The organism is Streptomyces sp. NPDC047085, from assembly GCF_040643735.1.
GTDB lineage: Bacteria > Actinomycetota > Actinomycetes > Streptomycetales > Streptomycetaceae > Streptomyces.
Map to the genome: position 1 here is coordinate 170,555 of NZ_JBEYUW010000008.1, position 113,277 is coordinate 283,831.

Sequence of the window (113,277 nt, forward strand, 5' to 3'; positions counted from 1 at the left end):
TCGCGGTCGGCCGCGCGGCGCCGCTCCCCCAGCTCCTCGACCAGTGCGGCGGCCTCGGTGCGGTGTGCCGCCGCGGCGTGCTGGGCCTCGGTGAGTTCCTCGCACCGTACGGCCAGCTCGTCCAGCTCCGCCGCGGCCTCGTCCACGGAGGCCTGGACCTCCAGCAGGCTCGGCGCCCCGGCCGAGCCGCCGTGCGCGAAGTGGGCCCCGAGGAGGTCGCCTTCGGCGGTGACCGCGGTCAGTTCCGGGTGCGCGTAGACCAGGTCCTCGGCGTCCTCCAGGGTGCCGACGACGACGATTCCGCGCAGCAGGCGGTGGACCGCGGGGATGAGATCGGCGGGGCCGCGGACGAGGTCGGCGGCGAGGAGGGGGGCGTCGGGGGTGGGCAGTCGGTCGTCCGCGGGTCCGTCGTGGCCGGTCGAGCCGTTCTCCGCGGCCCGCTGGGGCGCTGCCTCCGGTGTCGGTTCCTCAGGCGTGCCTGCCAGCAGCAGCGCCGCCCGTCCTCCGTCCTGCTTGCGCAGCAGGCGGAGCGCCTCGGCCGCCGAGGCCGGGGTGGTCACGGCGATGGCGTCCGCCGCGATGCCGAAGGCGGCGGCCAGGGGGATCTCGTAGCCCGGGGTGATCGTCAGCAGTTCCGCCGCCGGGCCGAGGATGCCGGTGAGGCGGTCCCGGGCGCCGAGGAGTATGCCGGTGCCGTCCTTGCGGCGCAGGCCCAGCGCCAGCGCCTCGTGGCGGGCCTGGGTCGCGGCGCGGCGGCGCTCGGCCGCGGTGGCCGCCTCGCGGGCCGCGCTCAGGGCGGACTCGGCCTCGGCGAGCCGGCGTTTGGCGGCGTCGTGCCGGTCGGCGAGGTCGGCGTCGTCCGCGTCGAGGCCGTCGACCTCCGCCTTCAGGGCCTCGTACTCCTCCTGGGCCGAGACGGCGCGCTCCTGGGCCTCGTCGCGGGCGACGGCCAGCCGGTCGATCTCGGCCTGGGCGGAGGCGGCGCGCGAGCGGGCCGCGTTGACCTGCCCGGAGAGGCGGGCCAGGCCCTCGCGGCGGTCGGCGATGGCGCGGGCGACGTCCTTGAGGCGGCGTTCCTCGACGGCCAGCTCGCGTTCCAGCTCGGCGCGGTGGGCGACCGTGTCGTCGAGGGCGCGCTCGGCCGCTTCCAGGGCGGCCTCCAGCTCGGCCTCCTGCTCGCGGATGCGGGCGGCCTCGCGCTCCATGTCCTCGGGGTCGCGGCCGCGCCGCTCCTCGGGGGGCGCGGAGGTGGCGCTCTTCACCCGGGCGTCGGCCAACGAGACGGTGCCGCGCACGCGTTCGGCCAGCTGGGACAGCTCGTACCAGGTCTGCTGGGCGCGCTGGAGGCGCGGGCTGAGCTGCCGTACCTCGTCCTCCAGCAGGGCCTCCCGCTGGAGCGCCTTCTTCAGCTCCTGTTCGGCCGCTTCCTTGCGTTCCTTCAGGGCCGCCTCGTCGGCGATCTCGGTCTTGAGTGCGTCGCGCAGTCGTACGAGGTCGTCGGCGAGCAGGCGCAGGCGGGCGTCGCGGAGGTCGGCCTGGATGACGGCGGCCCGGCGGGCGACCGCGGCCTGGCGGCCGAGGGGCTTGAGCTGGCGGCGCAGTTCGTCGGTGAGGTCCTGCACGCGCGCGAGGTTGGCCTGCATCGCGTCGAGCTTCCGCAGCGCCTTCTCCTTGCGCTTGCGGTGCTTCAGCACACCCGCGGCCTCTTCGATGAAGGCGCGGCGGCCCATGGGGTCGGCGTGCAGGACGGAGTCGAGCTGGCCCTGGCCGACGATGACGTGCATCTCGCGGCCGATGCCGGAGTCGGAGAGGAGTTCCTGGATGTCCAGGAGACGGCAGGTGTCGCCGTTGATCTGGTACTCGCTGCCGCCGTTGCGGAACATGATCCGCGTGATGGTGACCTCGGCGTACTCGATGGGCAGCGCCCCGTCGGAGTTGTCGATGGTCAGGGACACCTCGGCGCGGCCCAGCGGGGGGCGGCCGGTGGTGCCGGCGAAGATGACGTCCTCCATCTTGCCGCCGCGCAGCGACTTGGCGCCCTGCTCGCCCATGACCCAGCTGAGCGCGTCCACGACATTGGACTTGCCCGAGCCGTTCGGACCGACGACACACGTGATCCCCGGTTCGAACCGGAGCGTGGTCGCCGAGGCGAACGACTTGAAGCCGCGGAGGGTCAGGGCCTTGAGGTGCACGCCGCTGGACTCTACCTGCCGCCGCTATCTCACTCCACGAACACTCGCAACCCCGCGGTTTCACCCATGAACATCCAGGGCACACCAGACGTTAAAGAGGCTGAAAGGATGCGCGGGGGAAAGAAAGAAGGGACGCCGAAGCGTCCCTTTGCGAACTCTGACAACATATTCCGTTGTCTGATCAACTGAGCGGTTGTTACGGGCGGCCCAACCGCTGCGCGTGCTTTCGTGGAGCGATGCAGCGATCAGGTGAGCGCAGGCTCCGCCTGGTGTGCGTCGATGCTCTCCATGATCCTGTCCTGAGAGGCGGCAGCCGTCAGCGCGTCGTTCTCCGCCTGGATCCGTACGAGCTCGGATTCCAGGTCCTGGACACGCTGCTGCAGCCGTCGCATCTCGGCGAGGAGTCGAGGGTCGGAGCCGCCGACGTAACCGAGAAGCGCCTTTGCCATGATGGATGGTCCTCCACACTGAGTGACCGACCGATGCGGTGTGGGTCGTGAGGGATTCGCACCCGTGGTGCTTGGCACACTCGAGTGTTTCTCTGCGGATCTACATGCCAAACAGCTAAGGTGCGCGGGGCTTTCAGCGTCTCACCAAAAAGTTTGACGGTCAACACGATCACGCCCTGTATTGGGGGGCAAACCCGGTGCGCGCGGCCGATGGACGGCGGCGCCGCGACTCCTGCGGGGCCCTCAGGGCGTACGGACCAGCTGTACGAGCGGAGCCTCCCACGCCGAGCCGTCCTTGGCAACCACCAGGTCATTTCTGCTTCGGGCACATGCCCCTGACAAGTCGACGCGGGTCCACCTGCGGGACTTTACGGAAACGGGTCAGCGGATGCCGAAGCCGTCGTAGCCGCCGCGCGGTGTGTCCCAGATCTCGGTGACGCCGTCCACGCGCCCGGGCGTGTCGTCCCCCTGGAGCCAGTCGAGCAGTCCCTCGCAGTCCTCGCGCGCCCCCTCCGCGACCACCTGGACCCGGCCGTCGTCCAAATTGAGAGCAAAACCACTCAGGCCGCCGATCTCCAGCGCCTTGGCACGCGTGAACCAGCGGAAACCCACACCTTGGACGCGTCCGCGCACCCAGGCGATCAGCCGTACATCCTCGCTCATGGATGCAACCTAACCAGCCGATGTCGCTCGGGACACTTCCTCCCCCTGCGCCATGCGGTACCGTCCGGACCCAATGCATCTCATATGAAACTCACTCGTTCGAGTGAGTCGGGTTGGCCAGAAGGAGTCATCCGCCCCACAGGCACCGGTCGACCGCGAGCACGAGGAAGAGGGCAAGGGCATGGGACGCCACCGACGCTCCGCCGCCGGCCGCGCCGCCAAGGGCCGGGCCACCGAGGTCACGCATACGCACCACTCCGGTACGGGCAGCGACGACCTGCACTCGTACGCGAGCGGCCGCGAGCCCATGGGCATCGCGCCCTACCTCAACCCGGAGGCGTACGCCGAGACCAACGCCCGCAGCACGGCCTATCTCTTCGCGACGACCGCGCAGCCGCCCGCCGGCGAGGCGAACGGCGGCCTCCCCCCGTTCGGTGACGGCGACGGCGGGTTCGTCCCGGCCGGCGGCGCCCCGCACGGGCACCGGCACGTGAAGAAGAAGGCCGCGAAGCCGGTCCGCACGGGTCTGCTCGGCGTCACCGCCGCGGTCGCCCTCGGCGCCGGCGCGGTGGCGGCCGGTGTGGTGCCCGGACTGCAGAACTACCAGCTCGGCGGCGGTACGAGCACCAGTGCCGGCGAGCGGACGCAGGCCGGTGACTCCCCCACCAACTCGGCCACCGAGCAGGGCGGCACCTCCGGCACCGCCGACACCCCGGGCACGGGCGGCGCCGGGACGGGCGGCGGCGCCACGCACCCGGCCTCGCCCAGCCCGTCCGCCTCCGCGTCCCCCTCGAAGTCCGCGTCGGCGTCGTCCACCCCGACGAAGCCGGCGAGGACGAAACCGGCCTCGAAGGCCACGCCCGCCAAGCCGAAGCACACCCCGTCGCACAAGCCACCGAAGGCGCCCAGGGTGACTCCCCCGCCGGTGACGGTGTCGGTGCGGGCCGCCGCCGAGGCGGAGGTGCTGAAGCTCGTCAACGAGGAGCGGGCGAAGGTCGGTTGCAGCGCGCTGGCGGCGAACTCGTCGCTGACCGGGCTGGCGGAGGCCCTCAGCGACGACATGGCCGTGCGGGACTTCTTCGACCACACCGACCCGGACGGGGCGACGCCGTGGGACCGGGCCGCGAAGGCCGGCATAGCCGACCTCGGCGGCGAGAACATAGCCCGCGGCCAGGCCGACGCGGCAGCCGTCATGGCGGCCTGGATGGACAGCCCCGCCCACCGGGCCAACATCCTGAACTGCGACTTCAAGACCCTCGGAGTCGGCGTGCACTTCGCGCCCGGCGGCCCTTGGTGGACGCAGGACTTCGGCTACTGAGATTCCCGCAGGTCAGACGGCTAAGCACCCTCCTGGGCCGTGTCCGGGCCGTCAATCGTGGGTTCCTCGTCGGCGAAGACGCGATCCACAGCGGCCCGGGTCCGTGTCCCAATCGACGGCATCAGGTGCGTGTACGTCCGCAGCGTGAAGCCGGGGTCATGGTGGCCCAGGTACTCACTGAGAGCCTTGATGCTCTCCCCCGCATCCAGCAGCACCGAGGCATAGAAGTGCCGCAGCGCGTGCATGCCGTTGTCCCGCCCGGTCTCGACACCCACGGCCCGAAGCGCCGGCCGCCATACGCGGTCGTTGAAGCGGTTCCGATCCAGCGGCAGCCCCATGGTGCCGGTGAAGATCAGCGATGCCGTGACGGGCGGACCGTCGAGGGTCTTCCACGGCAGCGTGATCCTCGCGGCCGGGTGGCGCTTGAGGTGACTGGCCAGTGCGAAAGCGACGGACTCAGGCAGAGGAACCCCACGCTCCTTTCCGCCCTTCGGCGGGGCGAACACCGGCCGGGACAGCCGCAGTAGCTTGACCTGCCGCACGACGTGCACCACTCCCCCGAGGAAGTCCACGTCTTCCACGGCCAGGCCGAAGGCCTCACCCTGACGCAGACCGCACCCGGCCGCGACGTTGACGAGGGCCTGATAGCGGTCCGGCAGCGCCGAGCGCACGGCCATGATTCGTTCGGCAGGCCACGGCTTGACCTTACGAGGCTCCAGGCGCGGTGCCCGCACAGACCGAGCGCTGCTCTCCACGGACTCACGGGTCAGGGGGTCCGTGATCTGCGTGGCCATCCACTCTGTGGCGTACTGCTCGAACGTCACCTTGCCGGCATCGGGATCGAGGTAGTCTCCGCGCGACATGTCGGCCTCGATGTTGGCCAGCCACTGTTCCGCCTTGCGCTTCTGCTTGTCCGGGAAGCTCTTGGACCTCTCCGATCCATCCGGGCCGACGTAGCGAGCCCGGTAGCACAGCCCAACGCCATGACGTTCGGTCTTCACCCGGCGAGGCTTGCCGTCCGGCCCGGTCTCCGTCTTGTACCAGCGGTCTTGGATGTGCCCGGCCATCAGGCGGCCCCTTCCATCAGGGACTCGACCCAGGCGCGCACGTCTTCCGGGTCGAAGCGCAGATGCCGGCCGACGCGGAAACCACGGGGGCCAGTCCCCTTGCGCCGCCACTGGTAGACGGTCTCGACCGGCACTCCGAGCAGGTCAGCAACGTCAATCGGCGTCAGGTATCGGGAAGGCAGCGAGCGCCTCATGCGCACACCTCCCAGTCGTCCAGGTCTGCCAGGGCTTCGCGTGCTGTCTCTCGGTTCAGGCGGATCCGGAGAGGCGCTCGGTCTCGGCCCAGTGGACACGGGACTCGGACGAGGCGGGCAGCGACTCGTAGTCGCGGACAGGCGTCGGTGCAGCATGAGCGTGCCGTTCGTCTGCTCGGCCCGCCAGCGGATCGGCTGCGGCACGAAGCCCTTGTCCTTGTCGGGCTCGGCATCACCGGCGAGATCGCCGCGGCCCGCGAGTAGCGCGCTCCGCCCCGTCCGTGGAATCGAAACAGAGCGAAATGCCACCGGCCCGCCGCGCCTCCTGGGGGCGGCGGGCCGGTGGTGCCCAGCCATGCCGGTTGTGGACACGGGGACAGCCCGGCGTCCCGAGCCACGCAGACGTGTCCGGTGCGGTCAGGCGCCGACCGAGTTGCGCAGGGCGGCGAGCGCCCGGTCGGCGTGCGCGTTCATGTTGATCTCGCTCTTTATGGCTTCGATCAGGCGGAAGTCGGTGCCGATCACAAACGTCTTGCGCTTGGCGTTCAGCGGGCCCCAACTTCGGTGCGCATCGAAGATCCGGGCGACCGCGCCGTCGGGGTCGGAGAGCAGCGGGTAGTCGAAGGAGTGGCGCTCCGTGAACTTCTGCTGCTTCTCGGGCGTGTCCGGGCTGATTCCCACGCGCTGTGCCCCCACCGCCTTGAACTCTGCGGCCAGGTCGCGGAAGTGGCATGCCTCCTTGGTGCAGCCGGCGCTCATGGCCGCCGGTAGAAGAAGAGCACCACGGGGCCCTGGGCAAGGAACTCACCCAGCGACCGGGGGTTGCCGGTCTCGTCCGGCAGGGTGAAGTCAGGGACGGAGTCGCCGATGTCCATGTTCGCCAGGCTCCCATTCGTGAGACAGAACGTTCTATGAAGCAGACTGTAGCGCGCCTTGCCGGGACCGCAAGGGGTCGCGTGCGGACGGGGCCGGTCGCAGCCGTCCGGAGCCTCATCGCCACGGATCCCCTGCGCGCGCCCGCGTCAGGCCTGTGAGCTGCGACTTCGCACGACTCCTGCGGACGCGGGCCACCCCCAGCGATCACCGCGTAACTCGGATCACAGACCCCGGTGCGGCCGATCCGGCCTGCGTACTCGGCGACAGAAGTCCTGACGTCGCCGGGGTGGGCGCTCGCCCCCTTTCGGCGACCGAGCCGGCCCGCCGGAGAAGCCCGCCCCCTCCACCTCTTGACAGGGAACGGGGACTCTCGGCCTATAGTGAACGGAACGTTCTATCTTGCCTAGCTGCCTCCCTCCCCCCTTTGGAGAAAACCCATGCTTCACCGTCGCCGCAGCCTGCGTCCCGCCCTCTTCGCCGCCGGGGGGGTGGCGGCCGTGGGCCTGGGATTTCTGGTCGTGCCGCTCGCCTCGGCCTCGACGTCTCCCTCTGCCCCGGTAGCCACCACCAGCGCCGAGACGCCCAGCACCCAGGCGGACAGCACCGGGGACCACAGCAACGCGAAGCCCACCATCGTGCTGGTGCACGGCGCCTGGGGCGACGCCTCGGGCTGGAGCAAGGTCGTCAAGGAGCTGCAGGCGGACGGCTACACGGTCGCCGCCCCGCCCGACCAGCTGCGCGGTCTGTCCAGTGACGCCGCCTACCTTGCGGACTACCTCAAGACCATCACTGGACCCGTCGTCCTGGTCGGCCACTCCTATGGCGGAGCCGTCATCACCGACGCCGCCACCGGGAATCCCAACGTGAAGGCCCTGGTCTACATCGCCGCCTTCGCCCCCGACGCGGGCGAGAGCGCCAACGATCTCGCCGCCAAGTTCCCCGGCAGCCACATCACCGACGACCCCACGGCCCAGATCCCCACGGCCCTCAACGCCGTCCCCTTCACCCAGGCCGGCGGGGGCACCGGGGTCGACCTCTACATCAAGCCCGACAAGTTCAACGACCTCTTCCTCAGCAACCGCGTTTCCACCCGCACCGCGGCCGAACTCGCCGCCGCCCAGCGGCCCATCGCCCCGCAGGCCGTGGGTGAGCCGTCCGGCACTCCGGCCTGGAAGACGGTCCCCTCCTGGTACCTCGTCGCCACGGACGACAACCTCATCCCGCCGGCCACCGAGCGCTTCATGGCCCAGCGCGCCCATGCCCACACCGTCGAGGTGAACGCGCCCCACGCGGCGATGATCACCAACGCCGACGCCGTCACGTCGCTCATCCTCGACGCCGCCCAGGCAGGCTGACCGCGCCGTTCCCAGCCTCCGCTTCCCGGCCCGGTTCCGCACCGGGCCGGGAAGCGGGGCTACTCGCAGGACCGGTCCACCCGCTCCCGCACGCCTCGGCTCCCATCGGAGCGCGAACGCGACGCACCCGATAAGACGAACCGTTCTGTATTGTGTCTGAATGACCTCTGCCCCGCCCCCCGCCCATGTTTCGGCCCGGCCCTCCGAGGCCCGCGAGCGGCTCCTGGCCGCCTCAATGCGCGTCTTCTATGACGAGGGCATCCACGCCGTGGCCGTCGACAGGGTGATCGCCGAGGCTCAGGTCACCCGCGCGACGTTCTACCGGCATTTCCCCAGCAAGGAGGACCTGGTTCGGGCATACCTGGAAGCCACGGACCAGAACATCCGCGCAACCCTGGCACGTGCCGCCCAGATGACGGGCGAGCCCGGCGAGTTGCTCATGCTGATAGTGCACGGCATCGGCGAGGAGGTGTGCCGTCCGGGATTCCGTGGCTGCCCGTTCATCAATGCGGCTGCCGAGTACCCCGATGCGGACCACCCCGTGCGTCAGGCCGTGACCGCGCACCGCGCCTGGTTCCACGACACGCTCACCTCCCTGCTGACCAGGGCGGGTCACCCGGATCCGGAACGGGCGGCACGCACCCTGTTCCTGCTCCGCGACGGCGCCATGGTGGCCGGCTATCTCGAAGACGCGGAACAGGCCCGACTCGACCTGGCACGTGGCGCAGAGACGCTCATCAAGTCCGCGTACCAGGACCGGCATTCCGGCTGACCACGACCGCGGGCCGGAGCCGATCCCAGGCCCTTGAGGCTGCATCGTTGCCCCGCCTCGGGCCGTCTCGGGGCCGTCAAAGGGCGCTCAACGACGACCAACGCTGACAACCATCGACAGCTAAGCCGCAGGTCGCAGCGTTGATCGATTGCACGGCCGCAGGTCAGAGACCCGGCCCTTCACTTCTTCGGCTACTGAGCGGCAGCCCGCCGGGCCCTGCGCCCGTTGCACGGCGGCGACTCGCCGGACCCTGAGCCCCTTACGCCGCGGCCCGTCGCCCTGCGCTCCTTACACCGAGACCCCGGGCCTGATGCCCGTTACGCGGCGACGCGTCCTCGTGCGAACACCGCCGCCGTCTCCGTGACCCGGCGGCCCAGGTGCTCCGCCGTGGCGATGTCGGCCTTGTGCACGGCGTCCGGACCCTCGTCCACGTTGGTCTGGGCCGCGGCTCCCGCGAAGACGCCGAGGCGGTTGAGGTCGTGCTCGGAGGCCTCGGAGCTGTTCCAGCCGGGGTGGAGGCCGAGGTTGATCCAGTTCATGCCGTGCTGGGCGGCGAGGATCTGGAAGAACTGCAGGGTGTGCAGCTTGTCGCCGCTCTTGGAGCCGGAGTTGGTGAAGCCGGCGGCGAGCTTGTCCTTCCAGTCCTGGCCGAACCAGCGCTTCGAGGTCTCCTCGGCGAAGACGTGGAAGGCGCCCGAGGCCGTACCCATGTAGGTGGGCGAGCCGAAGACGATCGCGTCGGAGCGGTCGAGCGTCGCCCACTGCTCCTCGGTGATCTCGTCCACCTTGATCAGGTGCACCTCGGCGCCGGCCTCTGCGGCACCGGCGCGGACGGCCTCGGCGAGGACGGCGGTGTGGCCGTAGCCGGAGTGGTAGGCGATGGACACGACAGGGGTGGTCACGATCATGGCTCCTCTGGGGAATCAAGAAACAGCCCGAACGGCTCGAACGGCCAGCTCGGCAGCAGTAACCACAGGAAAGCACTAACTTGTAGTTAGCGCAACCTGGTGGCCAGCGCTGCGCTCACGTACCCTTGGGCCATGACCGGTATCACCCAGGAGCAGGACGACCTCGCGTACGACGTGTTCGCCAAGGCATGCCCCTCGCGCGGCACGCTGGAGCACGTGACGGGACGCTGGGGCGGGCTGACGCTCGGCGCGCTGTACGAGGGCTCGATGCGCTTCAACGAGCTGCGCCGTCGCGTCGACGGGGTGAGCGAGAAGATGCTGTCCCAGACGCTGCACGCGCTGGAACGCGACGGACTGGTGCACCGCGAGGCCCAGCCGACCAACCCGCCCCGGGTGGACTACGAACTGACGCCCCTGGGCCGCGCGGTCGCCGAGCGGCTGCTCGCCCTCATCCACTGTGTGGAGGGCTCGATGGACGACGTCCTCGCGGCCCGCGCGCGTTACGACGAGACGCGCGGCGCCCTCTGACACGTCGGGCAGAAGTAGCTGGACCGGTTCATCCAGGGACGGCGGCGCATGGGTGTGCCGCACCGCTTGCAGGGCAGGCCCTCGCGTCCGTACGCGTCCAGGGACCGGTCGAAGTAACCCGACTCACCGTTGACGTTGACGTACAGGCTGTCGAAGCTGGTGCCGCCGACGGCGAGGGCCTCGTTCATGACGTCCCGGATGTGGCCGAGAAGCGCCGTCGTGACCGGGCGGGTGAAGTTCGCCGTGGGGCGTTCGTAGTGGACGCGGGTGCGCCAGAGGGCCTCGTCCGCGTAGATGTTGCCGACACCGCTGATCAGCGACTGGTCGAGCAGGGCCCGCTTGATGGTGGTCCGCTTGCGGCGCAGGGCCTGGTGGAAGGCCTCGTCGTCGAACAGCGGGTCGAGGGGGTCGCGGGCGATGTGCGCGATGACGTCGGGCAGTCCGTCGGGTGTGTTGTCGTGCAGCGAGAGACCGCCGAAGGTGCGCTGGTCCACGAAGCGGAGTTCGGTGCCGAGGGAGTCGGCGAAGCGGACGCGGATGCGCAGGTGCTTCTCGTCCGGCGCCTCGTGCGGCTGGACCAGCAGCTGGCCGCTCATGCCGAGGTGGGCGAGGACGGACTGGTGCGTGTCGTCCAGCGGCAGCCACAGGTACTTGCCGCGCCGGCTCGGGACGCCGACGCGGTGGCCCTTGAGGCGGTGCGCGAAGTCGTCGGCGCCCGCCACGTGCCGGCGTACGGCCCGCGGGTGCAGCACTTCGGCTTCGGCGACGGTGCGGTGGGCGACCCACCGCTCCAGGCCGCGCCGGACGACCTCGACCTCGGGCAACTCGGGCATCGGGACTCCCGTACCGGACTGTTCATGGGCCGAGCGCCCGCCCCACCACGGGGACGGGCGCTCAGGACGCGCTGTTCGTCAGGCAGAGACGGGCGACGGGCCTTCGCCGTCCGCGACGGCCTCTTCGGCCGCCTTGGCATGCTCGGCCGCCTTGACGCGCTCGTCCGCCGCAGCCCTGATGGACCGCCAGGCGGACTCGGCTGCCTGCTGCTCCGCCTCCTTCTTGCTGCGGCCGGTGCCGGTGCCGTACGAGACGCCTCCGACGCGGGCGGCAGCAGTGAAGGTCTTCTCGTGGTCGGGGCCGGTCTCCGTGACCAGGTACTCGGGCACGCCGAGCCCCTCGATCGCGGTCAGCTCCTGGAGACTGGTCTTCCAGTCCAGGCCGGCTCCGAGGTTCGAGGACTTCTCGATCAGCGGGTCGAAGAGCCGGTGCACCAGCTCGGACGCCGCGTCGAGGCCCTGATCGAGATAGACCGCGCCGATCACCGCTTCGAGGGTGTCGGCGAGGATGGACGCCTTGTCCCGGCCGCCCGTGCCCTCTTCACCCCGGCCGAGCCGGATGAAGGCGCCCAGGTCGAGGCCGCGGCCCACCTCCGCCAGCGCACGCGAGTTGACCACCGCGGCCCGCAGCTTGGCCAGCTGGCCCTCGGGCAGGTCGGGGTGGGTGCGGTACAGCGTGTCCGTGACGACGAGGCCGAGCACGGAGTCCCCGAGGAACTCCAGCCGCTCGTTCGTCGGCAGACCGCCGTTCTCGTACGCGTAGGAACGGTGGGTCAGCGCACGCACCAGAAGGGCGGACTCGACGTTGTAGCCGAGCCGCCCTTCCAGAAGCGTGTGGGACGAGGCCTGGTTTTCCGCCGCCTTCTTGGGACTGGACACAGTGCCTCTCACCAGCCCGCTCAGACTTCGAGGACCTGGCGCTTGTTGTAGGTGCCGCAAGACGGGCACGCGATGTGCTGCTGCTTGGGCTCGTGGCAGCGCTCGCACGCAACCAGGGTGGGGACCGCAGCCTTCCACTGCGACCGGCGGTGGCGCGTGTTGCTGCGCGACATCTTCCGCTTCGGAACAGCCACGGCTACTTCTCCTGCTTCTCGTCGACGCCCGCTTCGGCGCCGCTCATCTCGTCCTTCTCGCCGGATTCGAGCGAACCGGCGAGTCCCTGCAAAGCCGCCCAACGGATGTCGACGGCGTCGTGGTGGTGGTCCGGGTCGTCCGCGAGCCGCGCTCCGCACTCGGAGCACAGACCCGGGCAGTCGTCCTGGCACACCGGCTGCATCGGCAGTGCGAGCACCACCGCATCGCGCAGCAGAGGTTCGAGGTCGAAGAGTCCGTCCTCGATGAAGAACCTGTCCTCGTCGTCCTCGGCGTCGTCGCCCGGTTCCGCGATCACGCGGCCCCGGTCGTCGGCGTCAGGGTACGAGAACAGCTCCTGGAAGTCCGCTTCGAGCTCCAGCTCGACCGGCTCCAGACACCTTACGCACTCCCCCTCGGCCTGTGCACGGGCGGTGCCTGTGACGAGCACCCCTTCCATGACCGACTCGAGCCGGAGTTCGAGCTCCACCGGGGCGCCTTCCGGCACTCCGATGACACCCTGGATACCGAGATCCGCGGGGGCGTCGATCTCGCGGGTCAGGCGCTGCAGCGCGCCAGGACGCCGACCCAGCTCGTGCGTGTCGAACACGAGGGGGTTGCGGTGGTCGAGGCGGGCGTTGGAAGCCATTCCTGCTTTCGATCTTCGAACTCGGAGGGACGCCGCCCGTCGCTTTCCCGGGCAGCGTTGATCGCGGACGTACGCGCGACCGAAGAGCCAGGATACTGGACCTTTCGCTCAGGGCCCAATCCGGTGGGTGGCTACAGGCCGCGGCCCTGCTCGTACGCCCGCAGCTGCTCCGCGCTGATCATGCTCGTGTCGAAGAGGCTGGTCTCGTCGAGGGCGTAGCCCTGCTGGGGCTGGTGCGGGTGTGACTGATGGGCCTGCTGGGCCTGCTGGGCCTGCTGAGGCTCGTACGCGCCCTGCTGGGGGTCGTAGCCCTGGTAGGCGTAGGGATCGGCCTGCTGGTAGCCGTACGGGTCCTGCTGGGCGTAGCCGCCCTGCTGCGGGAAGCCGGGGGCACCCCCCGCCGGGGCGTAGCCGGAGGCGGAGGAGTACGGGTCCGGCTGCTGCTGGTAGCCGTAGGCCGGCTGCGGCTCGTACGACGGCTCCGGCTGCGGGGCCCCCGGCGACTGCCGGTCCGGGCGCTCGGCCGGGGCCTCCTCGGCGAGGGCCGCGAGGTCGGCGAGGTAGTCGGCGTCGCTGGAGTGCTGGAACGTCGTGGTGTCGTCGGCGAGGGCGCCGAGGTCGTCGGTGGCGATCCGGCCGTGCAGCTTCTGCCGGCCGCGGCCGACGGCCTCCAGGGTCTTGGCGAGGACCGCCTCGAAGGCGCCCAGCTTGGCGTCGACGTACGCGTCGGCGTTGTGCCGCAGGGTCTCGGGGTCCTGGCTGCGCTCGGGGGCGTCCTCGTCCTCGTAGCCGTTCTCGTCCAGGCCGGGGCCGGTGCCGAGCAGTTTCTCGCGGCCGCGGCCGACCGAACCGAGGGTCTTGGTGAGGACGACCTCGAAGTTGGCGAGTTTGGAGTCGACGTAGTCGTCGGCGTCGGCGCGGATCTCCTCGGCCTCCTGGCGGGCCTCGGCGACGATCCGGTCGGCCTCGGCCTGGGAGCGGCGGGCGATCTCGGTGCCGGAGATCAGCGAGCCGCGCTCGGCGTGCGCGTTCTCGATGATCCGCTCGGCCTCCAGACGGGCCTGCTCGACCATCTGCTCACGCCCGCCGATCAGCTCCTGCGCCTGGGCGAGGGAGCCGGGCAGGGCCTGGCGCACCTCTTCGAGCATCGCGAGCAGCTCGGCGCGGTTGACCACGCAGGAGGCCGACATGGGCATGGATCGCGCGCCGGCCACCGCGGAGACGATCTCGTCGAGCTTGTTCTGGACGTCCACCTGTGCTCGCCACTCTCTACAGCTGTGTTGGAGACGGACGGGACGACTGTAGTCCCATCAGCCTTTGTGAAGACGCTCGTTCAGGGCGTCCAGGACCTGGGGCGGCACCAGGTGGGAGACGTCGCCGCCCCAGGCCGCCACCTCCTTGACCAGCGAGGAGGACAGGAAGCTGTACGTGGGGTTGGTGGGCACGAACAGCGTTTCGACTCCGGTGAGGCCGTTGTTCATCTGGGCCATCTGGAGTTCGTAGTCGAAGTCGCTGACGGCGCGCAGGCCCTTGACGATCGCGGGGATGTCGCGCTGCTTGCAGAAGTCGACGAGGAGGCCGTGGAAGGCCTCGACGCGGACGTTGGCGAAGTCTGCGGTGACCTCGCGGATCAGCTCGATCCGCTCCTCGATCTCGAACAGGCCCTTCTTGGACTTGTTGATCATCACCGCGACCCAGACCTCGTCGTACAGACGGGAGGCGCGGGCGATGATGTCGAGGTGTCCATTGGTGATCGGGTCGAACGACCCGGGACATACGGCGCGGCGCACTTGAGATCCCTCGCTCTCCGGTCCGGTCATCGTGCGTCTTCGCACGTAGAGGCGGCGCGACCGTACCAAAACGTTCCCTCGCCGTAGCGACGGGACCGCAGGCCCTCGAAGCTGTCCGGCCACCGGAATTCGCCACCTCTGGTGCTGCGCTCCACGGTGACGAGGGCTTCTTCGCCGAGCCAGCCTTCCGAGCGGAGTGTGAGCAGAATCTCCCGAAGATCGTCGTCCGTGACGGCGTACGGCGGGTCGAGGAAGACCAGGTCGTACGGCTCGCCGGGGGGTGCGGTTCTGATCACTTGTTCCGCTTTGCCCGCTCGTACCTCCGCGCCGGGCAGGCCCAGGTTCTTCACGTTCTCCCGGACGACACGGGCCGCGCGGGCATCGGCCTCGACCAGGAGGGTGTGGCTCGCGCCCCGGGACAGGGCCTCCAGGCCCACGGCTCCCGAGCCGGCGTAGAGGTCCAGGACCCGTTCGCCGTCCAGGGGGCCGCCGAGGAGGGACTGCCAGGTGGAGAAGAGACCTTCGCGCGCACGGTCGGAGGTCGGCCGGGTTCCGGTGCCGGGCGGTACCGAGAGGCGCCGTCCGCCTGCCCTGCCGGCGATCACGCGAGTCATTTCTGGGTCCTTCTTCGTGGGCGGCTTACGGACTCAAGTCTGGCAGGCCCACCTGGAGGAACACTTCAGCCCTTTTCCAGGTACTGCTCCCTCTCCTCGTCCAGCAGGGCGTCCAGGGCCGTGCGCAGGCCGGGGAGACGGTCCAGGTCGGGGTCGGCGGCCACGACCGCTGCCGCCTCGTCTCTCGCCTCCGCGATGATCTCCTCGTCCTCGATGACTTCCAGGACCCGCAGGCTGGAGCGGGTGCCGGACTGGGCCTGGCCGAGGACGTCGCCCTCGCGGCGCTGTTCGAGGTCGATGCGGGAGAGTTCGAAGCCGTCGAGGGTGGCGGCGACGGCGTCGAGGCGCCGGCGGGCGGCGCTGGCCTCGGGCATCTCGGTGACGAGGAGGCAGAGGCCGGGGGCCGAGCCCCGGCCGACGCGGCCGCGGAGCTGGTGGAGCTGGGAGACGCCGAAGCGGTCGGCGTCCATGATCACCATGGCGGTGGCGTTGGGGATGTTGACGCCGACCTCGATGACCGTGGTGGCGACCAGGACGTCGGTCTCGCCGGCGGCGAAGCGGCGCATGACCGCGTCCTTGTCGTCGGGATGCATACGGCCGTGCAGGACCTCGACCCTGAGGCCCTGGAGGGGGCCCTTGGCGAGCTGGTCGGCCACGTCGAGGACGGCCAGGGGCGGGCGCTTCTCGGCCTCGTCCTCCGGGGACTTCTTCGCCTTCTTCGGGTCATCCTCCTCGTCACCGATCCGGGGGCAGACGACGTATGCCTGATGGCCGTTCCCCACCTCCTCGCGCACCCGCTCCCAGGCGCGGGCCAGGAAGTGCGGTTTGTCGGCGGCGGGGACCACGTGGGTGGCGATCGGGGAGCGGCCGGCCGGGAGCTGGTCCAGGACCGAGGTCTCCAGGTCGCCGAAGACGGTCATCGCGACCGTGCGCGGGATGGGGGTGGCTGTCATGACCAGCAGGTGCGGGGGCTGTTTGCCCTTGCCGCGCAGGGCGTCGCGCTGTTCCACGCCGAAGCGGTGCTGTTCGTCGACGACCACCAGGCCGAGGTCGTGGAACTGCACCTTGTCCTCGATCAGCGCGTGCGTGCCGATCACGATGCCGGCCTCCGCGGTGACGAGGTCGAGCAGCGCCTGACGGCGGGCGGCGGCCCCCATGGAGCCGGTGAGCAGGACCACCTTGGTGGCGTGCTCGGCGCCGCCCAGCATGCCTCCCTCGGCCAGCTCGCCCATCATCTCGACGATCGAGCGGTGGTGCTGCTGGGCCAGGACCTCGGTGGGCGCGAGCATGGCGGCCTGACCGCCGGCGTCGACGGTGGCGAGCATGGCGCGGAGGGCCACCAGCGTCTTGCCGCTGCCCACCTCGCCCTGGAGCAGGCGGTGCATGGGGTGTTCGGTGGCGAGGTCGTCGAAGATCTCCTTGGAGACCTTCTGCTGGCCCTCGGTGAGGGTGAAGGGGAGGCGGTCGTCGAAGGCGGTCAGGACGCCGTCGGGCCGGGGTGCCCGGGGGACGGCCGGGAGTTGGCTTTCGGCGTGGCGGCGGCGGGCGAGGGCGACCTGAAGGACGAAGGCCTCGTCCCACTTGAGGCGGGAGCGGGCGTCGGCGATGTCGGCCTTGGTGTGCGGGCGGTGGATCTTGAGCAGGGCCTCGGGGAGGGTGACCAGGCCCCTGCCCTCCCGGAGGGCGGGCGGAAGCGGGTCGAGGGCCTCCTGGGCGCTGGGCAGCACCGTCTGGACGGCCTTGCCGATCTTCCAGGACTCCAGTTTGGCGGTGGCCGGGTAGATGGGGATCAGGGCGCCGGCCCAGGTCTCGACGGTCTCGTCGCTGTCGCCGTTCAGCAGTTCGTAGGCGGGGTGGGCGAGTTGGAGGCGGCGGTTGAAGACGGAGACCTTGCCGGCGAACATCGCGCGGGTGCCCGGCAGCAGCTCCTTGTGCGGCTTGTGCACGCCGTTGCCGAAGAAGACCAGCTGGAGCCGGCCGCTGCCGTCCGTGATCGTGACTTCGAGCCGCTGGCCCTTGCCGCGCGGGGCCTTGGCGGAGGCGAAGGTGTGCAGGCGGGCGTCGGCGACCTGGGCGACCACCGTGACGTGCTCGTCCATGGGGAGGTCGGCGAGGTGGGTGAGCTGACCGCGCTCCTCGTATCTGCGCGGGTAGTGGTGCAGGAGGTCGCCGACGGTGTGCAGGCCGAGGTGCTCGGCCATCACCTTCGCGGTGGCGGGGCCGAGCACCTTCTTCAGTGGTTCTTCCAGTGCGGGCACGAGATCCATTGCACACCACGGCACTGACAATGCCGTAGACCCGGCCCCGCGGATGCGCCGCGCACCGCCCCGCGGATGCGCCGCCCGCGACCCCGCGGTTCGCCCCCGGATGCCGTATTCGTCTGGGAAACCCCTGGTCAGGTGCGCTGATCCGGGCCTAGGATGGCGCGCTCCGGCCATCCCCCGCGGTCACCACCCCACCCGGGACCGCCCGACCCCGCGCCGAACATCTCCTCCCCCCACCGGCGCTGCGACGATGGACTCCCAGACCTCACAGTCATCCCAGGCATCCCAGTCACCTCATACGTTCCAGGTCGACCTGCGTGGTCTGGTGGACCTGCTCTCCCATCACCTCTACTCCAGCCCCAAGGTCTATCTGCGCGAGCTGCTGCAGAACGCGGTGGACGCCATCACCGCCCGGCGCGCCGAGGAGCCCGGCGCCCCGGCGCGGGTGCGGCTGTACGCGGACGCCCGGGAAGGCGTCCTGCGGGTGGAGGACACCGGCGTCGGGCTCACCGAGTCGGACGTGCACAGCCTGCTCGCGACCATCGGCCGCAGTTCCAAGCGGGCGGACGGGCTGCAGGAGGCCCGGTCCGAGTTCCTCGGCCAGTTCGGCATCGGTCTGCTGGCCTGTTTCGTGGTCGCCGAGCGGATCCGCGTGGTCAGCCGCAGCGCCCGTACGCCGAAGGCCCCGCCGGTCGAGTGGACCGCGCGCGACGACGGCTCGTACACCGTGCGCACGCTCCCCGACGCCGAGCGGCCCGAGCCCGGCACCACCGTGTACCTGACGGCGCGAGCGGGCGCGGCGGAGTGGCTGGCGCCCGAGCGGGTCCTCACCCTCGCCCGGGACTTCGGCTCGCTGCTGCCGTACGACGTCCGGGTGGGCGAGGAGGCGGTCACAGACCTGCCGGCGCCCTGGGACCGCCCGTATCCGAGCCCGGCCACGCGCAGGGTGGCGCTGGCCCGGCACTGCCACGAACTCTTCGGTTTCACCCCGTTGGACTCGATCGACCTGGACGTGCCGCTGGCCGGGGTCCGGGGGGTGGCGTACGTGCTGCCGGCGGCGGTCAGCCCGGCGCAGCGGGCCACGCACCGGGTGCATCTGAAGGGCATGCTGCTGACCGAGCGGGCCGAACAGCTGCTGCCCGACTGGGCGTTCTTCGTGCGCTGTGTGCTGGACACGGACAGCCTGCGGCCCACGGCCTCGCGCGAGTCGCTGTACGAGGACGAGACTCTCGCGGGCGTACGGGAGGCGCTCGGCGAGCGGATCCGGTCCTGGCTGACCGGACTCGCGGCCGGCGATCCGGAGCGGCTGGCCGCGTTCCTGGCCGTGCACCACCTGGGCGTGAAGTCGCTGGCCCGGCACGACCGGGAGATGCTGCGCACGATGCTGCCGTGGCTGCCGTTCGAGACGACCGACGGACAGCTGTCCCTGGAGGAGTTCGCGCAGCGGCACCCGGTGGTGCACTTCACGCGGACGGTCGAGGAGTACCGGCAGGTCGCGCCGATCGCCTCCGCGCAGGGCGTCGGAGTCGTCAACGGCGGTTACACGTACGACAGTGAGCTGATCGAGGCGCTGCCCTCGGTGCGGCCCGGGACGGTGGTCGCCGAGCTGGACGCGGACACCGTGACCGCGCACCTGGACACGGTCGACGCGGCGGAGGAGCTGGCGCTGTCCGGGTTCCTGGCGGCCGCGCGCGCGAAACTCGACCCGCTGGGCTGTGACGTCGTCCTGCGCGCGTTCCATCCGCTGTCCGTACCCGCGCTGCACCTGGACGACCGGGCCGCGCGGCACGAACAGGCGCGGGCGGAGGCCGAGGAGCAGGCGGACGACCTGTGGGCGGGCATCCTGGGCTCGCTGCGCGGCAGCGCCCCCCGCGCGCGTCTGGTGCTGAACCATCTCAACCCGCTGATCCGCAGGATCAGTTCGCTGCGGGACCCGGAGCTGATCGGAACCGCGACCGAGTCGCTGTACGGTCAGGCGCTGCTGATGGCGCAGCGCACGCTGCGGCCGGCCGACACCGCGCTGCTCAACCGGGCGTTCATCGGGCTGCTGGAGTGGGCGACCCACGGGGAGGGTGACGGGCGATGAGCGAGATCACGGACTTCGACGCGCTGCGCCGGGCCATGGCCGAGAACTCCGAGGAGCCGGAGGGGCCGGCCCGCAACGCGCGCGCGGAGGAACTGCTCGCGGCGGCCGAGCGGCTGGACATCCCGCTCGCCGTGATCGAGGCGCTCGGGCACCAGCTGAAGGTCTACAACTACAGCTCCGAGAAGGACCGCATGTTCGTGCCGTTCGCGCGGCTGCTGCGCATGTGGGACGAACGGCCGGAGGACTTCGACGAGTACGAGGCGCACTCGCTGCACTGGGTCTTCAAGTGGGTGTCGGCGGGCATGCTGGACCAGCCGCACATCCCGCTCGCCTCGATCGAGAAGTGGCTCGGCGAGATGGAGCACCGCTACCGGCTCGCGGGGTACTCCGAACGGGCCGTGCGCAGCGCCGAGTTGAGCGTGGCCGCGCACATCGGGGACCGGCCGCGGGCCGAGCGGGCGTACGCCGCGTGGCTGGCCGCGGACCGGGACCGGATGGCCGACTGCCACGCCTGCGAGCTGCACGGGCAGGGGGCCTGGCAGGTCAAGCGCGGCAGCGACGAGGAGGCGCTGGAGCTGTGGCGGCCGGTACTGGAGGGCGAGTACAGCTGCGCGCACGAGCCGCACACGGTGCTCGCCTCCTCGCTGGCCCCGCTGCTGCGCCTGGGCCGCCTGGACGAGGCCCGCTCCCACCATCTGCGCGGCTTCCGCCTCGTACGCCCCATGGAGAGCATGCGGGGCGCCTACGCGGACCACGTGGAGTTCTGCGCGCTGACCGGCAACGAGGCGCGCGGTCTGGAGCTGCTCGCCGAGCGGCCGGCGTACTTCACGGACACCGGGCATCCGCGCAGCCGGCTGGACTTCATGGCCGTGGTGACGCTGCTGACGGACCGGCTGACCGCGCTGGGGCTGGGCGAACGGCAGGTACCGGGCCCGGCGGGCCGGGCATGGACGGCGCGGGAACTCGCCGCCCACGCGCGCGCGGCGACGCTGGAGCTGGCCGAGCGGTTCGACAAGCGCAACGGCACGTCGTACGTCGGTGACCGCGCCCGCGCGCGGATGGCGCAGCGCCCGCTGGTGGAGCGGCTGCCGCTGGGGGTGCGGACGGTACGGTCGGCGCCGGCTCCGGCGCCGGTGGTCGCACAGCCACCGGCTCCCGACGTGCCTGAGCAGCCGGACCTGTCCGCCCTGCTGACCGAGGCGCGCCGGCTCTCGGACACCCTGCGGCCGAACGCCCTGGAGGCGTGGGCCGCGGTCGCGCAAGCCGCCGGGGATGCCGAGCTGGACACCCGCGACCGCGCGGAGATCGCCGACCACGAGGCGATGGCCCGCGGCCCCGAGGGCATCGCCCTGTTCGAGCGGGCCGCCGAGCTGTACGCCGAGGCGGGCGACCCCGGCGAGGCCCTGGCGGCACGCGCGCGTGGGGCGTACGTACGCGCGCTCACCGGCGAGGTGGACGCCGCGCTGGCGGCGATCGCCGGCCTGTACGACGAGACGCTCGCGCTGTACGCCGAGGACGCCACCGGCGTACGCCAGACGGCGTCGGTGGTGATGAGCCGGGCGCGCATTCTGATGCGCCGGGTTCATGAGGGAACGCCGGGCCCGATGGAGCCCCGAGAGGCCCCGGGCGCGGATGCGGACGCCGTGGCGGCGGGCTCGGGTGTCCGGGCCGAGGAGGCCGGCGGGTACGCCCAGGGGCCCCTTGCCGAGGCCGAGCTGGCCGTGCGGGAGGTGCTGGCGCTCGTCGACGGGCGGGTGGGCGACGACGTGCGGCTGGCGGCGCGGGCCGCCGAGGCGCGGGCGATGCTGGCCGAGCTGGCCGGAGAAGCCGGGGAGGACGAGCGCGCGGCCGAGTTGTGCCGGCAGTCCGCCGCCACGTACGTGGACGCCGGGCTGCCGTGGTTCGCGGTCGAGCACGAGGTGCGGGCCGCGGCGCTGGCGCATCGGCTCGGGGACGCGGCCGGGGCGGAGCGGGCGCTGCGGGCCGCGCTGGAGCACGGCGGTCCGTACGTGGAGCCGGCCGGGCGCGCCCAACTGCATCTCCAGCTCGCCGAGGTGGTCGGCGCCCGGGGCGCGGTCGCGGAGGCGGCGGAGCACGCGCTGGAGGCCGCGCACTGGGCCGACGAGGCGGGCGAGAGCGCCACGCTGGGCGCCTGGGCACGGCACCAGCTGGGCGGCTTCCTGCTGCGCCAGGGGCGGTGCGCGGAGGCCGCCGAGGTGCTGGAGTCGGCGCTGCCCGACCTGTCCGCCGAGACGCACGGGGACGGAGCCGTCGTCCAGGCGCGGTGGTGGCTCGGGGACTGCCTGAGCGAGCTGGGCGAGCACCGGGCCGCCGCCGAACACCGGCTGCGGGCCGCCGAGATCGCCCGGCACTGGCCCGAGCAGCAGGACCACGCCACGCTCGCCCACCTCGCCGCCGAGTCCCTGAGCAACGCCGGGCTGCTGGAGGAGTCCGACCAGGCGTACGCGCGCGCGGGTGAGCTGTGGCGGACGCTCGGCAACCCGCACTTCCTCGTCCGCTCGCTGCGGGCCCGCGCCTGGCTGGCGCTGCGCGCGGAGGCCGGAGCGCGGGGCGCGCGGGAGCTGATGACGGACGCCGTGCACACCTGCGAGCACGCGCGGGAGGCCGCTGCCGACCCCGTGAGGCGGGAGCTTCTCACCGACGAACTCGCCCACACCCACCGCCAGTTCGGCGACCTGCTGGCCCGCTCGGCGGCCGCCGACGAGCAGGACGGGGCGACGGACGAGACAGAAGACGGCGCGATCCAGGCGACGTTCGAGGCGGCCCTGGTCCAGATGGACCGCGCGGCAGCCCTGTTCGGCACCCTCGGCGCGGACGGCCTGCACAGCCGTACCGCCGCCGAACTCGCCGCCGCCTGGCTGGAGACGGACCTCGGCCGCCCCGCCGAGGCCGCGGCACGCGCGCGTGCCGTACTCGCCGCCTACGAAGCCGCCGGCGACGGCGACGAGACCGTCCGGGCCCGCCGAGCGGAGGCCACCGAGGTGCTCGGCCTTCCGGAGACCGGGCGGGAGCGGTGAGGAGAGCCCGGCGGCCGGCCGCTCACTCCACGCCGATGAGCAGCAGCGCGCCCTGCCGGCCGCCGCGGTACACCACAGTGTCCACGGCGAGGTAGGACTCGCGTACGCGGGCTTCCAGGTGGTCGGCGACCGTGTCGGGGGCCTCGTCGCCGATGACGAGGGTGACCAGCTCCCCGCCCGCCTGGAGCATGCGGTCCAGGACGGTCTCGGCGGTGGCGGTGACGTCGGGGCCGATGACCGCCACGTCTCCGTCGATGAGGCCCAGGACGTCACCGGCCTGGCAGATGCCGGCCGTCGTCCAGGCCTGGCGCTCGGCGACGACGAGCTCGGCGTACCGGGTGGCGCCCGCCGCCGAGGTCATCTGGACGACGTCCTCGTCGAACCGGCGTTCCGGCTCGTGCACGGCGAGCGCGGCGATCCCCTGGACCGCCGAGCGGGTCGGGATCAGGGCGACGCGGATGCCCTCGGTGCGCGCCTGCTCGGCGGCCGCGGCGGCCGTGTGGCGCAGCTCGGCGTCGTTGGGCAGCAGCACGACCTCGCGCGCGTGGGCCCGCCGCAGGGCCTGCACCAGCTCGCCGCTGGCGGGCGGCTCGCCGGGGCGGGCCAGGACGGTGGTCGCGCCGGCCTCGGCGTACAGGCCGGCCAGACCCTCGCCGGGCACCACGGCGACGACCGCCCGCTGGACGCGCTCGCGCGGCGGCCGCTCACCGCCGGTGTGCACGTCGCCGAGCCCGAAGTGCGTGATCCGAATCCGGTACGGCCGCCCGGCCTCGACGCCCGCCTCCACGGCCGCGCCCGCGTCGTCGACGTGCACATGGACGTTCCACAGCCCGTCGCCGCCGACCACGACGAGGGAGTCCCCGAGGGCGTCGAGCCGCTCCCGCAGCCTGGCCACGGCCTCGTCACCGGCCTCCAGGAGATAGATCACCTCGTAGGCGGGACCACCGGCGCCGTTGCGGTCGGCGGCGCACAGGTCCGCCTCGGAAACGGCCTCCACGCGCGCGTGCGGGCCGGAACCGGCCGCGGAGACGGCCGCCGGCGCCGCCGACGTGCTCGGGGCCTCGCGCACCGCCTCCCCCGTGAACGCCTCCACCAGCGCCCCCAGCACCGCCACGAGTCCTCTGCCGCCCGCGTCGACCACCCCGGCCCGCCGCAGCACGGCCAGCTGTCCCGGAGTCGCCGCCAGGGCCGCCCTGGCCCCTTCGTAGGCGGCCCGCGCGACCGTCGCGCAGTCGCCCTCGGCTCCCTCGGCGGCGTCCGCGGCGGCCGCGGCGACCGTCAGCACCGTGCCCTCGACCGGGTGGGCCACGGCCTCGCGGGCCGAGTCGGCCGCCTGCCGCAGGGCCAGCCGCAGCCGCGCACCGTCGATGGGGGACGCCTCGCCCGTCTCCGCCGCTCCGAGTACCTGCGCCATGCCCCGCAGCAGCTGGGCGAGGATGGTCCCGGAGTTGCCCCGGGCCCCGATGAGCGCCCCGTGGGCCATCGCGCGCACGGCGTCCGCGAGGGACGGCTCCCCCGAGCCCGTCTCGTACCCGGCGAACACGGCCTCCACCGCAGTCGCCGCCGACTCCAGGGTCAGGTAGAGGTTCGTGCCGGTGTCCCCGTCGGCGACGGGGTAGACGTTGATCGCGTCGATCTCCTCGCGTGCCCGGCCCAGCGCCCCCAGCGCCAGACCGCACCAGCTGCGCACCGCGAGAGCATCGAAGAATGTCTGCGGCACCTGCGCCACCTGCGCCTCCCTGAACCGGCTGGACGGTGGACGCAGCGTAGACCCCGAGGTGGTGTCCACCGGAAGAGGGCCGGGAGCGGGGCCCTGAGGTGCCATGGTAGTTTCGTTGTACGGGCGCAGCCGTTGTATGCTGCTCCGGTTGCCCGATCTCGATCGGGCTGTTCCCCTGGCAACGCCACTCAAGATCTCAGGTCTTAGGATCTCGATCCCGGCATGCCGGGATTAACCGTAAGTGCATCTGAAGTCTTTGGAGTGACCCGTGGCTGCCAACTGCGACGTCTGCGGCAAGGGGCCGGGCTTCGGCAACAACATCTCGCACTCGCACCGCCGTACGTCCCGCCGCTGGAACCCGAACATCCAGCGTGTGCGTACCGTGGTCGGCGGGACGCCGAAGCGCGTGAACGCCTGCACCTCGTGCATCAAGGCCGGCAAGGTCTCGCGCTGACGCAACAGCTGAGCGCGCGGCCACTGTCTGGTTCGCTGCACTGAGCCGGTCCACCTCAGGGTGGGCCGGCTTTTTGCCGTGCCCGCAGCCGTACAGGCGTACGGGCGTCCGGGTGCGAGATCAGCTCCTGAAGCGCCAGCCATGATCCACCGGCCCGATCCCCGCCCCCAGCGCGAACCCGGCCGCGATCGCCCCGGTGACGTACTCCTTGGCCTCTGCCACCGCCTGCGGCACGGGCAGCCCCTTCGCCAGGCCCGACGCGATCGCGGAGGCGAGCGTGCAGCCCGTGCCGTGGGTGTGCCGGTTGTCGTGGCGCGGGGCCCGCAGCACGTGCTCCTCGGAGCCGTCCGTGAGCAGGTCCACCGCCTGGTCCCCGGCCAGGTGCCCGCCCTTGATCAGCACCCACCGCGGCCCGTACTCCAGTACGGCCGCCGCGGCCCGTCGTAGATCGTCTTCCGATGCGACGTGAACGCCCGTGAGTTGGGCGACCTCGTCGAGGTTCGGGGTGGCCACGGTCGCCGCCGGGAGCAGCTTGGTGCGGACCGAGTCCAGCGCGGACGCGGCCAGCAGCGGGTCGCCGTGCTTGGAGACGCCCACCGGGTCCACCACGGCCGGGGCGTCCGTACCGGAGATCAACTCGGCGACCGCCTCGACCAGTTCGGCCGAGGCGAGCATCCCGGTCTTCACGGCCTGCACGCCGATGTCGTCGACCACGCTGCGGTACTGGGCCCGTACGGCCGCCACGGGCAGCTCCCAGGCGCCCTGCACGCCCAGGGAGTTCTGCGCGGTCACGGCCGTGATCACGCTCATCCCGTGGACGCCGAGCGCCAGCATCGTCTTCAGGTCGGCCTGGATGCCGGCGCCCCCGCCGGAGTCCGAGCCGGCCACCGTGAGGACCCTGGGCGGCACGCGCGAGGCGCTCATGCCTCTATGTCCCCGAAGTGGTCCCAGCCGCCCTTGCTGGTCCAGGGCGCCCCGTCGACGGTCACCTGGGGCAGCGCCGAGGGGTTGAGGACCTCGCCGATGACCTTCCAGCGGGCGGGGAGCTTGGCGTCCGGCGGGAAGGTGGCCACGATCGCGTGGTCCTCTCCCCCGGTGAGCACCCACTGCAGCGGGTCCACGCCGACGGCCTGCCCGATGTCGTTCATCTGCGAGGGGATGTCGATCGCGCCGGAACGGATGTCGATACGGACCTTGCTGGCCTCGGCGATGTGCCCGAGGTCGGCGATCAGTCCGTCGCTGACGTCGCACATCGCGGTCGCGCCGAGCGCGGCGGCGGCCGGGCCCGCGTGGTACGGCGGCTCGGGGCGCCGGTGGGCCTCCACGAAGGCGCGCGGCGAGCGGAAGCCGCGGGAGAGCACCGCGTAGCCGGCCGCGGACCAGCCCAGCCAGCCCGTGACGGCCACGAGGTCGCCGGGCTGGGCGCCCCCGCGCGTGACCGGCTCCTGGTTGCGCAGATCGCCGAGCGCGGTGATCGACACCATGATCGTGTCGCCGCGTACGACGTCTCCGCCGACCACGGAGGCGCCCGCGACCTGGCACTCGTCGCGCAGCCCGTCCATCAGCTCGCTGGGCCAGGTGACCGGGAGTTCGGCCGGGACGACCAGGCCGAGCAGCAGCGCGGTCGGTACGGCGCCCATGGCGGCGATGTCCGCGAGGTTCTGCGCCGCCGCCTTGCGTCCGACGTCGTACGCCGTGGACCAGTCGCGGCGGAAGTGCCGCCCCTCCAGCAGGATGTCGGTGCTCGCCACCACCCGGCGGTCGGGGGCGGCGACCACCGCGGCGTCGTCTCCGGGGCCGACCCGGACCGCCGGGGTGGTGGTGAGACGGGAGGTCAGCTCCCGGATGAGCCCGAACTCACCCAGCTCACCCACTGTGCCCTTCATTGCCTCAAGCCCCTTCTCTGCCTGGCCGTGCCCACTCGCGCGTCCTCAGTGTCCCCGATACGGTCAAGGTGACCGTCAACTTCCCCTCGTGCCTGCACCATGGCGCGCAAGCCCGGTTCCCGCAGGTCTCCCCGCGGGGAGCGGCGACGCGATACCGTGGCGTTCCTTTTCCCCACATGATCCTCGTGGCCGCCCTGGAGGTTCCGTGGTACAGGCGTACATCCTGATCCAGACGGAGGTCGGCAAGGCGTCGACCGTCGCCGAGACGATCAGCAAGATCCCTGGAGTGATCCAGGCCGAGGACGTGACGGGTCCGTACGACGTCATCGTGCGCGCCCAGGCCGACACGGTCGACGACCTGGGCCGCATGGTGGTCGCGAAGGTCCAGCAAGTGGACGGCATCACGCGCACCCTGACCTGTCCGGTCGTGCATCTGTAGCCCCCGTCTACGCTTGGCCGGTGAACTTCTCCCGTCACCGGCCTCTCGGCCTGCTCGCGCCCGCCCTGCTGATCGTCGTCGCAGGCTGCTCCTCAGCAGACGACAGCGCCGACGTGGCGGTTCCCACCCCCGACGCGAAGACGGCGCGGGTCTGCCGGGATCTGCACGGGGTGCTGCCCGAGAAACTCGACGGACGGAGCCGTACCGACCCCGGACCCCGGTCCGCCTACACGGCGGGCTGGGGAAGCCCGGCGATCATACTGCGCTGCGGTGTCGTCCGGCCGCCCAAGATGATCGATCCCAAGGTGGCCGAGGGCGGGGACCCGGACGCCCTGCCGGGCGGGGTGAACGGCGTGGACTGGCTGATGGAGAAGCAGGGCGACGGCACCTGGCGGCTCACCACGGCCAAGCGCGAGGCCTATGTGCAGGTGAGCCTGCCCGAGGGGATGTCCGCACAGGACGCCACACCGGTGCTCACCGGCCTCGCGGACTCCATCAAGAAGGCGATCCCCAGGGGGATCGCCTCCATGAGATGACGGTGCGCGGGGAGATGCCGGCGCGCGTGCGGGTCAGCGCAGCCCCGTCGAGCGGCGCAGCGCGGCCTGGACCAGGCGGTCGATGAGCTCCGGGTAGGCGATGCCGGAGGCCTCCCACATCTTCGGGTACATCGAGATCGGCGTGAACCCGGGCATCGTGTTGATCTCGTTGATCACGAACTCGCCGTCCTGGGTGAGGAAGAAGTCCGCGCGGACCAGGCCCTCGCAGGACGCCGCCTCGAACGCCTCGACGGCGAGGCGCCGCACCTCGGCGGTCTCCTCGTCGGTGAGCGGCGCCGGGACGATGCCGGGCGTGGAGTCGATGTACTTGGCGTCGAAGTCGTAGTAGGCGTGGGCGTCCGGCGGCGGGATCTCGGCCGGGACGGAGGCGCGCGGGCCGTCCTCGAACTCCAGGACGCCGCACTCGATCTCGCGGCCGCGCACCGCGGCCTCCACGAGGATCTTCGGGTCGTGCCGCTGGGCCTCGGCGATCGCCTCGTCCAGGCCGGAGAGGTCCTCGACCTTGGTGATGCCGATCGAGGAACCCGCGCGCGCGGGCTTCACGAACAGCGGCCAGCCGTGCTCGCCGGCGAGGTCGATGATCTTCTTGCGGGCGGCGGACTCGTCCCGCTCCCACTCGCGGGGCCGGATCACCACGTACGGGCCGACCTTGAGCCCGAAGGAGGTGAACACCCGCTTCATGTACTCCTTGTCCTGGCCGACGGCCGAGGCGAGCACACCCGAGCCCACGTACGGCACCCCGGACAGCTCCAGCATGCCCTGCAGGGTGCCGTCCTCGCCGTAGGGGCCGTGCAGCACCGGGAAGACGACGTCGACCTCGCCGAGGGCCTTGGGCACGGCACCGGGCTCGCTGTAGACGACCTCGCGGCTGGCGGGGTCGACGGGGAGCACCACCGCGCCCTCGGTGGACTCCGCCAGGTCCTCGACGGCGGGGACGCGGCGGTCGGTGATGGCCATCCGCTCCGGCTCGTCGGCCGTGAGCATCCAGCGGCCCTCGCGGGTGATGCCGATCGGCAGGACGTCGTACTTGGTCCGGTCGATGGCCCTGAGGACGGCGCCGGCGGTGACGGCGGAGATCCCGTGTTCGGAGCTGCGGCCGCCGAACACGACGGCCACGCGCGGCTTGCGGGACGGCTGCCCGGGGCTCTGGGGGAGGTTCTCGGTGCTCATATCGCGTTGAGAGTACCCGGTGGTAGAGCCCCAGGACAGCGTCGACGGGACCGCCGGAAGAGGGGCGTCCGCCGGTGTCGCTCAGCGTCGCTCGGGCTTCGCGCTGCGCGACATCAGCTCCTTGAGGGCGACCACCGGAGGCTTGCCCTCGTGCACGATGTCCACGACCGTCTCGGTGATGGGCATCTCGACGCCGTGCCGGCGGGCCAGATCCGCAACGGACTCGCAGGACTTGACGCCTTCGGCGGTCTGCCGGGTGACCGCGATGGTCTCCTCCAGGGTCATGCCCTTGCCGAGGTTGGTGCCGAAGGTGTGGTTGCGGGACAGCGGCGAGGAGCAGGTGGCCACCAGGTCGCCGAGGCCGGCGAGTCCGGAGAAGGTCAGCGGGTCGGCGCCGAGCGCTACCCCGAGCCGGGCGGTCTCCGCCAGGCCGCGGGTGATGAGCGAGCCCTTGGCGTTGTCGCCGAGTCCCATGCCGTCCGCGATGCCGACGGCGAGGCCGATGACGTTCTTCACGGCACCGCCCAGCTCGCAACCGACCACGTCCGTCTCCGTGTACGGCCGGAAGTACGGCGTGTGGCAGGCGGCCTGGAGCCGCTGGGCGACCGTCTCGTCGACGCAGGCGACCACGGCGGCGGCGGGCATGCGGGCGGCGATCTCGCGGGCCAGGTTGGGGCCGGTGACGACGGCGATGCGGTCGGGGCCGACCTTGGCGACGTCCTCGATGACCTCGCTCATCCGCATGGCGGAGCCGAGTTCGACGCCCTTCATCAGGGAGACGAGCACGGTGCCGGGCGCGAGCAGCGGGGTCCACTCGGCGAGGTTGGCGCGCAGGGTCTGGGAGGGGACGGCGAGGACGGTGAAGTCCGCGTCGCGCAGGGCCTCGGCGGGGTCGGCGGTGGCGCGCAGGTTCTCCGGGAGTTCCACGCCGGGCAGGTAGTCGGGGTTGGTCCGCGTGGAGTTGACCGCGTCGGCCAGCTCGGGGCGGCGGGCCCACAGGGTGACCTCGCAGCCGGCGTCGGCGAGGACCATGCCGAAGGCGGTGCCCCATGAGCCGGTGCCCATGACGGCGGCCCGGACAGGCTTGCTCACGTGCCGCTCTCCTCTTCCGTGCCGGCCGGCGTGGTCTCGGCGGCCGGGCGCGGGTCCTCGGTGCCCGTGCGCGCGGTCTGCCGCCCGGTCTGCGCCTGGGTCCTGCGGCGCTGCTCGATCCGCTCGCGGCGGGGGTCGTACGGCGTCTCGGGGGCCTTCTCGCCGCGGATCTCCTCCAGCTGGCGGGTGATGGCGGCCATGATGACCTCGGTGGCCTCCTTCAGGAGGTCGGCGGTCATCTCCTTGTCGTAGAACCGGGAGAGGTCCACGGGCGGGCCCGCGAGGACGCGGTGGGTCTTGCGCGGGAAGAGGTGGGGCTTCTTGGCGTAGGGCGGCAGCAGTTCGTTGCAGCCCCACTGGGCGACCGGGATGACCGGGCACTTGGTCTGCAGGGCCACGCGGGCGGCGCCGGTCTTGGCGGTCATGGGCCAGCCGTCCGGGTCGCGGGTGAGGGTGCCCTCGGGGTAGAAGGCGACGCACTCGCCGCGCTCCACGGCATCGATCGCGGCCCGGAAGGCGCTGAGCGCGTCCGTGCTCTCGCGGTAGACGGGGATCTGTCCGGTGCCGCGCATCGCGGCGCCGACGAATCCCTTCTTGAATAGCCCGCTCTTCGCGAGGAATCGCGGAACCCGTCCGGTGTTGTACTGATAGTGCGCGTACGCGAAGGGGTCCACATGGGAATTGTGGTTCACCGCGGTGATAAATCCGCCGTCGGCCGGAATGTGCTCCATTCCACGCCAGTCCCGCTTGAGCAGAACCACCAGCGGCGGTTTGCAGAGGACCGCTGCGAAGCGGTACCAGAACCCGATTCTGCGGCGGGACACGCGGACACCTTCCTCTAGGACTTGCTCCGGGCCCGTGGGGCCGCACAAGTGTCGCCCCGAGCCGCCGGTCTGTCGAGAACACCGTACGCCCCAGTCCCTGGCGCGCCGGATGGCCCGGGTGACAATGAGCGCGACACGAGAGGGGCGGTACGCCGGTGCAGTGGACCTTGGTCATCCCCCTGAAGCCCCTGGCACGGGCCAAGAGCAGGCTGGCGGACACCGCTTCCGACGGGGTGCGCCCGGGGCTGGTCCTCGCGTTCGCGCAGGACACGGTGGCCGCGGCGCTGGACTGCCCGGCGGTCGCGGATGTGGCGGTGATCACGGACGATCCGCTGGCCGGCCGGGAGCTGGCGACGCTGGGCGCCCGAATCGTCCCGGACTCGCCTGGAATGGGATTGAATGCGGCACTGGCGCACGGGGAGGCCGTCGTACGGTCGCTGCGCCCCCGGACTCCCGTGGCCGCCCTCAACGCGGATCTGCCGGCGCTGCGTCCGCTGGAATTGTCCCGGGTGCTCGACGCGGCCGCCGAATTCTCCCGCGCATTTCTCGCGGACGCGGCCGCACTCGGCACGACATTGCTGGCGGCGGCCCCCGATCATGCGTTGCGCCCCGCATTCGGCACCGATTCCCGCGCCCGCCACCGCGCCTCGGGGGCGACGGAACTCGGCATCACCGGCGTGGACTCGGTACGACAGGACGTCGACACCGGCGACGACCTGCGCGCGGCGCTGGAACTGGGAGTGGGACGGTACACGGCCGCGGTGTCCACGGGACTGCTGATCCCGGAACCCTGAGGCGCGGGTGGCGCGGGGACGGCGGGCGGCTGTCTGCGGCCGCGCGGCTACGGCGGCTACACAGCCGACGGCACTGCAGTTCCCCAGGGGCGCGGGGAACTGCGCGAGCAACCGCGACGGACCCGCACCCGGCAGCGCACCGCAAGCCCAACGACGCGCCCCCACCTCGGCTGGCATTAGGCTGGCCGACATGCAGGCGACCGCATACACGTACGACCCCGAAACCCGCAGCGGGCAGGTGCTGCTCGACGACGGGACGCCGGTCCCCTTCGACGCGGCCGCGTTCGACGCCGGCGGGCTCCGGCTGCTGCGGCCGGGTCAGCGGGTGCGGATCGAGACGGAACCGGAGGGCACGGGACTCCGGATCACCCTCGTAACCCTTCAAACCCTGTAACTCCCCTTACACACGCCGCGGGCCGGGCTCCCGAGAGGAGTCCGGCCCGGCGTGAGTGCCCTGGCGGCCTTACGACGTCGCCTTGCGGGCGGTGGCCTTCTTGGCGGTGGTCTTGCGGGCCGTCGACTTCTTGGCCGGGGCCTTCTTGGCGGTGACCTTCTTCGCCGGGGCCTTCTTGGCCGCCGTCTTCTTGGCGGTGGCCTTCTTCGCGGCGGTGGTCTTGGCGGCCGCCGTGGTCTTCTTGGCTGCGGCCTTCTTCGCCGTGGTCTTCTTGGCGGCGGCGGTGACCTTCTTCGCCGGGGCCTTCTTCGCGGTGACCTTCTTCGCGGCGGCCTTGGTGGTCTTCTTGGCGGCGGCCTTCTTGACCGTCGCCGCGGCCCCGCCGGTCAGGCTGCCCTTGGGCGCCTTCTTGACGGCGACCTCGCCGCCCCGCGGGAGCTTCTTCGAGCCGCTGACCAGGTCCTTGAAGCCCTGGCCCGCGCGGAAGCGGGGCACGGAGGTCTTCTTGACCCGAACCCGCTCGCCCGTCTGGGGGTTGCGGGCGTAGCGGGCGGGGCGGTCCACCTTCTCGAAGGACCCGAAGCCGGTGACCGAGACCCGCTCACCCGCGACGACCGCGCGGACGATGGCGTCCAGGACATGGTCGACAGCCTCGGCGGCCTGCTGGCGGCCGCCCAACTTGTCGGCAATCGCTTCTACGAGCTGCGCCTTGTTCACGTCTTCCCCTTCGGAGACATCGCCGGAACGAAAGTGTTCAAGCTTTTTCGCACGTTAGGCAGATATATACCGCAAATCAAACACGAAACGGGCTTATCACCCTTGTGCCGCAACGGATTCGGTTGTTCTGGACGTTCAGCGGCCCTCTTCGGGGATCCGACCCTCGTCGAGGTCCGCGGTGAACCGCTCCAGCCGCCTTGCCGCGTCGGCGAGATCGTGCTTGGCCACGGCCGTAATGACCAGCAGCTTCCGGGTCAGCGCCATCCGTACGCCCTCCGGGACTTGCAGTGCGCGCACTCTTGTGTGCGCTTCCTTGAGTCGGTCCGCGACTGCCGTATAGAGCTCGAGTTGGCCGTCGTGTTCCATGCACAGATTGTGCCATCTGGGGCGAGTTGTCGCCTGCGCAGGGTGCAACTGCCGCCTCCGGCAGCCTTCTCGGGCCATCCGGACGCCGCGGGTCCAAGAGTCGCGTACCCCGTCAACCCCCTTCTTAACGTGGGAAGTTGAGCGCAGGAGCGGCTCCGCGCGGGGCCGTTCGGGTGCAGACATGGCTGTACCCCCGATCGTGGCGATCGGGGGTACAGAGGGGACGTCGGGTGGCCGAAACCCGACGGGTTCGGCCGTTGTGGATCAGGCCTGCAGCGTCCGCGGCTTGTAGGCGGGCCGCTTGGCCTCGTAGGAGGCGATGTCGTCCTCGTTCTGGAGGGTGATGGAGATGTCGTCCAGCCCGTTCAGCAGCCGCCAGCGGGAGTTCTCGTCCAGCTCGAAGGAGGCGGTGATGCCCTCTGCGCGAACCTCACGCGCCTCAAGGTCCACAGTGACCTCAGTAGTGGGGTCCTGCTCCGTGAGCTCCCACAGCGCGTCCACGACCTTCTGGTCGAGCACCACGGTGAGCAGCCCGTTCTTCAGCGAGTTGCCCCGGAAGATGTCCGCGAAGCGGGAGGAGATCACGGCCTTGAAGCCGTAGTTCTGCAGCGCCCAGACGGCGTGCTCGCGGGAGGAGCCGGTGCCGAAGTCGGGGCCGGCGACCAGGACCGTGGCGCCCTGCCGCTCGGGCCGGTTGAGGACGAAGGACTCGTCCTTGCGCCAGGCCTCGAACAGCCCGTCCTCGAAGCCGTCCCGGGTCACCTTCTTGAGCCAGTGAGCAGGGATGATCTGGTCGGTGTCGACGTTGCTGCGGCGCAGCGGGACGGCCCGGCCGGTGTGGGTGGTGAAGGCTTCCATGATTCTCAGACTCCAGCGGGCGCGGGGACGTCGGACAGGTCGGCGGGCGAGGCCAGGTGGCCCAGGACGGCGGTCGCGGCCGCGACCTGCGGCGACACCAGGTGGGTACGGCCGCCCTTGCCCTGCCGGCCCTCGAAGTTGCGGTTGGAGGTGGAGGCGGAGCGCTCGCCCGGGGCCAGCTGGTCCGGGTTCATGCCGAGACACATCGAGCAGCCCGCGTGCCGCCATTCGGCGCCGGCCTCCTTGAAGACCACGTCCAGGCCCTCGGAGACGGCCTGCAGACCGACCCGCGCGGAGCCCGGGACGACCAGCATCCGTACGCCGTCGGCGACTTTGCGACCCCGCAGCAGGTCCGCGGCGGCACGCAGGTCCTCGATACGGCCGTTGGTGCAGGAGCCTACGAAGACGGTGTCGACCTTGATGGAGCGCAGCGGCTGACCGGCCTCCAACCCCATGTATTCCAGGGCCTTTTCGGCGGCGAGGCGCTCCGAAGCGTCTTCGTACGAAGCCGGGTCGGGGACGTCGGCCGAAAGCGGCGCGCCCTGGCCGGGGTTGGTGCCCCAGGTGACGAACGGGGACAGTTCCTCGGCGTTGATGAGGACCTCGGCGTCGAAAACGGCGTCCTCGTCGGTGCGCAGGGTCTTCCAGTACGCGACGGCGGCGTCCCAGTCGGCGCCCTCGGGGGCGTGCGGGCGGCCCTTGAGGTACGCGAAGGTGGTCTCGTCGGGGGCGATCATGCCCGCGCGGGCACCGGCCTCGATCGACATGTTGCAGATGGTCATCCGGGCCTCCATCGAGAGCTTCTCGATGGCGGAGCCGCGGTACTCCAGGATGTAACCCTGGCCGCCGCCGGTACCGATCTTCGCGATGATCGCGAGGATCAGGTCCTTGGCGGTGACACCCTCGGGCAGCTCGCCCTCGACGGTGATGGCCATGGTCTTCGGGCGGGCCAGCGGCAGCGTCTGGGTGGCCAGGACGTGCTCGACCTGCGAGGTGCCGATGCCGAACGCCAGCGCGCCGAAGGCGCCGTGCGTGGAGGTGTGCGAGTCGCCGCAGACGACCGTGGTGCCCGGCTGGGTCAGGCCCAGCTGCGGTCCCACCACGTGGACGACACCCTGCTCGACGTCGCCCAGCGGGTGCAGCCGGACGCCGAACTCCGCGCAGTTCTTGCGCAGGGTCTCCAGCTGGGCGCGGGAGACCGGGTCGGCGATGGGCTTGTCGATGTCCAGCGTCGGGGTGTTGTGGTCCTCGGTCGCGATGGTGAGGTCGAGGCGCCGCACCTGCCGGCCGCTCTTGCGCAGCCCGTCGAAGGCCTGCGGGCTGGTCACCTCGTGCAGCAGGTGCAGATCGATGTAGAGGAGGTCGGGCTCGCCCTCGGCGCGCCGGACGACGTGGTCGTCCCAGACCTTCTCCGCGAGTGTCCTACCCATCGCTTTCCCTCCGGTCGGCCAAGGTCACGCCGACGCAACTAGAGATCTTGAGGAAGCGGCGCCCGAGCCCCTGATGCGGTGATTGTGGGCATCCACCACCAGGCCCGTTGGTCTTCGGGCCGCTGTGTGATTCAAGGGTGGCGCGTTCCACGGAAAATTGAACTTGCGTTTCACAGAGTGAGACGTGAGTATCGTTGCATGGACAACAGTAGCGGCGTCGGCGTTCTGGACAAGGCGGCCCTCGTCCTGAGCGCTCTGGAGTCCGGTCCGGCCACCCTCGCGGGTCTGGTCGGGGCCACCGGACTGGCACGACCCACGGCCCACCGCCTGGCCGTGGCTTTGGAACACCACCGCATGGTGGCACGGGACATGCAGGGACGGTTCATTCTCGGGCCACGTCTCGCGGAACTGGCCGCCGCGGCGGGCGAGGACCGCCTGCTCGCGACGGCCGGCCCGGTGCTCACGCACCTGCGGGACGTCACCGGCGAGAGCGCGCAGCTCTACCGTCGCCAGGGTGACATGCGCATCTGCGTGGCCGCGGCGGAACGGCTGTCCGGTCTGCGGGACACCGTTCCGGTCGGCTCCACGCTGACCATGAAGGCGGGCTCGTCCGCGCAGATCCTGATGGCCTGGGAGGAGCCGGAGCGGCTGCACCGCGGCCTGCAGGGCGCCCGCTTCACGGCGACGGCCCTGTCGGGCGTACGGCGGCGCGGCTGGGCCCAGTCCATCGGCGAGCGCGAGCCGGGCGTCGCGTCCGTCTCCGCCCCCGTACGCGGCCCGTCCAACCGCGTGGTGGCCGCCGTCTCGGTATCCGGTCCCATCGAGCGCCTGACCCGCCACCCCGGCCGTATGCACGCCCAGGCGGTCATCGACGCCGCGGCCCGCCTGTCGGAGGCCCTGCGCCGCTCCGGCTGAGCCGCACCCCGGGAACGCCGAGGAGGGCCTGCCTCAACGCCGCGGCAGGCCCTCTTCGATCCCCCGTCCCCCCTGGTCAGCCGGTCTTCTTGGCCACCGGGCTCCCCTGGTCAGCCGGTCCTCTCGGTCACCGGTTCCTGCCGGTCAGCCGGTCTTCTCGGTCACCGTTCCCTGCTGCGAGCGGTACGAGAACCGGTCCTTCGCGTACCGCCCCCGCTTCTCCAGCGGTATCTGCCCGTGCGCGGCCGCGAGGCCGAACGCCGGCATGTCCCCGTAGATCGCCTCGTACGACCCCTCCGGCACGACATACGCCTCGTGCCAGATCCCGACCTGACCGCGCAGCTTCCCGGTCCGCTCCTTGCGGTTGAGCTGCGCCCAGGCCTTGTGATGGAAGGCGTCCGGCGCGGTCGCGTAGGCGTACAGCTTCTCCTTGGACTCCCAGTACTGCACGACGTAGTACGTGCGCGGCGACGCCGTCAGCAGAACCCGGCTGCGCAGGCCCCGCGCGGGGTCCTTCTCCAGCTCCCGGAGCATGCGGAACATCGCGAGCATCACCGGCAGCCACAGATGAACGGCCCAGAAGCGGTTGATGCGCATGCCGATCAGCAGGACGACGACGTCGCCCTTCGCGTCGGCGGTCGTACGGGACACCATGCCAACTTCCCCCTCGTTGGTGAGCGGCGCTATCCAAGTAGCGATGCTTGGATAGTGCCGTTATCCAAGAAGGGGCGCAAGACATGCGGCTCGCCGAGCTGAGCAGACACAGCGGTGTGTCCACCGCGACGATCAAGTACTACCTGCGCGAGGGGCTGTTGCCGCCCGGCCGCCAGATCAACGCCACGACGGCCGAGTACGACGAGGAGCATCTGCGCCGGCTGCGGCTGGTGCGCGCGATGATCCAGGTCGGCGGACTGCCCGTGGCGACGGTCCGCGAGGTGCTCGGGCACGTGGACGACGACTCCCTGGGCCGCACGATCCGCCTGGGCGCGGCCCTGTGGGCGCTGCCGCAGATGCCGGAGCCGGACGAGGACGACGCGTTCGTGCAGGCGGCGCACCGGGAGGTGGACGAGCTGCTGGACCGGTTGGGCTGGTCGAACGCGAAGCTTCTGACGACGATCTCCCCCTCGTACCGCTCCCTGGTGGTGGCGGTGGCCACGTTCCGCCGGCTCGGTTACGAGTGGGGGTTCGAACTGCTCGCGTCCTACGGCAGGTTGATGCACGAGGTGGCCAAACTCGACCTGGACTTCGTGGAGACGCATCCGTCGGAGGCGGAGAAGGTGGAGACGGCGGTGCTCGGCTCGGTGCTGACCGAGCCGATGCTGCAGGCCCTGCGTCGGCTGGCCCAGGAGGAGGAGTCGGGGCGCCGCTACGGTTTCGAGTAGTGCGCGGGAACGACGAAGGCCCTCCACCGGAGTGGAGGGCCTTCCCTGTGCGTACCCCCGACCGGATTCGAACCGGCGCTACCGCCTTGAGAGGGCGGCGTGCTAGGCCGCTACACAACGGGGGCGTGGACACTGCGTTTCCGCAGGTCCGAGCTGGTCTACCTGGACTCGAACCAAGACTAACTGAACCAGAATCAGTCGTGCTGCCAATTACACCATAGACCAATGATGGTTTAGACCAGTCAGTACCCCCGACCGGATTCGAACCGGCGCTACCGCCTTGAGAGGGCGGCGTGCTAGGCCGCTACACAACGGGGGCCCTAGCGATCTCGACGTGATCGAGATCAGTACCCCCGACCGGATTCGAACCGGCGCTACTGCCTTGAGAGGGCAGCGTGCTAGGCCGCTACACAACGGGGGCTTTGCAGATGAGCTCTGCGAGCTGGCCTACCTGGACTCGAACCAAGACTAACTGAACCAGAATCAGTCGTGCTGCCAATTACACCATAGGCCACTGGAACTCAAGCCCCTACGGGGTTCTCGTTCTAGCTTGCTCCTCGGGGCCCGGCCTTTCGGCCCGCTCCCCTCGGCGCAGGAAGAACATTACCTGAAGGTGGACGGGGCTCCAAAACGGGTATCCGAGCGGACGAGCGCGGGGAGTTCGCCGAGGGTCGTGATCCGGCACGTCGAAGGGCCCCCGGCGTCCTCGGCGTACGCCCCGACCCGGTCGATCCAGACCGACAGCAGCCCTGCCTCGGCGGCACCGCGCCCGTCGATCTCCGGGTGGTCGCCGACGTACGCCACCTGGTGCGGGGGCAGGCCGAGCGCGTCGCAGGCCGCCAGGAAGGCACCGGCCTCTGGCTTGGACACGCCCAGCTCGGCGGCGCACAGCACCGTCTCGAAGCGCTCGCGCAGGCCCAGGGTGCGCAACTTGTGCTCCTGGACCGTGAGGCTGGAGTTCGACAGCACCGCGTGCCGATGACTGGCGGCGAGCTCGTCCAGGGCGGGCACCACGTCCGGGAACACGCTCCAGGCGGACTCGTAGTGGCCGATGTAACGCCGGAACCAGGCGTCGGCCTCGGCGTCGTCCAGGGGTGTGTCCAGGAACACCCTCACCCGATCGCGCCGCTGCCCCTCGAAGGTGTTCTCCCCGGCCGCGTACCGCGCCCACTGCTGGTCGGTGATCTCCCGCCACCGCGCGAGGGCCCGCTCCGGGCTCCCGGGCCCGTCGAGCATGCCCTCGGCCGCCAGATGGGCCCGCATGCCCTCACGGTCCGCGGTCGTGTAGTCGAACAGCGTGTCGTCCACGTCCCAGACCACGGCTCTGATCGTCATGCCACCGACGGTACCGCCGAACGGCTGGCAGACTGGTCGGCATGAGCGAGTACCGCGTCCAGTTCACCGTCGAGGCCCGTGCGACGTTCGACGCCCTGCCCGCAGAGCGCCGAGCACAGTTGGACAGGGCCGTACGCATACTGGCGCGCGACCCGTTCCGGAAGACATCGACCGCACAGCTGGGCCCTGACGAGCACCTGCGCAAGGCGTATGTGGCCCCGGGCGTCATGCTGGAGTACATGGTGGCCGGCGCGATCATGGTCGTCGTCGTGCTGGAGATCTTCGACGAGAGCGCCTATCTGATCGATGAGGCCGACGCGCAGTGATCAACGCGTCAGGGGCGGCACCCGGTGTCTTCCGGGTGCCGCCCCTGGCGTATGGGTCGGCTAGGGCGCCTGCGCCGGTTACGCGCTCAGCTTCGCCAGCGCCGCGTCGATGCGGGCCAGCGTCTTCTCCTTGCCGAGGACCTCGAGGGACTCGAACAGCGGCAGACCGACCGTACGGCCGGTGACCGCCACGCGGACCGGGGCCTGGGCCTTGCCGAGCTTGAGGCCGTGGGCCTCGCCGGCGGCCAGGACGGCCTCCTTGAGGGACTCGGCCGACGTCCAGTCCGCGGACTCCAGCTTCTCGCGGGCCGTGCGGAGCAGGGCGTCGGAGCCCTCCTTCATCGCCTTGGTCCACGAAGCCTCGTCCTCGACCGGCTCCGCCAGGAACAGGAAGTCGACGTTGTCGGTGATCTCGGAGAGCACCTTGAGGCGGGTCTGGGCGTGCGGGGCGATCGCCTCCCACTTGGCCTCGTCGAAGTCCTCCGGCGCCCAGGGCGCGAACGGGGCCCGCAGCCAGGGACGGCAGCGCTCGGTGAACTCCTTCACATCCAGCATGCGGATGTGGTCGCCGTTGATCGCCTCGCACTTCTTCAGGTCGAAGCGGGCCGGGTTCGGGTTCACGTCGGAGATGTCGAAGGCCGCGACCATCTCCTCGATCGTGAAGATGTCCTGGTCGGCGGAGAGCGACCAGCCGAGCAGGGACAGGTAGTTGAGCAGGCCCTCGGGCAGGAAGCCCTGCTCGCGGTAGAGGTTGAGGGACGACTGCGGGTCGCGCTTGGAGAGCTTCTTGTTGCCCTCGCCCATCACGTACGGCAGATGGCCGAAGGCCGGGGTCTGCTTGGCGATGCCCAGCTCGGTCAGCGCCTTGTACAGGGCGATCTGGCGCGGGGTGGAGGAGAGCAGGTCCTCGCCGCGCAGGACGTGGGTGATCTCCATCAGGGCGTCGTCGACCGGGTTGACCAGCGTGTACAGCGGGGCGCCGTTGGCGCGCACGATGCCGTAGTCCGGGACGTTCTCCGGGGTGAAGGTCAGCTCGCCGCGGACCAGGTCGGTGAAGGTGATCGTCTCGTCGGGCATCCGGAAGCGGACGATCGGGGTGCGGCCCTGGGCCTGGTACAGCTCGACCTGCTCGGCGGTCAGGTCACGGCAGTGGCCGTCGTAGCCGGAGGGCTTGCCGGCGGCGCGGGCGAGCTCGCGGCGGCCGTCCAGCTCCTCCTGGGAGCAGTAGCAGTGGTACGCGTAGCCGCCGTCGAGGAGCTTCTGCGCCACGTCGGCGTAGATGTCCATGCGCTGCGACTGGCGGTACGGCGCGTGCGGGCCGCCGACCTCGGGGCCCTCGTCCCAGTCGAAGCCGAGCCAGCGCATCGCGTCCAGCAGCTGGTTGTACGACTCCTCGGAGTCGCGGGCCGCGTCGGTGTCCTCGATGCGGAAGACCAGGGTGCCCTGGTGGTGCCGGGCGAACGCCCAGTTGAACAGGGCGGTGCGGACCAGGCCCACGTGGGGGTTACCGGTGGGCGAGGGGCAGAAACGGACGCGTACGGGAGAGCCGGATGCGCTAGCCACGCTTGACAACCTTGTTGGTGAGAGTGCCGATGCCTTCGATGGTGACGGCGACCTCGTCGCCGACGTTCAGGGGGCCGACCCCCGCGGGGGTGCCGGTGAGGACGACGTCGCCGGGGAGCAGCGTCATGGCCTCGGAGATGTTGACGATCAGGTCCTCGATGGAGTGGATCATCTCGCTGGTGCGGCCGAGCTGGCGCTGTTCGCCGTTGACGGTGAGCTGGATCGTCAGGTCGTTCGCGCGGGCGAGGTCCAGGTCCGTCTCGACCCAGGGGCCGAGCGGGCAGGAGGTGTCGAAGCCCTTCGCGCGGGCCCACTGCTTCTCGCGCTTCTGCACGTCGCGGGCGGTGACGTCGTTGGCGCAGGTGAAGCCGAAGATCACGTCCTTGACGCGCTCGCGGGGCACCTCGCGGCACATGCGGCCGATGACGACGGCCAGCTCGGCCTCGTGCTGCAGGTCCTGGGTGAAGGGCGGGTACTGGATCTCGTCGCCGGGGCCGATCACCGAGGTGGAGGGCTTGAAGAAGGCGAACGGGACGTCGGGCACCTCGTTGCCCAGCTCCTTGGCGTGGTCGGCGTAGTTGCGGCCGAACGCCACGACCTTGTTGGGGAGCACCGGCGGGAGCAGCCTGACCTTGCTCAGCGGCACCTTCGTCCCGGACAGCTCGTAGTCCGCGAACGGGATGCCCTTGATGATGTCGAGGACGAGTTCGTCCTGCTTGTCGCCCTCGACCGCGCCGAAGGCTACGTTCCCGTCGATGGAGAACCTGGCGATGCGCACGGGATCCTTGCGCCTCTCACTGAGAACCGGCGTACTGACGCCCCAGGTTAACCGGTCGGGACGCCCCGTGTTCGGCCGGTACGGCGTGGCGGGCGGGGTATTTCCGGTCCGGGAAACCGGCGGAGCGGAATTCCGAGTTCCGGGAGTTTCGGGCGACACCTGACCTGAAACCGCCGTTGATCGGTCCGGATCCGAACCTTAGGATCACACCCCGGAAAACCAGTCGACTTTTCAACGGGGAGAGAACTTCATGCGGGCATCCCGGAAGACCGCCGCCCTCGCAGTCGCGCTTCCGGCGGCCCTCGCCGCGGTACTCGGCACGGCGCCGCTCGCCCACGCGGACGCGGGACCGTACTGCCTGAACGAAGTGAAGAACTGCGGGATCTTCTTCTACAACAGCGGACGTACGGGTTCCTTCACCGCTTTCCGGGGCAGCAGCGTCTCCAATCTCGCCGGGTACACCTTCCTCACCTCCGGGACCGGCAAGGGCCAGCCGGTGAAGAACAACGCCGCCTCTTTCAACAACCTGAGCGTCGACAACATCGCCACGGTCTTCTACAACAGCGGCTACTCGGGCGCCTGTGACACCTTCGCACCGCTGACCGCCACCGACCGGCTGCACAACACCTACAACGAGAACGCGTCCCTCGGCTTCGCCCGCGGCGGCACCGACTGCTACAAGTGGAACTGAGGCGCCGGGGCCGCGGCCCGGTCGCCCTGCCCGCACTGATCCTCCTGCTGCTGGCCGGCTGCGCCTCCCCCGGGCGGACGCCGGCCCCGGATCCGGCCACCACCCGTGCGGCAGCCGCCCCCAGCGCCTCCGCCCCGGCCCGGAACGCCTACACCTACCGGCTACCCCTCGCGGCCTACAGCTACAGCGACGCGGAATACGAGGTCATCGAGTCCGCGCAGCGCGTTCTGGCCCGCGACTGCATGAGAGAATTCGGGCTTTCGTACCCGACGACGAAGAAATCCGCTCCCACCGTCACGTCGGACCGCCGGTACGGAATATCGGACAGAAAGGTCGCGGCCCGCTACGGATATCACCTGCCGCCACAGCCGGCCGACCCCCAGCCGAAACTCGGTGCGGACCAGCGCCGTGTGCTCTACGGAAATCGGAACCCCGGAAACACGTTGACGTACCGGGGCAAGGAGATCCCGGAACTGGGATGCCTGGGATCCGCGGTCCGGGAACTGGCGCGGCCGTACGAGTATCCGGCGGGCGTCACCACGGCGAGCAACATCTCCTCGGACAGTTACCGGAAGTCGCTGGCCGACCCGGCCGTCAAAGCGCTCTTCGCCCGCTGGTCCGCCTGTATGAAGGGGAAGGGGTACGCGTACGCCTCCCCGATGGACCCCTTCCGCACCCCGGCGTTCACGGCCGGCCGCGCGAGCGCGCGGGAGAAGGCGACGGCGACGGCCGACATGACGTGCAAGGAGCGTACGGACCTGCTGGAAGCGTGGCTGAAGGCCGAGACGCGGATCCAGCGGGGGATGATCCGCGAGCACCTCGGGGTGCTGCGCCGGCTGCAGCGGCTGCATGCGGAAAAGGTGAGCGCGGCCAGGAAGATCGTCGCGGGTGCGTGATCTCCGGGCCGCGCTCGGCGTGCCGGTGGTTCGGTTACGCTCCGGCCTCGGCGCCCACGCCGGCCGGGATGTCCATCAGGACGGTGCGGCGGGGGTTGGCGGTCTGGGTGGGCAGCTCGACGGAGTGCTCCGGCAGCTCGGGCGTCTGCAGCGCGTCGGCGTCCTCGAGGTGCGCCAGTGTCGTACGCCGCGGGTTGGCTATGTTGCGGAACATCATCGTCGTCTTCACCGTGGTCGTCCTGTGGGTCGGGTCGGCAGATCAGCTCATCCTGTAAAGCGTCAGGCTAAACATCGGATTCCCCGCGACAGCCGTGAACTGCCCTGGATCTCCATGTGAGTTTGCTCACGACTCCGGGAACAAAGCGGTCAATCCTGACTCGCAACCCTCTCCAACGAAACGGACATTGGACCCCTGAAGCCATCATTCCGCTCCTGATCATGGCGACTGGGACACCTTGCGCCGCTCGGCGACTCGCAGGGAAACGTCCGCTTTGGGCCGGAAGTGCCTCCACGGTTCGTGACGTCGCAATCACAGTCAGTCACATAGGTCACAGCTCGGGGCACGGCCCTTGTTGGAGATCCGGCACTGTGCTGGAATTCCACGGACCGCCGCAGGATCGAGCCGGCGCACGGGGGGCGCGACACAGCGCCGAGTGACGGCGAGATAGGGGGGAACCAGCGCCGGTCACTCTCAACACCACCGGGGTGCGTATTCAGGGCGCTCTCCACAACGCCGACACCGTGTCCCTCCCTTCGGAGGGGTGCCTGGTTCAGAGGTTGCGACGCTAGTGCAGGGACGTTTCAAGAGGGATGGCAGCGCTTCGGCGGAGCCGGAGCCGCACGGCGGGACCGACCGTGGTGCCTCGCCCCAGCACGCCCAGAACCCGGCCCCGTCCGGCGACGGCGGTGAGCGCTCCGGGCGCCCCGGCACGTCCGCCCCGGCGGGCGCACCCGGGTCCGTGAGTCCGACGCCGACGGTCAAGCCCCCCAAGGGCCAGACCGGCCCCGGCTCGCGCATGGCCCTGCGCAACTGGCGCATCTCCACGCGTCTGGTGTCGCTGCTCGCGCTGCCGGTGGTCGCGGCCACCTCACTGGGCGCGCTGCGCATCGGCGACTCCATGAACGACATTCAGCAGCTCGACAACATGAAGCTGCTGACGGAGATGACGAAGCAGGCCACCGAGCTGGCGATGGCGCTCCAGGAGGAGCGCGACCAGTCGGCGGGCCCGCTGGCGCACGGCCTGACGGCGAGCGACTACTCGGTCCGGGGCCTGCGGGAGAAGACGGACCGGGCGAAGACCAACTTCGTCGACCAGTCCGAGAAGATCGACGAGGCGAGCAAGGACGGCAAACTCCAGGGTGTCCGCGACACCCTGGTCGGCCTGGTCGGCCAGCTGGACGCGCTGGCCAAGATCCGCCACGACGCCTACGGCTCCAAGGACAACTCGACCCAGACGGTCGAGGCCTACCACCGGCTGATCAGCCAGCTGATCGACCTCTCCCAGTCCATGGCGGAGGCGTCCAGCAACCCCGAGATGATCCAGCGCACCCGCGCCCTGGCGGCGTTCTCCACCGCCAAGGAGTACGCGTCGGTGCAGCGCGCCGTCATCGCCGCGGCCCTGCCCGCCAGCAACACGGTCAAGGGCCACATGTCCAACAACGACCGCCTCTACGGCCAGTCGGCGTTCGACAGCGAGGGCTCGCAGCTCAACATCTTCCGCAAGATCTACTCCGACCAGGGCGCCGAGGATCTCCTCAAGCCGATCTCCGGGAACAACCCGACGATCCAGGCCGCGGACCTGTACGCGAAGCGCACCTTCGAGTCCCGCGACGGTCTCGACGGCCTGCCGGCGCGCTCGTACCGGGACTGGGTGGACGACAGCACCACCAAGATCCAGGAGATGAAGAAGATCGAGCACACGCTGCTCGAGGACATGGAGCAGAAGGCCCGCGAGCTGAAGTCGTCCTCCGAGCAGGAGGCGATCATCTCCGGTGCGCTGATCCTGCTCGTGCTCGGCGTGTCGCTGGTCGGCGCCTTCGTCGTGGCCCGGTCCATGATCCGCTCGCTGCGCCGGCTGCAGGACACCGCGACCAAGGTCGCCCAGGACCGCCTGCCCGAGCTGGTCAAGCAGCTGTCCGAGTCCGACCCGCAGGACGTCGACACGTCCGTGGAGTCGGTCGGTGTGCACTCCCGGGACGAGATCGGCCAGGTGGCCGCGGCCTTCGACGACGTGCACCGCGAGGCGGTCCGCCTCGCCGCCGAGCAGGCCCTGCTGCGGGGCAACGTCAACGCGATGTTCACCAACCTCTCGCGCCGCTCCCAGGGTCTTATCCAGCGTCAGCTCTCGCTGATCTCCGAACTGGAGTCCCGCGAGGCCGACCCGGACCAGCTCTCCTCCCTCTTCAAGCTCGACCACCTCGCGACGCGTATGCGCCGTAACGGTGAAAACCTCCTGGTCCTCGCGGGTGAGGAGCCCGGCCGCCGCTGGACCCGCCCGGTCCCGCTGGTCGACGTGCTCCGCGCCGCCGCATCCGAGGTGGAGCAGTACGAGCGCATCGAGCTGGCCGCCGTGCCGACGACCGAGGTCGCCGGCCGCGTGGTCAACGACCTCGTGCACCTGCTCGCCGAGCTGCTCGAGAACGCGACCTCCTTCTCCTCGCCGCAGACCAAGGTCAAGGTCACCGGTCACGCGCTGCCCGACGGCCGCGTGCTGATCGAGATCCACGACACCGGTATCGGCCTCTCCCCCGAGGACCTCGCGGCGATCAACGAGCGGCTCGCCTCGCCGCCCACCGTGGACGTCTCGGTGTCCCGCCGCATGGGTCTGTTCGTGGTCGGTCGTCTGTCCCAGCGCCACGGCATCCGCATCCAGCTGCGCCCCTCCGACTCCGGTGGTACGACCGCGCTGGTCATGCTGCCCGTCGATGTCGCCCAGGGCGGCAAGAAGCCCGCTGCCGGCAAGCACGGCGCCCCCGCGCCGACCGGTGGCCCGGCCGCCGCGCAGGCCGCGGCCGGTGCCGCCGCCGCGCGCCGCGCGGGCGGCGCCGGCGGCCAGGGCGGTGCCCTCGGCGGTGCCCCGTCCGGCGGTGGACTGCTCGGTGCCGGTTCGGGCCCGCGCGGCCAGGTCGGCGCCGGCCAGGGTCCCCGGGCCGCGCTGCCCGGCACCGGCCAGGGCGGCCGTCCCGGCGCGCCGGGCGGCGCGCGTGGTCCGCAGGGTCCGGCGGCACCTCAGCAGGGCCGGCCCCCGGCGGGTGCCGGCGCGGGCGGCTTCGGCGCCGGTCAGCTGCCGGGCGCCGCGCAGGCTTCGCAGGCGAACACCGGCGGACCGCAGCAGGACCTCTTCGGCAGCCGTGGCCAGGCCCCGCAGCGCGGCAACGCCGGCGCTCCCGACCAGGGCCGTCAGGCCCAGCTGCCGCGCGGTCCCCGGGCCGAGCTGCCCGGCGGCCCGCAGGGGCGCACCGCGGACTGGAGCGACAACGGCCAGGCCCCGCAGTCGCGTGCCTCGCTGGACGCCCCGCGCGGCCATGACGAGCAGGCCCCGGCGCACACCGCGCGCATGCCGCGCGTCGACGACCGGCAGGGCCCGGGCTCGACCGCGGAGATACCCCGGATCGACGCTCAGGACCCCACCTCCACGGGCGAGTTCCCCCGCCCGGACGTGAACGGCCTGGGCGGCTCGCAGAACACCGGCCAGTTCCCGCGCCCGAACACCCAGCAGGGCTACGGCCAGCAGGACTACGGCCGGCAGAACCACGGCCAGCAGAACCACGGACAGCAGGACTACGGCCAGCAGGGCTACGGCCAGCAGGACACCAGCGGCGGGTTCGTGCGCTCCGACGTCTTCGGCACGCCGGCGCCGGGCCGCCAGGAACCGCACCACACAGGTCAGTTCGCGGCTCCGCAGGCGTACGACGGTGGCTACGACGGCGGTTCCACCGGCCAGCACGCGCTGCCCGGCCGACCGGCCCAGGGCCCCGCGCACAGCCAGACCGGCCAGTACGAGCGGCCCCAGCCGGGCGGTCCCGCCGACTTCAACGCCCCGCGCCCGGGGGCCCCGCAGCGGCCCGTCCGGCGTGAGCCGGAGGCGCTGCCGCCGGCTTCGGGCCCGGGCGACGGCCGCACCCCGCTGTACGACACGCTGGAGACCAACTGGTTCCACGGCAGCCAGCAGGGCGGCCAGCCGGACGCCGCTCCGGCCCCCCAGCAGGCGCCCGCACCGGCTCCGCAGCGTGCGGCTTCCGCCACCAGCTCCTGGCGCACCTCGCCGAACGACGACATCGTCCGTCAGGCGGAGCGCGTCCGGCAGCCCGCGGCGGGCGGCATCACCACGTCCGGCCTTCCGCGCCGGGTGCCCCGGGCGAACCTCGTCCCGGGCACGGCTCAGCAGCAACAGCACCAAGCCGGTCCGCAGGTCTCGCGTGCGCCTGACGACGTACGCGGCCGGCTGACCAATCTCCGTCGGGGTATCGCGCAGGGTCGTCAGGTCGGCAACGGCCAGACCGGAAGCTTCCCGAACCCCACTCACCAGCAGGAGCGTTAGTTGAGTCCGATGAGCCAGGCGGCACAGAACCTGAACTGGTTGATCACCAACTTCGTGGACAACACCCCAGGGGTGTCGCACACGGTGGTCGTCTCCGCCGACGGCCTTCTGCTGGCCATGTCCGAAGGCTTCCCTCGGGACCGCGCCGACCAGCTGGCGGCGGTCGCGTCCGGCCTGACCTCGCTGACGGCCGGGGCCTCCCGGATCTTCGAGGGCGGCAACGTGGCGCAGACCGTCGTCGAGATGGAACGCGGCTTCCTCTTCCTCATGTCCATCTCGGACGGGTCGTCCCTCGCGGTGCTGGCTCACCCCGAGTGCGACATCGGCCTCGTCGGCTACGAGATGGCCCTGCTCGTCGACCGCGCGGGGGCGGTCCTCACCCCTGACCTCCGCGCCGAACTACAAGGCAGTCTGCTCCACTGACCCGTCTCGGCACCACCCAGCACACGAAAACACCGTCCGGCCGCCACAATCCCCCCACCGGCCTCGTCCGACGGCACGACTGACCAACTTGCTGTCCCGCCCGGAGGATTCATGACCCCGCCCACCGCCTCTCATGATCCGTACGCGGAGCCGTACGGCGATGAGGGCGACCAGCCGCTGGTACGTCCGTACGCGATGACCGGCGGCCGGACCCGGCCGCGCTACCAGCTCGCGATCGAGGCGCTGATCAGCACCACGGCCGACCCGGCTGCGCTCATGGGACTGCTCCCGGAGCACCAGCGCATCTGCCACCTGTGCCGTGAGGTCAAGTCGGTGGCGGAGGTCTCCGCCCTGCTGGCCATGCCGCTCGGTGTGGCCCGGATCCTTGTCGCCGACCTCGCCGAGGCCGGCCTGGTCGCCATCCACCAGCCGGGTGGCGACGAGAACAACGGCGGCGCTCCGGACGTGACGCTGCTCGAAAGGGTGCTCAGTGGACTTCGCAAGCTCTGACGCGGGCCGGGCCACCACCTCCGCGAAGATCGTGGTGGCGGGCGGCTTCGGCGTGGGCAAGACCACGTTCGTCGGCGCCGTCTCGGAGATCAACCCGCTGCGTACGGAGGCCGTCATGACGTCCGCGTCGGCGGGCATCGACGACCTGACCCACACCGGGGACAAGACCACCACCACGGTGGCGATGGACTTCGGCCGCATCACCCTGGACCAGGACCTGATCCTGTACCTGTTCGGTACGCCCGGTCAGGACCGCTTCTGGTTCATGTGGGACGACCTCGTACGAGGTGCGATCGGCGCGGTGGTGCTCGTGGACACCCGGCGTCTGGCGGACTGCTTCCCGGCGGTGGACTACTTCGAGAACAGCGGTCTGCCGTTCGTCATCGCCCTCAACGGGTTCGACGGCCAGCAGCCGTACGCCCCCGAGGAGGTGCGCGAGGCCCTGCAGATAGGCCCCGACGCACCCATCATCACGACCGACGCCCGGCACCGCGCCGACGCCAAGAGCGCGCTGATCACGCTGGTGGAGCACGCCCTGATGGCCCGCCTGCGGTAGCACTCAAGTGCGACGTGCCGTACGGCAGTTGTCGTAAACACATTCGGAGCCGACTGTGGCCTTTGACACGGTCGGCTCCAGTGTTCATAACAGTTCGGCAGAGGAATCCCCCGGCTTCACCACGCGACGCGGTCGTGCGACGCCGCTGCGCTCACAAACGCCCTGCCATTTGCCACTCCTGGCGCTGTATGACCGATTTATCTGGGGCTTACAACGGCGTCCACGGGGGGTTTCCACTGTTTGGAAGTGCGCTGGTCCACGTGCTGGAATGCCTGAACTGCCCGCTGGTCGATGACCTACTGAGTGGTCACTGAGTAGGTGACGTACTGAGTGGTCGGATGACGAACCGGGCTCTGAGAGACTGCGGCACGACGTAGGTGCCGACCGCCGAGAGGTTGTTGGTCGAGTGAGGCGAAGCAAGAACGGTCCCGAGCCGTCGGCGCGGGGCAACTTCACCCCGCCGCCGCGCGCGGCGGCGCCCTCCCCTGTGATGCCCGGTGCGGAACCGGCGGCCACTCCCGCGTCGAGCGGCGGCCGTTTCTCGCCGCGCAACTGGCGGGTGCCGACCCGTCTGAACGCGATCCTGCTCATACCCGTGGCGGTCGGCCTGGTCATGGGCGGCTTCCAGGTGAAGAGCTCGATCGACACCTGGCAGGACGCGCAGGACGCGGAGAACACCGCGCGCCTGGTGCGGGCCTCCCTGTCGTACGCCGACGCCCTCTACAACGAGCGTGACATCACCGCCGCTCCGCTGCTGAAGGGCAAGGCCGCCTCCGCCGAGGACAAGCAGACGATCAGCTCGGCCCGCGCCACGACCAACAAGGCCGCCGACGCCTTCGACGAGGCCGCGCAGAACATGCCGAACAAGTCCGGCCTGGAGCGCCGGCTGAAGCTGTTCCGCGAGACCGAGCCGTTCCTGCAGACCCTGCGTCAGGCCGCCTTCACCTCCAAGTTCACCGGCGTGCAGACCGAGGAGGGCTACGTCAAGGTCGCCCACCCGCTCATGGAGTTCGCCAACGAGCTGGGCCTGGGCACCGGCAACATCACCTCCTACGGCCGTACCGTCTACGCCATCTCGCTCACCAAGGCCGCGCTGTCGCTGGAGCGCTCGATCGGCATGCACATGCTGGTCAAGCCGGGTCCGGACGCGCCCAACCTGGCGTCCCAGCGCACCGCCCTCGCCTCGTACGCGTACCTGGAGGGCATCGCCTCCGAGGAGTACCTCGGCGGTGGCACCCAGGCCGACGCGGACCGGCTCGACGCCGAGAAGAAGGACATCCAGGCCAAGGCCGCGGCGATGGTCCAGCAGGCGAAGGCCAAGGACCCGAAGTTCGTGGCCCCGCCGTCCGACCCGCGGAAGATGGTCACGGGGCTCGCCCAGCTCAGCTCCACGGACCCCGCCGCCCGTCAGCTGCTCGCCCAGCAGGGCATCACCCCCGAGAACTGGTGGGCGGTCAACACCCTCAAGTTCGACGCCTACCGCTCGATCGAGTCGGACATGGCCGACAGGGCGGTGAACGAGGCCTCCGACATCGCCGACGACGCCAAGACCTCCGCCTTCATCACCGGCGCGGTCGTCGTGATCGCCCTGCTCCTCGCGTTCGTCCTGGCCGGTACGGTGGCCCGCCAGATGAGCCGCTCGATGCGCCAGCTGCGCAACGCCGCCTTCGGCATCGCCGAGCAGCGCCTGCCGATGCTGGTCGACCAGCTCTCCCGCACCGACCCCGGCCGGGTCGACACCCGGGTCGCCCCGATCCCGATCCACACCAAGGACGAGATCGGCGAGGTCGCCCGCGCCTTCGACCAGGTCCACCGCGAGGCGGTCCGGCTCGCCTCCGAGCAGGCCCTGCTCCGTGGCAACATCAACGCGATCTTCACCAACCTCTCGCGCCGCAACCAGTCGCTGATCGAGGGCCAGCTGACCCTGATCACCGACCTGGAGAACAACGAGGCCGACCCGGACCAGCTGGAGAACCTCTTCAAGCTGGACCACCTGGCCACCCGTATGCGCCGCAACGGCGAGAACCTCCTGGTCCTCGCGGGCGAGGAGCCCGGCCGCCGCTGGGACCAGCCGGTCCCGCTGATCGACGTCCTGCGCGCCGCCTCCTCCGAGGTGGAGCAGTACGAGCGCATCGAGCTGTCCGGCGTCCCGGAGGCCGACATCCACGGCCGCGCGGTCACCGACCTCGTGCACCTGCTGGCCGAGCTGCTGGAGAACGCCACCACGTTCTCCTCCCCGCAGACCAAGGTCCGCGTCACCGCGACCCGTCTCCCCGACGGCCGCGTGATGATCGAGATCCACGACAAGGGCATCGGCCTGACCGCCGAGGACTTCGCGGACATCAACCACAAGCTGGCCAACCCGCCGACGGTGGACGCCGCGATCTCGCAGCGCATGGGCCTGTTCGTGGTCGGCCGGCTGTCCGACCGGCACGGCATCCGCGTCCAGCTGCGCCCCTCGGGCGAGCAGGCCGGTACGACCTCCCTGGTCATGCTCCCGGACGCCATCACCCACGGTGGTGGCGGCGAGGTTCCGCTGGAGCGCGAGGAGTTCACGGTCTCCCAGATCATCCCGGAGCAGCAGTTCCAGGGTGAGAGCTTCAGCCAGCCGCAGCCCCTGCGCACCGCCGCCGAACTCGGCTTCGACGACAGCCGGTACGTGGACGTCCCCGACGACCTGCGCGACCTGGACCCCGTCGGCCGTTCGCTGATGCGCGAGGAGCGTCGCGCCGCCCTGGAGGCCCAGGCCCACGGCCAGCAGCCCGGCCAGCCGCAGCAGGAGACCCCCGAACAGTCCGCGTACGTGGACGAGTTCGAGGCGGCCCGGCAGCAGGCCTACGACGGCAGCAGCACCGGCTACACCGAGCAGCCGGCGGGTGCCTTCGACGGCCAGGCGGGCTACCAGGACCAGCAGCAGGGGTACGAGACGTCGTACGACGACCAGTACTTCGCGCCGAACGGCGGGCAGCCGCAGCAGGACGGCTTCTCCGGCAACGGTGGCTACCCCGACCCGGGGTATGCGGAGCCCGCGCAGGAGGAGCACGCGCCCGCGCACGCCTCCGCGTCCGAGGGATACGGCTCCTACGAGAGCCAGTCCTACCAGGACGACTGGCCCCAGCAGAACGGCTACCAGAACGGGTATCAGGCCCAGTACGCTCCGGAAACGGAATCGTCGCAGGCCGGTGACGCGAGTGAGCGGAACCGCGTAGGCTTCGACCGTCCGGGACCGGCCTCTCCCGTCGGCCACCAGCTGACCGACGCCGGGCTGCCCCGCCGTGGATCCGTCGCGAGCGGATCGAACGGCACGAGCGGCTCGAACGGCACGGCGCGCGCGTCGCAGGAAACGCCGGCTCCCGCACCGGGGAACACGGCGGGGAACGGTGACAGCGGCTGGCGCTCGGCCAACGACGAGCGCTGGCAGCAGGCCGCGCAGCTCCGGAAGCCCAAGGCAGGCGGGGTCACCGCCTCCGGTCTGCCGCGGCGGGTGCCCAAGGCCAACCTGGTCGAGGGCACGGCGGAGAGCACCCCTCAGGGAGGCCCACAGGTCTCCCGCGCCCCGGAGGACGTCCGGGGCAGGCTGAGCAACCTGCGTCGAGGCGTCCAGCGCGGACGCAACGCAGGCAGTGAAACGAACGGCCAGGGCTTCGGTCCTGACAGCACCTACAACCAGGAGCGTTAGTGTGAGCCCGATGAGCCAGGCGGCACAGAACCTGAACTGGTTGATCACCAACTTCGTGGACAACACCCCGGGGGTGTCCCACACGGTGGTGGTCTCCGCCGACGGACTCCTTCTGGCGATGTCCGAAGGCTTCCCCCGCGACCGCGCCGATCAGCTCGCGGCCGTCGCCTCCGGTCTGACGTCTCTGACGGCAGGCGCCTCCCGCATCTTCGAGGGCGGCAGTGTGAACCAGACGGTTGTGGAGATGGAGCGGGGATTCCTCTTCATCATGTCCATCTCCGACGGTTCCTCGCTCGCGGTCCTGGCCCACCCGGAAGCGGACATCGGTCTCATCGGGTACGAGATGGCCCTTCTGGTGGACCGCGCGGGCACGGTCCTCACCCCGGATCTCCGTGCGGAGCTCCAGGGGAGTCTTCTCAACTAGTAATCGGACGGTGCGTTTTCGTGTCCCGGGGCCGTAAGGTTTCGGGACGCGGCTCCACATGGATGGGTGCCCGGCACGGTCGGAGGAGGAGAGAAAGTGGCAACACCCCCAGGCGGTTCGAATTCGGGCAACTGGTCGTACGGCCCTGCCCAGGGTCAGGACGGCGGTTCCGCGAACCGGTACAACTTCCCCTCCGCCCCTGGCCACCGGCAGCCGTACGCGCCGCAGGGCCCCGGCCCGTCACCGTACGACCAGCCGCCGGCCCCGCGGATCCAGCCGGTTCAGCCGCAGCGCCGCCCCGAGCCGGCGCCGGCCCCGGCCGCGTCCAACAACCCCCTGGTGCGTCCGTACGCCATGACCGGCGGCCGGACCCGCCCGCGCTACCAGCTCGCCATCGAGGCACTGGTGCACACCACCGCCGCTCCGCACCAGATGCAGGGCCAGCTGCCCGAGCATCAGCGGATCTGCAACCTGTGCCGGGAGATCAAGTCGGTCGCCGAGATCTCGGCCCTCCTGACGATCCCCCTCGGCGTGGCCAGGATCCTCGTCGCCGACTTGGCGGAGGCGGGCCTGGTCGCCATCCATCAGCCCGGCGGCGACGAGAACGCCGGTGGCCAGCCAGACGTGACACTGCTCGAAAGGGTGCTCAGTGGACTTCGCAAGCTCTAGCGGCGGTCCTTCCCGCTCCACCACCTCCGCGAAGATCGTGGTGGCGGGCGGCTTCGGCGTGGGCAAGACCACGTTCGTCGGCGCCGTCTCGGAGATCAACCCGCTGCGCACAGAGGCCGTCATGACGTCCGCGTCGGCCGGCATCGACGACCTCACCCACACCGGAGACAAGACGACCACGACGGTCGCCATGGACTTCGGCCGTATCACCCTGGACCAGGACCTGATCCTGTACCTCTTCGGTACGCCCGGTCAGGACCGCTTCTGGTTCATGTGGGACGACCTGGTGCGCGGTGCCATCGGCGCCATCGTGCTGGTCGACACCCGCCGTCTCGCCGACTGCTTCCCCGCGGTCGACTACTTCGAGAACAGCGGGCTGCCCTTCGTCATCGCCCTCAACGGCTTCGACGGCCAGCAGCCGTACCAGCCGGACGAGGTGCGCGAGGCTCTGCAGATCGGCCCCGACACCCCGATCATCACGACGGACGCCCGCCACCGCGCGGACGCCAAGTCGGCGCTGATCACGCTGGTCGAGCACGCCCTGATGGCCCGCCTCCGCTGACCGGCCCCACCGCGCGCAGGGGCCCTCTCCACACGGAGAGGGCCCCTTTGCCGTTCCCGGCGCCGGCCGCCGGACACGCCACAGCCCCGCCCTCCCGAAGGGAGAAGCGGGGCTGCGGTCACGCGGAAAGGCTCAGTGCCAGGAGTGCGGCGCGCGGAAGCCGCCCTCGCGTTCCAGGCGGCGCCAGCCGGCCTTGGGGCGGGCTCGGTGGGTCTCGGTCGCGGGCTGGGCGGCCGCGCGGGCCAGGAGGACCGCCGTGATGGCGGCGACTTCCTCGGGCTCGGCGTGGCCCTTCTCGACGCGGATGTCGGGAGTGCTCATGGGTGTCAGTCTCCGTGAGGAAGGGGTCCGCGGGGTTGCCGCGGTGGGTCCGGCCGATTACTGCGGGGGGTTGCCGTGCTTGCGCGAGGGCAGGTCGGCATGCTTCGACTGCAGCATCGCCAGGGACTTGATCAGCACCTCGCGCGTGTCGGCGGGGTCGATCACGTCGTCCACCAGGCCGCGCTCCGCCGCGTAGTACGGGTGCATGAGCTCGGCCTTGTACTCCTTGACCATCTTCTGCCGCATCGCCTCGGGGTCCTCGGCCTCGGCGATCTGACGGCGGAAGATGACGTTGGCGGCACCTTCCGCGCCCATCACGGCGATCTCGTTCGTCGGCCAGGCGTAGGTGAGGTCGGCGCCGATCGACTGGGAGTCCATGACGATGTAGGCACCTCCGTACGCCTTGCGCAGGATCAGCGAAATCCGCGGCACGGTCGCGTTGCAGTAGGCGTAGAGGAGCTTCGCGCCGTGACGGATGATTCCGCCGTGCTCCTGGTCGACACCGGGGAGGAACCCCGGCACGTCCAGGAAGGTGACGATCGGGATATTGAAAGCGTCACACATCTGGACAAAGCGCGCAGCTTTTTCACTCGCCTCGATGTCCAGGACGCCCGCCAGCACCTGCGGCTGGTTGGCGATGATGCCGACGACCTGGCCGTCCATGCGGGCGAGGGCGCAGATGATGTTGCGCGCCCAGCGCTCGTGGACCTCCAGGTAGTCGCCGTCGTCGACGATCTCCTCGATGACCTTGACCATGTCGTAGGGCCGGTTTCCGTCGGCCGGGACCAGGTCGAGGAGGACGTCGCCGCGGCGGTCCGCCGGGTCGGAGGACTCCACCCGGGGCGGGTTCTCGCGGTTGTTCTGCGGCAGCATCGACAGGAGGTAGCGCACCTCCGCGATGCAGGTCTCCTCGTCGTCGTACGCGAAGTGGCAGACGCCCGAGGTCTCGGCGTGCACGTCGGCGCCGCCCAGGCCGTTCTGGGTGATCTCCTCACCGGTGACCGCCTTGACGACGTCCGGGCCGGTGATGAACATCTGCGAGGTCTCGCGGACCATGAAGACGAAGTCCGTCAGCGCCGGGGAGTACGCGGCACCGCCGGCGCAGGGGCCCAGCATCACGGAGATCTGCGGGATGACACCCGAGGCCTTCGTGTTGCGCTGGAAGATGCCGCCGTAGCCGGCGAGGGCGGAGACGCCCTCCTGGATACGGGCGCCCGCGCCGTCGTTCAGGGAGACCAGCGGCGCGCCGGCCGCGATGGCCATGTCCATGATCTTGTGGATCTTGGTGGCGTGGGCCTCGCCGAGGGCGCCGCCGAAGATCCGGAAGTCATGGGCGTAGACGAAGACCGTGCGGCCCTCCACCGTGCCCCAGCCGGTGATGACACCGTCGGTGTACGGCTTCTTGGCCTCCAGGCCGAAACCGGTCGCCCGGTGCCGGCGCAGCTGCTCGACCTCCTGGAAGGAACCCGGGTCCAGGAGCAGCTCGATGCGCTCCCGGGCCGTCAGCTTGCCCTTGGCGTGCTGTGCCTCGGTCGCCTTCTCGCTGGGGCCGGCCACGGCCTGCGCACGGATCCCGTGCAGCTCGGCGACCCGCCCGCGGGCGTCCGTCGGCTCACCGGTCGGCTCACCCGTCTTCTCTTCCACAACGGTCATGTAGCGACCTTACGAAGCCCACCAAGGAAAGCGAGCCGTCGACTCCGTACAGTCTCCGGAGCGTTTTCCTGGTACCACTGAACAGAACCGCACGAACATGCAGGCGTTCCGACTGCTCAGGGGGCTCCGCCGTTGTAGGGGCGCTACAAAGCCGTCACCCGAGGGCCACCTCACATTTGTGTGTGGTGCATGCCATCCCCAGAGTGACACGGCCCCTCGGACGGCGGCCCGCCGGGGGGTTGTGGGCGTGGCGAGGGCCGCCTGGGCCGGTGAGCCCAGGCGGCCCTCGAGGGTGGTGGCCGGCAGGAGCGCGGGACGGGTCGGACCGGCCTCGCTCACGGCGCCGGTCACCCCATTCGGCTCAGCAGCCGCCGCAGTTGAAGTACGTGACGTCCCAGTGGCTGCCCTCGTCGGCGTAGATGTTGCCGGAGGCGGACTTCCACTGCGGGGCGCCGTCGCCGCGCAGGCCGATGTAGCTGAAGTTGTTCTTGATGTAGTTGCCGACGCACGTGTACTTGCTGTAGTCGAGCTTGTAGCCGTTCCAGTGCGAGTACGTGCCGCTCGCGTGGCCGGTCTCGGTGCCGCCGGTGATGTTGAGCGCGCAGCCGCTGGCCCGCTTGAGGGTCTGGGCGCCCTGCGCGGTGGCGAGGTTGAGCTGCTCGAAGGACGTACAGGTGGGGTTGTTGCGGTCGGTGCAGTTGCCCGACGACGACCAGGTGATGCCGACGGAGCGGAACATCGACTCGGCCGTGGCCTGACTGATCTTGGTGACGGCGAAGGCGTCGGTGGCGGTGCCCACGACGGCGACACCGGGGGCGACGACGAGGGCGAGGGCGGTCAGTGCGGATCGGACCGTCATGGCCTTCATGGGGAACCCTTCCTGCTGATGGCCGTGCTTCCTGAGGGGCGGCTGTGCAGGTGGTGCACGCAGATGGTGCCCGAGTTCTACGCGCGTCCGCCAGAGGGCGGACATGGTGACCATGAGTTAGCGTGAAGACACGCCCCGGATGAGGTTGAATTCTAAACAGAATGGGTCTACCGTCGTGGACGTCAGGTTCGTTGAAGATTAAACAGACACTAGGAGCACCTCATGGGCATCTTCGGCCGCAAGGAAAGCAAGCCCCAGCCCGCCGCCGCGGCGCCCGCCGCAGCCGGCGCCGACCTGGCCTCGCTGACCGGTGACTACACGATCGACCCCGCGCACACCACGATCGGCTTCGTGGCGCGCCACGCGATGGTCACCAACGTCAAGGGCAGCTTCACGGACTTCACCGGCACGCTGCACCTGGACGGCGCCGACCCGAGCAAGTCCACCGCCACGATCGACGTGACGATGGACAGCATCGAGACCGGCAACGCCGACCGCGACGGTCACCTGAAGTCCTCCGACTTCTTCAAGACCGACGAGTTCCCGACCATGACCTTCCGCTCCACCAAGGCGGAGTCCCTGGGCGGCGACGACTACCGCATCACCGGTGACCTCTCCATCCTCGGCGTGACCAAGCCGCTCACCATCGACCTGGAGTTCAACGGCGCCGCGAAGGACCCGTTCGGCAACGAGCGCGTCGGCTTCGAGGGCAAGGCCGAGATCCTGCGCTCCGAGTGGGGCCTGACCTGGAACGCGGCGCTGGAGACCGGCGGCGTCCTCGTCTCCGACAAGATCAAGCTGAACTTCGACATCTCGGCGATCAAGAACGCGTGAGCCTCCGGCGGTCCGGCCCGGCCCGTCCCGCCGCGGCGACCCGCACCCCGAGCGCGCCTGCCCTCCACTCCCCCGAAAAGGGAGGGCGGGCGCTCGCGTGCGCGTGCCAGGATGCTTCGATGACATCGTTCACCGAACCCGAATGGGACGTTTGGGTCCACCTCTTCGGCTACGAGAACCTGCCCGGGTGTCCCCGGCCCGTGCTCGCCCTCCTGGGTTGACTGCGGGAACGCGGCATCGACTGGATGCCGTTCGCACCGGAGGAGGTGCGGATCGACCTCATGTGCGGGCTCCGCGACGACGGGCACTGGCACGGCACCTTCGGCGTGAACGTCGACGCCCGTGCGCTGCGGCGCCTGGGCCTGCATCCCGCCCAGCCGACCTCCGTCGTGGACGGGCCGTCGCCGCCCCGCTGGTGGCACGCCGCCGGTGAGCGGTACGCGCTGCGACCTTCTCCGGTCAGCCGTCGGCACGACTTCAGGTGACCCGCTCGGCCCCCGCACCCCGGAGCCGCGCCCGGCGCCCCGGACCCGCGGTCAGAAGCCCCCGCCGAAGTCCCCTCCCCCGCCGTCCCCGCCGCCGAAGTCGCCGCCGCCCCCGAAGTCCCCTCCGTCGCCGAAGCCGCCGCCGAAGTCGTCGGGGGCGAAGTCCGTGCCCGACACGTCGCCGCCCTCGTGGCCGCCGCCGAAATCGCCGTACCCGGACCCGTAGTCGGCCGCGTAGGACGGGGTGGCCATGATGCCGCCGAGCAGGGTGCCGACGAGCAGTCCGGGGAGGATGCCGCCGCCGAAGTAGCCGCCCGCCCAGGGGCCGTAGGCAGGGCCCGCGTCCCAGTAGGGGCGGCGGCCGTACTCGGTGTCGACCTCGCGGATCACCGGGTCGCGGCCGTCGGCCAGGCGGGTCGCGTCGGCCGCGCAGACCGGCACCTCGCGGGGGCTGCCGCCGGGCGGGGTCCAAGTGGCGTCGGACACGGAGGGGCCGTGCCGGGGGTCGAAGAAACAGGGCGGACGGCGCTCCGGCAGCGGGCGGCCCTCGCGGCGGGCGGCCAGTTGGGTGAGGGAGAAGCGGCCGTCCTCCAGCGCCTCGGTGACCGCGCGGACGTCCTCGGGTCCCCGGGCCTCGGCCATGCGCTGCTTGGCGTTCTCGTAGGCGTCCAGCGCGCGCTCGTAGTCCGCGCGCATGGCGTCGTCGGCGCCCGCCTCGGCCGGGTGGAAGTCCAGCCGGTCGAGTTCCTCGCCGAAGGCGGTGATGTCCTCGTCCACGACCACCCGCAGGCGGTCCAGCGCCACCCGCTGCTCCTCGGCGCGACGCCGGCGGCTGCGGCGGACCAGCGCGTAGGCACCCGCGCCGCCGGCCACCACGATCACCCCCGCGGTGATCAGGGCCGTCCCGGACACTCCCCCGCCGCCGGCGGAGCCCCAGCTCGACGGCGCGTGCCCGCGCATGGTGGGCAGGGCCCGGTCGGTGAAGTCGTTGAGCTGGGCCTTGGCGTCCTCGCCCTGGACGCTCGCCACCAGGTTCCGCCGGGCGGTGGCCGACATCACCGAGGAGTCGGCGCGGGCGTCGAAGCGGTCGCCGAGGCGGATGCCGTACAGGCCCGTGACGCCGGTGGCCGCGCGCAGGTCGGAGAAGAGGTTCGCGGTCGGATAGCCGGCCGGCAGGACCGCGATGAACAGCGGCTTGTCCGCGTCCTTGATCTTCCGGGCGAGCGCGTCGGCGTCGGCGGAGGACAACTGGCCGGAGGCGGCGGGGTCGACGTAGACCGGGCTCTTGTGGAGGGCCTCGGCGATGGCGGAGACGCCGGTGACCGCGCTCGCACCGGGTGCGAGCACGGTCGCCACGACCAGCGCCAGCGCGGCCAGCAGCAGGGCGGGGAGGCTTCGGGTCCGCGGGACGGCCTTCATGGTTCGAAGCTACCCGAAGCCTCCCAAACCGGTCATGCGGCCGGGTTGGCAGCCGCCTTGTACGCCTCCTCCAGCTTTCGCACCGCCTTTCCGTACTTCCCGGTCAGCAGCAGATGGTCGGCGTCGGCGAAGGGCCCCGCCATCGCCGCGGTGACCCGCTGCCCGGCCTTCCGCTGGACGATCAGCCGCGCCTTGGTGACCAGCGCCCGGCCGGCCCGGCCGTCGCCCGCCCGCTCGGCCGCCGCTGCCGCCGCGCCGAGCGCGCGCAGCGTGCCCGCGCCGCCCTGCGGGGCCTCGGCGAGGGTGGTCAGACCCCAGCCGTAGGGGAACTGCGGGTCGTACGACGCGTCGCCCACGTTGATCGGCAGCTGCTCCTGCGACCGGGGCCAGGTGACGGGGAGCTGCCCGGTGAAGGGCCGCTTGCCGTACAGGACGTCGGCCACGCCCTCGCCCTCGGTGCCGGGGAGCCAGGAGGCCACCAGCGCGTCGATCCGGTCGAGCCGGTCGCCGATCAGCTGGGGCCGGCCGGAGACGGTCAGCACCGCGCACTTCATGGCCGCGCACACCTTGTCCACGGCGGCCTTGTCGGCGGCCGACAGCTGGAGGTCGTGGCCGTTGCCGACGTCACCGACGCCCTCGGCGTACGGGGTCTCGCCGACGACGACCACACCCACGTCGTAGCCGCCGGTCGGCGCGGAGGCGTCCTTGGAGTAGGTGACGTTCCCGCCCGCCTCGCGCATGCCCTGGAGGATGGTGGTGCCCGGGGTGATGTTCCCGGAGGAGCCCTGCCAGGTGACGGTCCAGCCGCCGGTCTGGTTGCCGATGTCGTCGGCGTTCGACCCTGCGACGTACACCTTCTCGCTCTTCTTCAGGGGCAGCAGTCCGCCGCTGTTCTTCAGCAGCACCTGCGACTCGGCGGCGGCCTGGCGGGCCACCTCCCGGTGCGCCGGGGAGCCGATCGCGGCGGCCCCGCCGGTGTCGGCGTAGGGATGCTCGAACAGGCCCAGCCGGAACTTCTGGGTCAGGATCCGGGAGACGGCGTCGTCGATCCGCCGCTCGCTGATCCGGCCGGCCGTCACCTCGTCGACGAGCGTGGCGGTGAAGTCCTTGTACGTGTACGGCACCATCATCATGTCGACGCCCGCGTTGACGGACGTGCGGACGTGGGACGCGTAGTCGCCGGGAAGCTGGTCGATGGCGTTCCAGTCGCTGATCACGAAGCCGTCGAAGCCCATGCGGCCCTTGAGGACGCCGTTGATCATGTCGGCGCGGGCGTGCATCTTCACCGGGCCCCGTCCGTCGCCGATGACGTCGAGCGACGAGTACGACGGCATGACCGTGCCGACGCCCCGGTCCACCGCCGTCCCGAACGGCGCGAGGTGGACGGCCTCCAACTGCTGCCGGGTGACCGTGGTGACGCCCTGGTCGGTCGTGTAGCTCCCGGTGGTCGAGGAGCCGTACGCGGTGCCGCCGTCGCCGACGAAGTGCTTGGCGGTGGCGAGGACCTTGTCGCCCCGGCTCAGGTCCTTGCCGTTTGCGCGGCCCTGCAGGCCCTGGATGACCGTCTCCATGGACTGGACGAGGGCCGGGTCCTCGCCGAAGGACTCGTAGGAGCGGCCCCAGCGTTCGTCGCGGCTCACGCACAGACAGGGCGCGAAGTCCCAGGGGATGCCGGTGGCCCGGACCTCGGCGGCCGTCACCGCGCCCGCCTTCTCGGCGAGCCGGGGATCGCGGGTGGCGCCGATGCCGATGTTGTGCGGCATGACCGTGGCGCCGACCAGGTTGTTGTGGCCGTGGACCGCGTCGACACCGTAGATCAGCGGGATCTGGAAGCGGGTGGCCTGGGCCCGGAGCTGGTAGCCGTCGATCATCTTCGCCCATGCCTCGGGGGTGTTGGGCGTGGGCGTGGAGCCGCCGCCGGACAGCAGCGAGCCGAGGTCGTAGTCGGCGATGTCGCCCGGCCGGCCGACGGCGCCGCGCTCGGCCTGGGTCATCTGGCCGGCCTTCTCCCGCAGCGACATACGGCCGAGGAGGTCCGCGACCCGCTTCTTCACGGGGAGCTTGGCGTTCAGGTACGGCAGTCCGTGCGCGTCGATGACGACCTGCGGGCTCTCGGCGGGGGCCTTGGCGCCGGTCACCGTGAGCTTGAGCGGGATGGTCTCGGCGGACTCGGCCGCCTTGTCCTTCAGGGTCGGGACCTGGATGGTCCGGGAGGCACCGGAGGCGGTGCCGGCCGGGAAGGTGAGGGTGCCGGAGACCGGGGTGTAGTCCTTGCCGGGTTCGGCGGTGCCGCCCTCGGTGGTGTAGCCGACGGTCACCGGGTCGTCGACGGGCTTGGCGCCGGTGGTGGCGAGGGTGACCCGGACGGTGGCCGTGTCGCCCTCCTTCACCGGGTGGACGGCCGCGTCGGTGGTGACGGAGGCCCGCAGGGACTGGTCCGCCGTGCCGTACAACTCGACGCCGTCCATGGCGAAGTGGCCCTTGACGCCGACCGGGAGGGTGACGGCGTAACCCCACATCTGAGTGAGGCCGAGGACGTGGTCGATGCCGCCGACGGGCTGGTAGTCCGTGCGATAGGTGAAGTCGGTGAACGGGATCTGGATCAGCTTCCAGCCGGTGAAGTCGTCGGTGAAGGAGGTCGTCCAGAGTTCGGAGGCCTCGCCGTTCGCGCCGCCGTCCTTGATCTCGAAGGCGATCTTCTTGCCGTTGTTCCGGCCGTCCCACCAGAACCGGATGCCCCGGTGCGCGGACCAGTCGTGGGCGGGCTCGCCGGCGGCGTAGTCGTGGGTGAAGCCGCCGTAACCGCTGATGTCGTAGCTGCCGGCGAGGACCTTGGTGCCCTCGGGGGCGTCGGCGCGGGCGGCCAGCTCCAGGGCGGGCGGGTCGTCGGAGTCGCCGCCCCAGGTGAAGATGCCCTCGGCGGGCTGGGCGGCGAAGGGGACCTCACCCTCGAAGCGGTCGACGGGGACGGGGGCGGGTTCGTCGGCGGCCCGCGCGGTCGCCCAGGGGAGCAGACCGGCGAGGAGTGCGGCGGAGACGAGCAGGGCGGTTCTTCGCATGTACCTTCCCTCGGCTCTGGTTTCACGCTCTTGTTTCACTCATGACTTAGATCAGGTCGTGAGTTAACTCACGCCTCCACGTACCGTCAAGACTTCACGTCAGAAGTGATACAGAACCAACCGCCTGCCGTTAAACGTGAGTTGTGCGTTCGGGAAATGAATGCGCGACCCCTTGACGCGCCCTCCGAGCCGTCATTTACTCACGCCTCGCACGCCCCCCATCCCCCACCTCACGAAGGGCGGCGCACCATGAGAAGACGCCTGCGCGCGGCCCGGCTGCTCCTGGCCGGGCTGCTGACCACCGCCGGGCTGACGGCCCTCGGCATGCCGTCCGCGCACGCGGCCGGGGAACAGGTGACGGCCTGGCTCACCACCACGGACGACTCCGCCGGACGGCATGTCGTGCGCGGACTCCAGGCGCAGACGCCGTTCGCCTTCCAGGCCGGGACCGGTGGCGGCGGCGAGAACGTCACCGTGGACGAGAACACCCGGTACCAGACCTTCACCGGCGGCGGCGCGTCCTTCACGGACACCGCGGCCTGGCTCATGAACAGCAGCGGGGCGCTGTCGCAGGCGACCCGGGACGCGACCATGCGCAAGCTGTTCTCGCCGACGGACGGGATCGGGCTGTCGTTCCTGCGCAATCCGATGAGCGCCTCGGATCTCGCCCGCTACGGCTACACGTACGACGACGTGCCGGCCGGCCAGAGCGACCCGGGCCTGAACCGGTTCTCCATCGCCCACGACCTCGCCGACGTCGTCCCGCTGACAAGACAAGCGCTCCAGCTGAACCCGTCACTGACCGTGATGGCCTCGCCGTGGACGGCGCCGGCCTGGATGAAGGACAGCGACTCGCTCAACGGGGGCTGGCTGAAGGCCGAGGACTACGGGGCGTACGCGTCGTACTTCGTCAAGTACCTTCAGGCGTACCAGGCCCAGGGCGTCAAGGTCTCGTACGTCACCGCGCAGAACGAGCCGACGTGTTGTTCCGGGTATCCGTCGATGAGCTGGAACGCGAGCGGGCTGGCGTACTTCACGAAGAGCGAGCTGCTGCCGAAGCTGCAGGAGGCGGGGCTTTCCACCAAGGTGCTGGCGCACGACTGGAACTGGGACGTCTACGACTCCTACGCGGCCCAGACCGTGGACGACGCGGCGGTGCGCAACCACCCCAACTTCGGCGGGATCGCCTGGCACGGCTACGGCGGTGACATCGGCAAGCAGACCACCGTGCACAACCAGTACCCCTCGCTGGACGCGTTCGGCACCGAGCACTCCGGGGGCACGTGGATCGCCGACCAGCAGCGCGAGGACATGTCCAACATCATCGACTACACGCGCAACTGGGCGAAGTCGGTGACGAAGTGGTCGCTGGCCGTGGACCAGAACATGGGTCCGCACAACGGGGGTTGCGGCACCTGCACCGGGCTGGTCACCGTGCACAACGGGGACGGTGCGAGCGGGACGGTCGACTACACCGTCGAGTACTACGACATGGGCCACCTGACGAAGTTCGTCCGCCCGGGCGCCCAGCGGATCGCGTCCACGGCGTCGGCCGCCGTGCCGAACGTGGCGTGGCGCAACCCGGACGGCAGCAAGGCGCTGATCGCCTACAACGGCTCGTCCTCGGCGCGGACCATCACGATCAACTGGGGCTCCCAGCACGCCACTTACTCCCTCCCCGGCAAGACCTCCGCGACCTTCACGTGGTCCGGCACCCAGTCCGGCGGGGGCGGCACGTCCGGGTCCTTCGTGGGCCTCGCGGGCAAGTGCCTGGACGTGTCCGGGGGTTCGAGCGCGAACGGCACGGCGGTGCAGCTCTGGGACTGCAACGGCACCGCGGCCCAGCGCTGGACCGTCCAGCCCGACGGCTCGGTCCAGGCCCTCGGCAAGTGCCTCGACGTGACGTCGGGATCCACGGCCGACGGGGCGAAGGTGCAGTTGTACGACTGCAACGGGACCGGGGCGCAGCGGTGGTCCTACAACTCCGCCACGGGTGACGTCGTCAACACCGCCGCCGACAAGTGTCTGGACGTGACTGACAACTCCTCGGCCAACGGAGCACGGGCACAGATCTGGTCCTGCACTGGCGCCGCCAACCAGAAATGGCACCTGCAGTAGCGGTGACCAGGGGATCCGCCCTCTGGACCCCCGCGAAGCGGTCCAGAGGGCGGATCCCCGGGGGTGCCTACTGGCTGGGTGGGCTCGTCGGTCGCATGGTGGTGGTGTGGGCCGTACCGAGACAGCGCACCGGGAGCCGAGATGACCACACCCCAGGATCTGCTGTTCGTCACCCTGGACGTCCCGTCCAGCCGTCCCGTCGAGCAGGGAGATCTGTCGCTCGCCCTGGCAGGAGCCGAGCTGGTCGATCTGCTCGCCGCCGAGGCCGTCACCCTGGACGACGACCGGATCGTGCCCGGACTGGCACCGGCCACCGGTGACCGGCTGCTGGACGACGCGGCCGCGGCGCTGACCCGGCAGGCACCGTACGAGACCGTCGAGGACTGGCTGTGGCGCCGGGGGCGCGGGCTGGCCTCGGCCTATGCCGCCGAACGGGAGGCGCAGGAGCACGGCGGCGGATCCCGGCACCGCTGGCTGCGCCCGCGCGCTGAGCGGCGCGCACCCGTCGACTCGCCGGCCCGGCGCCACGCGGCCGAGCGCTGGGCCTCCCGGGAGCCCGTCCTCGTCGGCTTCGCCGCCGCCCTCGGCATCCCGAAGGGCACCCCCGAGGAGGACGCGGACACCGCCCCGGACCACGCCCCCGACAGCACCCGTGACGAACGCCCGGACGACACCCCGGACAGCAGCCCGGACAACGCCACCGACCTGCCCGACGACGCGGTCGTCACCGTCCTGGCCACCGTCAACGGCGCCCTCACGGAGCTGGAGGCCGTACGTCAGCGGCGGCGGATCGAGGACGCGGCCTTCGACAACGTCTGGCGCGCCCCCTGACGGACATCCGGCAGCGCACCGAGCCGGGAGGGCCCCGTCGGCCGACAGGCGACGGAGGCCCGGCCCGCGCACCCTTGCGCCGCAGCGCGGCTTACTGCGCCGGTTCCACCCCGGCCCGCAGCAGGCCGTACGTGTAGGCGTCCTCCAGGGCCTGCCAGGACGCGGCGATGACGTTGTCGGCGACGCCCACCGTGGACCACTCGCCCGTGCCGTCGCTGGTGGAGATCAGGACGCGGGTCGTGGACTGGGTGCCGTGGACGCCCTCCAGGATGCGGACCTTGTAGTCCACGAGGTCCAGCTTGGCGAGCTGGGGGTAGATCTTCTCCAGGGCGACGCGCAGCGCACGGTCGAGGGCGTTGACGGGGCCGTTGCCCTCCGCGGTGGCGACGATCCGCTCGCCGAGGGCCCACAGCTTGACCGTGGCCTCGTTGGCGTGGATGCCGTCGGGACGGTCCTCGACGATGGCCCGCCAGGACTCGACCTCGAAGTACTTCAGCGGCTTGCCCTGCACCTCGGCGCGGAGCAGGAGTTCGAAGGAGGCGTCGGCCGCCTCGTAGGTGTAGCCCTTGAGCTCGCGCTCCTTCACCCGCTCGACGACGCGGCCCACCAGCTCGCGGTCGCCGCCGAGGTCGACGCCGAGTTCCTTGCCCTTCAGCTCGACGGAGGCACGGCCGGCCATGTCGGAGACCAGCATGCGCATGGTGTTGCCGACCTGCTCGGGGTCGATGTGCTGGTACAGGTCCGGGTCGACCTTGATCGCGGAGGCGTGCAGGCCCGCCTTGTGCGCGAACGCCGACAGACCCACGTACGGCTGGTGCGTCGAGGGGGTGAGGTTGACGACCTCGGCGATGGCGTGGGAGATCCGCGTCATCTCGCGCAGCCGGCCCTCCGGCAGGACCTTCTTGCCGTACTTCAGCTCCAGGGCCGCGACCACCGGGAAGAGGTTGGCGTTGCCGACGCGCTCACCGTAGCCGTTCGCCGTGCACTGGACGTGCGTGGCGCCCGCGTCCACCGCCGCCAGCGTGTTCGCCACCGCGCAGCCGGTGTCGTCCTGGGCGTGGATGCCGAGCCGGGCGCCGGTGTCGGCGAGGACCGTGGAGACGACGGCCTGGATCTGCGCGGGGAGCATGCCGCCGTTGGTGTCGCAGAGGATGACGACGTCCGCGCCGGCCTCCGAGGCCGTACGGACGACCGCCTTGGCGTACTCGGGGTTGGCGCGGTAGCCGTCGAAGAAGTGCTCGCAGTCGACGAAGACCCGGCGGTTCTGCTCGCGCAGGTGGGAGACGGTGTCGCGGATCATCTCCAGGTTCTCGTCCAGCGTGGTGCGCAGCGCCAGCTCCACGTGCCGGTCGTGCGATTTGGCCACGAGGGTGATGACCGGGGCGCCCGAGTCCAGGAGTGCCTTGACCTGCGGGTCGTCGGCCGCCTTGGCGCCGGCGCGGCGGGTGGCGCCGAAGGCGACGAGCCGGGCGTGCTTGAAGTCGATCTCCTCCCGGGCGCGGGCGAAGAACTCGGTGTCCCGGGGGTTCGCGCCGGGCCAGCCGCCCTCGATGAAGCCCACGCCGAAGTCGTCCAGGTGCCGTGCGATGGCCAGCTTGTCCGCGACGGTGAGGTTGATGCCCTCGCGCTGCGCGCCGTCGCGCAGCGTCGTGTCGAAGACGTGGAACGAATCGTCGAGCTCGCTGGTTTCGGTCATGGTCTCAAGGCTCCTGTTTTGGATGTCGGTCGTTACCGAATGACCGGCTCCACCGTTCTCACTATCCCTCGCGCTCCGTCACCGGCTGAAGGTGGGCCGGAAAACAAAAAACCCCTCGCGGGTGCGAGAGGTCTGCGCGCGGGTCTGAGGACGACGGTGCCACCCGCACCTGGTCGTACGAGGTGGTCACTGCGGACCGGCGCGCCTGCTGCCAATAATCATGGCGAACGAGAGCACGGAGGAAGTCTGGCACAGAACCGTGCCGAGCTTCCCGCCCATCTCAGGATTCGGTCGCCATGACGGATACCGCACCGCGCTGACCTGCGCGGGAGCCGGCCGTCAGGTGTCCGTCGCAAGCAGCGCGTCGGCGATGAACTCCCGTACGTGGGACATGATCTGCGCGCGGTCGGTGCCTCTCAGACCGACCGCGACGTGGATGGAGAAGCCGTCGAGGAGGGCGCGCAGCCGGGCGGCGAACCGGTCGGCGTCCACCCGGCGGAACTCACCCCGCGAGATGCCCTCGGCGAGCAGCGCGACCAGATCGCGGTGCCAGGCGCCCTCGATGGCGGCCTGCCGCTCACGGGCGTCGTCGTCGGCGTTCTGCGAGCGGTTCCAGACCTCCAGCCACAGGGTCCAGTGCGGGTCCCGGTGGCCGTCGGGGACGTACAGGTCGACGTACGCGTCCAGGCGCTCGCGCGCGCTTCCCGCGCGGGTGAGCAGCCGGCCGCGCTCGGCGCCGAGCCGTCCCTCGCTCCACTCCAGGGCCTGCAGCAGCAGTTCGTCCTTGGAGTGGAAGTAGTACAGCAGATGGCCACTGCTCATCCCGACCTCGCGGCCGAGCCCCGCCATGGTGAGCTTCTCCAGACCGCGCTCGGCGATCATGTCCATGGCGGCGGCGAGGACCTCCTCGCGGGGCGGCGCGTTCCTGCGCGCACGGGCCGCACCGGCCATCTGCTGCTCCTGTGTGTGTCAGACCTGGTGTGCCAGGCCTCGTCCGTGAGGCCCTGGCGTGTCAGGTCCTGGTTGTCAGACCTTCGGCTGCTGCTGGGTGATGCAGTGGATGCCACCACCCCCGGAGAAGATCGTACGGGCGTCCACCAGGGTCACCGTCCGCTCCGGGAAGAGCCGGCGGAAGATCCCGGCCGCGATCTCGTCGCGCGGGTCGTCGAAGCCGCACAGCACGACGCCGCCGTTGCAGATGTAGTGGTTGATGTAGGAGTAGTCGGCCCAGTGGCCGTCGGCCTCCAGGACGGTCGGCGCGGGCACCTCGACGACCTCCAGGGCGCGGCCGCGGGCGTCGGTCGCCGACTTCAGGATGCCGATGACCTCCTTGGTGACCTCGTGGTCGGGGTGGGCCGGGTCCGGCTGGTGGTGGGCGACGACCACGCCGGGCCGGGCGAAGGCGGCGACGATGTCGACGTGGCCGAGGGTGCCGAAGCCGTGCGGCGGGTAGTCGCCGGTGAGGCCGCGCGGCAGCCAGATCGCCTTGCTGGTGCCGAGGTGGGCGTGGATCTCCGCCTCGACCTCCGCCTTGGACCAGTGCGGGTTGCGCTCGGGGCCGAGCTGCACGGTCTCGGTCAGCAGGACGGTGCCCGCGCCGTCGACGTGGATCGCGCCGCCCTCGTTGACCAGCTTGGAGGCGTACGTCTTCGCGCCCGCGAGGTCGGAGACGTAGGCGCCGATCTTCGAGTCGTGCTCCCAGCGGGCCCAGTCCTGGGCGCCCCAGCCGTTGAACGTCCAGTCCACGGCGGCCAGTTCGCCCTTGCCGTCGGTGAGGAAGGTGGGGCCGATGTCGCGCATCCAGGCGTCGTCCAGCTCGCGCTCGACCGTGCTGACGGCGGGGCCGAGGAGGGCGCCGGCGTCGGCCGACTGGCCGGGGCCGCACACCACGGTCACCGGTTCGAAGCGGCTGATCGCACGGGCGACCGAGGCCCAGGCGAGGCGCGAGGCGGCGAGGTCCTCCGGATCGTCGAACGTGGGGTTGGGGCCCGGCCACGCCATCCAGGTGCGCTCGTGCGGGGTCCACTCGGCGGGCATGCGGAAGCCGTCGGCGGCGGGAGTGGTCATCTGTCGAGGTCCTTGTGTCCTGGTGTACGGGGGTCCGAGGGTCCGGGAGGCAGAGGGTCCGGGGTCCGGGGGTCAGAGGAAGTAGAGGCGGTTGAGGGAGACGGAGTCGGCGGGCGCGGAGGACAGCGGGTCGCCGTCGAGGGTGACCAGGCCGGTGCGCTGGTCGACGTCGACCGCGCCGATACGGGCGTTGAGGCGCAGGTCGGCGGGGCCGATGCCCCGGGTGCCGCGCACGGCGACCCTTCTGCGCCCGGTGGGCATGGTGTCGCCGCCCTGGTCGACGGCGGCCTGGGAGACGAAGGCGACGGAGATCTCGGCGGGCGTGGCGCCGTGCGCGCCGAACTGCGGGCCGAGGACGAGGGGCTCGCAGGTGTCGGTGGCCGCGTTCGGGTCGCCGGTCACTCCGTACGCCGGGAAGCCGGCCTTGAGCACGAGCTGCGGCTTGGCGCCGAAGTACTCGGGGCGCCACAGCACGATGTCGGCGAGCTTGCCGGTCTCGATCGAGCCGACCTCGTGGGAGAGGCCGTGGGCGATGGCGGGGTTGATGGTCAGCTTGGCCATGTAGCGCAGGACGCGGGCGTTGTCGTCGCCCTCGCCGTCACCCTCCATCGGACCCAGCTCGGCCTTCATCTTGCCCGCCATCGCGAACGTACGGCGGACGGTCTCACCGGCGCGGCCCATGCCCTGCGCGTCGGAGGAGGTGATGCCGATCGCGCCCAGATCGTGCAGCACGTCCTCGGCGCCCATCGTGCCGGCCCGGATACGGTCGCGAGCCATGGCCGCGTCGCCGGGCAGGTCGGTCTTGAGGTCGTGGACGGAGACGATCATGCCGTAGTGCTCGGCGACCGCGTCCCGGCCGAAGGGCAGGGTGGGGTTGGTGGAGGAGCCGATGACGTTCGGCACGCCCGCCATCTTGAGCACGTTGGGCACGTGTCCGCCGCCGCAGCCCTCGATGTGGAAGGCGTGGATGGTCCGGCCCTCCAGCACCTTCAGGGTGTCCTCCACCGAGAGGCACTCGTTGAGGCCGTCGCTGTGCAGGGCGACCTGGACGTCGTGCTCCTCGGCGACGCGCAGCGCGGTGTCCAGGGCGCGGGTGTGGGCGCCCATGTCCTCGTGCACCTTGAAGCCGCAGGCGCCGCCCTCGGCCAGCGCCTCCACGAGGGGCGCGCCGTGGGAGGACGAACCCCGGCCCAGGAAGCCGATGTTGACCGGCCAGGCGTCGAACGCGCCGAAGGCGTGCCTGAGCGCCCAGGGCGAGTTCACGCCGACGCCCCACACCGGGCCGAACTCCTGCCCGATGATCGTGGTCACGCCGGAGGCGAGGGATGCCTCCATGATCCGCGGCGACAGCAGGTGCACATGGGTGTCGACGGCACCTGCGGTCGCGATGAGCCCCTCACCGGAGACGATGGACGTGCCCGTGCCGACGACGACGTCGACGCCGTCGAGGGTGTCCGGGTTCCCGGCCCGCCCGATGGAGCAGATGCGCCCCTCGCGGATGCCGATGGACACCTTGCGGATGCCCTGCGCCGCGTCGATCACGACGACGTTGCTGATCACGACGTCGCAGGTCTCGCGGACGGCGGCGGCCTTCAGGTGCAGCCCGTCACGGGCGGTCTTGCCGAAGCCGGCCAGGAACTCGTCGCCGTACTTCTGGGCGTCCGACTCGACGCGGATCGTCAGTCCGGAGTCGCCGAGGCGGATGCGGTCGCCGGCGCGGGGGCCGTGGGTGGCCGCGTAGGCGTGGGGGTCGACGTGGACCGACTCGCTGATCTCTCGTCCCTTCGAGCGGCTCATCGCTCGCCTCCTTCCGGTGTGACGGTGTGCGGGTCCCGCGGTGTCCCGGGATCGGTGACTCCGAGATATCCGCAGGCGGCGGCCCGGCGCAGGGCCTCCTCCTTGGCCCCGGGGGCGTCGAGCGGCCCGTCGACCAGGCCGGCGAAGCCGATCGCGATCCGCTCGCCGCCGATCGGTACGAGCCCGACCTCGGCGCTCTCCCCCGGCCCGAACCGCACCGAGGACCCGGCGGGCACGGCGAGCCGCATCCCGTAGGCCCGCTCCCGGGCGAAGTCCAGCCGTGGGTTCGCCTCGAAGAAGTGGAAGTGGGAGGTGACGGAGACCGGGACGGTCGCGGTGTTCGTGACCGTGAGCCGGAGCGCCGGCTCGGGCTCGGCGTGCTCGGGGCCCGGCAGCAGCGCGCCGGGACCCTCCGGGCCCGAACCGGCGCCGATCGGGTCGGAGACCACCGCGAGCCGGGAGCCGTCGTCGAAGACGGCCTCCACCATCACCTCGGTGACGACGTCGGCGACGCCCGGGAGCACGTCCTCGGGGCCGAGGACCGACCGGGCCGCCTCGATGGCCTCCGAGAGGCGCCGGCCGTCGCGGGCGGCCTCGCAGACGGTGTCCGCGATCAGCGCGGTCGCCTCCGGCACGTTCAGCCGGAGGCCGCGCGCCCGGCGGGCCCGGGCCAGCTCGGCGGCTCCGAAGAGCAGCAGCCGGTCACGTTCCGTGGGGGTCAGTCTCACGACGCGGCACCTCCTTGTCTTCCATAGTTTAGAGCATCACTCTAAACACACTCTTCATGAAACAGAAGCATTGACCGACGACCACTGTTCACGTCACATTGAACGTCGCTCAAACCTCGCTCAAACCTAGCTTCAGCCCTCAGGCGGCCGTCGAAGGAGACCAGCCATGCCGATCGAACAGCGCGGAGTCGACACCATCCCCGACGAGGAACGGACCAGCGGTCCACGGGACCTGGTCTCGATCCTGCTCGGCTCCAATCTCTGCCTCGGAGTGATCATCTTCGGCTGGCTGCCGCCGTCCTTCGGGCTCGGCTGGTGGGCGTCGGTGAGCGCGATCGTGGCGGGCACGGTGATCGGCACCCTGTTCACGGCCCCGCTCGCGCTGGTCTCCCTGCGCACCGCGACCAACCTCTCCACGTCCTCCGGCGCCCAGTTCGGCGTGCGGGGCCGGCTGGTCGGCTCGGTCGTCGGCCTGCTGCTGGCCCTCGGCTACACCGCGCTGACGGTGTGGATCGGCGGCGACGTGATGCTGAGCGTGCTGGGCCGGCTGATCGGCCTGCCCGCGGACGGGGTGTCGTACGCCCTCGTCTACGCGGTGCTCGCCGCGGCGACGGTCGCGGGCGCGGTGTACGGCTACCGGGTGCTGCTCGCCATGTCCCGGGTGCTGGCCATCGGCATGACGGCCCTGCTGGCCCTCGGGATCTTCGCCTACGCCCCGCACTTCACGACCTCGGCGCTGCCGGACGCGGGCGGCTATCTGCTGGGCTCCTTCTGGCCGACCTGGTTCCTGGCGGCGGTGGCGGCGGGCCTGTCCGGGCCGATCGCCTTCATCACCCTGCTCGGCGACTACACCCGCTACATCTCCCCGTCCCGCCACTCCGGCCGGCGCGTCCTGCACGCCACCTGGCTCGGCCTGATCCTCGGCCTGCTCGTGCCCCAGCTGTTCGGCACCTTCACCGCGTACGCGGCCCGCGCGGCCACCGACTACGCGGGCCCGCTGGTGTCCGCCTCCCCCACCTGGTACCTGATCCCGCTGCTGCTGTCCGCCTCCGCGGGCTCGGTCGGCAACGCCGGCCTGATGCTGTACTCCATGGGCCTCGACCTGGACGCGATCCTGCCCCGCGCCTCCCGCGCCCGCGCCACCTACACGGTCGCCGTCGTGGCCACGGCCTGCGTCTTCGTCGGCCACTACGCCTGGAACGCGCAGTCCGCGATGACGTCCTTCGTGCTCCTGCTCACCGCCATCGGCACCCCCTGGGCGGTCATCACCCTCATCGGCTTCGTCCGCTGCCGGGGTGTCTACGACGCCGACGCCCTCCAGGTCTTCAACCGCCGCTCGCGGGGCGGGATCTACTGGTACCGGGCCGGCTGGAACATCCGGGCCACCGTCTCCTGGGCGGCGGGCGCGGCGGTCGGCCTGCTGGCGGTGTCCCTGCCGTCGTACGAGGGCCCGCTGCTGCGGCTGACCGGCGGGGTGGACTGCAGCTTCCTGCTGTCGGGGCTGGTCGGCGGTCTTGTCTACGTGGCGCTGACGTGGGCCCCTGAACGCGCAGGGGCCGCCGCGGACACGGAGTCCGAGGCGGCCCTGAGCGTGCCTGCCGACAGTTAGGGGGCCTCAGCCCAGCTTGTGCATCCAGCCGTGCTTGTCCTCGGTCTTGCCCCGCTGGATGTCGAGGAGGGCCTGGCGGAGTCGGAGCGTGACCTCGCCGGGCTCGCCGTCGCCCTGCCGCCACTCGGCGCCGTCGCGCTTGACGGTGCCGACCGGCGTGATCACGGCGGCGGTGCCGCAGGCGAAGACCTCGGTGAGTGTGCCGTTCTCGGAGTCGCGCTGCCACTGCTCGACGGAGACGCGGCCCTCCTCGGACGCGTAGCCGAGGTCGCGGGCGACGGCCAGCAGGGAGTCACGGGTGACGCCCTCCAGGATGGAGCCGGTCAGGGTCGGTGTGACGATCTTGTCGCCGTACACGAAGTACAGGTTCATGCCGCCCAGTTCCTCGACCCACTGGTGCTCGACCGCGTCGAGGTAGCAGACCTGGTCGCAGCCCTTGGCGGCGGCCTCGGCCTGGGCGAGCAGGGAGGCGGCGTAGTTGCCGCCGGTCTTGGCGTCGCCCATGCCGCCGGGGACGGCGCGGACGCGGTCCTCGGAGACCCAGATCGACACCGGCTTCACGCCGCCCTTGAAGTAGGCGCCGGCCGGGGAGGCGATGACGAGGAACAGGTACTCGTTGGCCGGCTTGACGCCCAGGCCGACCTCGGTGGCGATCATGAACGGGCGCAGGTACAGGGACTCCTCGCCGCCGTGCGCGGGCACCCAGTCGATGTCCTGCTGGACCAGCGCGTCACAGGCCTCGATGAACGTCTCGACCGGCAGCTCGGGCATGGCGAGGCGCTTGGCGGAGCGCTGGAAGCGCTTGGCGTTCTGGTCCGGGCGGAACATGGCGACCGAGCCGTCGGGCTGGCGGTAGGCCTTCAGGCCCTCGAAGATCTCCTGGGCGTAGTGCAGGACGTTCGTGGCCGGGTCGAGGGGGATCGGCGCGTACGGAACGAGCTGGCCGTCGTGCCAGCCGCGCCCTTCGGTCCACTTGATCGTCACCATGTGGTCGGTGAAGTGCCGGCCGAATCCGGGGTTGGCCAGGATCGCCTCGCGCTCCGCGGCGGCGAGCGGACGGGCGGAGGGCTTGAGCTCGATCGTGGGCGTCGTCATGAGTGCTTGTCCTTCACCGGTTGTAGTGACGGGCCGCGCTCACGCCCATACTGCCAGTCGTCAGTGCTAGGACGTCCGAGCTTTCCCTCATACCGCGGCTCCGCGTCCGATTATCACGCGGAGCTGCCGGACCGAAGGAATCGGGGTGAAAGCGGCCCTGAGATTGATGGTGGCACCCGACGACCGCAGAGGAAAAGCCGCCGGGCGCGGATGCGACCCGGCGGCTTGGTGTGAGTCCGACGGGTCAGCCCGCTACTCGTACCGCCAGGGCGTCGCCGATCTCCGAGGTGCTGCGGGCCGGCTTGCCGGCGCGCTCGGTGAGGTCGGCGGTGACCGCCGCGTCGATGCGGTCGGCCTCGGCGTCGTAGCCGAGGTGGCGCAGCAGCAGGGCGACGGACAGGACGGTGGCGGTGGGGTCGGCCTTGCCCTGGCCGGCGATGTCCGGGGCCGAGCCGTGCACCGGCTCGAACATGGACGGGAACTCGCGGCTGGGGTTGATGTTGCCGGAGGCGGCCACGCCGATGCCGCCGGAGACGGCCGCGGCGAGGTCGGTGATGATGTCGCCGAAGAGGTTGTCGGTGACGATGACGTCGAACCGCTCGGGCTGGGTGACGAGGTAGATCGTCGCCGCGTCGACGTGGATGTAGTCGGTGGTGACCTCGGGGTACTCCTCGGCCACCTTGTTGAAGATGTTCGTCCACAGGTGCCCGGCGAAGGTCAGCACGTTGTTCTTGTGGACCAGCGTGAGCTTCTTGCGGGGGCGGGCCTGGGCACGCTCGAAGGCGTCGCGGACCACGCGCTCGACACCGAAGGCCGTGTTGACGGAGACCTCGGTGGCGACCTCGTGCGGGGTGCCCTTGCGGATGGTGCCGCCATTGCCGGTGTACGGGCCCTCGGTGCCCTCGCGGACGACGACGAAGTCGATCTCCGGCTGGCCGGCCAGCGGGGTGGCGACGCCGGGGAGGAGCTTCGACGGGCGGAGGTTGACGTGGTGGTCGAAGGCGAAGCGGAGCTTGAGCAGGAAGCCGCGCTCCAGGACGCCGGACGGTACGCTCGGGTCGCCGATGGCGCCCAGCAGGATGGCGTCGTGCTGCTTGAGCGCGTCGAGGTCGGCGTCGGTGAGGGTCTCACCGGTGGCGTGGTAGCGCTTGGCCCCGAAGTCGTACTCCTTGGTCTCCAGCTTCACATCCTGCGGAAGCACGGCGGAGAGCACCTTGAGGCCTTCGGCCACGACCTCCTGGCCGATACCGTCACCGGGGATCACTGCGAGATCGATGCTGCGAGACATGTCGGCACCCTACTCCTCGTCCCATGGAATGACACGGGTTGTCCGCCATCCGGACACCGGAACCGCCCTCGGCTTCACCCTGTCGACTGGCGTTCACGCGTATGCGGGGCGGGGGTTGGGATCCGGTGGAACCTTCCCCCTCATGGCAGCGTTTTCCAAGGGGACACCCCCCGGACCCCCCGTCCCCGATTTCGGCATCCCGCGCCGGCTCGCCGAGCGGATGAGCATGGCCGAGCAGTACGAGTACCTGCGCACCCGCATGGTCCCGCGCCGCACCCTGGTGACGGCCGCCGCGGTGGCGACCGGCGCGGCGGCGGGCGGCCTGCTCACCGGCTGCTCCTCGGCGTCCGGTGCGACGGGACACCCCGCACCGGCCGCGACACGGCTGCCCGGCTCGGTCGTCCGGCCCTTCGGCCGCCATCTCGCCTTCGGGGCGGACCCGCGCACGGCGATGCGGATCTCCTGGCAGGTGCCGTTCGCGGTCAAGCGGCCGTACGTACGTGTCGGAACGCGGCCCGACGACCTCGGCCGGCGCGTCGAGGCCGAGGTGCGCCCGCTGCACACCCCGGGGGTGCAGGGGGTGCGGCCGGCGGTCGAGCAGTACTACGTGCACGCGGCGCTGGACGGTCTCGAACCCGGTACGACGTACTACTACGGCGTCGGCCACGCGGGCTGGGACCCGGCCGCCCCCGCCCACCGCTCGGCCGTCGCCGAGTTCCGCACCGCGCCCCGGGCCCCGGAGCGGTTCGTGTTCACGGCCTTCGGCGACCAGGGCGTGGGCACGGCCGCGAACGCCAACGACCACCTGCTGCTGCGCCGGAAGCCCGCCTTCCATCTGCACGCCGGCGACATCTGCTACGCGGACGTCAACGGGACCGGCCGGACCTCGGACGGCTACGACCCCACGTTCTGGGACCTGTTCCTGAAGCAGAACGAGCCGGTCGCGCGCTCGGTGCCGTGGATGGTGACCACCGGCAACCACGACATGGAGGCCTGGTACTCGCCGGACGGCTACGGCGGCCAACTCGCCCGGTTCTCCCTGCCGGAGACGGGCTTCGACCCCCATGGGACGCCGGGCGCCTACGCGTTCACCTACGGCAACGTCGGATTCGTCGCGCTGGACGCCAACGACGTGTCGTACGAGATCCCCGCCAACTTCGGCCACAGCGGCGGCCGGCAGACCAAGTGGCTGGACGCGAAGCTGGGCGAGCTGCGCGCGGCCAAGGGTGTCGACTTCATCGTGGTGTTCTTCCACCACTGCGCGTACTCCACCTCGCAGCACGCCTCGGACGGCGGGGTGCGCGCGGCGTGGCTGCCGCTGTTCGCCCGCCACCGGGTGGACCTGGTGATCAACGGTCACAACCATGTGTACGAGCGCACGGACGCCCTCACGGACGGGCGGGTGGGCCGCGCGGTGCCCGTCGGCGGCTCGACCGACCCCGCTCGGGACGGGATCGTGTACGTCACCGCGGGCGGCGGCGGCCGGGACCTGTACGGCTTCCCGACCGGCACCGCGGACAGCTACGAGGGGCACGTCACCCGGCACGACTCCGTGGAGACGTACCACTGGACGAAGGACAAGGAGCGGGCGCCGGAGACGGCCCACTGGTCGCGGGTGCGGTACACCGGCTTCTCACTGCTGTCGGTGGAGGCGCGGCCGGGGCCGTCCCCGCGGCTCGACGTGTCGGCCCTGGCGCAGGACGGCCGGCGGATCGACCATTTCGAGGTGCGACGCGGCGGCTGAGGCCGCGCCGCCTCAGGGTTCTCGGGTGGTTGCTGGTGCGTCCGGCTCAGTGGCCGGTCGCACCGCCGTTGTCGCGGCGGTCGAGGGCGCGCTGGAGGGCGTCGGCGGCCCTCTTGCGCTCGGTCTCGCTCGTGCGGGACGCGTGACGGACTCGGCGGCGGCTGGTCGTCTCGGCCATGGGAAATCGACTCCTTCGGGAATGACCTGGAGCACGGCAGAAAGGGGTTACGAGACGCCGTGGCGGCGAGCGGCCCGCAGGGGTTGCCTGCGCAGGGCCCGGCTCACGACCGCCATTCGCTTGATCGAGCGAGTCGTTCGGCTCCTTCAACGCTAAGGGAGCCGGCCGCGTCTGTCTGCATAAATACTCGGGCTTCCTAGTATCTGAGACAGCGGACTACGTCACACCCCTGTGACCTGCGCTTTTTCCGACTCCTTGGGTCGGGGCCGGAGGGCGCGCAGCTCCCGGACGAGCGCACGCACGGCCGTGGTGGCGGCCAGTTCCGGGGTGGTCACATAGCCGACGCGACGGTACGGCCGCCGCGGGCCGAGGTCGGCGATGTGCACGGAGGGCGGGGCTCCGGTGAGGGAGAGCGCGGGCATGATGGCCATGCCGAGACCGCTGCCCACCATCGCCAGCACCGCTCCGTCGTCCTCGGCGCGGACCGTCGCGGCCGGGATCCAGTCCTGGGCGGCCCACCAGTCCCGGGTGTAGGAGCCGCAGTTCTCCGTCCAGTCGACGAGCGGCAGCGCCCGCGGCTCGGGGTGTCCGGCGGGGTGCACCAGGGAGTACGGCTCCTCCAGCAGCACATCGCCGACCAGACCCGCGGGCACGGGCGCGCTGTCCCCGAGGGTGGCGATGCCGAGGTCGGCACGGCCCTCGGCGACCTCGCCCGCGGTGCCGGCCCCCAGTTCCCGTACGACGGTGACGCTCACCTCGATGCCCGGGTGCCGCTTCGCGAGCCGCTCCAGGGCGGGCGGCAGCAGGTGCAGGGCCGCGCTGCGGAACGCGGCGACACGCAGCGGCCCGTTGATCTCGCCGGTGTCCGCGCCCCGGGCGTCGGCGGCCAGCGCCCGGAGCATCCGCAGCACGCGCCGCGCGTGGGCCGCCGCCCGCTCCCCCGCCGGTGTCGGCCGGGCCCCGAACCGGCCGCGCTCGAACAGCACCACACCGAGCTTGCGCTCGATACCGCGCACGGCGTGGGACACGGCGGACTGGGTGGTCCCGAGCCGGGCGGCCGCGGCGGAGAACCCGCCCTCGTCGGCCACGGCGACCAGGGTCCTCAGCTCCTGCGGGGCGAGGTCGGCTGCTGTCACTCGGGGTCTCCCACCTGCTGCTATGAGGGCGGCTCATGGATCACCGCGTTCCATGAGCCCAACCCTCTGCCCGGCCCCGGCATTCCTTTCTACGGTCCCTGCCATGACCGAGACCGCGCTCACCGTGCAGCAGACCGCCCGCCCGGCCGGCTTCCCCACCGCCGCCCACTTCCGCTTCGCCGAGTCCCCCGTCCCCGAGCCGGCCCCGGGCACGGCCCTGGTGGAGAACCTGTACTGGTCGGTGGACCCGTACCACCGCGAGATGATGGACGGCGACTTCGAGCTGAACGCCCCGCTGGAGGGCCGCACCCTGGGCCGGGTCGTCGCGTCGCGCACCCCGGCGCTGCCCGAGGGCGAGATCGTCTTCCACCGGCAGGGCTGGCGCACCCACGCCGTGGTGGGCCCCGAGGAGGTGCGGCGGCTCCCGCACCACCCGGGCGTGCCGCTGTCGGCCCACCTGAGCGTGCTCGGCGGCACCGGCCTGACGGCGTACGTCGGCCTCACCCGGATCGCCCGGCTGCGCGAGGGAGACGACGTGTTCGTCTCCGGCGCGGCGGGCGGGGTCGGCACGGCCACCGGCCGCTTCGCCCGGCTGCTCGGCGCGGGCCGGCTGATCGGCAGCGCGGGCTCGGCGGAGAAGGTCAAGTACCTGACGGAGGAGGTCGGTTACGACGCCGCCTTCGACTACCACACCGCCCCGGTCTCCGAACTCCTCACCGCGGCCGCCCCCACCGGCATCGACCTCTTCGTCGACAACGTCGGCGGCGACCACCTCGGCGCTGCCATGGGCGCGCTGCGCGAGCGGGGCCGGGTGGTGCGGATCGGCACGATCAGCCAGTACAACACCCCGGACGCGCCGCCCGTCGTCTTCGACCACGCGGACGTCGTGGAGAAGAGCCTGCGCGTCGAGGGCTTCCTGGTGCGCGACTACCGTGACGTGCAGGAGGAGTTGTACGACTTCGCCGTACCGCATCTGCGCAGCGGGGCGCTCGCGCCGGACGAGACGGTGGTGGACGGCTTCGAGCGGATCGTGGAGGCGTTCCTGCTGATGCTGCGCGGCGGCAACACGGGCAAGATCGTGGTCCGCAAGGCGTGAGGCAACCTGGTGCGGGCGCCTGATACTTCGTCAGGCGATGTCCCCGTCCCGCCAGTCGAGGACCAGCTCGTGCTCCGGGTCGAGCGGCCGCCCGGCGCGGACGGGCCACAGATGGACGCCCCCCTCCTCCTGCGGCAGGCGGACGATCCCGTCCGGCGAGAGGCCGCACACGCGCCCGCCCCACCGCTGCCAGCCCCGGGCCGTGTAGAGCGGGGCACCGTCCTCGCTGGCGGAGAGCGCGCCGAGGTCGTAGGCCCGGTCGATGATCCCTTCCAGGGCCGCCATCACCTGCCCGCCCAGCCCGGTCCGGCGCGCGTCGGCGCGTACGGCGACGGCCTCCACGTATCCGGTGCGCAGCCAGCGCCCCCGGTGCCGTATCCGCCGCATCACGACGGACCCATGGGCGGCGAGTCCGTCGCCGTCGTGGATCAGGGCATGCAGCCCGCCGAGGCTGTGGTCCCAGTCCTCGTCGCCGAAGCCCCCGTCGAAGGCGGCGTCCAACAGGCTGCGGACGGAACGGAGTTCGGCGGAGTCGAGCTCGGCGGTGTGGGCGGTACGCAGGCGCGGCGTCATGCCCCCAGGCTAGGGGGTGTCGTTTGGACCATCCCGGCGTCGCGGGCCCTGGCACGCACATCTGCGGCGTTGTCGTCGGTCGCCGACGCTCCGCGTCGACTCCCTCCTCCGCCTTGCAGCTGCACGCACCAGACCCCGCTCGGGTCCGCCAGGAGGCGCGGTCGGCCGGAGCCGGCCTGATCCAAACGACACCCCCTAGAACGCGCCCGCCACCGCGCTCCGGAAGCCCCCGGGGTCCTCCACCCACGGCAGATGCCCGGCGTCCGGCAGGATCACCCGGCGGGCGCGGGGCAGGGCCTCGGCGAGGGAGTCGACGGCGGTGCGGGGGCGGATGTCCCGGGCTCCGTCGACGATCAGGACGGGCACGTCGAGGTCCTGGCAGGCGGCGTACAGCTCGGGCGTGCCCCAGCTGCGCTTGCGCTCGTCGTTCAGGGCCGTGGCGCACGCCTCGTTGACCGGGAACCACGGCTCGGCCATCCGCCTCGCGGGCTCCAGCGCCCCGTCCCGGTCCTCGAACTCGACGGACCACCGCAGCACGGCCAGTTCCCGCTCCTGCTCCTCCGTGCGCTCGGGCAGGCCGCTCAACTCCCGCCAGCGAGCGAGGCGTTCGGGATGGTCGGCGAGCCGCGACAGGAAGGCCACCCGGTAGGCGGGGTGCCAGTCGGCGTCCGGGCCGATGCCGACCCCGGACACGTACACCAGCGTGCTCACCCGCTCCGGGTGGGCCAGGGCGTAGCCGAGCGCGAGCTGGGCGCCCCAGGAGTGGCCGAGCAGCGCCATCCGCTCCAGCCCGAAGTGCCGTCGTACGGCGTCCAGATCGGCCACGAACCGCTCGCTGGTCCACGGCCCCGCGCACCGCTCGGACCGCCCGCAGCCGCGCTGGTCCCAGCGGATCACCGGGGTGATCTCCGCGACCAGCCCGGCCACGTCACCGAACATGTCCCACAGGCCCGGCCCGCCGTGGCACAGCACCAACGGGTCACCGGCGCCACCCGAACGTTCCGCCCACAGCCGTACACCGTCATCGGTCGTCACCGTCATGGGACCAGTGTGACGGCCGGGGGAACGGCCGGAGATTGGAAACGGGCCGGGAAGCCTGTTCGAAGGTCAGGCTTCCCGGCCCGGGATCGCGGGGCTGATCAGCCCATGTGCGGGTAGGTGTAGTCGGTCGGCGCGACCAGGGTCTCCTTGATGGCGCGGGTCAGGGTCCAGCGCAGCAGGTTCTGGGGGGCGCCGGCCTTGTCGTTGGTGCCGGAGGCGCGGCCGCCGCCGAAGGGCTGCTGGCCGACGACGGCGCCGGTCGACTTGTCGTTGATGTAGAAGTTGCCCGCCGCGTAGCGGAGCTTCTCCATCGTGTAGGCCGCGGCAGCACGGTCGTTGGAGATGACCGAGCCGGTCAGGGCGTAGTCGGAGACCGACTCCATCTGCTCCAGCATCTCGTCGTACTTGTCGTCCTCGTAGACGTGGATGCCGAGGACCGGACCGAAGTACTCGGTGCGGAAGATCTCGTTCTCCGGGTCCGTGGACTCGATGACGGTCGGGCGGACGAAGTAGCCGACCGAGTCGTCGTAGGTGCCGCCCGCGACGATGGTGCAGGTCGGGTCCTCCTTGGCGCGGTCGATGGCGGCCTTGTTCTTGGCGAAGGCACGCTCGTCGATCACGGCGCCGATGAAGTTCGACAGGTCGGTGACGTCACCCATGGTCAGGTAGTCGACCTCGGCCGCGAACTCCTCCTTGAAGCCCGAGTTCCAGATGGACGCCGGGATGTAGGCGCGGGAGGTGGCCGAGCACTTCTGGCCCTGGTACTCGAAGGCGCCGCGGGTGAGGGCGGTCTTCAGGACGGCGCGGTCGGCGCTCGGGTGCGCGACCAGGAAGTCCTTGCCGCCCGTCTCGCCGACCAGACGCGGGTAGGAGCGGTACTTGTCGATGTTGTTGCCGACCGTCTTCCACAGGTACTGGAAGGTCTTGGTCGAGCCGGTGAAGTGGATGCCGGCGAGGTCGCGGTGCTCCAGCGCGACCTTGGAGACCTCGATGCCGTCGCCGGTGACGAGGTTGATGACGCCCTTGGGCAGACCGGCCTCCTCCAGCAGCTGCATGAGCAGCACGGCGGCGTGGGTCTGGGTCGGGGACGGCTTCCAGACCACGACGTTGCCCATCAGCGCGGGCGCGGTGGGCAGGTTGCCCGCGATGGCGCTGAAGTTGAACGGCGTGATCGCGTAGACGAAGCCCTCCAGCGGGCGGTGGTCGAGGCGGTTCCAGACACCCGGGGAGTTCGCCGGGGGCTGCTCGGCGAGGATCTGGCGGGCGTAGTGGACGTTGAAGCGCCAGAAGTCGACCAGCTCGCAGGGGGTGTCGATCTCGGCCTGCTGGGCGGTCTTGGACTGGCCCAGCATGGTGGAGGCGGCGATGGTCTCGCGCCAGGGGCCGGCCAGCAGCTCGGCGGCGCGCAGGATGATCGCGGCGCGGTCGTCGAAGGACATCGCGCGCCAGGCCGGCGCGGCGGCCAGGGCCGCGTCGATGGCGTCCTGGGCGTCCTGCCGGGTGGCGTGCCGACCGGTGCCGATGACGGCCTTGTGGTTGTGCGGCTGGACGACCTGGAAGGCCTCGCCGCCGCCCATCCGCTTCTCGCCGCCGATGGTCATCGTCAGGTCGATCGGGTTCTCGGCCAGCTCCTTGAGCTTGGCCTCCAGGCGGGCGCGCTCGGGCGAGCCGGGGGCGTAGCCGTGCACCGGCTCGTTGACGGGGGTGGGGACCTGGGTCACAGCGTCCATGAGATCCTTGACTCCTTGTACGTGAGCGGGTGTTCGGTTTCAGCCCTTGCTGACCATCGAGCGGAGGAAGAAGCGCAGGTTCGCCGGCTTCTCGGCCAGCCTCCGCATGAAGTAGCCGTACCAGTCGGTGCCGTAGGCGGTGTAGACGCGCATGCGGTGGCCCTCGGCGGCCAGCCGCAGGTGCTCCTCGCTGCGGATGCCGTAGAGCATCTGGAACTCGTACTCGTCGAGCTTACGACCGGCGTGGTGGGCGAGTTCCTGGGCGATGGCGATCAGGCGCGGGTCGTGGGACCCGATCATCGGGTAGCCCTCGCCCTCCATCAGCGTCTTCAGGATGCGCACGTAGGCCTTGTCGATCTCGTGCTTCTGCTGGTAGGCGACCTCGGTGGGCTCCTTGTAGGCGCCCTTGACGAGGCGCACGCGGCTGCCGGCGGCGGCGAGCCGGCGGGCGTCGGCCTCGGTGCGGAAGAGGTAGGCCTGGATGACGCAGCCCGTCTGCGGGAAGTCCTTCCGCAGTTCCTCGTGGATGGCGAACATCGAGTCGAGGGTGGTGTGGTCCTCGGCGTCGAGCGTGACGGTCGTACCGATGGCGGCGGCGGCCTCGACGACCGGGCGGACGTTGGCGAGGGCCAGCTCGTGACCGCCGGGGAGGGCCTGTCCGAACATGGACAGCTTGACGGACATCTCGACCTTCTCGCCGAGTCCGAGCTCCTTGAGGTGCTCGATCAGCTGCAGGTAGGCGTCCCGGGCGGCGGTGGCCTGCTCGGGAGTGGTGATGTCCTCGCCGACGACGTCCATCGTCAGCTCCAGGCCCTTGGCCGTCAGCTCCTTGATGATCGGGACGATGTCGGCCACGGTCTCGCCGGGGATGAAGCGGTCGACGACCTGCTTGGTCACCGGGGCCGCCGAGATCAGGCGTCGCATCCGGTCGCTGCGCGACGCGGCGAGAATCACGGGACCCAGCACGGGGCACCTCCACAACAAAAGCACCAGAGACGGCCGACAACCGACGATTCGGGTACGGCACGGAGAACCACCGTGAAACCTAAGGATCTCTCCGATCGTCGGCCACGGACAGCTGTCACGCATCCGCGCATCAGATCTCAGACAGATGTATGAAGGCCGCCGGAAAATGAGGGAGAATGCCCGGGTGGCGGCGGATTTCAAGGCCTTCAAGGGCGACTACCAGGAGCTGGTGGACGAGATCTCGGAGCTTCTGGGCGCTCCGGCGACCCTGGAGAACCGGGACTTCGAACTGATCGCCTTCGGGGCGTACGACAGCGAGGGCGAGCTGGATCCCTCGGAGCTGGACCCGGTGCGGACCCGCTCGATCCTGACCCGGCGCTCCACGGCGGCGGTGCGGACCTGGTTCGAGGGGTTCGGCATCACGCGCGCGACCGGGCCGGTGCGGATCCCGCCGACCCCGGAGGCGGGCGTCTACCGGGGCCGGATCTGCCTGCCGGTACGCCATCGAGGTGTCGTCCTCGGCTACGTCTGGCTGCTGGCCGACGATCCGGGTCCGACGGACGCGCAACTGTCCGCCGCCATGCAGGTCACGGGCCGCATCGGCGCGCTGCTGGCCGACGAGGCGCAGGCCGGTGCCGGGCTGAGCCGGGAGCTGCGGGCGGTGCTCACGGCCGAGCGCGGCTGGCAGCAGGACATGGCGGTGGCCGAACTCCGCACGGCGCTCGGCGCGCGGGCGGACGGTCCCCACACCCTGGTCTGCCTGGCCCCCTGGCCCTCGGCCGACCCGGACGACGCCCCGTCCGCCCGTACGGTCCCGCACGCCACGGCCCTGTGCACGGTGCCGTGGGGCGCCACCGCCCAGAGCCTCGCGGTACTGGTCCGGCTCCGCTCGGCGGACGTGGCGACCCCTGCCATGACGGCGGCGGCACGGCTGCTGAAGGAGGCGGAGGGCAGCCGTGGCGCCCGTGGCACCAAGGGCGGGCCCGCCGCCGGGGTCGGTGAACCGCGCATCGGGCTGGTCGAGCTGGGGACCGTCTGGCAGGAGGCCTCCGCCGCCGCGCGCGCCGCGCTGGCCGAGCCGCGGCTCGGGCCGGTCGCCGAGTGGCGGGGCATCGGCCCGTACCGGCTGCTGACCGCGCTGCCCCCGGAGTCCGCGCACGACCCGGTGCTCGGCGCGCTCCTCTCCCCCGCCCAGCAGGAGCTGGCGCGCACCGCCGAGGTCTTCCTCGACCGCGCGGGCCAGGCCGGCCGCGCCGCCGCCGCGCTGGGCATCCACCGGCAGACCTTGTACTACCGCCTGTCCCGCGTGGAGCAACTGACCGGCCTCGACCTGGACGACGGCGAGGACCGCCTGCTGCTGCACATGGCGCTGAAACGGGCCCGGCTGTAGGCGTCGGGCAGGTCGTCGCGGCGGGTCACTGCAGCGGGTCACTGCGGAAGGTCGTCGCGGCGGGTCACCGTGGCGGGCCGGCCAGGCCGGTGATCGTCGTGGGTCGCTGCGGAGGGGTGGTCGCGGCGGGTCACCGTGGCGGGCCGGCCAGGCCGGTGATCGCGGTGAGGGCGTGCCGGAGGGTGGCGTCGTGCGGTGGGCGGCCGCGCCAGCGGGCGGCGATGTGACCGTCGGGCCGGACGAGCAGTGCTCCGTGCGGATCGAGGCCGCAGAGGTCGGTGTGCCGCCCGGGAAGGGGCTCCACGCGGAGCGGCCAGGGGGTGGTGTCCTGTTGCCGCCAGCGGGTGGGGTCCGGGGCGAGGGTGAGCAGGGTGAACCCTTCGCAGACGGCGTCGAGCGTGGAGCGGTCGGGGGCGAGCCAGAGGTGCGGCAGCCGACGGCCCGGCTCGGCGCAGCCGGCGACCTGGGCCGCGAGACCGAGCCGGCGGAAGATCTCCATCGAGCGCACGTTGACCAGCCGGGCCCGGGGAAAGGGCGACAGCTCGTGGTGCTTCTCGATCGTCAGGGTGCGTACGCCCCAGCGTGCCAGCAGCGCCCTGGCGGTGAGCCCGACCGGCCCACCGCCGACGATCAGTACCTCCACGTCTCCCATCTCGCGCGCCCCGCGACCGGCCGCAATCAGGCCGGGCCCGGCTGCGCGGTGCCCGCCGCTTCGATGATCTGGCGCAGCCCCTCGGTGAGCGCGTCCCCGTCGGCCGCGGTCTTCGGGTCGAAGGTCCACTGGGCGATGAGCCCGGTCATCAGCGTCAGATAGAAGCGGCCGAGCGTGTCCGCCGTCTCGTCGGAGACCTCCTCCTCGGGCACCCCCATCAGCAGCGCCACCAGGCCGCGTCCGCCCTCCCGCTGGGCGCGGGCCAGGTGTTCGCGCACCTCGGGCAGCTCGATGGTCATGACCTCCATGCTGAGCCGCCAGACCGAGCCGGGCTCCCGCATGGTGTCGACGATGTTCGACCACACCCAGCGGAAGCGCTCCAGTGAACCGGGAGCACCCTCGATCTCGGGACCACCCCAGCTGAAGGCCTCGGAGACGTTCTCCACGAGCGCCACGTAGGCCTGCGCGAGCAGCGCGTCCTTCGAGCCGTAGTGGTAGCCGATCGAGGCCAGGTTGGTCCCGGACTCCTTCACGATGTCGCGCGCGGTCGTCCGCGCGAACCCCTTCTGGAGCAGGCAGCGCTTGGCGCCTTCGAGCAGATCCTCACGGTGTCCCATGCACCCACCCTACCGCCGATCCATACAGACGTCCTAGACGCATGACTTATACATGCGTTCTAGACAAGCGTTTAAGACGTGCGTACATTCCTTGGCATGACGAACCCGACGAGCACCACCCCGACCACACCCCCGCCCGCCACCACCCGCGCCGGACGCCGTGAGTGGACCGCTCTCGGCGTGCTGATGCTTCCGCTGCTGCTGGTCTCGATGGACGTGTCCGTCCTGTACTTCGCGGCCCCCGCGATCAGCGCGGACCTGCGGCCGAGCGGCACCCAGCAGCTGTGGATCTTCGACATCTACGGCTTCGTGCTGGCCGGCCTGCTGATGACGATGGGCTCGATCGGCGACCGCATCGGCCGCCGCAAGCTCCTGCTGATGGGCGCCGCCGCCTTCAGCGCCGCCTCGGTCCTCGCGGCCTACGCGGACAGCGCCGAGACCCTGATCGCGGCCCGCGCGATCCTCGGCATCGGCGGCGCCACCCTGATGCCGTCGACCATGGCTCTGCTGCGCACGATGTTCACCGACCCCGGCGAGCGGGCGAAGGCGATCGGGCTGTGGTCGGGCGTGATGACCGGCGGTATCGCGCTGGGCTCGGTCATGAGCGGCATCCTGGTCGAGCACTTCTGGTGGGGCTCGGTCTTCCTGGTCAACCTGCCCGCGATGGCGCTGCTGCTGATCCTCGGGCCGGTGCTGCTGCCGGAGTCGAAGGACCCGAACCCCGGCCGCTTCGACTGGCTGAGCGTGCCCCTGTCGATGGCCGCCGTGCTCCCCGTGATCTACGGCCTGAAGGAGATCCCCTCCGAGGGCTGGCACCCGCAGTACGTGGTCTCGGTGACGGTCGGTCTGCTCTTCGCGGCGCTGTTCGTCCACCGCCAGCGCACCAGCGCCTCCCCGCTGATCCCGCCGGCCCTGCTGCGCGGCCACGGCTTCACCCCGGCGCTGGTCCTGACCCTGATCTCCGCGTTCGGCATGATGGGCTCGGCGATCTTCACCACGCAGTACCTGCAGTCGGTGCTCGGCAAGAGCCCGCTCGCGGCCGCGCTGTGGAGCCTGCTCCCGTCGGTGCTGATCGGGGTCGCCGGGCCGGTCACCGGGGCGCTCGTCGCCCGGGGCGTGCGCCGCGGCCATGTCGTCGCGAGCGGCTTCGCCGTCTCCTCCGTCGGCTACGCCCTGCTCGCCCTCACCGGCACCGACTCCCTCTGGCTGGTGCTGGTCGCCGCCGGTGTCCTCGCCTCCGGAGTCGTCATGGTGATGTCCCAGCTGACCGACCTGGCCATGAGCACGGCCCCGGTGGAGCGCGCGGGCACGGCCTCCTCGCTCCTGGAGACCGGCACGGAGTTCGGCGGCGCCCTCGGCATGGCGGTCCTGGGCTCGATCGGTACGGCGATCTACCGCCACGAGATGCCGTCCTCGGCCCCGGCAGCGGCCCACGAGACCCTGGGCGGCGCCCTGGCCACGGCCGCCCGGCTGCCCGACCGCACCGCCGCGGCCCTGCTCAGCACGGCCCGGGAGGCGTTCACGAGCGGGATGCACGGCGTGGCGATCGCCGGGGCGGTGATCCTGGCGGGGGCAGCGGCCCTCGCGGCGGTGACCCTGCGGAAGATCGACGTGAGCGAGAAGTAGCGAGAAGCAGGGCATACGACAAAAGCGCCGGGCGGACTGAGATCTCCTCAGCCCGCCCGGCGCTTTGTGTCGATGAAAAGCCGCTAGACGAGGTTCACCGAGCGAGCCGACGTCGCGCCGATCTCCGAGGCGACCTCGGCCAGGACGGCGGAGTCCACCGTGTCGTCCACGGTCAGCACGGCCAGCGCCTCCCCGCCCGCGGCCGCACGCGCGACCTGCATGCCGGCGATGTTGATGCCCGCCTCGCCGAGGATGCGGCCGACGGTGCCGACGACACCGGGACGGTCCTCGTAGCGCAGGACGACCATGTGCTCGGCGAGCGCGAGGTCGACGTCGTAGTCACCGACCGCGACGATCTTCTGCACGTGCTTCGGACCGGCCAGCGTGCCGGAGACCGACACCTCCTCGCCGGTGCCGAGCGTGCCGCGCACCGTCACCACGTTGCGGTGGTCGGCGGACTCGGAGCTGGTGGTCAGCCGTACCTCGACCCCACGCTCCTGCGCGAACAGCGGCGCGTTGACGTACGACACCGTCTCGTCGACGACGTCCTCGAAGACGCCCTTGAGCGCGGACAGCTCCAGCACCTTCACGTCGTGCTGGGTGATCTCGCCGTAGACCTCGACGTCCAGGCGGACCGCGACCTCACCGGCGAGCGCGGTGAAGATGCGGCCGAGGCGCTCGGCGAGCGGCAGGCCCGGCTTGACGTCCTCGGCGATGACACCGCCCTGGACGTTCACCGCGTCCGGGACCAGCTCACCGGCGAGCGCGAGGCGCACCGACTTGGCGACGGCGATGCCGGCCTTCTCCTGGGCCTCGTCGGTGGAGGCGCCCAGGTGCGGGGTGCAGACGACCTGGTCCAGCTCGAAGAGCGGGGAGTCGGTGCAGGGCTCCTTGGCGTACACGTCGAGGCCGGCGCCGGCGACCCGGCCCTCCTTCAGCGCCGCGAACAGCGCCGCCTCGTCCACGATGCCGCCGCGCGCGGCGTTGACGATGCGCACGCTCGGCTTGACCTTGCGCAGCGCCTCGTCGCCGATGAGCCCGAGCGTCTCGGGGGTCTTCGGCAGGTGGACGGTGATGAAGTCGGAGACCTCCAGCAGCTCGTCCAGGGAGAGCACCTTGACGCCCATCTGCGCGGCCCGCGCGGGCTGCACGTAGGGGTCGTAGGCGACGACCTTCATGCCGAAGGCGGACATGCGCTGGGCGACCAGGGCGCCGATGCGGCCGAGGCCGACGACACCGAGGGTCTTCTCGGCCAGCTCCACGCCCGTGTACTTGCTGCGCTTCCACTCGCCGTTCTTCAGCGCGGAATTGGCCTGCGGGATGTTGCGGGCGGAGGCCAGGATCAGACCGCAGGCCAGCTCGGCGGCGGTCACGATGTTGGAGGTCGGGGCGTTGACGACCATCACGCCGGCCTTGGTGGCGGCGGAGACGTCGACGTTGTCGAGGCCGACGCCGGCGCGGGCGACGACCTTGAGCTTCTTCGCGGCGGCGATGGCCTCGGCGTCGACCTTGGTGGCGGATCGGATCAGGATCGCGTCGACGTCGGCGATGGCGGGGAGCAGTTCGGCTCGGTCGGCGCCGTTGCAGTGCCGGATCTCGAAGTCCGGGCCGAGTGCGTCGACGGTCGCGGGCGACAGCTCTTCAGCGATGAGTACGACAGGTTTCGAGCTCACGTGAGGTCCTCACAAGTCCAAAGCATGCGGACGGCCGTCCCGACGGCCGCAGGCGGAGGAGGGGGGCTAGCCGCGGAAGACGCACGACGCTGTGGGCCTGACGCGTATGTTGTGCAGCAGTCTAGTAGCGCGACGGAGACCGTCTTGCGCCTCTGCGGAAGGATCACCCGTCCGGGGCTGGACGGGATGGCCAAAGGGGCCGGAGCAGCATGCCCCGACCCCCTGACGTGAGGCTTACGCCTCCTCGTTCACCCAGCTCATCAGCTTGCGCAGCTGCTTGCCGGTGGTCTCCAGCAGGTGCTCGGAGTCCTGCTGCTTGTACTCGTTGTACTTCTTCAGACCGCCGTGGTACTCGTCCATCCAGTTGCGGGCGAACGTGCCGTCCTGGATCTCGGCGAGGACCTGCTTCATCTCGGCCTTGGTGGCGTCGGTGATGATGCGCGGGCCGGTGACGTAGTCGCCCCACTCGGCGGTCTCGGAGACGGACCAGCGCATCTTCTCCAGGCCGCCCTCGTACATGAGGTCCACGATCAGCTTCAGCTCGTGCAGGCACTCGAAGTAGGCGATCTCCGGCTGGTAGCCCGCCTCGGTCAGGGTCTCGAAGCCGGCCTTGACCAGCGCGGCCGTGCCACCGCAGAGGACGGCCTGCTCGCCGAACAGGTCGGTCTCGGTCTCCTCGGTGAAGGTCGTCTTGATGACGCCGGCGCGGGTGCCGCCGATGCCCTTGGCGTACGACAGGGCCAGCGCGAAGGCGCCCCCGGAGGCGTCCTGCTCGACGGCGGCGATGCAGGGAACGCCGCGGCCCTCCTCGTACTGACGGCGGACCAGGTGGCCCGGGCCCTTCGGGGCGACCATGGCGACGTCCACACCGGCCGGGGGCTTGATGAAGCCGAAGCGGATGTTGAAGCCGTGGCCGAAGAACAGCGCGTCGCCGTCCTTCAGGTGGGGGGCGATGGACTCCTCGTAGACCTGGGCCTGGATCGGGTCCGGCACCAGGATCATGATGACGTCGGCCTCGGCCGCGGCCTCCGCCGGAGTCACCACGCGCAGGCCCTGCTCCTCGGCCTTGGCCTTGGACTTGGAGCCCTCGGGCAGACCGACGCGGACGTCGACACCCGAGTCCCGCAGCGACAGGGCGTGGGCGTGGCCCTGGCTGCCGTAGCCGATGACCGCGACCTTGCGGCCCTGGATGATGGACAGGTCGGCGTCAGCGTCGTAGAACAGCTCGGCCACTTTGGGTTCTCTCCTTGGAGTGCTGGTGTTGCGTCCCACCGTATGCCGGTGAGGGGAAGGGAAGTCTGACGGTCTCGGTATCCGGTCGGCGCGAGTCGTCCCGGCCGACCGGACACGGCGTCATGCGGACCGGTCGAGCGCGCGCAGCGAGCGGTCCGTGATCGAACGCGCGCCGCGTCCGATCGCGATCGTGCCGGACTGGACCAGCTCCTTGATGCCGAACGGCTCCAGCATCTTGAGCATGGCGGACAGCTTGTCGCTGGATCCGGTGGCCTCGATGGTCACGGCCTCCGGGGAGACGTCGACGGTCTTGGCGCGGAACAACTGGACGATCTCCACGATCTGGGAGCGCGTCTCGTTGTCGGCGCGCACCTTCACCAGAACGAGTTCGCGCTGAACGGCCGAACCGGGCTCCAGCTCGACGATCTTCAGCACGTTGACGAGCTTGTTGAGCTGCTTGGTGACCTGCTCCAGCGGCAGGTCCTCGACGCCCACCACGATGGTGATGCGGGAGATGTCGGGGTGCTCGGTGACACCCACCGCGAGCGAGTCGATGTTGAAGCCGCGACGGGAGAACAGGGCGGCGATCCGGGCCAGGATGCCCGGGGTGTTCTCCACCAGGACGGAGAGCGTGTGCTTGGACATGGTCTTTTTACGTCTCTCTCGCTCAGTCGTCTTCGTTGTCGCCGAAGTCGGGGCGGACGTCCCGGGCGGCCATGATCTCGTCGTTGGAGGTGCCGGCGGCGACCATCGGCCACACCATCGCGTCCTCGTGGACGATGAAGTCGATGACGACGGGGCGGTCGTTGATCGAGTTCGCCTCTTCGATGACCTTGTCCAGGTCCTCCGGCCGCTCGCAGCGCAGACCCACGCAGCCCATCGCCTCGGACAGCTTCACGAAGTCCGGCACGCGGGTGCCCCGGGCCTCCGGGTTGATGTCGTCCGGGCCGCTGTGCAGCACGGTGTTGGAGTAGCGCTGGTTGTAGAAGAGGGTCTGCCACTGGCGGACCATTCCGAGGGCGCCGTTGTTGATGATGGCGACCTTGATCGGGATGTTGTTCAGGGCGCAGGTGGTCAGTTCCTGATTGGTCATCTGGAAGCAGCCGTCGCCGTCGATCGCCCAGACCGTACGGTCCGGACGGCCGGCCTTGGCGCCCATCGCGGCCGGGACCGCGTAGCCCATCGTCCCGGCGCCGCCGGAGTTCAGCCAGGTGGCGGGCTTCTCGTACTGGATGAAGTGCGCGGACCACATCTGGTGCTGGCCGACGCCCGCGGCGAAGATCGTGCCCTCCGGGGCGAGCTGCCCGATGCGCTCGATGACCTGCTGCGGGGCGAGCGAGCCGTCCTCGGGCTGGTCGTAGCCGAGCGGGTAGGTCTCGCGCCAGCGGCTCAGGTCGCTCCACCAGGCGGTGTAGTCGCCCTTGTTGCCCTCGCTGTGCTCCTTCTGCACGGCCTGGACCAGGTCGGCGATGACCTCGCGGGCGTCACCGACGATCGGCACGTCGGCCTCGCGGTTCTTGCCGATCTCGGCCGGGTCGATGTCGGCGTGGACGATCTTGGCGTACGGGGCGAAGCTGTCCAGCTTGCCGGTGACGCGGTCGTCGAAGCGGGCGCCGAGGGCGACGATCAGGTCGGCCTTCTGCAGCGCGGTGACGGCGGTGACCGCACCGTGCATGCCCGGCATTCCCACGTGCAGCGGGTGGCTGTCGGGGAACGCGCCGAGCGCCATCAGGGTGGTGGTGACGGGCGCTCCGGTGAGTTCGGCGAGGACCTTCAGCTCGGCGGTGGCCCCCGCCTTGAGCACGCCGCCACCGACGTACAGGACGGGCCGCTTGGCGGAGGTGATCAGCTTGGCGGCCTCGCGGATCTGCTTGGCGTGCGGCTTGGTCACCGGGCGGTAGCCGGGCAGGTCCATGGTGGGCGGCCAGGAGAAGGTGGTCTTCGCCTGGAGGGCGTCCTTGGCGATGTCGACCAGGACCGGGCCCGGGCGGCCGGTGGAGGCGATGTGGAACGCCTGCGCGATGACCCGCGGGATGTCCTCGGCCTTGGTGACCAGGAAGTTGTGCTTGGTGACCGGCATCGTGATGCCGACGATGTCCGCCTCCTGGAAGGCGTCCGTGCCGATCGCCTTGGAGGCGACCTGGCCGGTGATCGCGACCAGCGGCACGGAGTCCATGTGGGCGTCGGCGATGGGGGTGACCAGGTTGGTGGCGCCGGGGCCGCTCGTCGCCATGCAGACGCCGACCTTGCCGGTGGCCTGCGCGTAGCCGGTGGCAGCGTGGCCGGCGCCCTGCTCGTGCCGGACCAGCACGTGGCGGACCCGGGTGGAGTCCATCAGCGGGTCGTACGCGGGGAGGATCGCGCCGCCGGGAATGCCGAATACCGTCTCAGCGCCGACCTCCTCGAGGGAGCGGATGAGGGACTGCGCACCCGTGACGTGCTCGACGGGCGTGGACTGCTGTCCTCCGGAACGGGGCCGCGGCTGCGGATGGGCCCCGGTGGCCTGCTCGGTCATCGGCATTCTCTTCTCGATGCTGAGGGTTTTTGCGAGGTTCGGGCGGAGTTGGAGCGCCGCACGAGGGGCGCTCGTGCAACAAAAAACCCCTCGTGCCGCAAGGCAAGCGAGGGGAGCGCGCCGGTGTGGTCGCTGGGGATTCCGGATCGTCCTCCGGTGAGTCCCAGCTCAGCCGACGCGCTTTCCAAGTACGAGAATTCGGGTGCGCATGGCACTGACCCTCCCCCCGACGCGCACCACGTGTCAAGTGGGTGGGACGGGAGTCTCATTATGTGAGCGAAGGGCACTTCCACCTCCGAAGACAGCGGACACACCCCCTGTGTACACCCCTGCGGCGCCCCTTTGCATGGCGCGCTCACCGACGCCGCCCGCGAAGGCCGGTTCGGCCGGTGCCTGCGGCACCGGATAGTGGCCGGATGCGAGCGCCCGGCGCAGGCGGTACTCGTCCAGCGGCCCCGCGAACGCCAAGCCCTGCCCGTGTGCGCAGCCCATCGCGCGCAGTGCGACGACCTGTTCCGGCAGATCCACGCCCTCGGCGACCGACTGCAGCCCGAGATCGGCGGCGATGCGCAGCAGCCCGCTGGTGATCTTGTGCAGCCGCGCGGACTCCACGACGCCCTCGACCAGGCCCCGGTCGAGCTTGAGGATGTCCACGGGCAGCCTTCTGAGGGCCGTGATGGCCGCGTGGCCGTTGCCGAAGCCGTCCAGCGCGATCCGTACCCCGAGCCGGCTCAGCGCGGTCAGACGCCGCTCCAGCTCGTCCAGGGGGATCCTCGGGTCGGTGTCGGACAGCTCGACCACCAGCGAACCGGGCGGCAGCCCGTGCCGGGTCAGCAGCGCCTCGACGGAGCCGAGCGGCATCGAGCGGTCCAGCAGCCGCCGGGCGCTCATCCGGACGGCCACCGGTACGACGAGTCCGCCCGCGGACCGCTCGGCGGCCTCCTCCACGGCCTCCTGGAGTATCCAGCGCTCCAGTTCCGCCGTCTTGTCGCCGTCCTCGGTCACCCGCAGGAACTCGGCCGGTGTGAACAGCACGCCCTGGGAGGAGCGCCAGCGCGCGTGCGCGGAGACCATCGTGATCCGGCCGTTCTCCAGGCACACCACCGGCTGGTGGAGCAGCGCGAACTCGCCGTCGTGGAGCGCGGCCCGCAGCCGGGTGGCCAGCTCCGCCTTGCGGACGACGTCCTGCTGCATCTGCGGCCGGTACAGCTCGACGCGGCCCTTGCCGGCCGCCTTCGCCCGGTACATGGCGAGGTCGGCGTTGCGCAGCAGCTCGCCCGCACCGAGGCCGGGCTCGGCGAAGGCGACGCCGATGGAGGCGTTGACGCGGACGTCGTTGCTCACGTCGTTGCTCTCGATGGCGTACGGCTGGGAGAGGGTCGTCCTGAGGCGGTCGGCGAGCTCCAGGATGTTCCGCTCCCGGGCGGCACGGTCACGGCTGCCGTCCCCGGCGATCAGGGCCGCGAACTCGTCGCCGCCCAGCCGGGCGGCGGTGTCGCCCTGCCGGACCGCGTCCTGGAGTCTGCGGGCGGCCTGGACGAGCAGTTCGTCCCCGGCCTGGTGCCCGATCGTGTCGTTGACGGCCTTGAAGCCGTCCAGGTCGATGAAGAGCACGGCGGTGCCGCGCAGGGCGGCGCCCCGGTCGGTGGCGCGGCGGCCGGACAGTGCCTGCTGGACGCGCCGGGTGAACAGGGCGCGGTTGGGCAGGTCGGTGAGCGGGTCGTGCTCGGCGTTGTGCTGGAGCTGCGCCTGCAGGCGCACGCGTTCGGTCACGTCCCGGCTGTTGAAGATGAGGCCGCCGTGATGGCGGTTGACGGTGGATTCGACGTTGAGCCAGCCGCCGTCGCCGGAGCGGAAGCGGCACTCGATGCGGGTGGTGGGTTCCTCGAGGGGGCTGGCGGCGAGGAAGCGGCGCACCTCGTGCACCACGCAGCCCAGGTCCTCCGGGTGGATGAGACCGGCCAGTTCCGTACCCACCAGGTCCTCGGCGGGCCGGCCGTAGACCCCGGCGGCGGCCGGGGAGACGTACCGGAGGATGCCGTTGGGCGCGGCGATCATGATGACGTCGCTGGAGCCCTGCACCAGGGAGCGGAAGTGGTTCTCCTTCTGCGCCAGTTCCTGGGTGAGGGTGATGTTGTCCAGCAGCATGATGCCCTGGCGGATGACGAGCGCCAGGACGACGGCGCCCGCGGTGATCAGCACCACGTGGTCGGGACTGCGGCCGTTGAGGACGTTGTACAGGATGCCCAGGGTGCACACGGCGGCGGCGAGGTACGGGGTGAGCGCGGCGAGGGAGCCGGTGATCGGACGGCCGGCCGGGTAGCGGCCGTGGTCGCCGCCCGCCGCGGGCACGTGCAGGTGCCCGGCGGACGCGCTGCGCTGGCCCGGCACGTGCTCGTGGACCACGCGCGTGTGCCCGTCGGGTGCGTGCCGGTCGGCGGCCCGCTCTCCCGGGCGCCGGGGGGCGGCCCAGGGGGCGTAGGCGAGCAGCAGCGAACCGGCGAACCAGCCCGCGTCCAGCAGCTGTCCGGAGCGGTAGCTGCTGTGCAGCAGCGGCGAGGTGAACAGCGCGTCGCACATCACGGTGAGGGCGAGCGCGCCGATCGCGGTGTTCACCGCGGTGCGGTTGCCGGGGCTGCGGCGGAAGTGCAGCGCGAGCACCATGCTGACCAGCGCGATGTCGAGCAGCGGGTACGCCAGCGACAGCGCGGTGTGCGCCACGCTCGGGCCGTCGAACTTGGCGGCCTGGGCGAGCGCGAGGCTCCAGGACAGGGTGAGCAGCGAGCCGCCGATCAGCCAGGCGTCCAGCGCCAGGCAGATCCAGCCCGCCCTGCTCACCGGCCGCTTGGCGAGGACCAGCAGGCCCACGATGGCGGGCGGCGCGAAGCACAGGAAGAACAGGTCGGCGTAGCTCGGGCTGGGCACGGACCGGCCGAGGACGACCTCGTACCAGCCCCAGACCGCGTTGCCCAGGGCGGCCATCGCCGAGGACAGCGCGAACAGCAGCCAGGCCGGGCGGAAGCGGACCCGCGGGCTGCGGGCGTACAGGAAGCAGGAGACGGCGGCGGTGCCGGCCGCCGCGCTCAGCCCGAAGTCGCCCATGAACAGGGCGATTTCCTGCGAGCCCCAGTCGAAGGCGGATCCGACGGCGTAGGCCGCGCAGATCAGCGCGAGGGTGAGCTGCTGGGCCAGCCGAGATCCGTCGCCGGCGGACGGCGGACGGGTCGGCGGCGCGCCTTTCGACCGGGGTGCGCGCAGCGCTCCGTCGAGCGTGGTCGTCAGGGAGGTCGGCGCGTTCACCGGGGCCTCCCGGTCCGGGGCGCTCCCGGGTCCCGTGGGGCCCGGTGCGCATGCCTCCTGCGGCTGGCGTGCCTGCGGTGGTGGCTGTGATGGGTCGTGTGGTGGCCGCGTCTGCGCGTGGCCGTGCGCCAGGGCCGCCGTCGGCGGCTCCGCCGCGTCGGATCGTTCGTCCATAGGCCGTGCATCGCCCGTCGCCCCCCTCACAGATCTGAATGTCCATCCCCGGCGCCGAACGGTCGGCGGCGCAGCCCCTGTCGGGACGATACACCAGGATCGTCACTCAGGGACATAGCTTCTCTACGCTCCGTGACGATCAAAGGAGGAGTGGACACACGCCGCATCCGGGGGACTGCGGAGGGTGCCGGTGGGGCCCCCGCTCGAGCGAAGCCGAGAGTGGGGAGGACTAGGTCCCCGTTGTCAGGATCACGTTCCGCAGGGGCTCGTGGTTCACGAACCGGTTCAACTGGTCAACGAGCAACCGCTTGGCGCGTGGCAGGAAGGCCGAGCTGGGTCCGCCGACGTGCGGGCTGATGAGCACGCCGGGCGCCCGCCACAAGGGATGTCCCGGCGGCAGCGGCTCGGGATCGGTCACGTCGAGGGCCGCGGTGATGCGTCCGCTCTCCAGCTCCGTGAGCAGCGCCTTGGTGTCGACGACGGGGCCCCGGGCGACGTTCACGAGCAGCGCGCCGTCCTTCATCCGGCCGAGGAACTCGGCGTCCACCAGGCCCCGGGTCTCGTCCGTGAGGGGCGTCGAGAGGATCACGACATCCGCGTCCGGGAGCAGTGCGGGCAATTCGGTGAGCGGGTGCACGGGACCGCGCGCCATGGCACGCCGGGAGCGCGCAACGCGCGCCACCCGCGCGAGTTCAAACGGCGCGAGCCGGTCCTCGATGGCGGCACCGATGGCGCCGTATCCCACGATGAGCACGCTCCGGTCGGCGAGGGAGGGGTGGAACCCGGTCTGCCAGCGCCCCTCCTGCTGCGCGCGCACGAACTGGGGGATGCCGCGCAGCGAGGCGAGGGTCAGCGTGAGCGCCAGCTCGGCCGTGCTCGCCTCGTGCACACCGCGCGCGTTGCACAACTGCACGCCGGGCACGATGGACGAGAGCTGCGAGGTGACGTCGTCGACGCCGGCCGTGAGCGTCTGGATGACCCGGACGCCCGTCAGCCGCTCCAGCGGGCGCACCTTGACCGGATACGGCTTCATGTACGGCACCACGTACAGGACGCAGTCCGCCGGGTCGCCCGGGAACTCCTGGGAGCCGTCCGCGCCCCCGTCCCAGAACAGGTAGCGGGGCCCCTCGGGCAGCCCCTCGATCTCCTCCGGCGGGATGGGAAGCCACACATCAGCAGTCATGCCATGGAGGCTATGTCAGGGCCTCGGGGCGCAGAGGTTAGGTTGGGGACCAGGAGAGGGAGGTTCACGGGCAGGTGGAGCGCAGGACGATCGGCGCGGGGGCGCTCGCGGTGGGGGCCGTCGGACTCGGGTGCATGCCGATGAGCTGGGCGTACAGCGGCTCACGGCAGCGGGGCGAGGAGTCGCTCAGGACCGTGCACCGGGCGCTGGACGCGGGCTCGACCCTCCTGGACACGGCGGACATGTACGGCCCGTTCACCAACGAGCTGCTGCTGGGCCGGGCGCTGAAGGAGCGGCGCGCGGACGCCTTCGTGTCGACGAAGGTGGGGCTGCTGGTGGGCGAGCAGCACATCGTGGCCAACGGCCGCCCCGGCTATGTGCGGCGGGCCTGCGACGCCTCGCTGCGGCGGCTGCAGACGGACGTGATCGACCTGTACCAGCTGCACCGCGCCGACCCCGAGGTCCCGGTCGAGGAGACCTGGGGCGCGATGGCCGAGCTGGTCCGGGCGGGCAAGGTGCGGGCGCTGGGCCTGTGCGCGGTCGGCGCGCGCGGCGGGCGCCGCTCGGGCGGTCGGCTGCACGACACGACGCTGCGCCAGCTGCAGCGGGTGCAGCAGGTCTTCCCGGTGAGCGCGGTGCAGGCGGAGCTCTCGGTGTGGTCGCCGGAGGCGCTGGACGCGCTGCTGCCGTGGTGCGAGGCGCGAGGCGTGGGTTTCCTCGCGGCGATGCCGCTGGGCAACGGCTTCCTGACCGGCACGCTCACCCCCGGCGAGGGTTTCGAGCCGGACGACGTGCGCGCCCGTCACCCCCGCTTCACGGCCGAGATGATGGCGGCCAACCAGCCGATCGTCGCCGGTCTGCGCCGCGTCGCCCGCCGCCACGGCGAGGACGTCACGCCGGCGCAGGTGGCGCTGGCGTGGGTGCTGGCGCAGGGCCGGCACGTGGTGGCGGTGCCGGGCGCCAAGCAGGAGCGCTGGGCCCGGGAGAACGCGGCGGCGGCCGCCCTGCGGCTGACCCCGCAGGACCTGGCGGAGGTCTCGGCACTGCCGGCCGCCCAGGGCTCCTGGGACTGAGGCGCGGGCGTCCCGGAGCGGGCCGCATGCGGTTTCCGTGAACCGGGAACCCGAGCGGGACGAGCGGTGTATGAGAGGGAGAAGCCGGCTTGTGACAGCCGCCGGCAGCCGCTGCGAAGGGACCGTGACCGTGCGACGACGTCGAGCCGTACCGGCCGTACTGGCCGTGACCGCGCTCCTGCTGACCGCGGGCTGCTCCTCCGGCGGCGGAGAGTTCCCCGGCCACGACGGGACGACGGCGTCCAGAGGTACCGCGTCGGGCACCGGCACCGCTCCCGCCCCGGGTGCCACGGAGTCGGCCCCGCCCGCCAAGGGCTCGGTGACGGTGCTGCGCACGGTGGCGGAGGGCCTGAAGACGCCCTGGGGGCTGGCGCCGCTGCCCGACGGGAGCCTGCTGGTCTCCTCGCGCGACGACGGCACGATCGTCCGGATCGACGAGAAGACGGGTAAGAAGACCGAGCTGGGCACGGTCTCCGGGGTCTCCCCGGCCGGCGAGGGGGGCCTGCTGGGCATCGCCCTGTCCCCCGACTACGCCTCGGACCACATGATCTACGCCTACTTCACCTCGGCCTCCGACAACCGCATCGTGCGCATGCTGTACGACGAGCGGAAGCCGGCCGGTGAGCAACTGGGCGCGCCCGACACGGTCTTCAAGGGCATCCCCAAGGGCTTCATCCACAACGGCGGCCGGATCGCCTTCGGTCCGGACGGGATGCTCTACGCCGGCACGGGCGAGAGCGGCGAGCGCGGTCTGGCGCAGGACAAGAAGTCCCTGGGCGGCAAGATCCTCAGAATGACCCCGGAGGGCGCTCCGGCCCCGGGCAACCCCTTCCCCAACTCCCCCGTGTACTCCTACGGCCACCGCAACGTCCAGGGCCTGGCCTGGGACGACCGACAGCGGCTGTTCGCCTCGGAGTTCGGCCAGCACACCTGGGACGAGCTGAACGCGATCAAGCCGGGCGACAACTACGGCTGGCCGGACGCCGAGGGCACGTCCTCCGCCCCCGGCTTCCACAACCCGCTGGCCCAGTGGCACACCGACGAGGCCTCCCCCAGCGGCATCGCCTGGGTCCACGGCGTGATCTGGATGGCCTCCCTGAAAGGGCAACGCCTGTGGCGCATCCCCCTGCGGGGCACCAAGGCCTCGGCGGCCCCCCAGCCCTTCCTCACCGGCGAGTACGGCCGCCTGCGCACGGTGGTCGCGGCGGGCGACGACAAGGTGTGGCTGGTGACCAGCAACACGGACGGCCGGGGCAAGCCGAAGAAGGGGGACGACCGGGTGCTGGAGGTGCGGGTGAAGTAGCCCTCCGGCTCACTCGCCCCCGGGTTCCTCCTCTGCGGTGGGTGGCGCGGGACGGCGTACGACGACCTTTCCCGAGGCCAGATCGATGGGTCCCCGCCCGGGATCGTTGTCCCCGACGTCCTCCCGGGTCAGCTCCAGGCGGTTCTCCTCGTCGTGGGTGTGCTTGCGGCTCGGCGCGAACACTTCCTCGAAGGCGTTGAACACGGCTGCTCCCCCTGCCGGTTTACTCCAGCGTACGGCTCAGCCTGAAGCCGGCGCAGTGACGGATTCGGACGGGAACAGCCCCAGCCGGTGGGCCAGCGCCGCCGCCTCGCCCCGGCCCGAGACGCCGAGTTTGGCGAGGATGTTGGAGACGTGGACGCTCGCGGTCTTCGGGGAGATGAAGAGTTCCCCGGCTATCTGCCGGTTGGTGCGGCCGGCCGAGACCAGGCGCAGGACGTCCCGCTCCCGGCTGGTGAGGCCGAGGGCCTCGACCGGGTCGGCGGGTGCGAGGGCACCCCGTGGGGCGCGGGTCAGGGTGAGGCGGGCGCGCTGGGCCAGGCGGGCGACGGCATCGGCCAGCGGCCGGGCACCAAGGTGGTCGGCGACCGCTCCGGACAGCCGCAGCAGCTCCACGGCACGGTCGCGCTCGTCCTCGCCGCCCTCGGCCAGCAGCGCCCCGGCGAGGCGGTAGCGGACGCGGGCGAGGTCGTAGGGGCGGTCCAGGCATTCGAAGGCGGTGACCACGGGTGACCAGGTGTCGCCGGTGTCCTGGCCCTCGGCCCGCTGCAGCTCGGCGCGGGTCCACCGGTCGTAGGCCTGCCACAGCGGGGCGCTGGTGGTGAGGGTGCGCACGGCCTCGAAGAGGCGGCCGAGGAGTTCGGCGCGGCCGGGGTCGGCGGCGGGCAGGGCTCGGGCGTCGGCCTCGGCGGTGGCGGCGGCCAGCAGCAGGGGCCAGGCGTAGCGTTGGGTGCCGGGCGGGAAGCCGGCCTCCAGGGCCCTGTCGAGTTCGGCGCGGGCGTCGAGGATCCGGCCCTCCTCGGCGGCGACCCCGAGGGTGACCCGGGCCAGGGGCAGCCGCTGCTGGGGCATCGGGTCGTGGGTGCCGTACCGCGCGCGGGCGGCGGTCAGTTGGCGGCCCGCCTCGGCGATGTCGCCGCGGGCGAGGGCGAGATGGGCGAGGCGCAGGGCGCCGGCGCCCTGGGGTTTGGCGCTGTGGCCGATGCGGATCGCGTGGGCGGCGGCCTCCGCGGCCTCCTCCCACCGGCCGAGCACGTACAGCGCGTCGGAGAGGTTGCCCCACACCCACGCCTCGGGGTCGAGCAGCCCGTGCGCCCGGGTGAAGGCGATGCCCTCGCGCAGGATCGGCTCGGCCTCCCGGTCGCGGCCGACGGCCTGCAGTTCGGACGGCAGGTTCACATAGACGCGGCCGACGACCTGGTTCACGCCCGCCGCCAGGGCGTCCTCCTTGACCTGCCCCAGCTCCGCGAGCCCGGACTCGACGTCGCCGGCGTCGACCATGAGGCAGGCGAGAGTGAGGCGCGCGTGCAGTTCGATCTCGTGGGCGCCCACCATGCGCGCGTACTCCACGGCCCGCTCGGCGGCGGCGAGGGCCTCGGGTCCTGGCCGGTGCAGCATGGACCAGTTGGCGGCCTGCGCCAGCACTTCGGCGTGCACCTCGGACGGCGGCAGACCGCGCACCAGGTCCTGGGCGGTGGCCAGTTCCTGCCAACCGTCGCCCCGGGCCTGCGCCTGGACCAGACGGGAGCGCTGCACCCAGAACCAGGCGGCGCGCAGGGGGTCGGGCTCGTCCTCCAGGAGCCGCAGCGCCCGCTTGGTGATCTTCAGCGCGCGTTCGCGTTCCCCGCCGAAGCGGCCGGCGATCGCCGCCTCCGCCATCAGGTCCAGGTAGCGCAGCGGGGTGGTCGCCGGGTCGCAGCCGCACGGGGGGTAGAGCTCGGCGTAGTCGAGCGGCCGCAGGGCGGAGCGGATCGCCTCCGGGACGGCGTCCCACAGCTCCATCGCCCGCTCCAGGAGCCTGAGTTGCTCGGTGTAGGCGTGCCGGCGGCGGGCCACCACGGAGGCGTCCAGGACGGCGGGCAGGGCCTTGGCCGGGTCGTGGGCGTGGTACCAGTAGGTGGCCAGGCGCATCACGCGGGCGTCGGCGGGGACGAGCGTGGGGTCGGCCTCGACCGCCTCGGCGTAGCGCCGGTTGAGCCGGGAGCGTTCGCCGGGCAGCAGGTCGTCGGCGACGGCCTCGCGGACCAGGGAGTGCCGGAAGCGGTAGCCGTCGCCGGCCGGGGTCACGGTGAGGATGTTGGCGCCGACGGCGGCCCGCAGCGCCTCGATGAGGTCGTCCTCGGCGAGCCCGGCGACGGCGGCGATCAGCCGGTACTCCACCGTCGAGCCGCCCTCGGCGACGATCCGGGCGACCCGCTGGGCGCTCTCGGGCAACGCCTCGACGCGCACCAGCAGCAGGTCGCGCAGGGAGTCGGTGAGTCCGGCGCAGCAGCCCTCGCAGGCGGCGACGGCGAGTTCCTCCACGAAGAAGGCGTTGCCGTCGGAGCGTTCGAAGATGTCGTCGACCTGGGCGGGGTCGGGTTCGGTGGCGAGGATGCCGGCGATCTGGCGGCCGACCTCCTCGCGGGTGAAGCGGGCGAGTTCGATCCGGCGGACGGTGCGCAGCCGGTCGAGTTCGGCGAGCAGGGGCCGCAGCGGGTGGCGGCGGTGGATGTCGTCGGAGCGGTAGGTGGCGAGGACCAGGAGCCGGCCGGTGCGCAGGGTGCGGAAGAGATAGGCGAGCAGGTGGCGGGTGGAGGCGTCGGCCCAGTGCAGGTCCTCCAGGGCGAGCACGACGGTGTGCTCGGCGGCGACCCGCTCCAGCAGCCGGGCGGTGAGTTCGAACAGACGGGCCATGCCCTGCTCGTCGTGGCGGCTGCTGGTGGCCTCGCCCAGCTCGGGCAGCAGCCTGGCCAGCTCCTCCTCCTGTCCGGTCGCGGCCGCGGCGAACTGCTCGGGCAGGGCGTCGCGCAGGGCGCGCAGCGCGCTGGAGAAGGGGGCGAAGGGCAGCCCGTCGGCGCCGATCTCCACGCAGCCGCCCACGGCGACGACGGCGGCGCGGCGGGCGGCGGCCGTGCCGAACTCCTCGACGAGGCGGGTCTTGCCGACCCCCGCCTCGCCGCCGAGCAGCAGCGCCTGCGGCTCGCCCGCGGCGGCGCGGGCGAGCGCGTCGTTCAAGGTGTCCAACTCGGCGGCGCGGCCGACGAACACGGGACTGACGGACCTGTTCTCCACGGGCCCGAGCATCGCACGAGGCCCGGACAGCGGGTCACCGGTTTTCCACAGACCCGGTGCGATGGTCGTACGAATCTGGGGCGGAGGGTGGCCGACCCCCGTACGGCCGCCCTCCGCCCTGTCCGCGCTCACGCGGTGCGTGGGAGCCGGTGCCGGCGAGGGCGGTCGGTATGGGTCTCGGCACCGGCGCCGCCGTGCCGGGCCGCCTCCTCGCGGCGGGCGGCGCGGACCGCGCGTGCGGTCTCGCGGGCCAGGCGCTCCGACTCGGCCTCGCGGCGCAGTTCGGCGGAACGCATCCGGTGCAGGTCGAACTGGTACATGACGTCTCCTTCGAGAGCGGGTGTCGTGCCTCGCGTTCTGCGATGCGTCCACCTTCGTCTCCCAGGGGGGTGCGCCACATCGGGAGAGTTCCGCATCTTCGGCCGGACGGCGGGCCCTTGGACACGCATAAGGGGCCTCAGGGCGTCCGTAAGGTGCTCACGGATTCCCTAAGGCCCCTGTGACCTGCGGTTCCTCAGCCGGCCGAGGGCAGGCCGAGCAGTGCGTCGGAGTACTTCAGGACGGCCAGGAGCAGGCCGACGACGCCGAGCGAGACGCCCGCCCAGGAGACCGACCTGATCCAGGGCTCCTGCGGCCGGCCGGGGGCGCCGAACGCGGGCCGGGCGAGCACGACCACGCCGATGATCAGCGCGGCCAGCGCGAACAGTCCGGCCCACAGCGCGGTGGTGTGCCACGCGTCGCCGTAGACCTCCTTGAGCTGCGTGGCGACGCTCGCCGAGGTCGACGTCCGCAGCTGGCCGATGAGCTGCTCGCGGGCGGAGGCGACGGTGCCTATCCAGCCGCCGTTCAGCGAGACCAGGCCCAGGACGACGGAGACCACGGCACCGGCGCCCTGACCGACCCCGGAGGGGGTCTTCTCCCGGGGCTCCTCCTCGGACCCCTCGGACCCCTCGGTCGCCTCCACGCCGTCCGCTTCGGTGTCGACAGCCGGTGCCTGCTCGTCGTCGGCCTTTGTGACGTCCTCGTTCTTCGTGACGTCGGCCTTCGTGACGTCCTCGGTCTTCGTGACGCCGGTCTTCGTGACGCCGGTCTTCGTGACGTCCTCAGTCTTCGTTCCCATGCCCGGCACCGTACGGACGTCGTCTGAGAGGTCTCTTAATGATCGTCGCGGGCGCCACGCGCGCGTGCCGCGCGCCACTCGGGGGCGAGGAGCGACCACACCTCGGTGTCGTGCCGGACGCCCCGGTGGAGGTGGTTCTCCCGGAGCACGCCGTCCCGGGTCATCCCGAGCCGCCGGGCGACGTTGATACTGGGAAGGTTGCCGGACGCCGCGTGCCACTCCACCCGGTGGATGCCGCGCTCCTCGACCGCCCAGTCGATGAGCACCCGCATCGCCCGGGTGATCAGTCCGCGTCCCGTCGCGGCGGGCTCCAGCCAGCAGCCGACCTCGCAGTTGCCCCGCTCGGCGTCGAAGTTCAGCGTCAGCACCCCGCCGACCAGCTTCCCGTCGGCCCAGATGCCGTGGTACGAGGCGGTTCCGGCGGCGCGCATGTCGGCGTATCGCTGGAGCGTGTCCCGCGTGGAGGCCACGTCCGTGGCCTGGGAACCGAACGGGATGAACTGCCCGATGAACTCCCTGCCCCGGTCCAGGTGCGCGAGGAACTCCTCGGCGTGCCACACCTCCAGGGGCCGCAGTTCGGCACCGTCGTCACCCAGGGATATCGCGTACATCGCGCTGCTGCTCCTCCCGCAGTTCCTCCACCGACACACCGCTGAGCCTCTCATGCGCGGCGCGGCACTCGGGCGGTTCGATGCTGATGCGTGGCAGCCGGCGCTCCAGCCAGCCGGGCAGCCACCAGTTGGCCGCGCCGAGCAGATGCATCAGCGCGGGCACGAGCAGGGTGCGCAGCACGAAGGCGTCGAGGGCGACGGCGGAGGCGAGCGCGATGCCGAACATGGCGATCACACGGTCGCCGCTGAGCACGAAGGCGAGGAACACCGAGATCATGATGACGGCGGCGGAGTTGATCACCCGGCTGGTCTCGGCGAGGCCGACGCGCACGGCCCGCCGATTGTCGCCGGTCTCCAGCCACTCCTCGTACATCCGGCTGACCAGGAAGACCTGGTAGTCCATGGAGAGGCCGAAGAGGACCGAGACCATGATGACGGGCAGGAACGGCTCGATGGGGCCCGCCCGGCCGAGGCCGAGCAGTTCGCTGCCCCAGCCCCACTGGAAGACGGCGACGACGACGCCGAACGCGGCGGCGACGGCGGCGATGTTCATCGCGGCGGCCTTCAGCGGGATGCCGAGCGAGCGGAAGGCGACCAGCAGCAGGAGACAGCCGAGCCCGATGACCACGCCGACGAACAGCGGCAGTTTGCCGACGATCACATCCGCGAAGTCGTCGTAGCTCGCGGTGACCCCGCCGACGTGCAGGTCGAGGGAGGTGCCGGTCTCCGCGCGCGGGAGCACCTCGGTGCGCAGCCGGTCGACGAGGTCGCTGGTGCGCTGCGACTGGGGTGCGGAGTCGGGGACGACGGTGAGGTAGGCGGTGTCGCCGCCGGAGTCGTAGGTGACCGGGGTGGCGGAGGCGACGCCCCGGGTGGCGCGCAGCGTGGTGTCGAGGCTGTCCAGGGCGAGCTTGTCGGCGCCGCCGTCCACGCGGGTCACCAGGGTCAGCGGGCCGTTGACCCCGGGTCCGAAGCCCTCGGCGAGCAGGTCGTAGGCCTGCCGGGTGGTGGACGAGCGGGGGTCGTTGCCCTGGTCGGAGGTGCCGAGGTGGAGGGAGAGGGTGGGCAGCGCGAGCAGGGCGATGAGGGCGAGCGCGAGGGAGCCGAGCAGCTTGGGCCGGCGTTCCACGAACGCGGACCAGCGGGCGGCGAGGCCGGTGGGCAGCTCCGGCCGCGGCCCGCGCCGGGCGAGCCGGCGCCGCTCGCGGCGGCTGAGGGCGCGCGGCCCGAGGTACGACAGCAGGGCGGGCAGCAACGTCACGGAGGCCGCGACGGTGAGCACCACCGTCAGCGAGGCCGCGACGGCCACTCCGTTGAGGAACCCCAGACGCAGTGTCAGCATGCCGAGCAGGGCGATGCACACGGTCGCACCCGCGAACACGACCGCGCGTCCGGTGGTGGCCACGGCGTTCACGGCGGACTCGGTGACGCTCAGGCCGCGTTTGAGGCCGCGCCGGTGTCTGGTCACGATGAACAGCGCGTAGTCGATGCCGACGCCGAGGCCGATGAGCAGGCCGAGCATGGGCGCGAAGTCGGCGACGGTCATGGCGTGTCCGAGCAGCCCGATCCCGGCGTACGCGGTGCCCACGCCGATCAGGGCGGTCGCGATCGGCAGCAGCGAGGCGGCGAGCGAGCCGAAGGCGAGGAACAGCACGACGGCGGCCACGACCACGCCGACCACCTCGCTGGTGTGCCCGCGCGGGGCCTCGGTGAGCCCGATGGCGCTGCCGCCCAGCTCGACCCGCAGCCCGTCGTGCTCGGCCGATTCGGCGGCCCGTACGACGGCCTGTGCCTCGGGCTTCCTGATGTCCTCGGCCTGCCGGTCGAAGGTGACGGTGGCGTAGGCCGTACGGCCGTCGGCGCTGATCCGGTGGGCGCCGTAGCGGCCGTAGGGGCCGGCCACGGAGGCCACGCCGGGCAGGTCGGCGATCCGTGCCAGGGCGCGGGTCATGGTCCGCTTCACGCCCCGGGCGCGGACCGTGCCGTCGGGGGTGTGCCAGACGACCGTGTCGCTGTCGCCGGCCAGGTTCGGGAAGCCCTGCTTGAGCAGCTCGGTGGCGCGCCCCGACTCGGTGTCCGGTGCCTCGTAGTCGTTCGCGTACGCCGAACCGGCCACGGTGGCGGCCGTGGTGACCGTTCCGAAGGCGAGCAGCCACAGCAGGACCGCGATCAGGCGATGCCGGACACACCAGCGGGCGAGGGCTGCCACGGACGTGCTCCCAGAGGACTTTTGTGGATCTTTGACTGGGAACGATCGTCCATGAACTGAACAGCCCGCAAAGAAAGGGTGAGCGAACGCAGGACACTCTCGCAGGCGAATGTGATCGTTTGCCGCGTTCGTGGGCTTGTTCACGGGATTGGGAGGGACGTCACAGGACAGACAAGTGAACTCTGTCGTCTCTGCGGGTATTTTGAGCGCCTTTCGACGCGTCAGTCGAACTGGTCTCCGAACGCCATGATCATCGTTCCCACGATCAGCAGCCACAGGGCGCGGCGGGTACGGCCCCGGAAACCGAGGACCGCGGCGAGCGCGCAGACGGCGGCGCCGAGGGCGTAGGCGGCGGAGACGAGGGCGGGCGCGGACCCGGTGAGCCGCAGCAGCGCGGCGGCCAGCCCGGCCAGCGTCAGCAACACCCCGGTCCCGGACGCGATCCAGCGGGCCCGCCGGGCGTCCGAGATCTCGTCCGCCGGGTCCTCCGCCTCGGCTATGACGGGTTCGGCATCGGTATCGGAATCAGTGCGTCCACTCATGGCAGGGCGAGCGTAGCGCGTCCGGCCGGAAAACCCGGGTGCGGGGCGGCCCGGATAGCCGTACGGCCCCGGAGGGTGTGCCTCCGGGGCCGTACGAAGCGGTGCAGCGGTGTGGGATCAGCCCTCGCTGACGCCCAGCTTCTCCAGGATCAGCTCCTTGACGCGGGCCGCGTCGGCCTGACCCCGGGTCGCCTTCATGACCGCGCCGACCAGGGCGCCGGCCGCGGCCACCTTGCCACCGCGGATCTTGTCCGCGATGCCCGGGTTGCCGGCGATGGCCTCGTCGACGGCGGCGGTCAGCGCGCCCTCGTCGGAGACGACCTTCAGGCCGCGCTTCTCGACGACCTCGTCCGGGGTGCCCTCGCCCGCGAGGACGCCCTCGATGACCTGTCGGGCCAGCTTGTCGTTCAGGTCGCCGGAGTTCACCAGCTCGGCGACCCGGGCGACCTGCGCCGGGGTGATGGCCAGCTCGTCCAGCGACTTGCCCGACTCGTTGGCGCTGCGCGCCAGTTCGCCCATCCACCACTTGCGGGCGGAGGCCGCGTCGGCACCGGCGTCGATCGTGGCGACGATCGGGTCCAGCGCGCCGGCGTTGAGGATCGCCTGCATGTCGGTGGCCGAGATGCCCCACTCCGCGAGCAGGCGGGTGCGGCGGGCCAGCGGCATCTCCGGCAGCGCGGCGCGGATCTCCTCGACCCACTCGCGCGAGGGCGCCACCGGGACGAGGTCGGGCTCCGGGAAGTACCGGTAGTCCTCGGCCTCTTCCTTCGTCCGGCCGGACGTGGTGCTGCCGGTGTCCTCGTGGAAGTGGCGGGTCTCCTGGACGATCGTGCCACCGTTGCCGAGGACGGCCGCGTGCCGCATGATCTCGAAGCGGACCGCACGCTCCACGGAACGCAGGGAGTTGACGTTCTTCGTCTCCGAGCGCGTGCCGAACTTGTCGGCGCCCTTGGGCATCAGCGACAGGTTCACGTCGCAGCGCATCTGGCCCATCTCCATGCGGGCTTCGGAGACGCGCAGCGCCCGGATCAGCTCGCGCAGCTCCCGGACGTACGCCTTCGCCACCTCGGGGGCGCGCTCGCCGGCGCCCACGATCGGCTTGGTGACGATCTCGATGAGCGGGATGCCCGCGCGGTTGTAGTCGAGGAGGGAGTGCTGCGCGCCGTGGATACGGCCCGTGGCGCCGCCGACGTGCGTCGACTTGCCGGTGTCCTCCTCCATGTGGGCGCGCTCGATCTCCACGCGGAAGGTCTCGCCGTCCTCCAGCTGCACGTCGAGGTAGCCGTTGAAGGCGATCGGCTCGTCGTACTGGGAGGTCTGGAAGTTCTTCGGCATGTCCGGATAGAAGTAGTTCTTCCGGGCGAAACGGCACCACTCGGCGATCTCGCAGTTCAGCGCGAGACCGATCTTGATCGCGGACTCGACGCCGATCCGGTTCATCACCGGAAGCGCGCCGGGCAGGCCGAGGCAGGTCGGGCAGGTCTGCGAGTTGGGCTCGGCGCCCAGCTCGGTCGAACACCCGCAGAACATCTTGGTCTTGGTGCCGAGTTCGACATGGACCTCGAGGCCCATGACGGGGTCGTACGACGCCAGCGCGTCCTCGTACGACACCAGGTCGGTCGTGGTGGTCACGATGAAACTTCCCTCTCAGCCCAGCAGGACGTCGTCGTCGCCCAGCCGCTTCAGCTCGCGGTAGAGGATGGCGAGGCCGGTGACGATCGCGACCGCGGAGACGGTGGCGTCGATCAGCCGCAGCGTGTCGTGCTCGGCGCGGGCCTTCTTGATCTGCTTGGCGACACCGACCGCACCGAAGGCGGTGGTGGCCATGGACAGGTACGTACCGGACTTGGACTTCTTGAAGCCCTTGGCCTTCGACAGTGCGCTACTCACAGCGACGGAGCCTCCTCCAGGAGCGGGTGCCCCCACTTTTCCACGAAGGCGGCCTCGACGGCGGCACCCACCTTGTACAGGCGGTCGTCCTTCATCGCCGGGGCGATGATCTGCAGGCCCACCGGGAGGTTGTCCTCCGGGGCGAGACCGCAGGGCAGGGACATGGCCGCGTTGCCCGCCAGGTTGGTGGGGATGGTGCACAGGTCCGCGAGGTACATCGCCATCGGGTCGTCGGCGCGCTCGCCGATCGCGAAGGCGGTGGTCGGGGTCGTCGGGGAGACGATCACGTCGACCTGCTCGAAGGCCTTCTCGAAGTCCCGCGTGATGAGCGTGCGGACCTTCTGCGCGGAGCCGTAGTAGGCGTCGTAGTAGCCGCTCGACAGGGCGTACGTGCCGAGCATGATGCGGCGCTTGACCTCGGGGCCGAAGCCCGCCTCACGGGTGAGGGAGGTGACCTCCTCGGCCGAGTGGCCCCCGTCGTCGCCGGTCCGCAGGCCGTAGCGCAGGCCGTCGAAGCGGGCGAGGTTGGAGGAGCACTCGGACGGCGCGATCAGGTAGTACGCCGACAGCGCGAGGTCGAAGGACGGGCAGTCCAGCTCGACGATCTCGGCGCCCAGCTCCTTCAGCAGCTCGACGGACTCGTCGAAGCGCTGGATGACACCGGCCTGGTAGCCCTCGCCGCGGAACTGCTTGACGACACCGACGCGCATGCCCCGCACCGAGCCGTTGCGCGCGGCCTCGACGACCGGCGGGACCGGGGCGTCGATGGAGGTGGAGTCGAGCGGATCGTGGCCGGCGATGACCTCGTGCAGCAGGGCCGCGTCCAGGACCGTACGGGCGCAGGGGCCGCCCTGGTCGAGGGAGGACGAGAACGCCACCATGCCGAAGCGGGAGACCGCGCCGTACGTCGGCTTCACGCCGACCGTGCCGGTGACGGCGGCCGGCTGGCGGATGGAACCGCCGGTGTCGGTGCCGATGGCGAGCGGGGCCTGGAAGGAGGCGAGCGCTGCGGAGGAGCCGCCGCCGGAGCCGCCGGGGATCTTGGTGAGGTCCCAGGGGTTGCCGGTCGGGCCGAAGGCGCTGTTCTCCGTCGACGACCCCATGGCGAACTCGTCCATGTTGGTCTTGCCGAGGATGACGACGTCGGCGGCCTTCAGACGCTTGGTGAGCGTCGCGTCGTACGGCGGGATCCAGCCCTCGAGGATCTTCGAGCCGACGGTCGTGGGCACGCCCTCGGTCGTGAAGATGTCCTTGAGCGCGAGCGGAACGCCGGCCAGCGGGCCGAGCTTCTCGCCGCGGGCGCGCTTCTCGTCCACGGCGCGGGCCTGGGCGAGGGCGCCCTCGCGGTCGACGTGCAGGAAGGCGTGCACCTTCTCGTCGACGGCCTCGATGCGGGCGAGGTGGGCCTCGGTGACCTCGACGGCCGTCAGCTCGCCGGAGGCGATCTTCTCGGCGATCTGCGCGGCGGTGAGCTTGATGATGTTGCTGTCCGTCATGGCGGTCACTCCTCCCCCAGGATCTGCGGCACCTTGAAACGCTGCTGCTCCTGGGCCGGGGCGCCGGAGAGCGCCTGCTCGGGGGTGAGCGACGGACGGACCTCGTCCGCCCGCATGACGTTCGTCAGCGGGAGCGGGTGCGAGGTCGGCGGTACGTCTTGGTCGGCGACCTCGCTGACGCGGGCCACCGCGCCGATGATGTCGTCCAGCTGTCCCGCGAAGTGGTCGAGTTCTTCGGGCTTCAGCTCCAGACGCGCCAGCCGGGCGAGGTGGGCGACCTCCTCGCGCGTGATGCCAGGCATGCAGCGATCCTCTGGGGTGAGTGTGTGTGGTTTGGGGCCAATCCTATGGGGCGGGGCACGGTGACCGTGAAACGGTTTGCCGAGGCCCCCGCTCGTCACCCCCGGCGGCCCTCCCAGACCTCGCTCTTGAGGAAGTGGTTGTCGT

General features: G+C 71.2%; 101 protein-coding genes, 5 tRNA genes and 3 pseudogenes (2 of these 109 only partly in view). 35 read left to right on the forward strand and 74 right to left on the reverse strand.

Annotated elements, in window-relative coordinates; all coding sequences use genetic code 11:
* The 3 genes from smc to ABZ865_RS26160 all read right to left on the reverse strand — a co-directional run.
* Positions 1–2,192 carry the 5' portion of a chromosome segregation protein SMC gene (gene smc / locus ABZ865_RS26150; protein ID WP_361234995.1) on the reverse strand. 1,429 nt of this gene lie to the left of the window's left edge, so only the first 2,192 of its 3,621 coding nucleotides appear in the window; it begins with the start codon at positions 2,190–2,192; its stop codon lies beyond the left edge, outside the window.
* A 245-nt stretch (positions 2,193–2,437) separates the two neighbouring features.
* Positions 2,438–2,641, reverse strand: coding sequence for a hypothetical protein (locus ABZ865_RS26155; RefSeq protein ID WP_023546484.1), 204 nt, complete (start codon positions 2,639–2,641; stop codon positions 2,438–2,440).
* Between the two features lie 381 nt (positions 2,642–3,022).
* Positions 3,023–3,304 (reverse strand): acylphosphatase, encoded by a 282-nt coding sequence (locus ABZ865_RS26160; RefSeq protein WP_361234998.1) that lies wholly within the window; start codon positions 3,302–3,304, stop codon positions 3,023–3,025.
* 181 nt (positions 3,305–3,485) lie between these two features.
* On the opposite strand from ABZ865_RS26160, the gene ABZ865_RS26165 reads away from it, so the two are divergent.
* Positions 3,486–4,622, forward strand: coding sequence for a CAP domain-containing protein (locus tag ABZ865_RS26165; protein WP_361235001.1), 1,137 nt, complete (start codon positions 3,486–3,488; stop codon positions 4,620–4,622).
* A gap of 20 nt (positions 4,623–4,642) precedes the next feature.
* Here ABZ865_RS26165 and ABZ865_RS26170 read toward each other — a convergent pair whose 3' ends face one another.
* The 4 genes and pseudogenes from ABZ865_RS26170 to ABZ865_RS26185 all read right to left on the reverse strand — a co-directional run bounded on the left by ABZ865_RS26170 (position 4,643) and on the right by ABZ865_RS26185 (position 6,758).
* Positions 4,643–5,689: a site-specific integrase gene (locus tag ABZ865_RS26170; protein ID WP_361235004.1), complete on the reverse strand. Its 1,047-nt coding sequence runs from the start codon at positions 5,687–5,689 to the stop codon at positions 4,643–4,645.
* Entirely contained in the window at positions 5,689–5,883 is a 195-nt protein-coding gene (locus tag ABZ865_RS26175) for a helix-turn-helix domain-containing protein (protein WP_361235007.1), read from the reverse strand. Before ABZ865_RS26175 ends, ABZ865_RS26170 begins: the two co-directional genes overlap by 1 nt.
* Positions 5,884–5,938: 55 nt before the next feature.
* Positions 5,939–6,102: pseudogene (locus ABZ865_RS26180) on the reverse strand (IS5/IS1182 family transposase); the annotation flags it as partial.
* Between the two features lie 198 nt (positions 6,103–6,300).
* Positions 6,301–6,758 (reverse strand): annotated as a pseudogene (locus ABZ865_RS26185) (peroxiredoxin).
* Between the two features lie 438 nt (positions 6,759–7,196).
* Here ABZ865_RS26185 and ABZ865_RS26190 point away from each other — a divergent pair.
* Positions 7,197–8,114, forward strand: a complete 918-nt coding sequence (locus tag ABZ865_RS26190) for an alpha/beta hydrolase (protein ID WP_361235010.1) — start codon at positions 7,197–7,199, stop codon at positions 8,112–8,114.
* Between the two features lie 160 nt (positions 8,115–8,274).
* On the forward strand, positions 8,275–8,886 hold the full coding sequence (locus ABZ865_RS26195; protein ID WP_361235013.1) for a helix-turn-helix domain-containing protein: 612 nt from the start codon (positions 8,275–8,277) through the stop codon (positions 8,884–8,886).
* Between the two features lie 317 nt (positions 8,887–9,203).
* Here ABZ865_RS26195 and ABZ865_RS26200 read toward each other — a convergent pair whose 3' ends face one another.
* A complete protein-coding gene (locus ABZ865_RS26200) occupies positions 9,204–9,788 on the reverse strand; it encodes a flavodoxin family protein (protein ID WP_361235016.1) in 585 nt (194 codons plus the stop codon).
* Positions 9,789–9,926: 138 nt separating this feature from the next.
* On the opposite strand from ABZ865_RS26200, the gene ABZ865_RS26205 reads away from it, so the two are divergent.
* The gene (locus ABZ865_RS26205; RefSeq protein WP_100828453.1) at positions 9,927–10,322 is read left to right on the forward strand and encodes a helix-turn-helix domain-containing protein; all 396 of its coding nucleotides are present in this window, start codon (positions 9,927–9,929) and stop codon (positions 10,320–10,322) included.
* Here ABZ865_RS26205 and mutM read toward each other — a convergent pair.
* The 8 genes and pseudogenes from mutM to recG form a co-directional block, all read right to left on the reverse strand.
* Positions 10,295–11,155 carry a bifunctional DNA-formamidopyrimidine glycosylase/DNA-(apurinic or apyrimidinic site) lyase gene (mutM, locus tag ABZ865_RS26210; protein ID WP_361235021.1) on the reverse strand — a complete coding sequence of 287 codons (861 nt, stop codon included), beginning with the start codon at positions 11,153–11,155 and terminating at the stop codon, positions 10,295–10,297. The two genes, ABZ865_RS26205 and mutM, sit on opposite strands and share 28 nt — an antisense overlap.
* Positions 11,156–11,233: 78 nt before the next feature.
* Entirely contained in the window at positions 11,234–12,034 is an 801-nt protein-coding gene (gene rnc / locus ABZ865_RS26215) for a ribonuclease III (RefSeq protein ID WP_361235024.1), read from the reverse strand.
* Positions 12,035–12,054: 20 nt separating this feature from the next.
* Positions 12,055–12,228: a 50S ribosomal protein L32 gene (rpmF, locus tag ABZ865_RS26220; protein ID WP_003951102.1), complete on the reverse strand. Its 174-nt coding sequence runs from the start codon at positions 12,226–12,228 to the stop codon at positions 12,055–12,057.
* Between the two features lie 2 nt (positions 12,229–12,230).
* Complete coding sequence (locus ABZ865_RS26225; RefSeq protein ID WP_361235027.1) at positions 12,231–12,875, reverse strand: YceD family protein; 645 nt, start codon at positions 12,873–12,875, stop codon at positions 12,231–12,233.
* Between the two features lie 131 nt (positions 12,876–13,006).
* The gene (locus ABZ865_RS26230; protein ID WP_361235030.1) at positions 13,007–14,128 is read right to left on the reverse strand and encodes a cell division initiation protein; all 1,122 of its coding nucleotides are present in this window, start codon (positions 14,126–14,128) and stop codon (positions 13,007–13,009) included.
* A 57-nt stretch (positions 14,129–14,185) separates the two neighbouring features.
* A complete protein-coding gene (gene coaD, locus ABZ865_RS26235; protein WP_361235454.1) occupies positions 14,186–14,665 on the reverse strand; it encodes a pantetheine-phosphate adenylyltransferase in 480 nt (159 codons plus the stop codon).
* 26 nt (positions 14,666–14,691) lie between these two features.
* Positions 14,692–15,282, reverse strand: a pseudogene (gene rsmD / locus ABZ865_RS26240) (16S rRNA (guanine(966)-N(2))-methyltransferase RsmD); the annotation flags it as partial.
* A gap of 62 nt (positions 15,283–15,344) precedes the next feature.
* Positions 15,345–17,546: an ATP-dependent DNA helicase RecG gene (recG, locus tag ABZ865_RS26245; RefSeq protein ID WP_361235033.1), complete on the reverse strand. Its 2,202-nt coding sequence runs from the start codon at positions 17,544–17,546 to the stop codon at positions 15,345–15,347.
* A 247-nt stretch (positions 17,547–17,793) separates the two neighbouring features.
* Between recG and ABZ865_RS26250 the strand changes: the two genes are divergently transcribed.
* Together ABZ865_RS26250 and ABZ865_RS26255 are read left to right on the forward strand one after the other, a co-directional pair.
* Entirely contained in the window at positions 17,794–19,629 is a 1,836-nt protein-coding gene (locus ABZ865_RS26250) for an HSP90 family protein (protein WP_361235036.1), read from the forward strand.
* On the forward strand, positions 19,626–22,667 hold the full coding sequence (locus ABZ865_RS26255) for a tetratricopeptide repeat protein (RefSeq protein ID WP_361235039.1): 3,042 nt from the start codon (positions 19,626–19,628) through the stop codon (positions 22,665–22,667). Before ABZ865_RS26250 ends, ABZ865_RS26255 begins: the two co-directional genes overlap by 4 nt.
* A gap of 22 nt (positions 22,668–22,689) precedes the next feature.
* On the opposite strand, the gene ABZ865_RS26260 is transcribed toward ABZ865_RS26255, so the two are convergent.
* Positions 22,690–24,396 (reverse strand): DAK2 domain-containing protein, encoded by a 1,707-nt coding sequence (locus ABZ865_RS26260; protein WP_361235042.1) that lies wholly within the window; start codon positions 24,394–24,396, stop codon positions 22,690–22,692.
* 259 nt (positions 24,397–24,655) lie between these two features.
* Here ABZ865_RS26260 and rpmB point away from each other — a divergent pair, with 259 nt between their 5' ends.
* The gene (rpmB, locus tag ABZ865_RS26265) at positions 24,656–24,841 is read left to right on the forward strand and encodes a 50S ribosomal protein L28 (RefSeq protein WP_003993230.1); all 186 of its coding nucleotides are present in this window, start codon (positions 24,656–24,658) and stop codon (positions 24,839–24,841) included.
* Positions 24,842–24,961: 120 nt separating this feature from the next.
* Here rpmB and thiD read toward each other — a convergent pair whose 3' ends face one another.
* On the reverse strand, positions 24,962–25,765 hold the full coding sequence (thiD, locus tag ABZ865_RS26270; RefSeq protein ID WP_361235045.1) for a bifunctional hydroxymethylpyrimidine kinase/phosphomethylpyrimidine kinase: 804 nt from the start codon (positions 25,763–25,765) through the stop codon (positions 24,962–24,964).
* A complete protein-coding gene (locus tag ABZ865_RS26275; protein WP_361235048.1) occupies positions 25,762–26,727 on the reverse strand; it encodes a thiamine-phosphate kinase in 966 nt (321 codons plus the stop codon). The genes thiD and ABZ865_RS26275 overlap by 4 nt, the downstream gene beginning before the upstream one ends.
* Positions 26,728–26,932: 205 nt before the next feature.
* On the opposite strand from ABZ865_RS26275, the gene ABZ865_RS26280 reads away from it, so the two are divergent.
* Together ABZ865_RS26280 and ABZ865_RS26285 are read left to right on the forward strand one after the other, a co-directional pair.
* On the forward strand, positions 26,933–27,166 hold the full coding sequence (locus ABZ865_RS26280) for an Lrp/AsnC ligand binding domain-containing protein (RefSeq protein ID WP_003997603.1): 234 nt from the start codon (positions 26,933–26,935) through the stop codon (positions 27,164–27,166).
* 20 nt (positions 27,167–27,186) lie between these two features.
* Positions 27,187–27,702, forward strand: coding sequence for a DUF3515 domain-containing protein (locus ABZ865_RS26285; protein WP_361235051.1), 516 nt, complete (start codon positions 27,187–27,189; stop codon positions 27,700–27,702).
* 33 nt (positions 27,703–27,735) lie between these two features.
* Here ABZ865_RS26285 and ABZ865_RS26290 read toward each other — a convergent pair whose 3' ends face one another.
* From ABZ865_RS26290 to ABZ865_RS26300, 3 genes are all read right to left on the reverse strand, one after another.
* Positions 27,736–28,893, reverse strand: coding sequence for a D-alanine--D-alanine ligase family protein (locus ABZ865_RS26290; protein ID WP_361235053.1), 1,158 nt, complete (start codon positions 28,891–28,893; stop codon positions 27,736–27,738).
* Between the two features lie 81 nt (positions 28,894–28,974).
* The gene (locus tag ABZ865_RS26295; RefSeq protein WP_361235056.1) at positions 28,975–29,985 is read right to left on the reverse strand and encodes an NAD(P)H-dependent glycerol-3-phosphate dehydrogenase; all 1,011 of its coding nucleotides are present in this window, start codon (positions 29,983–29,985) and stop codon (positions 28,975–28,977) included.
* Positions 29,982–30,809 carry a lysophospholipid acyltransferase family protein gene (locus ABZ865_RS26300; RefSeq protein WP_361235059.1) on the reverse strand — a complete coding sequence of 276 codons (828 nt, stop codon included), beginning with the start codon at positions 30,807–30,809 and terminating at the stop codon, positions 29,982–29,984. The genes ABZ865_RS26295 and ABZ865_RS26300 overlap by 4 nt, the downstream gene beginning before the upstream one ends.
* A 155-nt stretch (positions 30,810–30,964) precedes the next feature.
* Here ABZ865_RS26300 and cofC point away from each other — a divergent pair, with 155 nt between their 5' ends.
* Positions 30,965–31,603, forward strand: a complete 639-nt coding sequence (cofC, locus tag ABZ865_RS26305) for a 2-phospho-L-lactate guanylyltransferase (protein WP_361235062.1) — start codon at positions 30,965–30,967, stop codon at positions 31,601–31,603.
* A 190-nt stretch (positions 31,604–31,793) separates the two neighbouring features.
* On the forward strand, positions 31,794–31,997 hold the full coding sequence (locus ABZ865_RS26310) for a hypothetical protein (protein WP_361235065.1): 204 nt from the start codon (positions 31,794–31,796) through the stop codon (positions 31,995–31,997).
* Between the two features lie 69 nt (positions 31,998–32,066).
* Here the strand turns inward: ABZ865_RS26310 and ABZ865_RS26315 are convergent, their stop codons facing one another.
* From ABZ865_RS26315 to leuC, 4 genes are all read right to left on the reverse strand, one after another.
* Complete coding sequence (locus ABZ865_RS26315) at positions 32,067–32,714, reverse strand: HU family DNA-binding protein (RefSeq protein ID WP_361235068.1); 648 nt, start codon at positions 32,712–32,714, stop codon at positions 32,067–32,069.
* Positions 32,715–32,849: 135 nt separating this feature from the next.
* Entirely contained in the window at positions 32,850–33,080 is a 231-nt protein-coding gene (locus ABZ865_RS26320; protein ID WP_361235071.1) for a hypothetical protein, read from the reverse strand.
* Positions 33,081–33,344: 264 nt separating this feature from the next.
* Positions 33,345–33,938, reverse strand: coding sequence for a 3-isopropylmalate dehydratase small subunit (gene leuD, locus ABZ865_RS26325; protein ID WP_361235074.1), 594 nt, complete (start codon positions 33,936–33,938; stop codon positions 33,345–33,347).
* Positions 33,939–33,943: 5 nt separating this feature from the next.
* Positions 33,944–35,368 carry a 3-isopropylmalate dehydratase large subunit gene (leuC, locus tag ABZ865_RS26330; protein WP_361235077.1) on the reverse strand — a complete coding sequence of 475 codons (1,425 nt, stop codon included), beginning with the start codon at positions 35,366–35,368 and terminating at the stop codon, positions 33,944–33,946.
* Between the two features lie 198 nt (positions 35,369–35,566).
* On the opposite strand from leuC, the gene ndgR reads away from it, so the two are divergent.
* The gene (ndgR, locus tag ABZ865_RS26335; protein ID WP_009320373.1) at positions 35,567–36,283 is read left to right on the forward strand and encodes an IclR family transcriptional regulator NdgR; all 717 of its coding nucleotides are present in this window, start codon (positions 35,567–35,569) and stop codon (positions 36,281–36,283) included.
* 144 nt (positions 36,284–36,427) lie between these two features.
* Here the strand turns inward: ndgR and ABZ865_RS26340 are convergent, their stop codons facing one another.
* Entirely contained in the window at positions 36,428–36,937 is a 510-nt protein-coding gene (locus tag ABZ865_RS26340; RefSeq protein ID WP_361235080.1) for a DUF4188 domain-containing protein, read from the reverse strand.
* 83 nt (positions 36,938–37,020) lie between these two features.
* On the opposite strand from ABZ865_RS26340, the gene ABZ865_RS26345 reads away from it, so the two are divergent.
* Positions 37,021–37,665: a MerR family transcriptional regulator gene (locus tag ABZ865_RS26345; protein WP_361235082.1), complete on the forward strand. Its 645-nt coding sequence runs from the start codon at positions 37,021–37,023 to the stop codon at positions 37,663–37,665.
* A gap of 52 nt (positions 37,666–37,717) precedes the next feature.
* On the opposite strand, the gene ABZ865_RS26350 is transcribed toward ABZ865_RS26345, so the two are convergent.
* The 6 genes from ABZ865_RS26350 to ABZ865_RS26375 form a co-directional block, all read right to left on the reverse strand.
* A tRNA-Glu gene (locus ABZ865_RS26350) sits at positions 37,718–37,790 on the reverse strand.
* 28 nt (positions 37,791–37,818) lie between these two features.
* A tRNA-Gln gene (locus ABZ865_RS26355) sits at positions 37,819–37,890 on the reverse strand.
* Positions 37,891–37,911: 21 nt separating this feature from the next.
* Positions 37,912–37,984, reverse strand: a tRNA-Glu gene (locus ABZ865_RS26360).
* Positions 37,985–38,013: 29 nt separating this feature from the next.
* Positions 38,014–38,086: transfer RNA gene (locus tag ABZ865_RS26365), tRNA-Glu, on the reverse strand.
* Positions 38,087–38,107: 21 nt separating this feature from the next.
* Positions 38,108–38,179, reverse strand: a tRNA-Gln gene (locus tag ABZ865_RS26370).
* 89 nt (positions 38,180–38,268) lie between these two features.
* Entirely contained in the window at positions 38,269–39,000 is a 732-nt protein-coding gene (locus tag ABZ865_RS26375; RefSeq protein ID WP_361235085.1) for an HAD family hydrolase, read from the reverse strand.
* A gap of 41 nt (positions 39,001–39,041) precedes the next feature.
* On the opposite strand from ABZ865_RS26375, the gene ABZ865_RS26380 reads away from it, so the two are divergent.
* Positions 39,042–39,326, forward strand: a complete 285-nt coding sequence (locus tag ABZ865_RS26380; protein ID WP_361235087.1) for a hypothetical protein — start codon at positions 39,042–39,044, stop codon at positions 39,324–39,326.
* A 78-nt stretch (positions 39,327–39,404) separates the two neighbouring features.
* On the opposite strand, the gene gltX is transcribed toward ABZ865_RS26380, so the two are convergent.
* Positions 39,405–40,889, reverse strand: coding sequence for a glutamate--tRNA ligase (gltX, locus tag ABZ865_RS26385; RefSeq protein WP_361235090.1), 1,485 nt, complete (start codon positions 40,887–40,889; stop codon positions 39,405–39,407).
* Entirely contained in the window at positions 40,882–41,667 is a 786-nt protein-coding gene (locus ABZ865_RS26390; RefSeq protein ID WP_361235093.1) for a fumarylacetoacetate hydrolase family protein, read from the reverse strand. Before ABZ865_RS26390 ends, gltX begins: the two co-directional genes overlap by 8 nt.
* A gap of 250 nt (positions 41,668–41,917) precedes the next feature.
* On the opposite strand from ABZ865_RS26390, the gene ABZ865_RS26395 reads away from it, so the two are divergent.
* Together ABZ865_RS26395 and ABZ865_RS26400 are read left to right on the forward strand one after the other, a co-directional pair.
* Positions 41,918–42,358, forward strand: coding sequence for a hypothetical protein (locus ABZ865_RS26395; protein WP_361235096.1), 441 nt, complete (start codon positions 41,918–41,920; stop codon positions 42,356–42,358).
* Complete coding sequence (locus ABZ865_RS26400; protein ID WP_361235099.1) at positions 42,349–43,254, forward strand: hypothetical protein; 906 nt, start codon at positions 42,349–42,351, stop codon at positions 43,252–43,254. The genes ABZ865_RS26395 and ABZ865_RS26400 overlap by 10 nt, the downstream gene beginning before the upstream one ends.
* A 34-nt stretch (positions 43,255–43,288) precedes the next feature.
* On the opposite strand, the gene ABZ865_RS26405 is transcribed toward ABZ865_RS26400, so the two are convergent.
* On the reverse strand, positions 43,289–43,483 hold the full coding sequence (locus ABZ865_RS26405) for a hypothetical protein (RefSeq protein ID WP_361235102.1): 195 nt from the start codon (positions 43,481–43,483) through the stop codon (positions 43,289–43,291).
* 559 nt (positions 43,484–44,042) lie between these two features.
* Here ABZ865_RS26405 and ABZ865_RS26410 point away from each other — a divergent pair.
* From ABZ865_RS26410 to ABZ865_RS26445, 8 genes are all read left to right on the forward strand, one after another.
* Complete coding sequence (locus ABZ865_RS26410; RefSeq protein ID WP_361235105.1) at positions 44,043–47,795, forward strand: nitrate- and nitrite sensing domain-containing protein; 3,753 nt, start codon at positions 44,043–44,045, stop codon at positions 47,793–47,795.
* A gap of 9 nt (positions 47,796–47,804) precedes the next feature.
* Complete coding sequence (locus tag ABZ865_RS26415; protein WP_030382516.1) at positions 47,805–48,218, forward strand: roadblock/LC7 domain-containing protein; 414 nt, start codon at positions 47,805–47,807, stop codon at positions 48,216–48,218.
* 111 nt (positions 48,219–48,329) lie between these two features.
* Complete coding sequence (locus ABZ865_RS26420; RefSeq protein ID WP_019058642.1) at positions 48,330–48,728, forward strand: DUF742 domain-containing protein; 399 nt, start codon at positions 48,330–48,332, stop codon at positions 48,726–48,728.
* A complete protein-coding gene (locus tag ABZ865_RS26425; protein WP_100828422.1) occupies positions 48,709–49,284 on the forward strand; it encodes an ATP/GTP-binding protein in 576 nt (191 codons plus the stop codon). The genes ABZ865_RS26420 and ABZ865_RS26425 overlap by 20 nt, the downstream gene beginning before the upstream one ends.
* A gap of 406 nt (positions 49,285–49,690) precedes the next feature.
* Positions 49,691–52,963: a nitrate- and nitrite sensing domain-containing protein gene (locus tag ABZ865_RS26430; RefSeq protein WP_361235109.1), complete on the forward strand. Its 3,273-nt coding sequence runs from the start codon at positions 49,691–49,693 to the stop codon at positions 52,961–52,963.
* Between the two features lie 10 nt (positions 52,964–52,973).
* Positions 52,974–53,387 carry a roadblock/LC7 domain-containing protein gene (locus ABZ865_RS26435; RefSeq protein WP_004983065.1) on the forward strand — a complete coding sequence of 138 codons (414 nt, stop codon included), beginning with the start codon at positions 52,974–52,976 and terminating at the stop codon, positions 53,385–53,387.
* A gap of 96 nt (positions 53,388–53,483) precedes the next feature.
* Positions 53,484–54,056: a DUF742 domain-containing protein gene (locus ABZ865_RS26440; RefSeq protein WP_361235112.1), complete on the forward strand. Its 573-nt coding sequence runs from the start codon at positions 53,484–53,486 to the stop codon at positions 54,054–54,056.
* A complete protein-coding gene (locus ABZ865_RS26445) occupies positions 54,037–54,618 on the forward strand; it encodes an ATP/GTP-binding protein (RefSeq protein WP_030216560.1) in 582 nt (193 codons plus the stop codon). The genes ABZ865_RS26440 and ABZ865_RS26445 overlap by 20 nt, the downstream gene beginning before the upstream one ends.
* Before the next feature lie 132 nt (positions 54,619–54,750).
* Here ABZ865_RS26445 and ABZ865_RS26450 read toward each other — a convergent pair whose 3' ends face one another.
* From ABZ865_RS26450 to ABZ865_RS26460, 3 genes are all read right to left on the reverse strand, one after another.
* Complete coding sequence (locus ABZ865_RS26450) at positions 54,751–54,939, reverse strand: acyl-CoA carboxylase subunit epsilon (protein ID WP_361235115.1); 189 nt, start codon at positions 54,937–54,939, stop codon at positions 54,751–54,753.
* Positions 54,940–54,996: 57 nt separating this feature from the next.
* Entirely contained in the window at positions 54,997–56,592 is a 1,596-nt protein-coding gene (locus ABZ865_RS26455; protein ID WP_361235118.1) for an acyl-CoA carboxylase subunit beta, read from the reverse strand.
* 361 nt (positions 56,593–56,953) lie between these two features.
* The gene (locus ABZ865_RS26460; RefSeq protein WP_361235121.1) at positions 56,954–57,451 is read right to left on the reverse strand and encodes a hypothetical protein; all 498 of its coding nucleotides are present in this window, start codon (positions 57,449–57,451) and stop codon (positions 56,954–56,956) included.
* Positions 57,452–57,682: 231 nt separating this feature from the next.
* Here ABZ865_RS26460 and ABZ865_RS26465 point away from each other — a divergent pair, with 231 nt between their 5' ends.
* Together ABZ865_RS26465 and ABZ865_RS26470 are read left to right on the forward strand one after the other, a co-directional pair.
* Positions 57,683–58,294: a YceI family protein gene (locus ABZ865_RS26465; RefSeq protein WP_361235124.1), complete on the forward strand. Its 612-nt coding sequence runs from the start codon at positions 57,683–57,685 to the stop codon at positions 58,292–58,294.
* A 245-nt stretch (positions 58,295–58,539) separates the two neighbouring features.
* Positions 58,540–58,779 (forward strand): hypothetical protein, encoded by a 240-nt coding sequence (locus ABZ865_RS26470; protein ID WP_361235127.1) that lies wholly within the window; start codon positions 58,540–58,542, stop codon positions 58,777–58,779.
* Positions 58,780–58,830: 51 nt separating this feature from the next.
* On the opposite strand, the gene ABZ865_RS26475 is transcribed toward ABZ865_RS26470, so the two are convergent.
* Entirely contained in the window at positions 58,831–60,198 is a 1,368-nt protein-coding gene (locus ABZ865_RS26475; protein WP_361235130.1) for a hypothetical protein, read from the reverse strand.
* 32 nt (positions 60,199–60,230) lie between these two features.
* On the reverse strand, positions 60,231–63,257 hold the full coding sequence (locus ABZ865_RS26480; protein ID WP_361235133.1) for a glycoside hydrolase family 3 N-terminal domain-containing protein: 3,027 nt from the start codon (positions 63,255–63,257) through the stop codon (positions 60,231–60,233).
* 249 nt (positions 63,258–63,506) lie between these two features.
* On the opposite strand from ABZ865_RS26480, the gene ABZ865_RS26485 reads away from it, so the two are divergent.
* Together ABZ865_RS26485 and ABZ865_RS26490 are read left to right on the forward strand one after the other, a co-directional pair.
* The gene (locus ABZ865_RS26485; protein WP_361235136.1) at positions 63,507–65,375 is read left to right on the forward strand and encodes a ricin-type beta-trefoil lectin domain protein; all 1,869 of its coding nucleotides are present in this window, start codon (positions 63,507–63,509) and stop codon (positions 65,373–65,375) included.
* Positions 65,376–65,516: 141 nt separating this feature from the next.
* The gene (locus ABZ865_RS26490; RefSeq protein WP_361235139.1) at positions 65,517–66,206 is read left to right on the forward strand and encodes a GPP34 family phosphoprotein; all 690 of its coding nucleotides are present in this window, start codon (positions 65,517–65,519) and stop codon (positions 66,204–66,206) included.
* A 91-nt stretch (positions 66,207–66,297) separates the two neighbouring features.
* Here ABZ865_RS26490 and cimA read toward each other — a convergent pair whose 3' ends face one another.
* The 5 genes from cimA to ureA form a co-directional block, all read right to left on the reverse strand.
* Positions 66,298–67,902, reverse strand: a complete 1,605-nt coding sequence (gene cimA / locus ABZ865_RS26495; protein WP_361235141.1) for a citramalate synthase — start codon at positions 67,900–67,902, stop codon at positions 66,298–66,300.
* A 339-nt stretch (positions 67,903–68,241) separates the two neighbouring features.
* Positions 68,242–68,853, reverse strand: coding sequence for a TetR/AcrR family transcriptional regulator (locus ABZ865_RS26500; protein WP_361235144.1), 612 nt, complete (start codon positions 68,851–68,853; stop codon positions 68,242–68,244).
* 75 nt (positions 68,854–68,928) lie between these two features.
* Positions 68,929–69,969: an agmatine deiminase family protein gene (locus tag ABZ865_RS26505; RefSeq protein WP_361235147.1), complete on the reverse strand. Its 1,041-nt coding sequence runs from the start codon at positions 69,967–69,969 to the stop codon at positions 68,929–68,931.
* Between the two features lie 72 nt (positions 69,970–70,041).
* Entirely contained in the window at positions 70,042–71,766 is a 1,725-nt protein-coding gene (locus ABZ865_RS26510; RefSeq protein ID WP_361235150.1) for an urease subunit alpha, read from the reverse strand.
* Positions 71,763–72,494, reverse strand: coding sequence for an urease subunit gamma (gene ureA, locus ABZ865_RS26515; protein ID WP_361235153.1), 732 nt, complete (start codon positions 72,492–72,494; stop codon positions 71,763–71,765). Before ureA ends, ABZ865_RS26510 begins: the two co-directional genes overlap by 4 nt.
* Before the next feature lie 166 nt (positions 72,495–72,660).
* Between ureA and ABZ865_RS26520 the strand changes: the two genes are divergently transcribed.
* On the forward strand, positions 72,661–74,103 hold the full coding sequence (locus tag ABZ865_RS26520; protein WP_361235156.1) for a cytosine permease: 1,443 nt from the start codon (positions 72,661–72,663) through the stop codon (positions 74,101–74,103).
* Positions 74,104–74,109: 6 nt separating this feature from the next.
* Here ABZ865_RS26520 and ABZ865_RS26525 read toward each other — a convergent pair whose 3' ends face one another.
* Positions 74,110–75,198, reverse strand: a complete 1,089-nt coding sequence (locus ABZ865_RS26525) for a branched-chain amino acid aminotransferase (RefSeq protein WP_361235159.1) — start codon at positions 75,196–75,198, stop codon at positions 74,110–74,112.
* Between the two features lie 244 nt (positions 75,199–75,442).
* Positions 75,443–76,486 carry a 3-isopropylmalate dehydrogenase gene (locus ABZ865_RS26530; RefSeq protein ID WP_361235162.1) on the reverse strand — a complete coding sequence of 348 codons (1,044 nt, stop codon included), beginning with the start codon at positions 76,484–76,486 and terminating at the stop codon, positions 75,443–75,445.
* A gap of 142 nt (positions 76,487–76,628) precedes the next feature.
* On the opposite strand from ABZ865_RS26530, the gene ABZ865_RS26535 reads away from it, so the two are divergent.
* Positions 76,629–78,230 carry a metallophosphoesterase family protein gene (locus ABZ865_RS26535; RefSeq protein ID WP_361235165.1) on the forward strand — a complete coding sequence of 534 codons (1,602 nt, stop codon included), beginning with the start codon at positions 76,629–76,631 and terminating at the stop codon, positions 78,228–78,230.
* Between the two features lie 46 nt (positions 78,231–78,276).
* On the opposite strand, the gene ABZ865_RS26540 is transcribed toward ABZ865_RS26535, so the two are convergent.
* Complete coding sequence (locus ABZ865_RS26540; RefSeq protein ID WP_361235168.1) at positions 78,277–78,408, reverse strand: hypothetical protein; 132 nt, start codon at positions 78,406–78,408, stop codon at positions 78,277–78,279.
* Positions 78,409–78,629: 221 nt separating this feature from the next.
* The gene (locus tag ABZ865_RS26545) at positions 78,630–79,544 is read right to left on the reverse strand and encodes a LysR family transcriptional regulator (protein WP_361235170.1); all 915 of its coding nucleotides are present in this window, start codon (positions 79,542–79,544) and stop codon (positions 78,630–78,632) included.
* A 103-nt stretch (positions 79,545–79,647) separates the two neighbouring features.
* On the opposite strand from ABZ865_RS26545, the gene ABZ865_RS26550 reads away from it, so the two are divergent.
* The gene (locus ABZ865_RS26550) at positions 79,648–80,640 is read left to right on the forward strand and encodes an NADP-dependent oxidoreductase (protein ID WP_361235173.1); all 993 of its coding nucleotides are present in this window, start codon (positions 79,648–79,650) and stop codon (positions 80,638–80,640) included.
* A gap of 30 nt (positions 80,641–80,670) precedes the next feature.
* On the opposite strand, the gene ABZ865_RS26555 is transcribed toward ABZ865_RS26550, so the two are convergent.
* The 4 genes from ABZ865_RS26555 to ABZ865_RS26570 form a co-directional block, all read right to left on the reverse strand.
* On the reverse strand, positions 80,671–81,213 hold the full coding sequence (locus tag ABZ865_RS26555) for a GNAT family N-acetyltransferase (protein WP_361235176.1): 543 nt from the start codon (positions 81,211–81,213) through the stop codon (positions 80,671–80,673).
* 195 nt (positions 81,214–81,408) lie between these two features.
* Positions 81,409–82,254, reverse strand: a complete 846-nt coding sequence (locus ABZ865_RS26560; protein WP_361235179.1) for an alpha/beta hydrolase — start codon at positions 82,252–82,254, stop codon at positions 81,409–81,411.
* A gap of 98 nt (positions 82,255–82,352) precedes the next feature.
* Positions 82,353–83,984 carry an L-glutamate gamma-semialdehyde dehydrogenase gene (pruA, locus tag ABZ865_RS26565; protein ID WP_361235182.1) on the reverse strand — a complete coding sequence of 544 codons (1,632 nt, stop codon included), beginning with the start codon at positions 83,982–83,984 and terminating at the stop codon, positions 82,353–82,355.
* 39 nt (positions 83,985–84,023) lie between these two features.
* Positions 84,024–84,950, reverse strand: coding sequence for a proline dehydrogenase family protein (locus tag ABZ865_RS26570; RefSeq protein ID WP_361235185.1), 927 nt, complete (start codon positions 84,948–84,950; stop codon positions 84,024–84,026).
* Between the two features lie 166 nt (positions 84,951–85,116).
* Between ABZ865_RS26570 and ABZ865_RS26575 the strand changes: the two genes are divergently transcribed.
* Positions 85,117–86,340, forward strand: coding sequence for a helix-turn-helix domain-containing protein (locus tag ABZ865_RS26575; protein ID WP_361235188.1), 1,224 nt, complete (start codon positions 85,117–85,119; stop codon positions 86,338–86,340).
* A 130-nt stretch (positions 86,341–86,470) separates the two neighbouring features.
* Here the strand turns inward: ABZ865_RS26575 and ABZ865_RS26580 are convergent, their stop codons facing one another.
* Positions 86,471–86,983, reverse strand: a complete 513-nt coding sequence (locus ABZ865_RS26580) for an FAD-dependent monooxygenase (RefSeq protein ID WP_361235191.1) — start codon at positions 86,981–86,983, stop codon at positions 86,471–86,473.
* A 35-nt stretch (positions 86,984–87,018) separates the two neighbouring features.
* A complete protein-coding gene (locus ABZ865_RS26585) occupies positions 87,019–87,609 on the reverse strand; it encodes a TetR/AcrR family transcriptional regulator (protein WP_361235194.1) in 591 nt (196 codons plus the stop codon).
* Between the two features lie 96 nt (positions 87,610–87,705).
* Here ABZ865_RS26585 and ABZ865_RS26590 point away from each other — a divergent pair, with 96 nt between their 5' ends.
* Positions 87,706–89,235 (forward strand): MFS transporter, encoded by a 1,530-nt coding sequence (locus tag ABZ865_RS26590; RefSeq protein WP_361235196.1) that lies wholly within the window; start codon positions 87,706–87,708, stop codon positions 89,233–89,235.
* An 83-nt stretch (positions 89,236–89,318) separates the two neighbouring features.
* On the opposite strand, the gene serA is transcribed toward ABZ865_RS26590, so the two are convergent.
* From serA to ABZ865_RS26620, 6 genes are all read right to left on the reverse strand, one after another.
* Positions 89,319–90,908 (reverse strand): phosphoglycerate dehydrogenase, encoded by a 1,590-nt coding sequence (gene serA / locus ABZ865_RS26595; RefSeq protein ID WP_361235199.1) that lies wholly within the window; start codon positions 90,906–90,908, stop codon positions 89,319–89,321.
* Positions 90,909–91,142: 234 nt separating this feature from the next.
* Positions 91,143–92,141 (reverse strand): ketol-acid reductoisomerase, encoded by a 999-nt coding sequence (gene ilvC / locus ABZ865_RS26600; RefSeq protein WP_361235202.1) that lies wholly within the window; start codon positions 92,139–92,141, stop codon positions 91,143–91,145.
* Between the two features lie 120 nt (positions 92,142–92,261).
* Positions 92,262–92,786, reverse strand: a complete 525-nt coding sequence (gene ilvN / locus ABZ865_RS26605; RefSeq protein ID WP_100828389.1) for an acetolactate synthase small subunit — start codon at positions 92,784–92,786, stop codon at positions 92,262–92,264.
* 22 nt (positions 92,787–92,808) lie between these two features.
* Positions 92,809–94,656, reverse strand: a complete 1,848-nt coding sequence (locus tag ABZ865_RS26610) for an acetolactate synthase large subunit (RefSeq protein WP_361235205.1) — start codon at positions 94,654–94,656, stop codon at positions 92,809–92,811.
* Positions 94,657–94,899: 243 nt separating this feature from the next.
* Positions 94,900–97,956, reverse strand: a complete 3,057-nt coding sequence (locus ABZ865_RS26615; protein WP_361235208.1) for an EAL domain-containing protein — start codon at positions 97,954–97,956, stop codon at positions 94,900–94,902.
* 403 nt (positions 97,957–98,359) lie between these two features.
* Positions 98,360–99,313 carry a 2-hydroxyacid dehydrogenase gene (locus ABZ865_RS26620; protein WP_361235211.1) on the reverse strand — a complete coding sequence of 318 codons (954 nt, stop codon included), beginning with the start codon at positions 99,311–99,313 and terminating at the stop codon, positions 98,360–98,362.
* A 74-nt stretch (positions 99,314–99,387) separates the two neighbouring features.
* On the opposite strand from ABZ865_RS26620, the gene ABZ865_RS26625 reads away from it, so the two are divergent.
* A complete protein-coding gene (locus tag ABZ865_RS26625) occupies positions 99,388–100,386 on the forward strand; it encodes an aldo/keto reductase (protein ID WP_361235214.1) in 999 nt (332 codons plus the stop codon).
* Between the two features lie 70 nt (positions 100,387–100,456).
* Positions 100,457–101,689: a PQQ-dependent sugar dehydrogenase gene (locus ABZ865_RS26630; protein ID WP_361235217.1), complete on the forward strand. Its 1,233-nt coding sequence runs from the start codon at positions 100,457–100,459 to the stop codon at positions 101,687–101,689.
* Positions 101,690–101,698: 9 nt separating this feature from the next.
* Here ABZ865_RS26630 and ABZ865_RS26635 read toward each other — a convergent pair whose 3' ends face one another.
* From ABZ865_RS26635 to ABZ865_RS26690, 12 genes are all read right to left on the reverse strand, one after another.
* Complete coding sequence (locus tag ABZ865_RS26635; RefSeq protein WP_361235220.1) at positions 101,699–101,893, reverse strand: DUF6191 domain-containing protein; 195 nt, start codon at positions 101,891–101,893, stop codon at positions 101,699–101,701.
* Positions 101,894–101,929: 36 nt separating this feature from the next.
* Positions 101,930–104,974 (reverse strand): AAA family ATPase, encoded by a 3,045-nt coding sequence (locus ABZ865_RS26640; protein WP_361235457.1) that lies wholly within the window; start codon positions 104,972–104,974, stop codon positions 101,930–101,932.
* 116 nt (positions 104,975–105,090) lie between these two features.
* A complete protein-coding gene (locus ABZ865_RS26645; protein WP_361235223.1) occupies positions 105,091–105,282 on the reverse strand; it encodes a hypothetical protein in 192 nt (63 codons plus the stop codon).
* A gap of 194 nt (positions 105,283–105,476) precedes the next feature.
* Entirely contained in the window at positions 105,477–106,082 is a 606-nt protein-coding gene (locus ABZ865_RS26650) for a hypothetical protein (protein ID WP_361235226.1), read from the reverse strand.
* Between the two features lie 35 nt (positions 106,083–106,117).
* Entirely contained in the window at positions 106,118–106,693 is a 576-nt protein-coding gene (locus ABZ865_RS26655) for a GNAT family protein (RefSeq protein ID WP_361235229.1), read from the reverse strand.
* Positions 106,671–108,902 (reverse strand): MMPL family transporter, encoded by a 2,232-nt coding sequence (locus tag ABZ865_RS26660; RefSeq protein ID WP_361235232.1) that lies wholly within the window; start codon positions 108,900–108,902, stop codon positions 106,671–106,673. The genes ABZ865_RS26655 and ABZ865_RS26660 overlap by 23 nt, the downstream gene beginning before the upstream one ends.
* Positions 108,903–109,123: 221 nt before the next feature.
* Positions 109,124–109,444: a hypothetical protein gene (locus ABZ865_RS26665; RefSeq protein ID WP_361235235.1), complete on the reverse strand. Its 321-nt coding sequence runs from the start codon at positions 109,442–109,444 to the stop codon at positions 109,124–109,126.
* A 117-nt stretch (positions 109,445–109,561) separates the two neighbouring features.
* Complete coding sequence (gene gatB, locus ABZ865_RS26670) at positions 109,562–111,079, reverse strand: Asp-tRNA(Asn)/Glu-tRNA(Gln) amidotransferase subunit GatB (RefSeq protein ID WP_361235460.1); 1,518 nt, start codon at positions 111,077–111,079, stop codon at positions 109,562–109,564.
* A gap of 12 nt (positions 111,080–111,091) precedes the next feature.
* Complete coding sequence (locus ABZ865_RS26675) at positions 111,092–111,334, reverse strand: hypothetical protein (RefSeq protein ID WP_023546573.1); 243 nt, start codon at positions 111,332–111,334, stop codon at positions 111,092–111,094.
* Positions 111,331–112,830 carry an Asp-tRNA(Asn)/Glu-tRNA(Gln) amidotransferase subunit GatA gene (gene gatA / locus ABZ865_RS26680; protein ID WP_361235238.1) on the reverse strand — a complete coding sequence of 500 codons (1,500 nt, stop codon included), beginning with the start codon at positions 112,828–112,830 and terminating at the stop codon, positions 111,331–111,333. The genes ABZ865_RS26675 and gatA overlap by 4 nt, the downstream gene beginning before the upstream one ends.
* 5 nt (positions 112,831–112,835) lie before the next feature.
* On the reverse strand, positions 112,836–113,132 hold the full coding sequence (gatC, locus tag ABZ865_RS26685; RefSeq protein WP_006130840.1) for an Asp-tRNA(Asn)/Glu-tRNA(Gln) amidotransferase subunit GatC: 297 nt from the start codon (positions 113,130–113,132) through the stop codon (positions 112,836–112,838).
* A 95-nt stretch (positions 113,133–113,227) separates the two neighbouring features.
* Positions 113,228–113,277 carry the final stretch of a cupin domain-containing protein gene (locus ABZ865_RS26690; RefSeq protein WP_361235241.1) on the reverse strand. The gene runs 445 nt beyond the window's last position, so the window shows 50 of its 495 coding nt (coding positions 446–495); its start codon lies beyond the right edge, outside the window; the stop codon is at positions 113,228–113,230.

Bases quoted from the DNA above. Each gene is read 5' to 3' on its own strand.
- leuD (WP_361235074.1), bottom strand. From the start codon at position 33,938: ATGGAAGCCTTCACCACCCACACCGGCCGGGCCGTCCCGCTGCGCCGC.
- ABZ865_RS26450 (WP_361235115.1), bottom strand. From the start codon at position 54,939: ATGAGCACTCCCGACATCCGCGTCGAGAAGGGCCACGCCGAGCCCGAG.
- gatC (WP_006130840.1), bottom strand. From the start codon at position 113,132: ATGCCTGGCATCACGCGCGAGGAGGTCGCCCACCTCGCCCGGCTGGCG.
- ABZ865_RS26415 (WP_030382516.1), top strand. From the start codon at position 47,805: ATGAGCCAGGCGGCACAGAACCTGAACTGGTTGATCACCAACTTCGTG.
- ABZ865_RS26650 (WP_361235226.1), bottom strand. From the start codon at position 106,082: ATGGGAACGAAGACTGAGGACGTCACGAAGACCGGCGTCACGAAGACC.
- ABZ865_RS26375 (WP_361235085.1), bottom strand. From the start codon at position 39,000: ATGACGATCAGAGCCGTGGTCTGGGACGTGGACGACACGCTGTTCGAC.
- ABZ865_RS26530 (WP_361235162.1), bottom strand. From the start codon at position 76,486: ATGTCTCGCAGCATCGATCTCGCAGTGATCCCCGGTGACGGTATCGGC.
- ABZ865_RS26665 (WP_361235235.1), bottom strand. From the start codon at position 109,444: ATGAGTGGACGCACTGATTCCGATACCGATGCCGAACCCGTCATAGCC.
- ABZ865_RS26535 (WP_361235165.1), top strand. From the start codon at position 76,629: ATGGCAGCGTTTTCCAAGGGGACACCCCCCGGACCCCCCGTCCCCGAT.
- ilvN (WP_100828389.1), bottom strand. From the start codon at position 92,786: ATGTCCAAGCACACGCTCTCCGTCCTGGTGGAGAACACCCCGGGCATC.
- ABZ865_RS26640 (WP_361235457.1), bottom strand. From the start codon at position 104,974: ATGCTCGGGCCCGTGGAGAACAGGTCCGTCAGTCCCGTGTTCGTCGGC.
- ABZ865_RS26525 (WP_361235159.1), bottom strand. From the start codon at position 75,198: ATGACGACGCCCACGATCGAGCTCAAGCCCTCCGCCCGTCCGCTCGCC.
- cimA (WP_361235141.1), bottom strand. From the start codon at position 67,902: ATGACCGAAACCAGCGAGCTCGACGATTCGTTCCACGTCTTCGACACG.
- ABZ865_RS26485 (WP_361235136.1), top strand. From the start codon at position 63,507: ATGAGAAGACGCCTGCGCGCGGCCCGGCTGCTCCTGGCCGGGCTGCTG.
- ABZ865_RS26575 (WP_361235188.1), top strand. From the start codon at position 85,117: ATGAGGGAGAATGCCCGGGTGGCGGCGGATTTCAAGGCCTTCAAGGGC.
- ABZ865_RS26480 (WP_361235133.1), bottom strand. From the start codon at position 63,257: ATGCGAAGAACCGCCCTGCTCGTCTCCGCCGCACTCCTCGCCGGTCTG.
- ABZ865_RS26555 (WP_361235176.1), bottom strand. From the start codon at position 81,213: ATGACGCCGCGCCTGCGTACCGCCCACACCGCCGAGCTCGACTCCGCC.
- leuC (WP_361235077.1), bottom strand. From the start codon at position 35,368: ATGGGTAGGACACTCGCGGAGAAGGTCTGGGACGACCACGTCGTCCGG.
- ABZ865_RS26155 (WP_023546484.1), bottom strand. From the start codon at position 2,641: ATGGCAAAGGCGCTTCTCGGTTACGTCGGCGGCTCCGACCCTCGACTC.
- ABZ865_RS26460 (WP_361235121.1), bottom strand. From the start codon at position 57,451: ATGACGGTCCGATCCGCACTGACCGCCCTCGCCCTCGTCGTCGCCCCC.
- ABZ865_RS26520 (WP_361235156.1), top strand. From the start codon at position 72,661: ATGCCGATCGAACAGCGCGGAGTCGACACCATCCCCGACGAGGAACGG.
- ABZ865_RS26225 (WP_361235027.1), bottom strand. From the start codon at position 12,875: ATGGCTTCCAACGCCCGCCTCGACCACCGCAACCCCCTCGTGTTCGAC.
- ABZ865_RS26250 (WP_361235036.1), top strand. From the start codon at position 17,794: ATGGACTCCCAGACCTCACAGTCATCCCAGGCATCCCAGTCACCTCAT.
- ABZ865_RS26190 (WP_361235010.1), top strand. From the start codon at position 7,197: ATGCTTCACCGTCGCCGCAGCCTGCGTCCCGCCCTCTTCGCCGCCGGG.
- ABZ865_RS26380 (WP_361235087.1), top strand. From the start codon at position 39,042: ATGAGCGAGTACCGCGTCCAGTTCACCGTCGAGGCCCGTGCGACGTTC.
- ABZ865_RS26645 (WP_361235223.1), bottom strand. From the start codon at position 105,282: ATGTACCAGTTCGACCTGCACCGGATGCGTTCCGCCGAACTGCGCCGC.
- ABZ865_RS26205 (WP_100828453.1), top strand. From the start codon at position 9,927: ATGACCGGTATCACCCAGGAGCAGGACGACCTCGCGTACGACGTGTTC.
- ABZ865_RS26275 (WP_361235048.1), bottom strand. From the start codon at position 26,727: ATGAAGGGCACAGTGGGTGAGCTGGGTGAGTTCGGGCTCATCCGGGAG.
- ABZ865_RS26195 (WP_361235013.1), top strand. From the start codon at position 8,275: ATGACCTCTGCCCCGCCCCCCGCCCATGTTTCGGCCCGGCCCTCCGAG.
- ndgR (WP_009320373.1), top strand. From the start codon at position 35,567: ATGGACAACAGTAGCGGCGTCGGCGTTCTGGACAAGGCGGCCCTCGTC.
- ABZ865_RS26465 (WP_361235124.1), top strand. From the start codon at position 57,683: ATGGGCATCTTCGGCCGCAAGGAAAGCAAGCCCCAGCCCGCCGCCGCG.
- ABZ865_RS26540 (WP_361235168.1), bottom strand. From the start codon at position 78,408: ATGGCCGAGACGACCAGCCGCCGCCGAGTCCGTCACGCGTCCCGCACG.
- ABZ865_RS26175 (WP_361235007.1), bottom strand. From the start codon at position 5,883: ATGAGGCGCTCGCTGCCTTCCCGATACCTGACGCCGATTGACGTTGCT.
- ABZ865_RS26345 (WP_361235082.1), top strand. From the start codon at position 37,021: ATGCGGCTCGCCGAGCTGAGCAGACACAGCGGTGTGTCCACCGCGACG.
- ABZ865_RS26620 (WP_361235211.1), bottom strand. From the start codon at position 99,313: ATGACTGCTGATGTGTGGCTTCCCATCCCGCCGGAGGAGATCGAGGGG.
- ABZ865_RS26160 (WP_361234998.1), bottom strand. From the start codon at position 3,304: ATGAGCGAGGATGTACGGCTGATCGCCTGGGTGCGCGGACGCGTCCAA.
- ABZ865_RS26560 (WP_361235179.1), bottom strand. From the start codon at position 82,254: ATGACGGTGACGACCGATGACGGTGTACGGCTGTGGGCGGAACGTTCG.
- recG (WP_361235033.1), bottom strand. From the start codon at position 17,546: ATGGATCTCGTGCCCGCACTGGAAGAACCACTGAAGAAGGTGCTCGGC.
- ABZ865_RS26610 (WP_361235205.1), bottom strand. From the start codon at position 94,656: ATGACCGAGCAGGCCACCGGGGCCCATCCGCAGCCGCGGCCCCGTTCC.
- ABZ865_RS26490 (WP_361235139.1), top strand. From the start codon at position 65,517: ATGACCACACCCCAGGATCTGCTGTTCGTCACCCTGGACGTCCCGTCC.
- ABZ865_RS26320 (WP_361235071.1), bottom strand. From the start codon at position 33,080: ATGGAACACGACGGCCAACTCGAGCTCTATACGGCAGTCGCGGACCGA.
- ABZ865_RS26470 (WP_361235127.1), top strand. From the start codon at position 58,540: ATGCCGTTCGCACCGGAGGAGGTGCGGATCGACCTCATGTGCGGGCTC.
- ABZ865_RS26590 (WP_361235196.1), top strand. From the start codon at position 87,706: ATGACGAACCCGACGAGCACCACCCCGACCACACCCCCGCCCGCCACC.
- ABZ865_RS26170 (WP_361235004.1), bottom strand. From the start codon at position 5,689: ATGGCCGGGCACATCCAAGACCGCTGGTACAAGACGGAGACCGGGCCG.
- ABZ865_RS26550 (WP_361235173.1), top strand. From the start codon at position 79,648: ATGACCGAGACCGCGCTCACCGTGCAGCAGACCGCCCGCCCGGCCGGC.
- ABZ865_RS26310 (WP_361235065.1), top strand. From the start codon at position 31,794: ATGCAGGCGACCGCATACACGTACGACCCCGAAACCCGCAGCGGGCAG.
- ABZ865_RS26435 (WP_004983065.1), top strand. From the start codon at position 52,974: ATGAGCCAGGCGGCACAGAACCTGAACTGGTTGATCACCAACTTCGTG.
- ABZ865_RS26420 (WP_019058642.1), top strand. From the start codon at position 48,330: ATGACCCCGCCCACCGCCTCTCATGATCCGTACGCGGAGCCGTACGGC.
- ABZ865_RS26340 (WP_361235080.1), bottom strand. From the start codon at position 36,937: ATGGTGTCCCGTACGACCGCCGACGCGAAGGGCGACGTCGTCGTCCTG.
- ABZ865_RS26655 (WP_361235229.1), bottom strand. From the start codon at position 106,693: ATGTACGCGATATCCCTGGGTGACGACGGTGCCGAACTGCGGCCCCTG.
- ABZ865_RS26500 (WP_361235144.1), bottom strand. From the start codon at position 68,853: ATGGCCGGTGCGGCCCGTGCGCGCAGGAACGCGCCGCCCCGCGAGGAG.
- gatA (WP_361235238.1), bottom strand. From the start codon at position 112,830: ATGACGGACAGCAACATCATCAAGCTCACCGCCGCGCAGATCGCCGAG.
- ABZ865_RS26395 (WP_361235096.1), top strand. From the start codon at position 41,918: ATGCGGGCATCCCGGAAGACCGCCGCCCTCGCAGTCGCGCTTCCGGCG.
- ABZ865_RS26630 (WP_361235217.1), top strand. From the start codon at position 100,457: ATGAGAGGGAGAAGCCGGCTTGTGACAGCCGCCGGCAGCCGCTGCGAA.
- ABZ865_RS26255 (WP_361235039.1), top strand. From the start codon at position 19,626: ATGAGCGAGATCACGGACTTCGACGCGCTGCGCCGGGCCATGGCCGAG.
- ABZ865_RS26455 (WP_361235118.1), bottom strand. From the start codon at position 56,592: ATGACCGTTGTGGAAGAGAAGACGGGTGAGCCGACCGGTGAGCCGACG.
- ABZ865_RS26585 (WP_361235194.1), bottom strand. From the start codon at position 87,609: ATGGGACACCGTGAGGATCTGCTCGAAGGCGCCAAGCGCTGCCTGCTC.
- ABZ865_RS26505 (WP_361235147.1), bottom strand. From the start codon at position 69,969: ATGACCACTCCCGCCGCCGACGGCTTCCGCATGCCCGCCGAGTGGACC.
- ABZ865_RS26475 (WP_361235130.1), bottom strand. From the start codon at position 60,198: ATGAAGGCCGTCCCGCGGACCCGAAGCCTCCCCGCCCTGCTGCTGGCC.
- pruA (WP_361235182.1), bottom strand. From the start codon at position 83,984: ATGGACGCTGTGACCCAGGTCCCCACCCCCGTCAACGAGCCGGTGCAC.
- ABZ865_RS26290 (WP_361235053.1), bottom strand. From the start codon at position 28,893: ATGAGCACCGAGAACCTCCCCCAGAGCCCCGGGCAGCCGTCCCGCAAG.
- ABZ865_RS26510 (WP_361235150.1), bottom strand. From the start codon at position 71,766: ATGAGCCGCTCGAAGGGACGAGAGATCAGCGAGTCGGTCCACGTCGAC.
- ABZ865_RS26165 (WP_361235001.1), top strand. From the start codon at position 3,486: ATGGGACGCCACCGACGCTCCGCCGCCGGCCGCGCCGCCAAGGGCCGG.
- mutM (WP_361235021.1), bottom strand. From the start codon at position 11,155: ATGCCCGAGTTGCCCGAGGTCGAGGTCGTCCGGCGCGGCCTGGAGCGG.
- thiD (WP_361235045.1), bottom strand. From the start codon at position 25,765: ATGAGCGCCTCGCGCGTGCCGCCCAGGGTCCTCACGGTGGCCGGCTCG.